We start from the raw sequence: 115343 nt of genomic DNA, 5'->3' as shown, positions 1-115343 counted from the left end.
AAAAAGATGCCAGGGAGGATGCAGACGTGGCTGCGGCTGTGGAAGCTGTGGAGAAAGAACTTGGAGATGACGGAAGGATTCTTGTAAGGGAAAGCGGTACAGAACCTTTGATACGTGTTATGGTAGAAGCAAAAAACCATGAGATCTGCAGGGAATATGTGGACCGTGTAGTAAAGGTGCTGCGCCAGAAGGGGCATGTCATCGAATAATCTATGGAAACAATATACGCAGATATTATCATCAATATATCGCACGAGGCACTGGATCGGGTATTTCAATATCGAGTGCCTTTTTCCTTATGTAACCAGATACGGGTTGGACAGTCGGTCCGCGTGCCGTTCGGCGCAGGCAACAGAGAACAGAAGGGCTACGTGGTGAGGATTTCTGACAGGGCAGATTATGATCCGGGGAAGATAAAAGAAATTCTTTCTATAGAGGAAGACCGTGTGGATGCTGAGTCCAAAATGATACAGCTTGCTTACTGGATCAGAGAAAATTACGGCTCCACCATGATACAGGCGCTGAAGACTGTGCTTCCAGTGCAGGATAAAATGAAGCAGAAGGAAAAGAAGACAGTCAGGCTCCTGATTTCCGCAGAAGAAGCCCCGTCACAGCTGGACGAATACTTTGGAAAGCATTATGTTGCAAAAGCCAGGCTTTTGGCTGCTCTCATGGATAAGCAGGAGCTTTTCTGGGAGTTTGTCATGAAAAATTTAAAGATTCCAAGAACAACAGTGGAAAGCATGGCCAAGGACAGAATTATCTGTGTGGAGAGGGAGCAGTTTTATAGAAACCCGAATCCAAAAGGTCTCAGGACCGGGGAGCCTCTTCCTCTGAATGATGGCCAGGAGAGGCTGATACAGGAGTTTAAAGCAGACTACGCTTCCGGAGAGAGAAAAACTTACCTGCTTCACGGAGTTACCGGGAGCGGGAAAACAGAAGTTTATCTGGCAGCGATCGGGGAAGCAGTCAGGATGGGAAAGCAGGCCATTGTGCTGATCCCTGAGATTGCACTTACCTATCAGACGGTCTGCCGCTTTACGAAGCGGTTTGGAGACCGGGTATCTATCCTGAACTCCAGACTGTCAAAAGGAGAAAAGTACGACCAGTGGCTCCGTGCCAAAAATGGAGAGATTGATATTATCATCGGGCCAAGATCGGCTTTGTTTGTACCATTTCCTAATCTTGGACTCATCATCATAGATGAAGAACATGAGGGAAGCTATAAAAGCGAACAGACGCCCAAATATCATGCAAGGGAGGTAGCACTTAAAAAAGCTGAGATGGAGGATGCAGCCGTAATCCTGGGATCAGCCACACCTTCCCTGGAGAGCTATCAAAAAGCCCTTGACGGGGAATACAGGCTGTGGACACTAAAAGAACGGGCGAAGGAAGCGGTTCTGCCGGATGTCTACATTGAGGATTTAAGGGAAGAATTAAAACAGGGAAACCGCAGCATGTTCAGCCGGAGACTGTACAAACTGATAGAGGACCGGCTTCAAAAGAAAGAGCAGATTATGCTGTTTTTAAACCGCAGAGGCTATGCAGGGTTTGTATCCTGCAGAAGCTGCGGGGCTGTTATGCAGTGTCCGCACTGTGATGTATCGCTTACATATCACAGAGATGGAAAGCTCCGGTGCCATTACTGCGGGTATGAGGAGGTTATGCCCGAGACCTGTCCGGAGTGCGGCAGCCCGTTTATCGGTACTTTTGGCCTGGGTACCCAAAAGGTAGAGGCGGCAATCAAAAAAGAATTTCCTGAGGCAAGGGTACTGCGCATGGATATGGATACCACAAAAAGAAAGCACAGCCACGAGCAGATACTAAAAGCATTTTCCGGCGGTGAAGCGGATATTCTTGTGGGTACCCAGATGATCGTAAAAGGGCATGATTTTGCCGATGTAACGCTGGTGGGGATCCTGGCGGCAGATTTGTCTCTGCATGCCAATGATTTCCGGGCAGCGGAACGCACATTTCAGCTTTTAACCCAGGCAGCCGGCAGGGCCGGACGGGGAGAGAAAGCCGGAGAGGTAGTGATCCAGACCTATTCTCCGGAACATTACTGTATCGTAACGGCAGCCAGCCAGGATTATGAAGAGTTTTATCAGCAGGAGATCGCATACCGGACTATGCTGTGTTACCCGCCGGTCTGGCAGATGCTTACGGTTCTTCTTGCCGGACCGGATGAGGAACTGTGCAGGCAGACTGCACAGCGTATGGGAAGAGTCATAAACAATTCCGGAATCCGGGTTATTGGGCCGGGGGAAGCATCTCTGGCAAAAGTGAATGATATTTACCGGCAGGTATTATATGTGAAAGAGAAGGATTACCAGCAGCTTGTCAGAGTAAAAGACCGGCTGGAATTGTGGATTGAGCGGCAGGAACTGCCGAAGGATATTCACATTACATTCGACTTTAATCCAATGAGCAGTTATTAAGGTTATGAAAGATAGAACATTTGAGAAGGAGAAGTATTCATGGCAATCAGAAACATCAGAAAAATGGGGGATGACGTCCTCAGAAAATCATCAAAAGAAGTAAAAGAAATGACACCAAGGCTTCAGACACTGATCGATGATATGTTTGAAACAATGTATCAGGCTTACGGTGTGGGACTTGCGGCACCCCAGGTAGGAATCCTGAAGCGGCTCGTGGTCATTGACACATATGAGGGACAGCCGCTGGTACTGATCAATCCCAAGATCGTGGAAAAAGACGGAGAACAGATCGGAGATGAGGGATGCTTAAGCTTGCCGGGCAAGGTGGCAGTGGTAAAGCGTCCGAATCATGTTATCTGTGAAGCTTTGGACCGGGATATGAACCCGGTCACTGTGGAAGGGGAAGGGCTTCTGGCAAGAGCAATCTGCCATGAACTTGACCATTTAGACGGGGTTCTTTATCCGGATGTGGCAGAGGAACCAGTAAGAGATGCAGATGAGGAAGAAGAATAGCAGGGAGGATACGATGAACGTTGTATTTATGGGGACGCCGGAATTTGCGGTTCCCACTTTAGAAAAACTGATTGAATGCCACCATGTGGCAGCAGCAGTTACCCAGCCGGATAAGCAGAGAGGAAGAGGCAAAAAAGTATCCTTTCCGCCGGTAAAGGAAGCTGCCCTGAAACATGGGATTCCGGTCCTTCAGCCGGCAAAAGCCAGGGATGAAGAGTTTATAGACACTCTGGAAAAGCTGAGCCCGGATGTTATTGTTGTAGTGGCTTACGGACAGATTCTGCCGGAACGAATTCTGAATATCCCCAAATACGGATGCATCAATGTGCACGGATCCCTTCTTCCGAAATACCGGGGAGCAGGACCAATCCAGTGGGCAGTCTTAAACGGGGAAAAGGAGACAGGGATCACTACCATGTATATGGAAAAAGGCCTGGATACGGGAGATATGATTGATAAAGCAGTCATTCCTCTGGATAAGAAGGAAACATCAGGGACTCTTCATGATAAGCTTATGGTGCTGGGAGCGGATCTTCTCATTGAGACATTAAGGAAACTGGAAGACGGGACGGCAGTGAGAACAAAACAGGAGGATGAGGACAGTTCCTATGCCCCTATGCTGAGCAAAGAGATGGGACGGATTGACTTTACAAAGAGTGCAGCAGAAATCGAACAGTGGGTGCGGGGACTGAATCCGTGGCCAAGCGCCTATACAGAATTTGAAGGAAGGACTGTAAAGGTCTGGGATGCAGATGAAGCTGCATATGACGGAGAAGAGAAACCGGGTACTGTAATACAGGTGACGAAAAAACAGATCGTGGTAGCCTGCGGAAAGAATGCCCTGGCACTTAATGAGATTCAGCTGCCCGGAAAGAAACGGATGGCTGTCCAGGCATTTTTGGCAGGCTCCAAGGTAGAAACCGGAACGATATTAGGAGAGTAATATGCAGAATCCGAGAGAATCAGCTTTAGATGTTCTGATGAAAGTAGACAAAAAAGAATCATTGTCCCATATTGTCATAGGTGAGACCCTTGAAAAATATCAGTTCAGCGAAAAAAAGGACCGGGCATTCTTTACCCGCCTTTGCCAGGGAACTCTGGAGCGGCAGCTGACTATTGACTATGTGTTAAACCAGTATTCCAAGATGAAGGTAAACAAACTGAAACCACTGGTACGGTCTCTGCTCAGGATGGGAGTCTATCAAATCCTGTTTATGGATCAGATTCCTGATTCAGCAGCCTGCAACGAGTGTGTTAAGCTTGCAAAAAAAAGAGGATTTTCTAAATTATCTGGATTTGTCAACGGAGTGCTGAGAACCATTTCCCGGCAAAAAGACAGTATACCTTTTCCTTCCAGGGAAAAGGAGCCAGTAAGATACCTGTCAGTTTCCTGCTCTATGCCTGAGTGGATCGTCCGTCATTTTCTCCAAAATTATACAGAGCAGGAGACAGAGACAATCCTGCGCTCTTTTCTGGAACCCAAGAAAACTACCTTGTCATGGCTGGAAAGCAGCGGATCCAGAGAAGAACTGGTGGCCTCTCTGGAGAAAGAGGGTATTACAGTAAGAGATGGAGATCTGCTTCCGGAAGCGTTATATATCTCACATTATGACTTTTTAAAACGTCTGTCCTCATTCCGCGAGGGACGTTTTATTGTACAGGATGAGAGTTCTATGCTTGCGGGAAAAATTGCAGATGTAAAGGAAGGACAGATAATTCTCGATATGTGCAGTGCTCCCGGAGGAAAGGCTCTGTATATGGCAGATAAACTCCATGGGACAGGGCAGGTTTTGGCCAGAGATCTGACAGAATATAAAGAAGAATTGCTGGAGGAAAACATTGAACGAACCGGATTTCAAAACATCAGATCCCAGATATGGGATGCCAGGATACTGGACGAAGACATGGAAGATGCGGCAGATATAGTTTTATGTGATGTTCCCTGTTCCGGTTTGGGAATCATGGGAAAGAAGCATGACATCAAATATAATCTGGAAGAAAAAGTTCTGGAAGAGCTGGTTTTCCTTCAGAGAGAAATACTGAAAACAGCAGTGTCTTATGTAAAACCGGGAGGTTCTCTGGTATTTTCTACATGCACCATCAATCCGAAAGAAAATGAAGAAAATTTCCAATGGCTTGCGGGCCAGCCAGGATTTGAACCGGAGGACATTACCTCACTGCTCCCGGAACAACTAAACATTGAGACCTCAAAAGAAGGCTATATCCAGCTGCTTCCGGGGATTCATCCGTGCGACGGATTTTTTATAGGAAAACTTAGGAGAGTAAAATGAAGGATCTAAAATCAATGACACTGGGGGAGCTTGAGCTGGCAGTGGAACAAGCAGGTGAAAAAAAGTTCAGGGCAAAGCAGATATTTGAGTGGTTCCATAAAAGGCTGGCTTCCTCGCTGGATGAGATGAACAATCTTCCGAAGGTACTGAAGGAAAAGCTGCTTGAAGAGTATGAAGTGAGAGAGCTTCAGGCAGTGGAAACCTATGTTTCAAAGATTGACGGCACCAGAAAATATTTATTTCAGCTGAATGATGGGAATATTATTGAGAGTGTTCTTATGAAATACAAACACGGCAATTCTGTCTGTATATCATCCCAGGCAGGATGCAGGATGGGCTGTAAGTTTTGTGCTTCTACTCTTGGAGGTTTGGACCGCAATCTTCTTCCCTCAGAGATGCTGGGACAGATTTATTATATTCAGAAAGAAACGGGGGAGCGGGTGTCCAATGTGGTCGTTATGGGAACCGGGGAGCCGCTGGATAATTATGAAAACCTCTTAACGTTTATCAGGCTTTTGACCGATGAAAAGGGGCTGAACTTAAGTCAGAGAAACCTTACGGTGTCTACTTGCGGACTGGTGCCTAAGATCAGGGAACTTGCCGGTGAAAAGCTCCAGATGACTCTGGCTATCTCCCTCCACGCATCCAATGATGACATGAGAAAGTCCCTGATGCCGGTAGCAAACCAGTATTCTATAGAAGAACTGCTGTCCGCCTGTAAATATTATTTTCAGCAGACCGGCAGGCGGATTACGTTTGAATACAGCCTTGTGGCAGGAGTGAATGACAGTCCTCAGAATGCAGAGGAGCTTTGCAGGTGTTTAGAAGGTTTTGCATGTCATGTAAACCTGATTCCTGTGAATCCTATAAAGGAAAGGGATTTCCGTCAGTCGATGCCTGAATTCGTAAACGACTTCAAAAACATACTTGAAAAAAATCGTGTAAATGTTACCATAAGAAGAGAAATGGGCAGAGATATCAACGCTGCCTGTGGACAATTAAGAAGAAAAAAGCTGGATTCTGTGGATAAACACGAAATCCGGATGAAAAAGGAGAACTAAGATGCAATCCGTTGGAACTTCTCACAGAGGAAAAGTACGGTCTGAAAATCAGGACACAATCTTTTACTCTGATGTACCTGTAGGACAATTGGATAATTTGTATATCGTTGCAGACGGCATGGGAGGCCACAAAGCAGGAGGCTTTGCGTCTTCTTTGGCTGTCAGGCGTTTTGTGGAATTAATACGTGAGATTGAGAACTCAGATCCGATTGAGATCATGAAGGAAGCACTGCACAAGGTCAGCGGCGAAATATTACTGAAATGCCAGGAAGAAGAATATGCAGGCATGGGAACAACTATGGTAGCAGCAACTGTGACAGAAGAAAGTATTTTTGTAATGAATATCGGAGACAGCCGTCTGTATTTTGCAGATCAGGATTTAGTACAGATTACAACCGACCATTCATTTGTGGAAGAGCTGGTGAAGGCCGGTGAAATTGAACGGGGCCAGATGAGGCAGCATCCGAAGAGAAATTTGATCACGAGAGCCATCGGCGCAGGCATAGAGTCTGTTCCGGATTTTTTTGAGCTGCCGAAGAAAAGCGGATATTTGCTTTTGTGCAGCGACGGCTTGACAAGCATGGTTGCAGATGACGAAATCAAGGAACTCCTGTTAGATCACAGTCAATTGGAAAATAAGGCAGCCCAGTTGGTGAACAGGGCCAACGAATACGGCGGCAAAGACAATATATCCCTGGTGATCGTAGCGCTGGGGGAGCGAGGTGAGATCACATGTTAGAAGCAGGAACCATTTTAGGAGGACGTTACGAAATCCTGAAAAAAATTGGTACTGGCGGAATGGCTGACGTATACATGGCAAAGTGTCATAAACTGAACCGGAACGTCGCAATTAAAGTGTTAAAAAATGAATATGTCGATAATGAAAAGTTTTTGAAAAAGTTTCAGGTGGAAGCAGAGGCGGTTGCAAGGCTGGCCCATCCAAACATTGTGAATGTCTATGATGTAGGTCAGGAAGGCAGTGTCAATTATATTGTCATGGAGCTTGCAGAGGGCATTACCCTGAAAGAATATATCAAGAAAAAGGGTCATCTTTCTGCAAAGGAAACGGTGGAACTTTCTCTGCAGATAGCCTCTGCCATCGGGCATGCCCATGAACACCACACGATTCACAGAGACATTAAGCCGCAGAATATTTTAGTTTCAGATTCCGGGCAGGTAAAGGTGACGGATTTTGGGATTGCAAAAGCGGCAAACTCCAATACAGTCACATCTACAGCCATCGGATCAGTACACTATATTTCCCCGGAGCAGGCAAAAGGCAAATACTGCGATGAGAAAAGCGATATTTATTCCCTTGGCATCACAATGTATGAAATGGCCACGGGCCAGGTTCCGTTTGATCATGAAAACGGAGTGACCATCGCTTTGATGCATCTGCAGAATGAGATCACATCCCCCGGAGAGCTGATCGAAGATATTCCGGAGAGCCTGGAAAAGATCATTTTAAAATGTACGATGAAAAAGCCCGAAGACCGCTACCAGTCTGTGAATGAACTGATGGAAGATCTGAGGCTTGTTTTTGAAGACACAAAAGGAAGCTATGTGGGAATGGCTCCGTTTGTGGATGACTCACCGACGCAGCTGCTCAATACAAAAGAGTTTGTGCGGCCGGAAGAGCCGGAGGAGGAAGAACCGGAAGAAGAATCCGGGTTCGTGGAAGACGATGAGGAAGAAGAAAGAGGGATGAACTCCAAGCTGGAAAAGCTGGTCGTAGTTTTGGCCGCAGTGGTCGGAGCCATTATCCTCATCTCTATTATTGTTCTGGTTATCAACAGTTCGGGCCTGTTCCGTTCCGGTGACAATGCCACAACGGAAAAGCTTACAACTACGGAGGAAAGCACAACGGAGAAACTGGCTAAGGTTCCTGTAGAAAACTATGTGGGCATGACTTATGATGCTGCACTTGCATCTATCGGGGAAGACTTGAAAGTAGAACGGAAAACAGAGGCTTCCTCGTCTTATGAGGCCGGATATGTGATCCGCCAGAGCCTGGAATCAGACCAGGAAGTAGAGGAGGGGACAACAATCGTACTGACCGTAAGCAGCGGAGAGAGCAGGGTTGAAGTGCCGGATGTGCGGGGATACAGCCAGAAGTCTGCGACAAAGATTTTATCTGAGCAGGGATTCAAAGTGTCCGTATCCACCAAGTTCAGTTTTACTGTAGATGAAGGCGACGTGATATCACAGTCTCCAGGAGCAGGAAACAGGATTTCCAGAGGCTCCAAAGTGACCATTACAGTCAGCAAGGGAGAAGATAAAGTGACAGTGCCTGAGATTGGATTTAAGACAGAAAAAGATGCAAGAAAGTTGCTGAGTGCCGAAGGGCTGAAACTGATCGTATCTTCTCAGGAGTACAACAATACGGTTCCTAAAGGCTGTATTATAAGCCAGTCTCCGAAAGCGGGGAAAAAGGTTACTAAGGGAACAGGCGTTGGTGTTGTGATTAGTCTTGGAAAACAGCCGACTACAGAAGAAAATACAGAAGAATCAGAGGAGTAAGGTCAGTTCATGCAGGGAAGAATTATCAAAGGTATTGCAGGTTTTTATTATGTTTACGCAGACGGCGGATTATATGAATGCAAGGCAAAGGGGATTTTCAGAAACCGAAAGATGAAGCCGCTGGTGGGCGATGCAGTGGAAATCGAGATTCTGGATAAAGATAGAAAGCTGGGGAATCTGACAGAGATTCTGCCGAGAATGAATGAACTGATCCGTCCGGCAGTGGCAAATGTGGACCAGGCATTGGTGATTTTTGCGGCCAAAAACCCAAAACCAAATTATAATCTTCTGGACCGGTTTCTGCTTATGATGGAAAAACAGCAGGTTCCCGCAGTTGTCTGTTTCAACAAAACAGATCTGGCAAGGGAAAGGGAATTGTCTGTACTAAAGGATGTTTACAGGGACTGTGGTTACAGGGTGATCTTTACCAGTGTTTCTGATGAGACAGGGCTTTCTGAAATAAGAGAGGCAGTGGAGCACAAAACCACTGTGCTGGCAGGTCCGTCAGGAGTCGGCAAATCATCTATGATGAATCTTTTGTATCCTCAGGCAAAAATGGAGACCGGAGAGGTCAGTGAAAAAATTAAAAGAGGAAAGCATACAACGAGACACTCAGAACTGATCCATGTGGGAAATGACACTTTTGTTATGGATACGCCGGGATTCAGTTCCCTGTTTGTGGATATGTTTGAGGAGGATGAGATCAAATATTACTTCAAAGAGTTTGAGCCCTATGAAGGCAGATGCAGATTTCAGGGATGCAGCCATACCCATGAACCGGGGTGCGGAGTCAAAGAAGCTTTGGAGCAGGGAAAGATCAGCCAGACCCGTTATGACAACTATGTACTCATCTATAATGAATTAAAAGAAAAGAGAAAATGGTAATGCATATATTAATTTTAACAGGCGGAGATTTAGATATGGTCTTCGCCCGTTCTTATATCCAAACTCAGACATTTGACCGGGTTATTGCTGCGGACAAAGGTCTTTTATACGCAGAACAGCTGGAAATCCGTCCTGATTTTATTTTGGGCGACTTTGACAGCTGTCCGGAAGAAACACGGAAGCGGTTTGAGGAAGAAGATATCATGTTCCTTCCAAGAGAAAAGGATGATACGGATACAGGGATCGCCATGGAACAGGCAGTCCGTATGGGGGCTGAAAAGATAACTGTTCTTGGGAGCACAGGCACAAGGCTGGATCATGTGCTGGGAAACATGGGGCAGCTTGTTTATGCCTTAAAACATGGGGTGGAAGCATATATTGTAGATGCCCACAACCGTATCCGTGCAGTGGACCGTCCTCTGAAACTGGAAAAGAAAGAACAGTTTGGGGATTATGTTTCGCTCATCCCTGTGGGGAAGGTAACAGGAGTGACACTGCATGGTTTTTATTATCCGCTGAACAATGATACTCTTGTGTTTCATGAGACATGGGGGATCAGCAATGAGCTGTCAGAAGAGACAGGGATCATTGATATGAAGGATGGTATTTTGCTGATTGTGGAAAGCAGAGACTGAGAACCAATGGACGTGCTCTGCACAATAGGCTATAATGTATAGTTGTGTGAACTATTATGAAAGAGGGCAGATAAGATGAAAAAAGGATTGATCTTGGATATGGACGGCGTTATCGTGGACAGCGAGAGAGTGTACATTCAGGCATTTAAGGAGTGGTTTCTGGACCATGGAATTGAGCTTGAAACGAAAGATTTTGAGAAGGTGATCGGTACGCCGTATGCGGATGCAATTGACTATTTTATGGAGTTTTGGGGGGACAAAAGCAGCAGGGAAGTATTTGAGGAAGAGTTTACCCGTATGAAGGATTCGGTTACCTTTGACTACCGTGAGATTCTCAATCCGGGAGTGGATGAGCTGCTTACATACTGCAAAAAGAGAGATATCAAGACAACTCTGGCATCCGGGAATTCTATGGACTGCATTAAAAAAATGCTGGCCGACTGCGGCCTGGAGGAGCATTTCGACTTTGTAATCAGCGGGGAGCGCCTCACAAGAAACAAACCCCATCCGGATGTATATTTAAAGGCAATGGAATACATGGAACTGGAGCCGGAACAGTGTATTACTCTTGAGGATTCCAAAATAGGGATACGGGCTTCTAAAAACGCCGGGATTTTTACAGTGGCAAAGGTGCCTGAGGCATATTGTCTGGAACAGGGAGAGGCAGATACAAAGGTAAATCATATAGAAGAAGTGATTTCGATGCTGAAAGACGCGTAATCACGCATACAGAGGTGAAAAGATGAAATTATACAGTATATTAGAAAAAGTATTGTGGGCTGTGCTGATACTGATGTTTGTATTCAGTCTGGTATTTGACTGGGTAAAAGATTTTGTGGGGTCCAGTACTTCATTTACAGATGTAGCATTTATTTTAACCATAATCAGCGGGGCTGCCCTGCTGCTGGAACGGTTTTTAGTGGGACCCGGTAAGGGAAAGAGTTATACTTCCGGTGAGTCATTTGCCCTGCTTTTAGTCTTTGTCTATATGCTTGTGATGATGCTTCAGGCAAAAGGCATTTTCACTCTCTCTGTTCTGGGAAATGATCAGAGATCCCTTTGGATTCTTGCACCGGCACTGGCACTTTTATGGTTTACAAAAACTATAGCGCCGGATATAGAAAAAAAGGACAAAGAGCGTATTGAGCAAAAGAAGAAAAAGTTCAAGAACAGGGAAAGATAGAAGCCAGTATGAGATATGAGAAATGCCCGATTTGCAATGAAAAATTAAAGAATGGCGTCTGCCCTATGTGCGGCTATGACTTTAAACGGCTGGAAAGTGCCAAAAGGTCCGGCGGCGGAAATCATCCGGATTACAGAGTAAGGCCCAATGAAGAGCCGAAAAGATTCATGACAAAGCAGCATAAGAGGGCACACAGGCAGTTCCGCACGGAGAAAAAAAGAGGCGCAGGAAAATTTATAAAAGTATTTTTAAGTTTTGTCGTTGCCGCCGGTGTGCTTCTGGATGCGGCAAGTGAAGTTGATATAAAGGATTTGGTGGAAACAGTTCAGACATTTGTCAGCAAAGAAGAAAAACACACGAAAAAAATTCCTGACAGTACATATGAATATACAAGTTATACTTTAGAAGATACGGGAAAACGTTATTCCATGGATATCTCTTCCGGCAGATATGTGGTAGGCCTGGATATCCCGGAAGGTATCTACACGATGACCGGCACAGGAAATGATATCAGTCTGTCTGTGACAAATACGGAACAGTATATCAGTATCTATGAACGGCTGACAGACAGGAAAACACCGGGGGAAGATCAGTACAGGGAAGTGAAAAATGTCCGTCTCTATCAGGGTGCCCTGATAGAAGTTCTGAACAGCGGCACGATACACTGTAAGACATCCAATGCCAATCTGGATAAGCTGAGAACTCCGGGAGAAAATCCGCTGAAGAAGGAAGTGGAAGTTGCCGGGGTTATGACTGCAGGAAAAGATTTCCCGGCAGGAACTTATGATGTAATTGCAGTCAGCGCAGAAGGTGAGTTTCATTATACATATGAACAGGACAAGGATGAAGAATATGGTGCAAACGTGCTTTGGCTCTCGGAAAATTCTGAGGAGGATGAAGCCAGAAAGTATGTAAATTTAGAACTTCCGGCGGGAACAGAGATAACAATTTCATCCGAAGAAGGCCAGCAGGTCAAACTTGTGCCGAGTAAACGCGTCAGACCTGATAAAATGCAGGTTTATGATTTGTCAAATGGGCTTGATTCATAAAATCAACTGTGTTATGATTAAAAATCATAATGGAAAAAGGCGATGAAAAAGACTCAAGGCAAAAGGAACCTTACAGGGAGGAAAGACCGCAGACTGAAAGCTTTCCAGGGACACCTTGCGGCGGGAACACTTTGGAGCCGGACAGCTGAAAGGCGGATGCCGACTAGGCTGTTACGTGGTACGCGTTAAGTACGGAAATTGAGAAGAGATCAGGAACCAAAAGGTGTTCTGATCTTAATACGGGTGGTACCGTGGGATGATATTCCCGCCCCGAAGCAGAAGATTATCTGCTTTGGAGCGGGTTTTTTATTTTAAAGGAGGAAACAAGATGGCAAATCACATCAGTGATGAAACAATTGAATATGTGGGTATTTTAGCAAAGCTTGAGCTGTCCGGACAGGAAAAGGAACAGGCAAAAAAGGATATGGAAAGCATGCTGGATTACGTTGATAAGCTGAATGAGCTGGATACCGAAGGTGTTGAGCCCATGTCACATGTATTTCCGGTACACAATGTGTTCAGAGAAGATATTGTAACCAATGGAGACGACAGAGAAGATATTCTGTCAAATGCACCGGAAAGCAAAGATGGGGCCTTTGTGGTTCCTAAGACTGTAGAATAGGAGGAACGCCGTGGGGATTTTAGATTTAACAGCCCTGGAACTGGGCAGGAAAATAAAAGAGAAAGAGATTAGTGTTAAGGAAGCAACACAGGCTGTGCTGGACCAGATCAGGAAAGCGGAGCCGTCCATTCACGGATATGTCTCTTATGATGAAGAAAGCGCTCTGAAAAGAGCAGAGGAAGTTCAGCAAAAGATTGACAGCGGAATATTAACCGGGCCTTTGGCCGGCATTCCCATCGCAGTAAAGGATAATATCTGCACAAAAGGATACGCTACCACATGTGCCTCCAGGATTCTTGAGAATTTTGTTCCCACTTATGCCGCACAGGCAGTGCAGAATCTTATAGATGCAGGGACAGTTATTATAGGAAAAACCAATATGGATGAGTTTGCCATGGGAAGCACCACGGAGACTTCTGCATTCGGACCTACCAAAAATCCATGGAATGAAGAACATGTGCCGGGAGGATCTTCCGGAGGTTCTGCGGCAGCAGTGGCTGCCGGGGAATGTTTTATGGCACTTGGTTCTGATACAGGAGGATCTATCCGCCAGCCGGCTTCCTTCTGCGGAATTACAGGGATGAAGCCGACCTACGGAACCATATCCAGATATGGACTGATTGCGTATGGTTCCTCTCTGGATCAGATCGGACCGATGGCAAAAACTGTATCTGACTGTGCAGCACTTCTGGAAGCGGCAGCATCGTATGATAAGAAGGATTCCACATCCATTAAGCGGGAGGAATATGATTTTACTTCAGATTTGACGGATGATGTAAAGGGAATGAAAATCGGTATTCCAAAGGATTATTTCGGAGAAGGGCTGGATCCTGAGGTCAGAGATGCCGTCATGGCAGCAGCAAAGACGCTGGAGGAAAAAGGCGCCGTCATCGAAGAATTTGACCTGGGACTTGTGGAGTATGCTATTCCTGCATACTACGTTATCGCAGCGGCAGAAGCCAGTTCCAATCTGTCCCGTTTTGACGGAATAAAATACGGATATAGGGCAAAAGATTCAGAAGGGCTTCATGATATGTATAAAAAGACCCGTTCAGAAGGATTTGGACCTGAGGTTAAGAGAAGAATCATGCTTGGTTCCTTTGTGCTCAGTTCCGGTTACTATGATGCGTACTATCTGAAGGCGTTGAGGACAAAAGCTCTGATCAAACAGGAGTTTGACAAAGCATTTGCCTCTTATGACCTGATCTTAGGACCGGCCGCACCTACGACAGCTCCGAAGATCGGAGACAGCCTGGGAGATCCGATTAAGATGTATCTAGGAGATATCTATACGATTTCTGCCAATCTTGCAGGACTGCCGGGCATCAGCGTCCCATGCGGGAAGGACAGCAAAGGGCTGCCTATCGGGCTGCAGCTTTTAGGAGACTGCTTTCAGGAAAAGAAACTGATCCGGGCTGCCTATGCATTTGAACAGACAAGACAATATGAAGCACCGGAAATTGCAAAAGGAGGTGTGCAGTAATGAGCAGACAATATGAGACCGTCATCGGTCTGGAAGTCCACGTGGAACTGGCGACAAAGACAAAAATCTTCTGCGGATGCAGTACAGAATTCGGCGGTGCGCCGAATACGCATACCTGCCCTGTATGCACCGGAATGCCGGGTTCTCTGCCTGTGTTAAATAAGCAGGTAGTGGAATATGCCATGGCAGTGGGACTTGCCACCAACTGTAAAATCACACAGAATTGTAAATTTGACCGCAAAAATTACTTCTATCCGGATAACCCGCAGAACTATCAGATATCCCAGCTGTATCTTCCGATCTGCAGGGACGGTCATGTGGAGATAGAGACTGACGGGGAGAAGAAGTCTGTCGGAATTCATGAGATTCATATGGAAGAAGATGCAGGAAAACTGATTCATGATGAATGGGAAGACTGTTCCCTGGTGGATTATAACCGTTCCGGCGTGCCTCTGATCGAAATCGTCTCCGAACCGGATATGCGTTCTGCTGATGAAGTTATAGCATATTTAGAGAAATTAAGACTGATCATTCAGTATCTTGGAGCCTCTGACTGTAAACTTCAGGAAGGTTCTATGAGAGCAGATGTGAATCTTTCCATAAGGGAAGCCGGAGCCAAGGAATTCGGCACGAGGACAGAGATGAAAAACCTCAACTCTTTTAAAGCGATCAAGCGTGCCATTGAAGGAGAGACAGACCGGCAGACGGCACTTTTAGAAGAAGGAAAAGAAGTGACGCAGGAAACAAGACGCTGGGATGATACCAAAGAGAAGTCTTATCCGATGCGCTCTAAAGAGGATGCACAGGATTACCGCTATTTCCCTGATCCGGACCTGCCGCCTGTTGTGATCAGCGATGAGTGGATCCAGAAAGTAAAAGATGCACAGCCTGAACTGAGAGATGAAAAACGAAGCCGGTATAAGGAGACATACGGCCTTCCGGATTATGATATTGATATTCTCACAGGAAGTAAGCATCTTGCAGATATTTTTGAGTCAACAATCGCAGAAGGTGCCGAGGCCAAGGAAGTTTCCAACTGGCTGATGGGTGAGACAATGCGCCTGGTCAACGATTCAGAGATGGAACTGGAGGATATTTCTTTTGCGCCGGCACATCTGGCAGATCTGATTGCCATGGTTAAGAGCAGTGAGATTAACCGAAAGGTTGCAAAGGAAGTCTTTGAAAAGATCTTTAAAGAAGATGTGGATCCAAAGGCTTATGTAGAGGAAAATGGGCTGAAGTCCATGAACGATGAAGGAGCCCTTCAGGAAACCATTGAAAAGATCGTAAATGATAATCCAAAATCCGTGGAGGATTACAAGGCCGGAAAGAAAAAGGCAATAGGCTTCCTTGTGGGCCAGACGATGAGGGCGACACAGGGCAAGGCAGATCCGGGCATCGTCAACAAGATATTAAAAGAGATTCTGGACAAAATGTAAAAAGAAGCTTCGGACAAGATTGGTCCGGAGCTTCTTTATTCTTGCACACAAATGCGCAGAGAAATTATTTGCCTGCGGCAAATCGCATTTGGCGCATAAAGTGTACAAGCCCCTCAAAGAATGAGAGGTTGAGGGAGCTGAGGTGGGCATGCCCACTTTGTTAAAAGACACAAAAAGTTAAGAAATTTTTCATAAAATGGTTGAGAATTATGACAGAGAAAACCGGTATGATAACGTTATAAGAAAAATACTACAGATAATTAGAACAGAAGGAGCGTTATCATGAAGGATTTTTACAGGTCAATGTTTCTGCTTTCCCTTGCAATTACCCTGTTTTTAATCATACAGGTGCTGATGATGTAGAATACCGCTTGAAATGGGAATTAAAAGAAAGTACAATAGTATTGGTTGAGCTGTTGATTTTAACAAATAAGGAGAAGAAGCCATACTATGAAGAAATATAAAGGAGCGGTATTTTTTGATTATGACGGGACATTAGTAGATGAAGTGGACCATATTAAGACGGTCACCCCCAAAACCCTGGAGGCCATAAAAAAGCTTCAGGACAATGGATATGCGGCTTTGCTCTGTTCAGGGCGTACAAAGCGGTTTTTGGAGGCGGACATCGAACATTTTGACGGGGCAGTGACCTGCAACGGAAGCTATGCGGAAGTTGACAGGGAAGTGCTGCGGGATATTTTTATTGAGGAAGATCTGCTGCATGAAGTGATAGATAAATATTTTGTCCGGGACACGATCATTCAGATGGATACCCAGGATGTAACTTACTATTTACATAATGATGAAGAATTTTTCAAGTATTTCTGCCGTCTGTTCAGTCTCCCGATGGAGTGGTATGCTCCATGGAAGTATTGGGAGAAACAGCATATATCAAAGCTGACAATGAACTATAAAGCACCGGAAGTATTTCAGGACTTTAAAAAGGAATATGCAGACACATTTGAGTGCGCAAAACATGTCCGCGAGAATTTCTTTGATATTACCATGAAGGGTGTCACAAAGGGAGATGCAGTGATCCAGGTTGCGGGAGATCTGGGGCTTTCCAGAGAAAACCTCTATGCATTCGGCGACTCGGACAATGATGTGGAGATGCTGAAAAACGTAGGAACCGGGATCGGCATGGGACGCTGCAGCGATGCTGTCCGGGACACTGCAGACATATTTACTCAGACAACGAAGGAAAACGGAATCTATAATGCGCTGGAAGAATTAGAATTAATATAAAGGTGGAAGCGGATGAAGAAAATAGTTGATGATGACCGTCTGATTTATAAATGCTGTAACTTATACTATATGAAGAATAAGACCCAGGTGGAGATCTGCAATACACTTGGGCTTTCCAGGGCTACAGTGTCCAGAATGCTGGCACTTGGAAGAGAGCAGGGGATTGTGAAGATCGAGGTCATCAATCCCATCAGTTATGATTACGGTGAGCTGGAACAGAAGCTGGAGCAGAGATTTGGCTTAAAGGAAGCCATTATTGTAGAAAGTGAGCCTTTGGACACAAGGGAAGAGCAGATGGACATGCTGTCTGAGGCTGCGTTTGACTACCTGAGCCATATTCTGAAAAATGATGACTATGTAGGGGTTACCATGGGCAGGACCCTGTCTCATATTGCCCATGTGGATAAAGGGTATGACAAAGGAAATAAGCTTTTATTTGTACCCCTATACGGCGGTATTTCCCAGAAAAGGACAGAGAAGAGGGATGTCCAGTCCAACCGGATTGCTGTGGAATTTGCAGAGAAGTTCGGAGGTGACTATGTCCAGTTTCTTTCTCCCGGCATATTTTCCAGCAAAGAGGTCAAAGAAATTTTTCTTCAGGAGGAGACAGTCAATTATATCTATGAGTATTTTTCCAAGTTAAGAATTGTTGTAATGGGAATCGGAATTCCCGAAGCCGGAGGGACTGCCCTTGTGGCGGAGGGATATTTGTCAGAAAAAGAATTAAAAGATTTTGTGGAGATGGGTGCTGTGGGAGATGCATCACTGTATTTCTACAACATAGAGGGCAATACAAAGCCTTTTGATTCTTTTAATCAGCGTGTGGCAGGGATATCCCAGGAACAGCTGAAAAGTATTGATATCAGGATCGGGGTAGCCGGAGGAATAGAAAAAGCAAAATCGGTCATCGGAGCGGTGAGATCCAAGAATATCAATGTACTGATTACAGATTCAGAGTGTGCAAGACAGATGTTAAAAGAAGTGTAACGTTTTATATCATGAAATAAATATAGAAAAGAAATGGGGCTTCCCGGGTTTTAGAAATCCGGGAAGTTTTTTTCTTTCGTGGGACGTACTTTTCCCATGAAAGAAAAAACGCTCCGCAAGGATCGCACTCCGTGCAGGATGCGCACAAATCGTATTGAGAAAATGTATTAATATCTGAACAATAATATATACTTATTCATTATTTCAAAGATAATTATAGACTATGAATAAATAAAGAGATAAAATAACAATACAGAAAAAATGTTCAAAGAAAGGAGAGAAAAATGTCAAATCATGTAGTGGTTCTTTTTGGAGTATTTTTGGTTCTGTTTTTGCTCCAGTCTGCAGGAGGTTTCTTTCAGATCAAAGATTATGAGAAAGCTGTACGCAGGGTAAACCGGATCGGAGCGGTTGGAATCGGACAAAAAAGGGGACGTCTGCTGTCCGGCGGACACATTGTTATTCTTGCATGCGATGATGAAGGAAGGATAACCGGGGGAGAAGCCATGGACGGAATTTCATTCTTTGCCCGGTTCCATCCGGTGGCCGAGATTTACCAAGTAAAAATGCTGGGCCGGGATTTCCGGGAAGTGCTTTTGGAGCTCCGTGGTATGACGAAAAAAAAGCAGAAATATTATAAGGGATACATACAGGCGCTGGAAGCATTAGAAATGAGAGGTTAAGGAGGAGCATATGCAGGTTATATCAAATTTAGCAAATGGATTTATGAAGCTGTTTTCCACGGGGGGACAGACATTTTTAAGCTGGGTGACCACGATCATTCCCACTGTCGTATGTCTGATGACAGCAGTCAATGCGGTCATAAAACTAATCGGTGAAGACCGGGTCGAAAAATTCTGTATGAAAATTACGGGAAACAGGATCTGCCGATATTTATTTCTGCCTGTGATCGCAATGATCTGTGTCGGGAATCCCATGGCCTACACTTTCGGAAGATTTGTGGAAGAAAAGTACAAAGTCCCGTTCTTTGATGCGGCAATCAGCTTCTGTCATCCGGTCCTGGGATTTTTCCCTCACGCAAATGCCGGTGAACTGTTTGTCTATATGGGAATTGCAGTAGGGATCCAGAAGCTGAATCTTCCTTTGGGAGATCTTGCAGTCCGTTATTTTCTTGTAGGACTTGTAGTCATCTTTATCAGGGGAATGGTGACAGAGAGAATTTATCTGATGCTCAGCAATAAATATAAGAAGATGGGGAAAAAGGAGGTAGCTGTCAATGAATAAGCCAGTAAAGATCACCGCAGGCTCCGGAGGATTCGGAGGGCCGCTTGTAGTACAGGCAACAGAAAAATGCAGAAAAATCTTATGTATGACAGCCATAGGCGGCATTCATCCGCTGGGAGCAAAGCTTGCTGAGATGACCGGCGGGGAAGCGGTGGACGGACATAAGAACAATGTGCCTGACGAAGAAATCCTGGTGGCCATCGCTATGTATCTGCGGTGGACGAAAGCTGCCTTTCCTATGCAGACGGGGAGGCTGTCATGGAAAAGAAAGCGCCGGAAGAGAATAAAGAAAGCGGACGGGACAAAAGGACGGAAGAAGCTGCGGAACAGCCGGGTCTGATTACAAGGCTTGGAATCGGTGTGGGGCAGGTAGTAGGAAAATTCTTTGCCGCAGGACGTGAAACCATTGACATGGTAGTGAAAAATATACTTCCCTTTATGGCGTTTACCAGCACAATCCTGGGTATTATAACAGCTACCGGGCTTGGAAATATTATCGCCAAAACCATTTCACCTTTATGTGCGACACTGCCGGGAATGCTGATCATTTCCCTGATTTGTGCCATGCCGTTTTTATCACCGGTGCTTGGTCCGGGAGCTGTGATCGCCCAGGTAGTCGGAACACTGCTGGGATCCCAGATTGCCATGGGAAAGATTCCGGCCCAGTATGCACTGCCCGCGCTGTTTGCAATCAACGCCCAGGTAGGCTGCGATTTCATTCCGGTAGGGCTGAGCCTTGCAGAATGTGAATCTGAGACAATTGAGCTTGGAGTACCTTCTGTATTATATTCCCGTGTCATTACAGGGCCGATTGCTGTTGTGATTGCCTTTGTGGCAAGCTTTGGCCTGTATGCTTCATAGAAAATAATACTTATACATTATTTCAATATTTTTTATAGACTTTGCATAAATATAGAGGTAAAATAAAGACATAAAATTAAAGGAGGCAGATACATATGAAGATTTCAATTGGATGTGACGAAGCAGCTTATGAATTAAAAGAGGCAATCAAAAAGAGATTAGAGGAAACAGGACATACTTATGTGGATAATGGGGTGGAAGCCGGAGAAAGTGCTCTGTATCCGGATGTTGCAGTAAAGACTTGTGAGAAAGTTACCAGCGGGGAATGTGACCGGGGAATTCTTGTGTGCGGAACCGGCATCGGCATGGCTATGACGGCAAACAAAGTGCCGGGTATCCGGGCAGCTGTCTGCCATGATCCATTTTCTGCGGAACGCTCAATTTTAAGCAATGACGGAAATGTTATGTGCATGGGCGCAAGGGTGGTGGCACCTCAGCTGGCACTTTATCTGCTGGATATCTGGATGGGCCTTGAGTTTAAAGACGGGCCTTCTACAGAAAAGGTGGAGCGGATCACTTATTACGAAAAACAGTTCAGCAAGTAGGCAGGAGGAGAGCATATGGATGAAGTTTTAAATTTTTCAATGAATGAAATGGCAGGCGCTGATTTCGACTGCAGCTGCGGAAAACATCACACATTAGATATTAAACATATCATCATGGGTCAGGGAGTTCTCAAAGAGCTTTCTAATGTATTGGAGCCGTTTAGGGGCAGGAAGGTGTATATGCTCAGCGACAACCATACATTTAAGGCAGCAGGGGACCGGGTGCTTTCAATCCTGGAGGCAGATGATTTTCTTGTAAAAAATGTCATGCTGGATTCCGGAGATGATATTCTGATTCCAAATGAGCAGGCTGCAGGGACCATGTTCCTTAATCTGGAGCCGGATACTGCAGTGATCGTAGCGGTAGGTTCCGGTACCATCAATGATATGGCAAAATATATGTCTGCCAGGACAAAGATTCCATATGTGATCGTCTGCACCGCACCTTCCATGGACGGATATGTAGCTGACGGAGCGCCTTTGATCCTGGAAGGAAGAAAAATATCCTTTGTTGCCACGCTTCCATATGGAGTGATCGGGGATACAGACATCATGAAACAGGCACCGATGCATATGATCCATGCCGGATTCGGTGATGTGCTTGGAAAATTGACAGCGCTTGCCGACTGGTATCTGGCGAGGGAGAAAGTGGATGAATACTGCTGTGAAACCTGTGTTACTCTCGTGCAGAGAGCACTTGAGAAAGTAACTCAGAGTGCTGAAGCACTGGCAGAGAGGGATGATGATGCCGTCCTTTATCTTATTGAAGCCCTGACACTTACGGGGGTAGCTATGGGATTGATCGGGGTATCCCGTCCGGCTTCCGGGGCAGAGCATATGCTGAGCCACTACTGGGAGATGGATTTCATTGCAAAAGGGAAGTTTCCGGAACTGCATGGAATTAAAGTGGGGATTGCCACCCCGGTGGTCGCAGAGATCTTTGAGATGATGAGAGATGAAGTGCCAAAAGAGGCCATGGCGCTGGCACCTTCCAGGGAATACGTGGAGGGCCTCTTAAAGACAGTGGGAGCACCGGTGTATCCGACGGACATTGGGATTGACAGAGAACTGTTCTATAACAGTATCCTGGAAGGATATAAAGTAAGGAACCGGTACAGTATCCTGGAACTTGCCCTGAAAACGGGAAGACTTGAGGAGATCGCCGAGAAAATAACCAACCGTATTTATCAGTAAGGGAGAGATGAGATGAAGTATTTCACAAGAATCCAGAAGCTGGGAAAGGATTCCCTGACATTTTTAGGTGATCCTGATTCCAATTTTATTATTCTGTTCAACGATGATGCACCGCCGGCCTTTGAAGATCTGTGTGTGCTGCATACCATTGAGGAACTGAGAGCGAACATAGAGCCGGGAGATACAATGCTGATTAATGAAAAAGGGTTTGAAGTGACAGCAGTAGGTTCAGAGGCCAATGAAACGCTCAGAGGACTTGGCCATTGTACTGTGAGTTTTAAGGGCGGTCCTGAGGCAGAACGGCCCGGATGTATTATGGTCCAGGCAATAAAGGGGGAGGAGCCGCTGACAGCATCCGATCTTGCCCCTGGAAATACCATAGAATTCATTTAAATGTTTTAAGAATTGCCGCGGTCTTAAGTCTGCTCCCAGTGCAGATTTTGAGACTGCGGCAAAACAGCGTTGGGATATCCGTGCCGCTGAACTGCAAGTCAGCTGGATTTATACAAATGCCTGTATAATAGCAATAAATAATGAATTTATACAAATGTTCTATGAGTAGGGGTGGATTTTATCTCCGAATAGAAGTAAAATGAAAATATATTACCAGTGGTATTGTTTATGTTGCAAGTGGTAACGTTATTTGGAATTGAGATTCGGGAGGAAACAAAATGGATGAGATCTTAAACTATTCTATGAATGAAATGGCAAAGGCAAGTTTTGACTGCAGCTGCGGAAGACATCATACGTTGGATATTGACAAGTTAGTGATGGGCCAGGGAGTGATAAAAGAACTGCCGGAAATGGTGAAGGGCCTCGGCGCAAAGAAAGTCTACATGCTGAGTGATAACAATACATATAAGGCGGCAGGGGAAACCGCAGAAAAACTGCTGAAGGATGAAGGATTTCAGGTGAAAAGCGTTGTCTTGGATTCAGGGGAAGATATCCTGATCCCGGATGAGCACGCTGCAGGAACCATGTTCTTAAATCTGGAGCCTGAGACGGATGTTTTGATTGCAGTGGGTTCCGGAACCTTAAATGATATGGTAAAATATATGTCAGCAAGGACAAAAATTCCATACATTGTTGTATGTACAGCTCCTTCTATGGATGGATATGCATCAGACGGTGCCCCGCTGATTCTGGGCGGAAAGAAGATTTCTTTCATCGCAACTCTGCCTTATGGAATTCTTGGAGATACAGACATTATGAAGCAGGCTCCTATGCACATGATCCGTGCCGGCTTCGGTGATGTGATAGGGAAGCTTACAGCACTTGCAGACTGGTATTTATCCAAGGAGAAGACAGGAGAATACTGCTGTGAGACTTGTGTGACGCTGGTACAGAAAGCCCTCGACAAAGTAACCAAAAGCGCAGAGGCATTGGCAGACAGGGATGAGGAAGCAGTTCTTTATCTGATCGAAGCGCTGACTCTTACCGGTGTAGCTATGGGACTGATCGGGGTATCCCGCCCTGCATCCGGAGCGGAACATATGCTGAGCCATTACTGGGAGATGGAGTTTATTGCAAGGAACAAGTATCCGGAGCTTCACGGCATCAAAGTCGGAATCGCAACACCGATCATTGCAGAGATCTTTGAGATTATGGGAGATGATATACCGGAAGCGGCCAAGAAGCTGGCGCCGTCCAGAGAGTATGTGGAAGGACTGTTAAAGACAGTGGGTGCTCCGGTATCACCAAAAGAGATCGGTATTGACAGGGATCTGTTTTATCAGAGCCTGCTCGACGGATATAAGGTCAGGGACCGCTATAGTGTTTTAGACCTGGCAGTGGAAAAAGGAAAGATGCAGGAAATTGCGGAGAAGATTACGCATCGGTTTTATGACGAAGAATAAGGAGAAAAGCAGATGAAGCAGAATATTCAGGCAGTGAAAGATATCAAATGTTTTGTGCTCGATATGGACGGAACTATTTATCTGGGAAATGACTTATTTCCGTTTACCCAGGATTTTTTAAAGAAAGTGGAAGATACAGAGAGGGAGTATTATTTCTTTACCAATAATTCTTCCAAAAGCCAGCAGGCCTATATTGATAAACTTTCCGGCATGGGAATTTCCATCACACCGGAGCAGATGATGATCTCAAGCCATGTGATGATCCAGTATTTAAAGAAAAACCATCCGGGGGAAACTCTTTATGTGGTGGGAACACCTTCACTTCTAAAAGAGTTTGAAGCATTTGATATGCCGCTGGTGGAGGAAGATCCGGATATTGTGATCCTTGGATTTGACACCACACTTACCTATGAGAAGATATCCAAAGCATGTCATTATGTGAGGAACGGCTGTACTTACTACGGGATCAACCCAGACTGGAACTGCCCGATGGAAGGAGGGAACTTCATACCGGACTGCGGTTCTATGGCAAAACTTGTGGAGGCATCCACGGGACGCTTCCCTGAATTTTTTGGGAAACCTTCAAAGCACACTCTGAATTATTTTGTAGAGCAGTCAGGGTACCGGCCGGAAGAGATCGCTATTGTAGGCGACCGGTTATATACGGATATTGCTGTGGCCGACGGAAGCCCTGTGACTTCGATCCTGGTGCTGTCAGGGGAGAGCACTCTGGAAGATGTGGAGAAGAGTGACGTGAAGCCGGATGTGATTGTGGATTCTCTGGCTGATATTACAGAGGTTCTTTAGCCTCCGTTGATTTCGGGCATACCGAATGTTATAATGGAGACAATCAAAGGAGGAACTCATTATGACAAAAAAGGAAGCATTTTTCTTCGGAGGGTTTTGGCTCTGGCTGGGTGTAGTGATCGGATTTTTATTATCCCCTGTAAAAAAGGGAGTTGAGATCGGAAACAACAATACATGCGACAATAACACCTATGCAGGCAAAGAAAAACAGAAACCATCGGACAGCAAACATCAGAAATAAAAATGGAAAGCACCACCTGTTTTTGGTATAATAGATGTATCAAAAACAGGTGGTGTTTTGTTGCATCAGAAAAAATTCTGAACCTTTTTATGGGATAAAAAAGCCTCTTGGGCATGATGCACATGGCTGCAAAAAAGTCCCCGCATGTATCATGGATTATAGAAAGCAAAGAGGATTTTGTGAATGAGAAAAATACTTTCGAGACTGAGAATCGGAGTTGTTCCCTTTATTTTATGTCTTGCGCTGATGTTGACGGGAATTATGTCAATACATTCGATTATGAATCTTCAGGGAAATGCCCGCGTTATAAATTACACCGGGATTATTCGCGGTGCCACCCAGAGATCAATAAAAAAAGAATTGAATCATGTACCGGATGATGATCTGATCAAACGCGTGGATAATATTTTGGACGGACTTTCCAATGGAAGTGATGATTTAGATTTAATAAAGATTAAGAGCGGGGATTATCAAAAGGCAGTATCGAACCTGAGCAGGAAATGGGCTGCCATTAAAAAGGAGATTTATCGTTACAGAAAGGGAAATGTTTCCGGAGATAAACTTTTTAAACTGAGTGAAGAGTTTTTTTACTTGGCGGATGAAACCGTAGATACAGCGGAAGTTTATACTGAAGAAGTTGTACAAGATGCACGGAATTTACTATTTTACATCAACCTTATTTTTATCCTGATGGCAGCGGTGTGCACTTTTTTTGCTGTGTATCAGGAAAAGCGCCGCAAAAAGCTGATCGAGGCTGAGAAGGAGAACATGCGCAAGAGCGAACAGCTGTCAAAACGTTTTGAGGAAATGCTCATTCCCATCAACGAAATGTCAGAGCTTATGTATGTATCAGATGTGAACACATATGAACTGCTGTTTGCAAATGATGTAGGTAAGAAAACCTTTCATATCAGCGATGAAAAGAATCAGAAGTGTTATAAAGTCATACAGGGGCTGGATGCCCCGTGTCCGTTTTGTCCAAATGAAATGTTGGCAAAGGATGAGAATTATACATGGGAACATACCAATCCCATTACAAAACGGCACTATCTGTTAAAGGACCGGTTGATGGAGTGGGAAGGCCGGCTGGCCAGAATGGAGATTGCGTTTGACATTACAGATGCGGCTAATGAAAAAAAAGAACTGAAAGCCCGCTTAGAAAGAGACAGTATTCTTGTCAAATGTATACGGGAACTTTATCAGAACCAGGACATGCTGGATGCCACCAGACATGTTTTGAGACAATTAGGGGAACTGTTTTTTGCAGAACGTTCCTATGTTTTTTCAATTCATGGAGATTACTTAACCAATATTGCAGAGTGGTGCAGAGAGGATATCACTCCCCAGATAGACAATCTGCAGAAACTGCCTAAATCAGACTTTGCATATTGGCTGAATATGTTTGAGGATCAAAAAAATGTAGTCATAAAAGATATCGAAAATATCAAATGTTCTATGCCCCTTGAGTATGAGTTCCTCTTACAGCAGGGAATCAAATCTGTTGTTATGGTTCCACTGGAGCGCGACGGAAAGCTGGATGGATTGATCGGACTGGATAATCCGCCACAGGGCCTGATGGAAAATGCAGCAACATTTCTTGAAACTCTGCGCTACTATATCATGCTGGCGATCAGGAGAAATGAAGACGAAAAGGAATTGTACCGCCTGAGTTATTTAGATACACTGACTTCCTTCTTCAACAGAAACCGCTATATCCAGGATGTAGATAATCTTCAGGGCAAGGAGCATTCAGTGGGTGTCGTATATCTTGATGTAAACGGACTCAAAGAAATCAATGACCATTTGGGACATGACTCCGGCGATGATCTGTTAAAGGAATGTGCCAGGACGGTCAAAGACAGTTTTACAGAGGGCAGTTTTTACCGTATAGGCGGGGATGAATTTATCATTCTATGTACAGATCTAAGTGAGGAAAGCTTTAAAGAAAATATACACAGACTGAGAAATAATTTTGCTCACAGCGAATGCAGGACAGCCATTGGATTTAAGTGGGCCCCAAACTGCCATGACATCGAAAAGATTATTAAAACGGCAGATGAATATATGTATGCCGACAAAAAGCGGTTTTACCATAATCATCATGAAACAGGGCGCTACAGACATCAGAATGATGTTTTGGATTTTTTATGTGACCCGGATGTTTTAAAGGAAAAAATATCGAACAAACAGTTCCAGGTTTACCTGCAGGCAAAAATGGATATAGAGACCCGCAGGGTAGTTGGAGCAGAGGCATTGGTGCGTTATTTAGATGATGAAGGAATCATTCAGCCTCCGGATAAATTTATCCCTGTTTTGGAAGGAGCCAGGCAAGTCAGCAAAATAGATTTTTATGTTTTTGACAGGGTATGTGCCCAGCTTCAGGACTGGAAAGCGCAGGGAAGGACACTCTTCCCAATATCCAGTAATTTCTCCCGCACGACTTTTATGGAGGATCATTTTTTAGAAAGGCTGGAAGCAGTTATCGTCCGCTATGAAATCTCCAGAGAGTACCTGGACATTGAAATCACAGAGAGTACTTGTTCCGCGGACTGCAGAGAATTAAAGGACCAGATCAACCGGATCAGAGAGGCAGGATTCCGGGTCTCCGTTGACGATTTCGGTGCGGAGAGCTCAAATCTGGCACTTTTGGCAGCAGCACAATTTGATATCTTAAAAATTGATAAAGGCTTTGTAAAAGATATTATTGATAATGAATATGCGCAGACGATTGTGGAGGCGATGGTAGGAGTCTGTGAGAAGATGAATATTCAGCTGGTTGCTGAAGGAATCGAAAATGAAGCCCAGTTAGAGGTATTGAAAAAATGCGGAGTGAAGACAGTTCAAGGGTTTCTGTTCAGTAAGCCTATGCCGGTCAAAGAGTATGAATGGAAATATTTAGACAGCACTGAGGTTTGAATGAAGAAAGGAACCATCCCTGACAGAAAAAAATCAGGAAAGGTGGTTCCTTTTATTGTTCATGAAAACGTTTTCCCTGACGGCTGTCTGTTTCCTTCATCCGCCGGGCAATTTCGTTTAATACTTTTCTTTTATGGAGTGTCCAGCGGGGAGCAATCAGAAGGTCTCTCGGCCCGTCGCCTGTCAGGCGGTGGATAACGATATCTTCTCTTAATTCTTCTATACAGCGAATGACCAGAGAAACATAATCATCCAGTTCATAGACATAAAATGGATCTTTTTCATAGAGGACACCCAGATCTGTGTTTTTCAGTACGTGAAGCAGGGAAAGCTTGACACCGTCAACAGGCAGGCGGTTTAAGTATCTCACAGATTCCAGCATTTTTTCTTCCGATTCACCGGGCAGTCCCAAAATGAGATGGACAACAATATTGATGCCTCTATTATGCAGTTTATCTACAGCCTGATTAAAACAGGAGAGAGGATAGCCTCTGCGGATTCTTTGAGCCGTGTCCTCATGGATTGTCTGAAGACCCAGCTCCACAAAGACCGGTTTTATTTTATTCAGTTCTGTCAGAAGATCAAGAACACCCGGAGGAAGACAGTCAGGCCTTGTTCCAATAGACAGTCCGATGATTTTTTCGTGGCTCAGAGCTTCACGGTATATCCGGTTTAACTTTTCCACAGGAGCGTAAGTATTGGTAAATGCCTGGAAGTAGGCGATGAACTTCCGGGCATTGGATTTGCCCTCCACCAGGCGGATCCCGTCTTCTATCTGTTCTGTCACCGAAAGAGATGAATCAGAAGCAAAATCTCCGGAGCCTCCTTCACTGCAGAAAATACATCCCCTGGTGCCGAGGGTTCCGTCACGGTTGGGGCAGGTGAACCCGCCGTCCAGAGATATTTTGTATATTTTTTCGCCAAATGTCTGTTTTAAATATCTGTCAAGAGAGTAATAGCGTTTTCCGTCCCAAGTCATAGTAAAGATGCTCCTTTTTTCTTTTACCATATCATACTTTTTCATTTTTATAAAATGTAATTCGATCTTCTGTTTTATCAAAATGTCAGTTATAATCATCGTATACACTGAAAAACAGAAAAATACAGAGGGGAAGAACCATATGGATGCAATTTTATTTGATGTAGATGATACATTATATGACCAGCTGGCACCGTTTGAAAGAGCCTATAAAAAGCTGTTTGGCGGAACATACGGGATCGATATAAACCGGCTGTTTGCACTGAGCAGAAAATACAGTGATGAGGCTTTTGAACAGTCTCAGAACGGACAGATGACAATGGATGAGATGTATATTTACCGGATCCGAAAGCCGCTGCAGGAGTTTCATATACCGGTTTCGGATGAACTTGGGCTTGAATTTCAGAGGCTGTACGGAGCGTATCAAAAGCAGATTGCAGTTTCAGATGTTATGAAAAATATCCTTGCGTTCTGCCGTGACAGAATACGGATTGGAATCATTACAAACGGACCGTCCGGGCATCAGTGGGAAAAAATAAAGACGCTGGGACTCAGGCAGTGGTTTCCGGAGGAAGCTGTTTTTGTGTCCGGGGATGTAGGGACAGCAAAACCGGACAGACGTATTTTTGTGCATGCCTGTGAGGCTATGGAACTTCAGAAAGACTCGGTCTGGTATGTAGGGGATTCCTTCCGCAACGATGTAGAAGGGGCAAAGAACGCAGGGCTTCATTCCATCTGGATGAACCGGAGGAAGCATGCCTGTCCGGCATCGGAAGTGCGGCCGGATTACTGTGTCGGCTCTGATGAGGAACTGTACCGGCTGCTGCAGAAGCTTCTGTGATAAAAAGACAGGTCTAAAACTTTTCAAAATGTATGGAAAGGTTTTAGACCTGTTTATTTTTTTGCAAAAATGTAAGAAAGCCTTTTGACTGTTTTTTGAAATCGGGCGATGATATAGTAAAGACACAGCAACGGAGGGATAAAAATGAACAAGAGATCAAGGGATATTCTGCTGGGGCTGATGGACTCGGAAAAAAGTTTCCGAATCTCGGAACTGGCAGAGAAATTTCAGGTGTCGGAGCGCACCATAAGAAATGACATCAACGATGTCAATGACTTCCTGGAGCAGCATGAGCTTTCTCAAATCAAGCTTGGAAGCAACGGGACACTTCTTGTGGAAGACGACATTGAGCTGGCGGCGGGAATGTTTAACCAAAACGATTTTTACACATACAGGCTGTCAAAAGGAGAAAGGAAGCTGCTGATTGCGGCAATCCTGATCCAGGCTTCCGGATATACGACCTTATCCAATATGGGAGAGCTTCTGTATGTGAGCAGAGCCACAGTCATCAATGATTTAGAAAGTGTTAAACAGATGCTGGCAAAAGAACAGCTCACTGTGGAATCCCATTCCAACAAGGGGCTTGTCCTTCGGGGAAAAGAAAGCGATAAAAGGGCATGCCTGTTAAAGCTTCTGAACCAGGACGGCTTGGAACAGAGCCAGGGCTCCGCAGTCCAGACTTTTATCAGGGGACTGAACATCAATGACAGGCTGAAGAAAGAAGATAAGCAAAACCTGCAGAAAATCATCAATGAGCAGGAACATACACATGGGAGGTTTTTAACCGATGCGTCGTTTCACTATCTGCTCTCCTACCTGACCATCATGATCCAGAGAGTCAAGCAGGGGCATCAGATTACAGAGTCAGCGGGAGTAAGGAAAAGCAAGTACGAGATGGCAGAGGATATTTTAAAGTATGTCTCCCAGTACTGGGAACTTCCTGAAAGCCAGGGAGAAAAGGAACTGCTCAGTGATATTTTAGACAGTTTGAGCTATATAAAAAAGGACAGCAGGAATCAGAGAATTATAGGGCTTCAGCTGGTCACAAGAAAATTCATTGAACAGATATCCAACGAGCTTCATGTGGATCTGAACCGGGATTTTGTTTTTTATGAAAATCTGGTCAATCATTTGGAATCTATTTTTACGAAAGAGTTCAACATTACACAGAGGGATGATTTTCTCAAAGAAATTGTAGAACAGAACCAGAAGGTTCTGAATGCAGTGGAACATAATCTGGAAATGCTGGAGCGGTTCGTTGGAAGAAAGATTATGGAGATCGAGACAGATTACATAGTCATTCACATCAGTGCAGCACTGGAGCGGAGAAAAAAGAAGGAGATTGATTTCCGGGTTGTCATTGTCTGCAACGGGGGAGTTGGAACATCACAGCTTCTGCTTGCCAAAATGAGGAACCGTTTTGATTTCCATATTGTAGATGTGGTCTCTGCCCATGATCTGAGAAAAAGCAGCTATGAGGACATTGATATGATCGTGTCCACCATTCCCCTGAAGAATTATGAAGGAGAATATGTGCTGGTAACACCTATGTTTTCTGATGAAGATTACCTGAGGGTCAATAAAAAGATCGAGATTCTCCAGAAAAAGAACAGGGTCCGCAGAAAGGAGCTGCCCGAAAGGGAGAAAAATCCGGGAGAGCTTTCTTCCCTGCTGCGGCCGGTAATCAAAGATCCGGAACTGTTCCGGGAAGTTTCAGAAAAGATCTATGAGTATTTTGGAGAGCCTTTTGATGAAGACCGGGAACCGCTGCTGTGTGAACTTTTAAAGGAAGAAAATATTCAGCTGGACATTGAGTGCTCAGACTGGAAGGAAGCCATCAGGAAATCGGCAGAACCGCTGCTTAAAAAGAACTATATCGAAGAGCGGTATGTGGATGCCATGATCCAAAATGTACTGGAGAACGGCAGTTATATCGTAATATCCAAAGGGTTTGCGCTGCCCCATGAAGGATTTGAACTGGGCAGCAGGAAAGTGGGAATGAATATGATCCGCCTGAACAATCCTGTGGTTATTGAGGATGAAGACGGAGACCGGGAGGAAGTAAGATTCTTCTGCTGCCTGAGCACCGTAGACCACAAAAAACATATCAAAGCATTCTTCCATCTGGTGAATATGCTGACAAATCAGCGGTTTAAGGAAGACCTGTGGAATGCAGAAAGCCCGCGTGAGACAGCGGCAGTCATCAAAACATATGAACAAAGAATAAAGGAGTGACATCATGGTTTGGGAACGATTAAATAAGGAACTGATTCTGCCTCAGATTGACGCCGAAGACAGCGGCAGTATTTTTGAAGAGGCGGGAGGAAAGCTGATTTCCCTCGGCTACTGTAAAGACAGTTATGTAGAGGCACTGAAACAGAGGGAAAAAGATTTTCCTACAGGCGTCGATATGGGAGGAGCGGGAGTCGCAATTCCCCATACAGATGTGAGCCATGTTCTGAAAAAGGGCATCGCCATTGTCACTACAAAAAAGCCTGTCTCCTTTGTGCAGATGGGGACGGATGATGAAACAGTGGATGTCCGGGTGATTTTCATGCTGGCTGTGGATGAAAAAGGACATCTGGAATTATTACAGGCAATTTTAGGGATACTGCGGGATCTCGATGTGATAGACAAACTCAGCAATGCGCAGGATCCGGAAGAAATTATAAATATTATCAAAGAAAAGGAGAATTCATTATGAAAAAGAAAGTGATCGTAGCGTGCGGAGGAGCAGTGGCAACATCAACAGTAGCAGCCAACGCAGTAGTGGATCTGGCTAAGGAAAACGGAATCGATGTGGAAATTGCACAGGTGAGAATTTCAGAGATTGAGTCCAACCTTCCGGCAGATCTTATTGTAACAACATCGAAGGTAAAAAGGGATTTTGGTGTGCCGCTGATTACAGGAATGCCGTTTATCTCAGGAATCGGAGTAGAAAAGACAAAAGAGAAAATCCTGGACGTGCTGAAATAACAATCGTGCAGAATACATCAAGGAGGTAAAGGAGAAAAACTATGGGTATTTTTGGAGATGCAATTAATTATATTATTGGCCTGGGAGCTTCAGTTATGCTGCCCCTTGTCATTGCAGTGCTGAGTATCATTGTTGGGGTGAAGGTTGGGAAGGCAATCCGTGCGGGGCTTATGGTCGGAGTCGGATTTGTGGGACTTGGACTCATTGTCGATATGATGAATGCCAACCTGGGGCCTGCGGCAAAGGCTATGTCCGAGACATTCGGACTTCATATGAGTGTGGTAGATGTGGGATGGCCCGGCATGTCGCCGATTACCTGGGCATCCGGCATTGCCACTGTGGCAATACCGGTAGCAATCCTTGTGAACGTGGTGATGCTTGTACTCAAACTTACCAAGACCGTAAACATTGATATATGGAACATTTGGCATATGACATTTACAGGAGCGATTGCCTATGCGGTAACCGGAAACTTTGCAATCGGAATTGCAGGCGTGGTTGTCCATGCAGTATTTGCATACAAATTCGGTGACTTATATGCACCGCTCATGGAAGATTACTTTGAATTGGAGGGCCTTACGGTTCCTCATGGTACATCCACCTACATGGCTCCGTTTGCCTGTGCCATCGACGCTGTTATTGAAAAGATTCCGGGGCTGAATAAAATCAGCTTAACTGCAGATAAACTTCAGGAAAAGGTGGGAGTTCTGGGAGAACCTATCGTCATCGGAGGAATCCTCGGAGCACTTGTAGGCGCTTTGGCGGGCTACAATTTCCAGGGTGCTCTTCAGCTGGGCATTAAAATGTCTGCAGTCATGGTGCTCATGCCTAAGATCACGAAATGTATCATGGAAGGGCTGATGCCGATCTCAGAGAGAATGAAGGAAATTTTGACCAAACGTTCCGGAGACGGAGAGTTTTACATCGGACTTGATCCGGCAATCCTTCTGGGAGATTCCCAGGTAGTTACCGCAGGGCTGATTTTTATCCCTCTGACCATTTTGATTGCAGTGATTGTGCCGGGCAATGTGATTCTGCCGTTCGGTGATCTGGCAACCATCGGTTTCTTTATTGCAATCGCTGTCGCAGTCCACAAAGGAAATCTGTTCAGGACTCTGATTTCCGGTTCGGTCATCATGTATGTGACCATCTGGATCGCCAATCAGGCAATTCCATGGACTACGGCTCTTGCCAAATCCGTAAACCTTACAAAAGGGGCATCACAGATTGCAGCTCTCGATCAGGGAGGTTCACCGATCACTTACATATTCACACAGATCTTTACAAGGGAAAATGTTGCAGGACTTGCAGTTATCGCTGTGATCTATATCATTTGTCTGATATTTACCGTGAGAACATCCAAAGCCAGGGCAGCGGCATTAAAAGAAGAACAGTAAATAATCCAGGAAAACGGGCGGGCTTTTGCCCGCCCGGACTGATGAAGATATAAGGAGGAAGAAATATGCCTTTAGTGACAACCAAACAGATGCTCCTTGATGCCCAAAAGGGTGGGTACGCAGTAGGTGCATTCAATGTAGAAAACATGGAAATGGTCATGGCGGTGATGGAAGCCGCAGAGGAACTGAAATCCCCGGTTATCATGCAGACCACACCGTCAACGGTAAAATATGCGGGGCTGGATTATTTTCTGGCAAATGTAAAAACAGCAGCCAGCCGTGCCGGCGTACCCATTGCTATGCATCTGGACCATGGAAGCAGCTTTGAATTGGCGATGCAGGCATTAAGAACAGGATATACATCCATTATGATCGATGGTTCCCATGAATCATTTGAGGAAAATATCAGGCTCACCAAGTCTGTGGCAGACGCCTGTGCTCCGTCCGGAATCCCTGTGGAAGCAGAGCTTGGGAAAGTCGGAGGAAAGGAAGATGACCTGGACGGGGGAGCCGGAGGCTACACGGAACCTTCCGAAGCCCTGGAATTTGTAAACAAGACCGGGATCACTTCCCTGGCAGTTGCTATCGGAACGGCACATGGAGTTTATAAAGGAGAACCAAAACTGGATCTTGTGCGTCTCTCCGAAATCAGGGAAGCAGTTTCTGTTCCTCTGGTGCTCCACGGAACGAGCGGTGTGCCGGATGAGACTGTGACTGAGTGTGTCAGCAGAGGGATCTGTAAGGTGAATTACGCTACAGATTTAAGAATTGCCTTTACAAAAGGGGTAACCAGCGTGCTTAAGAAACATCCGGATACCATTGACCCGAAAAAATACAATCTGGCAGGAAAAGAAATGGTAAAGGAATACGTGAAATCAAAAATTAAAGTGGTAAAGAGTGAAGGAAGGGCTTAGGTGAGGACAATGAAAGCAGGAGTAGTCCATGCAAAAAATGATATCCGGTATGAGGAGATCAAAACACCGGTGCCGGAAAAGGGACAGGTATTAATCAAGGTAAAGTACACAGGAATCTGCGGTTCTGATGTGCCGAGAGTCAACGGGGATGCATGCCATTTCTTCCCCAATGTCTTAGGGCATGAATTTTCCGGGGTAGTAGAAGCCATAGGAGAAGAAGTATCCTCTCTGAAGCCGGGTGACCGGGTGGCAGGCGTGCCTTTGGTGCCCTGTATGGAGTGCGAAGACTGTCAGAAAGGGAATTACTCTCTCTGCAGACACTACAGCTTTATAGGCTCCAGGCAGTTTGGAAGCTTTGCAGAATATGTGGCTGTGCCGGAGAAAAATGCAGTAAAGTTTGAAGATACAGTTTCCTTTGAACAGGGAGCGTTCTTTGAGCCGGCAACGGTTGCCCTTCACGGACTTTTAAGAACCGGCTACCAGGGAGGAGAAGACGTGGCAATTCTGGGCGGCGGAACCATCGGGCTGTTTACAGCCCAATGGGCGAAAATTTTCGGAGCAAAAAAAGTCACAGTGTTTGATATCAGTCATGAGAGGCTGGAACTGGCAAGAAAGCTTGGAATTGATGAAGGAATCAATACATTGGATGAAGACTTTATGGAGCAGGCCATGTCGCTTACCGGAGGCAAAGGGTTCGGCTATGTGTATGAAACCGCAGGAGTTACCACAACTATGAAATATGCATTTCATCTTGCAGCCAACAAAGCAGGAGTCTGTTTTATAGGAACTCCGACCAAAGAATTATCGTTCAGTGTAGAAGAATGGGAAAACATGAACCGAAAAGAATTTACCCTGACCGGATCGTGGATGTCTTACAGTGCGCCTTTTCCCGGAAAAGAGTGGGAACTCACGGCTCATTATTTCAAAACCGGACAGCTGAAATTTGATGAGTCATTGATTTTTCGGAAGATGCCTTTATCAAACATTGGGGACGCCTTTGAGCTTTATAAAGAGAAAGGTGCTGTAAAGGGAAAGATATTGATTGACAGTGAGGAATAATCTATGATAATAACAGTGACGCTGAATGTTTCAGTGGACAAAGCATATAAAATCAAAGGATCTGTAAGGCCGGGCACTGTTTCCAGAGTGGAGGAATGCAGGAACACCGCAGGAGGAAAAGGCCTCAATGTGGCCAGAATTGTGGACCTCTGCGGCGGGAATGCAGCGGCAGCGGGTTTTGCAGGAGGGTTTAACGGAAGCTATGTAAAGAAAATGCTTGAGGAAGATGGGATTAAGAGCAGGTTTACAGAGGTTAAAGGCGAGACCAGAAGCTGTATCAATATTCTGGCAGAAGACGGCACCTCTACAGAATATCTGGAGCCCGGAGCACCGGTGGACCAGGAGGAATGGGAAAGATTTTTGCAGGATTTTGAGAGCCTGCTTTCAAAGAGTGAAGTGGTGACCATCTCGGGAAGCATTCCGAAAGGGCTCAGAAAAGACTGCTACCGGGATTTGATCAGGGAAGTGAGAAGTCGGGGAAAACAGGTGATCCTGGATACCAGCGGAGAGTATTTAAAGGAAGGGATCAAAGAGGGTCCCACGATGATTAAACCGAATCAGGAGGAGCTTTCTGCTCTGCTGGGAATTCAGATCCGGACCAGAGAAGAACTTATAAAAGCCGGAAAGAAGCTGAGGGATCAGGGAATCCCATATGTGGTCATTTCTCTCGGCGCAGAAGGTGCGCTGATGATCTGTGAAGACGGAGTTTATCATGGAAAACCGCCGAAATTAAAAGCACTGAATCCGGTGGGCTGCGGGGATTCTATGGTGGGAGCTTTTGCAGTGGCATTCAGTCAAAACAAACCAGCCCATAAGGCTTTGGCCTTCGCAGTGGCAGTATCTGCAGCAAATGCCATGAATCCAGGTACCGGGAAATTCCGAAAAGAAGATCTGCAGGAGATTCTGCCCGGAGTGAAGGTGGAGAAAATCGAAGATTAGCAGAAGAATTTGAATGAAGCAGCGTTTTATACAATCAGATAGACGCAAAAAAGGGGCTGTCGGGAAATAGAAAAATTCTATTTTGTGACAGTCCCTCTTTGACTTTCAGCTGATGCTTTCTGAGAGAAAGCATATTGGAGTTTAAAATATCAGCTTAAATGTTTGGCATCTTTTAATGCAGCCATGACAAAATCATGATCTTCATTTTGTTTCAGTCCTGAAATACCGACAGTTCCTACGAATCCGGCTCCTTCTACTACGATTGGGACACATCCTCCCGCAGCAGCATATTCTGATTTTGGAAGCCCGTAGCGGTTATCTAATGTGTCTTGCTTTAACTGCATATAAAGGCTCATTTCATAGGAACTTTTTTCAAAATAGTACACCGTGTTTTCTTTTCTTTTGACCCAGCTGTCATTATCACAGGTAGAGCCGTCCAGACCGGCATAGAATATTTGATGCCGGTTCATGGTGATGGATATAACAATAGGAAGTTTTTCTTTGAGGGCTTTTTCATACATTGCCATTCCCAGTTTAAACGCTTTTTCATATGAAAAGCATTGCTGTGTCACTTCTTTTCTGTCCTGTTCCAACTTATTGATCTGATCTTCAATCTTCATGCTGTGTCCTTTCATCTGCAGGAAATATAATTCCGTTCTGTTTTCGTGCTTCGTCCATAACCTGAAGTTCCATAACGGAGGCCTCATTGTGAAGTTCAGCCGGCAGACCGCCCTGAATGAGACGGATGAACTCCTCAATCTCATAGTACATATTATTTGGCTTTTTCTCAATTGGGACCGTTTCTTTTGTCCCGTCTTTGTACACAATAGAAATATCCGTTGTGTCAGGAATCTCAGTTATCACCATAGTTCCGTTTTCACCCTGAATCTGACTGGGCAGAGCAGAATTTGTTATCTTGCTGTAAATCAGTTCTGCAAGCATATCGTCATATTTGCAGACAATGGTTCCTTCGGCTTCTACCCCGTTTGATAATTTCAGACAGGACGCAGAAATCTCCTTTGGTCTGCCGAATAATTTTACCAGAGGATGAACGCAGTACACACCGATATCCATCAGGGCACCGTTTGAAAATGCAGGATTGAATGCATTTTCCACAATGCCTTCTTTGTAGCGGTCATACCTTCTGGAATATTGGCAGTATTGGAATGTTGCTCTGCGCACCTTCCTGATTTTATGTAAATTTTCTTTGATGGCACTGAAACCGGGATCAAACACAGAACGCATAGCCTCCAGCAGAACTACATGATTTTCTCTGGAAGCCTGCAGCATTTCCTGCAGTTCCTCTGAATTTGAAGCAATCGTTTTTTCACACAATACATGTTTTCCGGCTTTCATCATCATAATGCTCTGTTTTGCATGCAGACTGTTTGGACTTGCAACATAAACAGCGTCAACAGTATCTGACTTGGCAAGTTCATCCAGACTGTCATAATACTCTTCTGCGCCGTACTTTTCACCGTAATCTCTGGCTTTTTCCAGTGTCCGTGAGTACACTGCCTGAAGTTTGAAATCTTTGCACCAATTTCCGGCCTCCAGTAAACCGTCGGTTACAAAATTAGTTCCTATCACTGCAAATCTAACCATAAAAACCTCCTGTTTTTATTTCTTGGGAGTTTGCTTATTCAGCAAACCGGGATGTAAGCAACTGGATTTCCATGGTGCCTGATGACCTGTTCCAGGTCATCACAGCTGATCCATACAGTTGCAGTGTTATCATTGGGATGAACGCCGATACAGGGGCTTCCCTTCAGATCTTCATCAATAAAGACTTCCACGTTAAGGGATTCATCATTTAAAATTCCCAGAGGAGAGACAGAGCCTTTGGTGACTTTCAGATATTTCATAAGCCGTTCCTCTGATGCAAAACTTAATCTGGATGAGCCAATGGTCTGTCTTAACGCTTTCAGATCCACCGGTTTATCACCGGCAGCCAGAACAAGGAAATGACGTTTGCCGCTGCCGTCTCTTAAAAAGAGATTTTTTGCAATCGCTTCGTTGGGCCTGGTCAGGTGTAAGGCTTCAATCTCTTCCATTGTATAGGCAGCGGGATGATTTTCATATTCATATGGAATATGCAGGCTGTCGAGTATATTTAAGACCTTTTGTTTCATTTTCAAGTCCTTCTTTCTATGAAAGCAGTGACAGCAGATCGCCGGGGCTTTCCAGTACAGCAGCACACTCTTTTTTTAATTCCCCGGAGGCTCCCCAGCCTGCCAGGGCAAAATGACATCCGGCAGCTTTGGCGCAATCTTTGTCATAGCTGGTATCTCCGATAAACAACATTTCATTCAGCGGTATTTCCAACCGTTCTGCCAGGTATAACAGAGGCTCCGGGTCCGGCTTGGCATGGGAAACCTCGTCCAGGCAGATTGAGTGTTCCATAAAATCTTTCAGTCCATGGCATTCCATAATTTCCTCATATTCAATCCGGAGTTTATTTGTGGCAACACTCAGTATAAAGCCTTCTTGCCTCAGGGCAGATAAGGTGTCTGGAATTCCGTCAAAAGGATGGACCGTGTGAGCATATCGGCTGATGTTTTTTAGCCACTGGTCAATAGTTCCTTCGGGAAATCCCATAGAGTCCAGCAGAGCCAGGCTGTCCCCGCCAAGAACAAATTCAAGTTCGTCTAACGGCCTGCGTTCTTTCCGTGTTTCTTCATACAGGTCCCTGAAGCCTGCAAGAATGGAATATTTAGTATCCAGAAGAGTACCGTCCAAGTCAAATACAATCATCTGATACTTATGGGCTTTTCTGTCATTCATTTGGGGATGCGCTCTGCGCAGTAAAGTATCCATATCGTTTTCCCGCTTTATATAACAGAGATCGTGTAGGAAAGTGTCTCTGACTGCCCCGGATCCAGCATACGGACACCGCGTTTGTGTTCAAATATATCATCTTCGCTGGTACACGTAGAGGTACCGCTCCAGGGCTCAATGGCCACAAAAGGTCCGTCGTTGGCGCTGGACCAGATTCCCAGATAATCAAAGTCCGCAAAATCAACACGGATTCCCTTTTTTGTATCTCTGTGAATCAGGGAAGCGGTCCTGGAAGCCAGGGTGTCAAAGATCAGGGCATCATCATAAAAAAGTTCATGCTTTACCCCGAAAACAGACTCCTGGTTCAGAAGAGATTTACGGCTGTCAGTATTGACAAGTCCGTCTTCAGTGAGCATAGGGCAGGCGGCAGTTTCCGGCTGCTCAAATTCGATGACATAGTCTTCAAATGCTTCTCCGTCATTCATAGGACAGTGAAAGGCAGGATGGCCTCCTACAAAATAAGGCATGATCTGCGAATCATAATTTGTCACTGTATGTTCCACGGCAACACTGCATCCGTCAATCCGGTATGTCATCTGAAGTTCAAAATTATAGGGAAAGGCAGCCTTAGTCTCTTCATCGGCCTTTAAAAAGAAAGAGACACTGTCTGTATCCAGATGGCGGAGTGTAAATTCACATCTTCTGGCGATGCCATGTCTGCCCATAGTACAGGTTTTACCACCGCCGATGGAAGCCTGCCCGTTCCTCAGGCTTCCGCAGATCGGAAACAGGACAGGCGCCTGTCCTGTCCAATAATCAGGATTGCCCTGCCACAGATATTCTTTGCCGTTGGCATCCATAATAGAAGTAAGGCCTGCGCCGGCAGTGTCAACAGAAACAGAAATTGAACCGTTTTTTAACTGATAAGAACTCATAATATGCTCCTTTGCTGCTGAAATAAATATGTTCAACTAGATTTTTTCACCCATGTCTCCGTCCTGCTTAAAAAGCCCTCCCACGACATCAGTGCATAATAATATTATACCTTATCGTGCGCAAGCACGCCAGCCCGAAGGGCATAAAATACGGTGTGCCCTGTGGGTATGAGTTTTTCTCCACTATCTCCAGTCGGCTCTGGAAAGGCCTCCTTCCGACAGTGGAGAAAAACTTACCGTTAAAAGGCACCTATTGTTTTAGGGGGTATCCTTTTCCCGCAGACATTACGTCCATTTTGACCAGTTTGGAGGCCTTGCATTCGAATGAGGCTGTTTGAGCGTCAGCGAGTTCCGAACGGGCCGCCGGAGAGACTTTGCTGAAAGTTAGAAAATCTTACATTCCTGAGACAGCAAGCCGGAGAACAGGTCAAAATGTCATACCTTATCGTGCGCAAGCACGCCAGCCCGAAGGGCATAAAATGCACAGGGGGTTAGAAAGTGTACTGGGCACAGTTCTGGTTTGCTCCATATATTAATTTTCGTATATAGCAGCTATCTCATGTATTCTTCGCTTCATTTCTGTACGGATATGTACCGGCTCCAAACACTCGCATTTATTTCCAAAACTCAAAAGAATATCATAGTGGTATTCGTTCTCTATGAAAGGAAAGCTGACAATATAATGCTCATCACCATCTGATGAAAAATCTTCATAAGTGCAGTAGTCAAGTACCCTGTCCATTACAGATTTATGAATGCGGATTTTTATCCTTGTCTGCATAGTTTCCAAAATTTCAGAAAAGTCTAAAATCGGTTTTTGATAATCTCGTGGTATAAAAATTTCCTCCTGTATTTGCAGGTTTGACATACGGGATAGTCTGAATAAGCGGAAATCATTTCTTTTATGGCAGTACCCTTGTAAATACCAATGACTGTTTTTTAATACAAGCTGATACGGCTCGGCTGTTCGTGCGGTTTTATTTCCGTGGTGGGCTGCATATTCAAAGGTCAGCAGTCTGTTATTCTGCAAAGCTGTTTTGATAATTTCTAAATACGGTTGTATGCTGCTGCCCATCCATGGACTTAAATCTATACATATTTGATTTACTTTTAATTCAATGTCTTTGGCTCTGTCGGCTGGAATAAAACTTCTGACTTTTGCGAGAGCATGTACCAGTTCATCGCCTCTTACCATATTGGAAAGACTGGAAAGCCCCATTAAGAGAGTGGAAAGGTCAGCAGCTGAAAAAAACTTTTTATCCACCTTGTATTCCTGCATGATTTCAAAGCCGCCGCCTACTCCCGATGCTGACCGGACAGGAATCCCCGCCATGCTGATAGCGTCTATGTCACGGTAGATTGTGCGGGGCGATACTTCAAACATATCTGCTAACTCCTGTGCGCCTATACGCTTTTTATCAAGGAGTATCATGATAATGCTGACAAGTCTGTCTACTTTCATTTGTTCACCGCCGATCAAAATTTTTTGAATTGTTGCCATATTGTTGTCAGTGATTACATGATACTATAAAAATGCAAGTACATCAATTGTATGTAAGGGATGCAAAGAACAGTACGAAACAACAAATCAGAAAGTTGAGGAGAAGATATGAAAAACCAAGCCTTAGTTGTTATTGACATTCAAAACGATATTACAAAAAACTACAAGGAAATTATCGGTAACATTAACAAAGCCATTGCGTGGGCAGTTGAAAATAACATTCATGTGATTTACATAAAACACAACAATTTGTCTGCGGGAACGAGAACCTTTAAGCCAGATACGCACGGTGCTGAGCTGGTTTCCGATATGGACATTGTTTCCGAAAATATCTTTACAAAATCAAAAGGAAACGCATTAACAAGTGAAGATTTTGCTGATTTTATAAAGAAGAACGAAATCCGCGAATTTTTCATAGCCGGTGCTGATGCAATAGCCTGTGTAAAATCTACCTGTTACAACATGGCTAAGTTAGGGTATACCGTCCATGTTCTGTCTGACTGTATTACCAGCTATGATAAGCGCAAAATTGCTGAGATGCTTCGGTATTATGAGAGCAAAGGATGTATCATTGAAAAACTGGGTTAACTAATATTTAAATGTCATTTTGTCCAAAGGGTACGCAGCGGCAGAATATGTTATAATGATAAAAAGGAGATTCATTATGACAAGCAGCCGTTTATTTGAGATTATATATATTTTGCTGGAGAAGAAGAAAGTGACTGCACCGGAACTGGCCGAAAGGTTTGAGGTTTCTGTCAGGACTATATACCGCGATATTGATGCTCTGAGCAGTGCAGGTATTCCGGTTTACTGTACTCAGGGGAAAGGGGGAGGCATCGGGCTTCTGGAGGATTTTGTTATGGACAGGTCGGCTCTGACAGAAAAAGAACAGAGCCAGATTCTTTTGTCGTTGCAGTGTATGGCCGTCACAGAGCACATGGATGCCCAGAATCTTTTATCCAGGCTGTCCAGCCTGTTTCAAAAGGACAATGAAAACTGGGTTTATGTGGATTTTTCACGGTGGAATACAAAAGGAGAAAAGGAATTATTTGAAATGCTGAAAGAAGCAGTCCTAAACAGAGAAGTAATCCGATTTGATTATTATAATGCAAGGGGAGAACATTCCAGGCGTGAGGCGGAGCCTATGCAGCTTTATTTCCGGGGGATGGACTGGTATCTGGTGGCTTTCTGCAAAAAAAGCAGCGAAATAAGAATTTTTAAGCTTAAGAGATTAAAAAACCTGGAAAAGACAGAGCAGCATTTTTTGAGGAAGGAATTAAGTCAGGCGGAGACTGTGCCGCCCTTGGAAATACACAATGACCTGTCAGTGACAGTCCGTGTGGACAAAAATCTAGGCTTCCGTGTCTATGATGAATTTGAACCGGAATGGATTCAGGAGAAGGAAGGATTCTTTTACATCACAGTTCCGTGCTCCCGGGAGGAATGGCTTTACGGATGGCTTCTGTCCTTCGGACCAGGTCTTGAAGTGCTTGAACCGGAGGAAGTCCGATGCGGTATAAAAAAACGTCTGGAGTGTATGCTGGGCCAATATAAAGAAAAGATTTAAAACCTGACACACAGCTGTCAAGTTCTCCGTTGTACAATAAAGAAAAAACAATGGAGGAAGAAAAATGGATTACGAAGTAGTAGAATTAAAGGAAAAGTTAGTTGCGGGGATCAGTGCAAGGACATCCAATGATGCACCGGATATGGGGATGGTGATCGGATCGCTGTGGGGCCGTTTTTTTGAAGAAGGTATTTTTTTCAATATCAGTCACAAGGAAAATGAGAAAAGCATTGGTCTTTATTCTGATTATAAGGGTGAAAGAATGGAAGAATATCTGATGACGGTTGGATGTGAAGTAAGCAGCAGAGAACAGTCACAGGAAGGATTGTCATTTGCAGTCATTCCGGCAGGAAAGTATGCAAAATTCGTTGTACATGGCCATATGCAGAAGGCTGTGGCTGACTTTTGGATGAAACTTTGGGGGATGGATCTGAACCGCAGTTTTACCGGAGATTTTGAAGAGTACCAGCCGGGCGGAACTATGGAGGATGCGGAGATTCACATATATATTGCACTGAAGGAGTGAGGTTTATGGAAAAACTGGACTATAAAAAAGAGTACAGGGACCTGTATATGCCAAAAAAGAAACCAGCTCTGGTAGACGTTCCGGAGATGACCTTTTTTATGGTGGACGGAAAGGGAGAACCGGGAGGCAGTCATTACCAGCAGGCTATGGAACTTTTATATGCTTTTTCTTTTACCATAAAGATGAGCAAAATGGGAAAGGACAAGCCGGAGGGTTATTTTGAATATGTAGTGCCTCCGCTGGAAGGACTTTGGTGGACCAAAGATGGCATGTTTGTATTGGATACTCCAAGGGAAGAATGGCTCTGGACTTCTATGATCCGCCAGCCGGAATTTGTGACAGAAGCTGTTTTTGAGTGGGCGAAAAAGGAAATCTCAGTAAAAAAGCCGGGATTAGATGTGAGCCGTATCCGTATGGAGTCATTTACAGAAGGAAAGTGTGTGCAGGCGATGCATGTGGGAAGCTATGCACAGGAGGCTGATACTATGGAAAAGATGGCTGCGTTTATGGAGGAAAACGGACTGAAATCGGATGTGGGAAACAAACGCAGACACCATGAAATCTATCTGTCTGATCCCAGAAGAACGGCTCCTGAGCGTCTGAAAACAGTTCTGAGAACCCCGGTGTTGTGAGGAAAAAGATGGAATATGTACAGGCAAAACATATCGTTACCAAAGGACCGGGGGATTCCTGGTTCGGAGAAGAATACAACATGAATATATACCGTGGCTGCTGCCACGGCTGTATTTATTGTGACAGCAGGAGTGACTGCTATCATATTGAAAATTTTGATCAGGTGCGGGCAAAGAAAAATGCGCTGGAAATCATAAGAGATGATTTAAGGAGAAAAACGAAAAAAGGCGTTGTGGCCACCGGCGCCATGAGTGATCCCTATAATCCTTTTGAGAAGGACCTGATGCTTACCAGACATGCACTGGAGCTGATTAATGCGTTTGGCTTCGGCAGTGCCATTGCCACAAAAAGTGCTTTGATTGCAAGAGACATTGATCTGTTGGAAGAGATCAGGGAACATTCTCCGGTGATCTGTAAGCTTACGGTTACGGCCTGCGATGATTCTCTTTCAAAAAAAGTAGAGCCGGGCGTTTCTTTATCGTCTGAACGGTTTGAGGCCATTGCAAAGCTGAAAGAAGCAGGCATTTTTACAGGGATTTTAATGATGCCGGTGCTTCCGTGGATTGAGGACACAAAGGAAAATGTTCTTGGCATCGTAAGGGAGGCAAAAGAATGCGGAGCAGATTTTATATATCCGGCTTTGGGGATGACACTGAGGAACAACCAGAGAGAATGGTATTTTCAAAAGCTTGAGCAGATTTTTCCCGGCCAAAACCTGAGGCAGAAATATCAAAGAAGGTATGGCGGCCGATATCAATGCACCAGCCCAAAAGCAAAAGAATTGTGGGAGCTTTTTGCATCCGCCTGCAATGATGCCGGAATTTTATTTAATATGAGGCATATTATTACGGCTTACAAGCGGCCGTATGAAAACAGACAGATCAGCCTGTTTGATCCGTTATAAAAAATCGTACACAAGACATTGTTCAGCTGAGCAGTGTCTTTTTTTATTTTGTAATGCCGTTAAGACAGGAAACGGGCATTTCATGCATAAATCATTGCCTCTGCTTTTCCGGATTTCTATAATAAAAAGCAAATAGGAATAAATGAAAAAGGAGGATTTTATGATGAACACAAACAAGAGCCTTAAGGTAAAAATTTTCTGCTGGATGCTCTCCATAGTCCTTTTTGTTCCATTCAGTATATCAAACTGGGGGACAGAAACAGCAAAAGCTGCACAGGAGGAAAAACTGACCTCATCAGTGCTTAGGAGCCTTACGTCAGATCAAACAATAACATTGGATCAGGACTATTATATGGGGATTGACATATTTCTTCAGGATGGAAATGAGAAACACATATTGGATCTTAACGGACATTCTCTCCGGATACCGGCAGATTCATGGCTGAATGTAAAAGAGGCGGGACAGATAAAGAACGGTACATTGATTTTGGATAAAGGGACCGTAAATCTCGAAAACAGCAGCCCTGTTTCCGGGGATGTTAAGGTCACCATGAGAAACGGGACATTAAATGCGGCAAGATATACTTTTTCAGATCAAAATCTGGAGATTCAGAACGGAATATTTCATGATGCGTCACTGGACAAAATTTTGATCTGCGGGAAAGCGGAGATTGATATGTCACCGGATTGGACAACTCAGACGTACAGCCTGCCGGTCATTTATAACAAAGATATAAAATATCCCATTGGGGAAGAACTGTACCTAAGCAATGCATGGATTAATATTTTAAGCCGTTTGACTGTGCCAAACGGAAAGAAACTGATCGTTAATACCGAGGATATGTATATCAAAGCACAGGGAAAACTTTGCATAGAAGAGGGCGGAATTCTGCAGGTTCTGGAAAAATCCGTTTTGAGTGTTGATAAAGAGGGGGTTATTGAAAATAAAGGGGAAATCACAAATGCAGGAGAAATCCGAAATTCCGGAAGTATCATAGATCTTGGCTCCATTCAGGGAAATGAAGTACAGGGGAATACGGTAAAGAGAGAACAGCAGTTAACGGTCACAGGTGGGACAGCATTATTTGAAAATGGAAGTCCGGGAACAGAGCTGAAGGTTCTGGCAGGCCAGAAAGTAACCATTAAAGCGGACGCTGTGAACAATGGAAAATTTCTGAAGTGGACATCTGATCCCCAGGTGGAATTTGAAAACGAAACATCAGCTGTTACAACATTTGTTATGCCGGATACCAAAGTAACAATCACTGCAGTCATCAGGCCGGATGATAAACCGGCGGGTAAAAAAGTGTCAAAAGTGACTTTGAATGCAGCAGATAAGACAATTCAAAAAGGGAAAACATATCAGCTGAAAGCGGCTGTCCTGCCCTCTGATGCTAAAAACAAAAAGATTGTGTGGAGGTCATCCAATACCAAAGCGGCCGCTGTAGATTCTACAGGAAAGGTAACCGCTGTAAATTACGGACGTGCTGTGATTACGGCATCGGCAGCGGACGGTTCAGGAAAGAGCAGCAGCTGCAGGATCAAAGTTCCGTATCAGATCAAATATAAGCTCAACAATGGAAAAAATAATAAAAAGAATCCTGCATTTTATTATCAGCAGGAGATTGCACTGAGGGACCCGTCCAGAAGAGGATATCTGTTTAAGGGATGGTATCAGAAGAAAAACTTTAAGAAAAAGATCAAAAAGATCACAAAGAGCAGCAGAAAGAATTATACACTGTATGCAAAATGGGAAAAGGTAAAAGTAAAAGCTTCGTTCATTAAGAAACTTAGAAACAAACAGTCAGGGAAGATTACGCTGTCTTTTACTAAGGTAAAGGGAGCAAAAGGATATCAGATAAAATATGCATCCAATAAAAAATATAAAAAAGCAAAATATAAATCAGCAAAGAAACGAACAGTTGTCTTAAAAGGGCTGAAAAAGGGCAAACGGTACTATTTTAAAGTAAGAGCTTATAAACTGGACTCAGCAGGAAAAAGGGTATACAGCAAGTACAGCAGACAGATGGTATGGACTGTCCGGTAATACAGATGTTTATTCTTTAGCCTGAGTCCACAGCCACTCATAATATTGCTGACGGATTGCTGTACTGCTGCGGAGTGAGATGGGAATCCGCGTATGGTCTTTCAGTTCAAAATATTCTTTTGTCTCGGAAATAATATGGGACATATTGACAATATGAGTTCTCCGGCAGCGCAGAAATCCATGGTTTTCAAGCTTTACGGACAATTCGTTCAGGGGCATATAGGTTTTTAAAGCCATGGGAGTTCCCTGTCTGTCAATATGGAACACAGTTCTTCTTGCCAGGCTTTCAATATACATAATAGAGGACAGCCGGATTTCCACAGGATGGTGATCAACGGTGACCGCAATGGTTTGCAGCTGGTTATCTGCAAGAGACAAAACTTTATGAAAAGTGCGGGAGAACTGAGCGTAATCCAAAGGCTTTAACAAGTATCCGGAAGCCAGAAGATTAAAAGCTTCCAATGCGAAGTCACGGCTGGTGGAAATAAAGATCAGAGGCAGATCAGGGGAAGTCTTTAGTATCTTTTCTGCCAGATCGATTCCGTTTTCTTTTTCATCGTCAAAATAAATGTCTAAGAATAAAAGGTCACAGGAATCCGTGAGATGATTCAGATTGGCCAGAAGCGAAGAAGCCGAATGAAATTCTCTTATTTCACAGGGCTGCGGACATTCGGTAAAGTATTGGGATATATATTTTTTTAATATTGTGATGTCACGTAGATTATCGTCACATATTGAAATTCGCATTGATGATGCCTCCCATATTAAGCAGTAAATTTAATATAACAATTATAACATTAAAAAAGGAGATCACAATGAAAACACAATTTTTAAAATGCATATTTTCACTGATGGCAGCGGATACCAGATAAAATATGCATCCAATAAAAAGGCAGAATATCAGTCGGTAAAGAAAAATTATATTACACTGAAAAGACTGAAAGCCGGGAAAAAATATTACTTTAAAGTGAGAGCTTATAAAATTGACTCGGCGGGGAAAAGGGTCTACAGCAAATACAGCAGACAGATGGTCAGAAGAGTTTTATAGCATGTTTTTTAAGCAGCAAAAAGCGTGATATGAAAGGGGCATTGTACGATTACAGTACAGTGCCTCTTTTGCCTGAGTGGAAAAAAGTTTTAAAATATGATAAACTAGAAAACACAGTGCTGACAATTCTATAACATAACAGAAAAAATTTGTTTATAGAAAACGGAATAAAAGGATCTGGAGAGACACAGATCCTTTTGGCTGTTTATACAAAAGGAGTGAAATGAATGATTGAGTTTCAACATGTGACTAAGAGTTTTAAAGATAATAAAGTCCTGTCGGATATCTCTCTGACGATTGAAGATGGGGAACTGGTGGCGATTATCGGTTCCAGCGGCTGTGGCAAGACCACAACGCTGAAGATGATCAACCGGCTGATCCGTCCGACGAAGGGCAAGATATTCATCGACGGAAAAGACATCGAAGAAATGAACAAAGTCGAAATGCGGCGCAATATCGGATATGTGATCCAGCAGGCCGGACTGTTCCCCCATATGACTGTCAGAGAGAACATCGAACTGATTCAAAGGCTGGAAAAAAAGGACGATGAACAGATTAAGAAGAATACGGATTATCTCATGGATATGGTAGGTCTTGAAGGGGAGGAATTCCTGGACCGGTATCCGAATGATTTAAGCGGAGGGCAGCAGCAGCGTGTAGGCGTGGCGAGGGCTCTTGCCAATAACCCAAAGATTATTCTGATGGATGAACCGTTTTCAGCGCTGGATCCTATGACAAGAGTCAGCCTTCAGGATGAGCTGATTGCCCTTCACGAAAAAGTGGATACAACGATTGTGTTTGTCACCCATGATATGGATGAAGCTATTAAGATCGCAGATAAAATCTGCATCATGAAAGACGGCCATATTCTGCAGTACGATACACCGGAAGAAATCTTAAAGAATCCGGCAAACGAGTTTGTGGAAAACTTCGTAGGAAAGAACCGTATCTGGGGATCACCGGAGTACATAAAGGTGGAAGACATCATGATTGAAAACCCGGTTACTTGTTCCGGGGACTTCTCCAGAAGCCGTTGTGTAAAACGGATGAAAGAACGCCATGTAGATACACTGCTTGTAGTAGATCATAACAGGAAGCTTCAGGGAATGATCAACAGGAAAGCTCTATACCGGGCCAAGAATCCGCTGGCTGCAGCAGAGAGTATGATGAAGACAGATGTCCTGACTGCAAGTCCGGATGACAATATCCTTCAGCTTTTAAAACTGATTGACGAATATGATGTAGGGAATATCCCTGTAGTTGATGAAAATGAAAAGGTACTGGGGCTGATTACAAACAGTAATCTGATCTCTACGCTCAGCCAGCAGTATCTGACAGAGGATGAAGAAGATACAGGGGATGAATCGTCAGATGAACCCAAAGCAGCAATGACAGAGAAGGAGGTGTAGCCGATGGAATTTATTCAGTATATGATACAAAACAAAGAACAGATTTTTTCTCTTGTGACAGAACATATCGAACTCACGGCCATTGCAGTCGGATGCTCTATTCTCGTCGGTGTTCCTCTTGGAATTCTGATCAGCTATGTGAAAAACTTAAATAAGCCGGTTTTAGGAATTGCCAATGTAGTTCAGGCGATCCCGAGCATGGCCCTTTTAGGACTGTCAATTCCGCTTCTTGGAATCGGTACTTTGCCGGCAGTTGTAATGGTTATTATTTATTCTCTGCTTCCGATTATCAAAAATACATTTACTGGTATTAACAGTATCAGTCCGGACATGGTGGAAGCTGCAAAGGGGATTGGATTAACAAAAGCACAGGTGCTGTTTAAAGTCAAAATCCCTCTGGCCCTGCCGATTATCATGGCTGGTGTCCGCATCTCTGCGGTAACTGCAGTGGGACTTATGACCATGGCTGCGTTTATCGGCGCAGGAGGTCTTGGATATCTGGTATTTTCAGGTATCCGTACAGTTAACAATGCCCAGATTCTGGCCGGTGCCATCCCGTCCTGTATTTTGGCACTTTTGGTAGATTACCTGGCCGGACTTATTGAAAAGCTTGTGACGCCGATCAGTCTGCAGAAGGGCTATGAAGGCTCAAAAGAACAATTAAAAAGAAAGAGAAGGCGTCAGAAGGGTGTCCTGGCACTGGTAGGAGTTCTGGTGGTTGTCATCATCGGCAATTCCGTTATTTCCAGCTTTAAGGGAGATGAAAAACGGATTGCCATCGGAAGCAAGGATTTTACAGAACAGCTCGTTCTCTGTAATCTCTATGCTGATGTGATTGAGGATAAAACCGATATCAAGGTGGACAGAAGAGAAAATCTTGGGGGCAGTGAGGTTTGCTACGAAGCCCAGGACAAAGGTGAGATCGACATGTATGTGGAATATACAGGGACTGCATATATGAATATCATGAAAAAGGAATCTACCAATGACATGGATAAAGTCTACCAGTCACTGAAGAATTATTTTAAAGAAAAGAACAATTTTGACGTCCTAGATCAGACGAAGTTTAACAATACTTATACACTGGCTGTGAGCAAAGAAACAGCAAAGAAGTATAACCTGAACAAGATCAGTGATTTAAAGAGAAACGGATCACAGCTGAGCATTGGTTCCACATTGGAATTTTTGAACCGTGCGGATGGCCTTCCGGGATTATGTGATACTTACGGCTTTAAATTTAAAAATGAGACGGGAATTGACGGTTCTCCAAGATATACGGCACTGGAAAATAAAAAAGTAGACGTTGTGGATGCTTTTGCGACAGATGGTCTCTTAAAAAAGTTTAAGCTGAAAGTATTGGAAGATGATAAAAAGTATTTTCCTCCATACTACGCTGTGCCGGTTATCCGGGAAGATGCGCTGGAAAAATATCCTGAACTGAAAAAAGTGATCAATGACTTGAGTGCCCAGCTGACCAATGATGCTATGATGGAAATGAATTATCAAGTTGATGAATTGGGAAAAGAACCAAGAGAGGTTGCACACGATTATCTGCTGAAACAGGGATTGATAGAGAAATAAGGATCAAAGGCAAAGCGCCTGCAGGATTTCTGCAGGTGCTTTTTTTGTTACATTGTGGATGAAACTCTATTTTTAGTGGAAATCCGTCTTTTGTTATGCTATCATAACCAAGAATACCCGCAGGGGCATGTGATATAAAGAAAGAGGAAGAACTATGGCAAACAGTATTGAAAAGGAAATCGGCAGGAGAAGGACATTTGCGATTATTTCGCATCCGGATGCCGGGAAGACCACACTGACAGAAAAATTTCTGTTATATGGAGGAGCTATTAACACGGCAGGCTCTGTAAAAGGAAAAGCAAATGCAAAACATGCGGTGTCTGACTGGATGGAAATTGAGAAGGAAAGGGGAATCTCAGTCACTTCTTCTGTGCTGCAGTTTGAGTATGATGACTACTGCATCAATATTCTGGATACGCCGGGACATGAAGACTTTTCTGAGGACACATACCGGACCCTGATGGCTGCTGACTGTGCAGTCATGGTGATTGACGCATCCAAAGGTGTGGAGGCCCAGACGATCAAATTGTTTAAGGTCTGTGTCATGAGACATATCCCGATCTTTACTTTTATCAATAAAATGGACAGAGAAGCAAAGGATACCTTTGATCTGCTGGACAATATAGAGAAGGTACTCGGAATCGATACTTGTCCGGTCAACTGGCCGATCGGATGCGGAAAAGAATTTAAGGGAGTATATGAGAGAAACAGCAGGGAGATCCTGGGCTTTGAGGCAGTCTCTACAGGCGGTTCCAAAGAAGCGAAAGAGACGGTAGTTTCTATTGATGACGGACAGGCTGAGCAGATGATCGGAGAGGATTTCTATGAGAATCTCATGGAGGAAATTGAACTTTTAGACGGTGCATCCCAGCCTCTTGATATGGAAAAGATCCATAAGGGAGAGCTGTCTCCAGTATTTTTTGGTTCAGCGCTGACGAACTTTGGTGTGCAGCCGTTCCTTGAGCATTTTCTGAAGATGACGACAGCTCCGCTTCCGAGAATATCAAAGGGAACTGAGATTGCTCCGGCTGAAAATGATTTTTCTGCATTCGTCTTTAAGATTCAGGCAAACATGAACAAAAACCACAGGGACAGGATTGCGTTTATGAGGATTTGTTCCGGCAAATTTGAGGCCAATATGGAAGTGAAGCATGTCCAGAGCAAAAAGAAGATGCGTCTTTCCCAGCCGCAGCAGATCATGGCACAGGAAAGAAAGGTTGTGGATGAGGCTTACGCAGGAGATATCATCGGTGTGTTCGATCCGGGGATCTTTTCTATCGGGGATACGGTTTGTCTGCCGAAAGATGATTTTGAATATGAGGGTATTCCTACCTTTGCACCGGAACATTTTGCCCGGGTCATTCAGCTGGATTCCATGAAGAGAAAACAGTTTGTAAAAGGTGTTGAGCAGATTGCACAGGAAGGTGCCATTCAGATTTTCCAGGAGCACCAGGCAGGTTTTGCGGAGATCATTGTGGGCGTTGTGGGTACACTGCAGTTTGATGTGTTAAAATATCGTCTGGAAAATGAGTACAACTGTGAAATCCGGCTGGAGCAGCTTCCGTACCAGGCGATCCGCTGGATCAAAGACGTCACCACAGATATGGGAAAATTAAAAGGCGTGGCAGAAGTGAAGAAAGTCCGGGATATGAGAGGAAATCCGCTTCTGTTATTTAAAAATGAATGGGGCATCCAATTTGTCCTGGACCGCAATGAAGGACTGGAGCTGGTGGAATTCAGCAAAGAGTGATAAAAATCAGTTGACAGGATCAGATTTTAAATGTATGATATTAAGAGTTGTGAGAAACAACAGGAACAAGAAAGAAGAGTATCCACTCTCACCTTAGCACCAGAGTGACTTGGGTTAATATTTAAGAAAGTGATTCTGTAATCATGCTTGAATGTAAAGTGGATAGTCTGACTATCCACTTATTTTTTTATGGAGGTGTAACGTTATTAGCGATTTAATGATCAATGGACAAATCAGAGACAAAGAAGTACGGCTGATCGGAGAGGATGGGTCACAGTTAGGGATTATGTCCGCAAGGGAAGCTCAAAAAAAAGCTGACGAGGCTGAACTGGATTTAGTAAAAATTTCTCCGAAAGCAAAACCGCCGGTGTGCAAGATCATCAATTACGGTAAGTATAAGTATGAACTGGCCCGCAAGGAAAAGGAAGCGAAAAAGAAACAGAAGATCGTAGAAGTAAAAGAAGTCCGGATGTCTCCGAATATTGACACGAATGATCTGAATACAAAGATCAGCCATGCCAGAAAGTTTTTATCCAAGGGTGCCCGCGTGAAGGTAACGCTTCGATTCAGAGGAAGAGAGCTTGCCCATGTGAATTCCAGCAAAGGAATCTTGGATGATTTTGCAAAGGCGTTGGATGATGTAGCGACCGTTGATAAACGTCCGAAATTTGAAGGCAGAAGTATGATTATGTTTTTAGCACCTAAGAACTAGTGCCAGGAAGAAGGAAGAAAGTACAAGGAGGAAATTATCATGCCAAAAGTAAAGACATGTAGAGCAGCAGCTAAAAGATTTAAAAAGACAGGAACAGGAAAATTAAAAAGAAATAAGGCATACAAAAGCCATATCTTAACAAAGAAATCTCCTAAGAGAAAGAGAAATCTTAGAAAATCTGCAGTGACAGATTCTACAAACGCAAAAGTAATGAAGAAGATTTTACCGTATTTATAAGATAGAATATTGAAGGAGGTACTATAAGAAATGGCAAGAATCAAAGGCGGAATGAACGCAAGAAAGAGACATAATAAAGTATTAAAGCTGGCAAAGGGATACAGAGGTGCCAGATCAAAACAGTATAGAGTAGCAAAACAGTCTGTAATGAGAGCTCTTACATCTTCTTACGCAGGAAGAAAACAGAGAAAACGCCAGTTCAGACAGTTATGGATCGCACGTATCAATGCAGCTGCAAGAATGAATGGTTTATCTTACAGCAAGTTTATGCATGGATTAAAGTTAGCAGAAGTTGACATCAACAGAAAGATGCTTTCTGAGATGGCAATCAGCAGCCCGGAAGCATTTACAGCATTAGTAGATGTTGCAAAAGGAAAGCTGGCTTAAGGAATAAACTTAAAACAGCAGCCCATTTGGGCCGCAGATCCCCCCTGCTGCAGGAAAATGTTCTGATATACAGAACATTTTCCTGCAGCAGGGGGGATTTTTATTCTGCCATAATCTGCCATAGACTGCCATGTTTCTCTATAATGTTACAAAATGTGATAATATATTACGAATATATTACGAAATTATTTAAAAAGTATTGACAAGAGGGATAGGCGTGTTATAATAGCACCTGTAGCAATAAAGTTAACAATTTCGTAACATTTAGAATTTGAGGAGGAAACATGATTATCAAGAAGATGAAACTGTCCGCCGCTGTTGTGGCTATGGCAGGTATGATATTGACATCGTCTCCTGTAAATGCGGCACCGAAAGAAACAGATAAGCCGGCAGCGGAGACACAGAAAAAAGAAAATAATCAGGCGAAGAGTGAGTATGCCAATAAAGTAGTGGCGAAAGTAAGGAGTTCCTCTACTTTGAACATAAGAAAGAAGCCGAATACGGATTCCAAGATCCTGGGAAAGATGAAAAGAGGAGCAATTGGAACGATTGTAAAAAAAGGCACCGAATGGACAAAAGTGAAATCCGGAGATGTGACCGGTTATGTGAAAAATGACTATCTTGTCTTTGAAGATGACATCCAGACCTTTGCGGAGAAAAATATTAAGAAGGTGGCAAAAGTAAAGACAGAGACTCTCAGGGTGCGGGAAAAAGCATCTACAGATGCTGAAGTTGTAGCCTTAGTTTCTGAGGATGAGACTTACAAAGTGAAAAAGCAGAGCGGAGATTGGGCAAAGGTAAAGGTGGAAGGCGAGACTGGATATGTTTCAAAAGATTATGTCGATGTAAATTACAAATTTAAAAAAGCAAAATCTATGAAACAGATTGAGGCAGAGCGCCAGGCAAAACTGGAAGCAGAAAGAAAAGCCAGTGAAGCACAGGAACAGAAGTCTGTCCAGTCATCCCAGAGCAGTTCAGAAAGCAGTTCTTCCGGCACAAAGAGCACCGGAAGCAGCCAGAGCAGGAAATCAGTTCCTGCAGCTGCAAGTGTTTCAGGTTCCTCAACAGGAAAGAGAGCAGCGAATTATGCACAGCAGTTTGTTGGAAATCCATACCGCTATGGAGGCAACAGCCTTACTAACGGAATTGACTGTTCCGGATTTACACAGCAGATTATGGCCAAGTTTGGATACAGCATCAGCAGAACATCCAGTTCACAGGCTTCAGAAGGAGTTGCAGTTTCCACAAGCAATCTTCGTGCAGGAGACTTGATCTTTTACGGAAGCGGCGGAAGCATTAACCACGTAGCAATGTATATCGGCGGCGGACAGGTTGTGCATGCGAGCAATTCCGCACCTTATCCAAAAGGAGGAATTAAGATCTCAAATGCTTTCTACCGGACCCCTGTATGTGCAAGAAGAATTATTCGGTAGTTAAGAACAGAATCAAAAGAAATAGAGACTCCCGGGAGCTGCGGCTTGCGGGAGTCTCTATTTATTAAAAAAATCTGAAATTGGGTTTAGGAGTTGCGAAATATTGTCAGGGGTTGTATCATGGATAATATACAAGGGGGTATCAACGTGAGTAAATTTTTAAGAAAGACTGCCAGTATCCTTTGTATGGCCGTTCTTATCCTGAGTATGTCAGTGCCGGCCTTTGCTGACCAGCCTGACAAGGCTAAGGAGACCGCCGAGGCTTCGTCATCCGGTACGGAAGAAGAAAAGACGGAGACCCCAACAGAGGAACAGACGACAGCACAGAAGCCAAAACCTACGACGGCTTCAGAAAAGACAGATACGGAAAAAAAGGGGGACACAGAAAAAAAGGGGGATACAGAAAAGTCTAAGAAGGTACATAAAAAGAAAGCCAAGAAGAACAAGAAAGACAAAAAGAAAAAAGAAAAGAAGAAAAAGAAGGACAAAAAGATCAAGGCACCGGAAGATCCAGTGTCTGTGAAATCTAAAACTGCTCTTGCCAGAGAGAAAAAGTTAAAAAGGCAGCTGATGCAGGAAGAAAGTCTTCAGCAGAGTCTGGTGCATACGGGCAGGATAAAGGAAGAGATCCAGAAGTTTTATGCGGCTCTGAATGAGCAGAGCGGCAGTGTGGCCCTCCCGGGAGTGGTAGCGCTGACTGGTGTAAAGAAAAGCGGTGATGATACGCTGGTCGGCCACAGGGTGAATCACCTTCTCATGGAGCTGGCCGATAAAACAAAGAATAATTATCTCAAAGATATTGCGAGAAATTATAATTTTGATGTTGCAGGTGAAATGAAGGTAGCAGATGTTATCGAGGAAGAAGAGACGATACAGCTGAAGCAGTATTTGGACCAGCAGCTTCTCAACTGTGAAAAAACTCAGGACCAGCGGATCAAAGACCTGAAGAAGAGCAAAAAAAAGGCAGAAGCCCTGAAAAAAAGGATCAAAGAGCTTAAGGCAGATGAGCCGCGCGTATTTGACCCTATGGATCTTCTCAAAAAGAGCAATCTGTCAGTAGAAGAGATCCGTCTGATGTTAAAAGGAACAGCCCTGGAGGAACAGGCTCCGGCGTTTTATAAGTGTGAGAAGACATACGGCGTCAATGCGGTCATGGTGATGGGCATTGCCATTCATGAGAGTGCCTGGGGCACCAGCAGGCGTGCCAGGGAAGATCATAACCTCACAGGCTACGGAGTTACCTCAGACAGCGCCAAAGGCATCAATGCACCGACCAAAGAAGAGAATCTGATGATGACTGCAAAGCTTTTGAAAGAAAAGTACTTGGTCAAAGGCGGCGCTTACTATCATGGACCTACCGTAAAGGGGGTCAATCAGAACTATTGTGTGGGAAATACATGGGCTGGTTACGTGACCAACCGGTGCTATGAGATTATGAAAAGATTATAAGGTTCCCGAAGAAACATTGTCGGGGGGACGGTATTTCAAACGCCATCCCCTGACAATTTTTTTTGCCCATTTTTCTTTTTGTCTGTAACGGATCAATGACAGGACAAACCAGAGGAAAATCAGACCGGAGCAAATCACGAAAATCCTGAAATAATAATTTTTCTTCATACAAAACCACCTTTTTATTCTATAACAATAATTTTTATTTATATAGACTATTCTAACAAAAACAAATAACGGAGACAATATAGATAAGGAAATGTACTATAGAAATAAAAAGTATTTATGTGAGACACAGTCTGTCTTTTTAAACGCATAAATATAATAGAAGTGGAGATGGCATATGAAGATAAATTATGAGGCTCTTGGACGGAAAATAAAAGAAGTGAGAAGAAAACAGAATATGACTCAGGAATATTTAGCTGAAAAGGTGGATTTGTCAATAAGCCATATTTCAAATATTGAAACGGCAAAGACAAAGGTTTCTCTCCCTACGCTGGTTGAGATCAGCAATGCATTAGGTGTTTCTGTAGATTATCTTTTAATGGACAGTTATAAATCCCTTGAGATGAGAGAAGATATTTTTGTAAAGGAGCTGGATACAGTAATTGAAAACTGCGGTCCGAGAGATAAAAAGATTGTTTTGGAGATTTCCAAAAAATTGGCGGAACTCTTGGAGAGTGAATAGAAAGAAAGATGAGCAGAAGATTTAAATGCTCATCTTTTTTTCTAACCTTTTGGGAAATTTACAGTTCTTATAATGTCAAATAAAAGAACTTGCCCAATAAAGAGTGCACTTGAGGGCAGAAGGGAAGGATGGAGAGAAATGAAGAAAAAATGGATGAGAGGTCTGGCTGCGGTTTCTCTGATCGTGACTATGGGAGCCGGAACAGGCACAGTACTGCAGGCACAGGAGGAAATAGCTGGAAAAACCGGGGGGGGGTATTTCTGAAATTCAGGAATTAACCACGGAGAATAAAATAGGGAATACAGAAAAAAAGAGAATTGAAACCACAGTCATAGAAGATACAGCAACAGAAATAACAGAACGGAAAGAGGATATTCTTCTGCAGAAGAAGGCTAAAAAGGCAGTAAGAAAAAAAGAACTGTCAGAAAACGGGCAGACATTTCTCGATGTGAGTAAAGGAAGTATTCAGATTACGGCCAGCGGTGCCAGTGGAGGCGGACTTACTGAAAATGAGACAAGCCTGAACCCAAAAGGTTACTGGATCACAGGAACAACTGACAGCAACAATATTGTGGTGGATCCAGGTGTAAAGTCCGAGTTGACGTTAGATGGCGTAGCAGTTACTAGCAACACAACGACAAAGGATTGTCTTAATGTTTCTCATGCGGATGTGACAATTACCTTGATCGGAGAAAATGTACTATACAGCAAAGCCGGAACAAGCACTGATATTTTTGACCAGTCTAATGGTAATGCTATTACAAAGGATGGAATGGATGGTTCTTTGACGATTCAATGCCAGAATGCAGGAAAGGAAGGGCATATATGTACCAAAGAGATTTGCGGTTCTCTGACGGCACAGGGAGATCCTTCTCTTTACCATGCTGGAGGGATAGGAAATGCCTTTAGAAATTATAATCAGCCGGACGGAGCGGGGTTTAGTAATTTTACCATTAAGGGAGGAATTATCAAAGCCTTGGCAGGAAAGCATAGTCCGGGAATCGGTTCTTCCTGCCGGTCGCAACAGAACGGAGGATATACGAAAAATATCAGGATCAGTGGAGGGCTTGTTACTGCAAAAGGAAATGAGTACTGTTCTGGAATAGGATCTGGCTTTGGAAATCAAGTAGATGGAATCTATATTTCCGGAGGTTATGTAGAGGCGCAGGGAGGATCTAATGCTCCGGGAATTGGTGCAAGTGGTGGAAGCGGAAATCAAAAGACAGAGAATATTCAGATCAGCGGCGGCGATACGGTGGTTGTTGCGGTAGGTGATGAGGCAACAGGAATGCCGGGAATCGGATCGGCAGGAGGCAATGAAAAAGTATCCAATGTCGCTGCAGTGCCGGATTTTGGTTATCAGGGATATATTCAGGATGGGACTTCGCTGACGGATTATACCTTTGTGGATGGGACGCCATTTAAAGAAACGACTGCGATCCAGGTAGGAAAGTTCTATACGAAAGTCTATTTTGGGCCGTTTCGTGATACGAATGAAATTGAAAAGGATACGAAAGAACAGATCGGCGCCAATCATGTGATCAGTAAAACCGGAGGAGAAGCTTTTACAGAAGAGCAGCTGAAAGGTCTGACCAGGGTCATTGGGAAGCAGGAGAATGGAACAGATTTTATCAAGGAATCGTTAACCTTTGAAGTTCCGGAGCAGATTGAGGCCATAAACAAAGCAAAAACTGAGAAAAAACTGGGTGAGTACCCTTTGACATTTACAACACCGAATGGAACAAAAACGACGGTGAAAGTATATTTAAAGGCTGAGGGAACGGATGCTGCTGCGGTGGATCCGGAAAACTTAGAGGTTACCATTGGAGCCAACAACTTTTTAAAAGAAACAGGCGGACTGGCGTTAAGCAGTGCGGATGTACGGGACCTTGCATCTGTGCAGGGGAAAGATGCAGAGGGTACGACTTATAAAGCGGAGCAGCTGGTGCCGGATGAGAAGCAGCTGGAAGCGTTAAATAAAGCAAAGACTGCGGGAAAAGCAGGGAAATTTCTGCTGACTTTTACTTCACCGGACAAAAAACAAGTCGTAATCACAGTGAGCCTTCATGGTGAGTACGACAAGATTATTCAAAATCCGGATACCGGAGAAATGATTAAGGCCAAACATATTATAAGCAAAACAAAGGGAGCAGCATTTACAGAAACCCAATTAAAGGAATTGAGCAGGGTCAAAGCTATAGCAGGCGATGACAGTGTGATGGACAGGGACCTTATTATATTTCCAAAACCGGAAGAGATAGAGAAGCTGAATGCAGTAAAAGCATCCGGAAAGACAGGAGAATTTCCGCTGACTTTTGCCACGCCTGATGGGACCGAGGTTACGGTCACAGTGTATCTCACAGAAGAGGGGCTGGACGGAGCAGCCCAGGGAAGCGGAAAACCGAGCTGCGGGGCTGACAGTCTGAGTCATCCGACCGGAGGCAGCGTATTCAGTGAAACCGAGCTGGCTGAACTTTGCAAAGCCAAGGGAAAAGATGAAAATGGTGACAACGCAGCACTGAAGATTGATGAGGTACAGCTTAAGAAAGTGAATCAGGCAAAGGCAGCAGGCAGGACAGGTTCTTTTGATGTGACATTTTATATGGAAGATGGAACAAAAGTCAAAGTGAAGGTCGCCTTAACCGGAAATCATACGGTATCCTTTCAGCCGGACGGAGGAGAGTATACGCCGCAGAAGCAGATAATAGAAGGCGGAAAAGAGGTAAAGGAGCCAGAGGAGCCAAATAAGAAGGGATATACTTTTTTAGGCTGGTACTACACAGATGAGGATGGAAAAGAAATCAAATGGAATTTTGAAACTCCGGTCCATGAGAATATGACACTGAAGGCTAAATGGAAGAAGAATGCTGAAGAAACCACAGCCCAAACAGAAAGTACCACGGCCACAAAGGATCAGACAGATAAGAATGACGTAAAGCAGGAGAAGAAGAAAAAGAAAGTAAAGAAAGACAAAACGAAATGGAACTACAGAGAAGTCGCAGAGCGCAGAGCCCGGGCAAAGGCGGGAGAAACATGGAATACAAACCGGGAATCAATAGCAGAGACGGGAGATGAAAGCAGGCTGCCATGGGTACTGGGCTGTATGGCCGGAGCCGCAGGAATCATATTTTATGCATATAGGAAGAGACGAAAGCTTCGTTAATATTTACATAAAATAGCCGGGATAAAAGTTTCCGCTTAGATGATAGACAGTCAGTTTAAAATATTGGCTGTCTATTTTATTTCGCAAATAATTCTTGACAAATATAAATGTAACTGATATAGTTACAATAAGAAATGTAACAAAAGTTGTTTCAGTTTACAAAAGAAATGGAGGACACATTATGAGTATTATAAATATAACAAATGAAAATTTTCAATCCGAGGTTGCAGAATCAAAAAAACCGGTTCTTGTAGATTTTTGGGCCCCATGGTGCGGGTACTGCAGAAGAATTTCACCTGCATTAGACAAGCTGGGAGAAGAGAATGAAGATGCAGTACAGATTGGGAAGATTAATATTGATGAACAGATGGAACTGGCAGAAAGGTTTCAGGTGATGACAATCCCTACCATGATCCTTTTTAAAGACGGACAGGCGGGAGAACCTCTGGTAGCTGCACAGTCAAAGGGGCAGATTGAAAAGTGGCTGCAGGACCAGGGAATGCTGTCATAAGTATAGCATTTCCGGCAAAATACCTCATATAATCTACTGTTTTGAGCATGTATGTAAAAAAGTACAATAAAAATGAAAAAAAGACTGGATATTTTCTTTGGGATCGTGTATTATTAATCATGCTTGAGACATGCAGAAGTGGCGGAACTGGCAGACGCGCTGTCTTCAGGCGGCAGTGGGATTACTCCCGTGAGAGTTCGAGTCTCTTCTTCTGCATTATAGGAAACGGTTAAGTTCATTGAACTTAACCGTTTTTTGTATTTTATAAATAAATTATTTAATTGCATTAATAAATATAATTTATTGTTGATTTTCTCTGCTGCAGGATATAAAATAACTCCACAAAACCTTCGATAACACCGCTGGAAAGGAAGATATTATGATATTATATGAAACGACAGTAATTGATATGGGAACAGAAGTGAAAGCATTTGCAGAAAAGGGAATGCTGGTGACATTTGCAGATAAAGCCTTAGTTACATTAAAAGATTACTGCTATTATATTGAAAAGAACAGTATACATGGAGATATTAAGAGTGCTGGGAAATTGACCATCGACGGAACAGAATATGCAGTTACAGAGGTTGGAGACATGGTTGAAGATAACCTGGGTACATTGGGGCATGTTACTATTTTATTTCAAGAGGGCAGCAGTCTTCCGGGGAGCATCTGTGTGGAAAAGGCAGAGACACCGGTACTGAAAAAAGGAAGCAGAATCCAGATTTTCAGCGAATAATATTAAAAACAAAGGAATGAGGAATTCCTGCAGGCGGAGAATCCCGCTTGTGGGATTCTTTCTTATTTTATAGGAAATTTCAGCAAATGCTCTGTAGAGTAAAAATGTTTCTTGACTCTGACACTGTGCTATAGTTTATATTAAAGATGAGCTCAGAAAAAAACACATATGTGAGAGGTGTAAATAATGTTAAGAATCGGAGATTTTTCAAAACTGTCAAGAGTCAGCATCCGTATGCTGCGCCATTATGACAAGATTGGGCTGCTCGTACCGGAGTCCGTCGATGACAGTACAGGCTACAGGTACTACAGCGAATCCCAGCTTCCGGAGGCGGACACTATCCAGGCGCTCAGGGCTATGGGATTCGGTCTTTCTGTCATAGGTGAAATCCTTACAAAATATGAAGATGAGAAAGCGATGGAACAATTCCTGATGATCAAACGGGAAGAGCTGCTCTGCCAGGCCCTGGAAACGGAAGAAAGAATCAGGCTTCTTGACAATACGATTCAATGGCTGAGAAAGGATGGTAATTTTATGGATTATAATGTAGTATTAAAGACAATGCCGGAGAGATATGTGGCAAGTGTGAGACAGGTGATCCCTGCATATGACTGTGAGGGCATGTTGTGGGAGATTCTGAACAAAGAGATTGCAGGACAGAATGTGAAGCCGGCAGCTCCTGCTTACGGGCTTGCTGTGTTTCATGACAAGGGCTTTAAAGAAAGTGATGTGGACGTGGAGATCCAGGTTTCAGTAAACGGAACCTATGAGGATACGGAAAATGTAAAATTTAAGAATGTGGATGCCATGCAGATTGCATCTGCTACGTACAATGGAAGCTATGATCAGATCACAAGAGTAAATAAGGCAGTTGCAGAGTGGATCTGTGAGAACGGATATGATTTTGACGGAGAGTCTTTCTGTATTTATCACGTGAGTCCGCATGACGCAGAGAGCCCGGAAGATCTTGTCACAGAAGTATGCTACCCGGTAAAGAAAAAGATGTAAAAAACGTAAGGAAATCATTCGGTTTATAAAACAGACAAGTCCCTCATGCCGGGGGACTTGTCCGTTTCGTTTTGCTGCAGGGATTAGTTTTCTTAAAATTAGGAAAAGATACTTTTAGAAGGAGTTCAGAAAGGCGGGTATTAATGAAAAGAATCAAGAGTCTAATTATAGATTTATGGAAACTGCTAACTTGGAATTGGCCGGTCCTTCTGTCTTTTGAAGTGATTTATAGAATGGGATTTCTCGCAGTGATTTCGCTGAGTCAGAATGGGATTGAATATGCGATGGAGAAGGCCGGTATTGAATATTTGACGAATCAGAGTTTGTTTCAGCTTCTGTCAAATCCGTTTTCACTGGGGATACTGGTGCTGTCATTTGCTGCTGTCATATATTTTTCCTTTATGGAAGTGGCAGCTATTGTCATGTATTGTGATAGGGGCATAAAAGGAGAAAAACTCAGCGTACGCGGGCTGTTCCTGATGAGTGCAAAAAAGGCAGGAACACTGTTTCTGCCCAAGAACCTATGGATATTCCTGCTGCTGATTCTGGCAATGCCGGTCATGGGAATCAGTGTTATGTCCGGTCCTGTTGGTTCCTTTAAGATACCGGGATTTATTATGGAATTCATTCAGGAGAATTTAGTATTAAGCCTATTATACGGAGGGATTGTTTTCATACTGATCGTACTGTTCTGCCGATGGATCTTCTGTATCCATGAATTTGTATTGAACAGGCTTACATTCAGAGCGTCATGCCAAAAGAGTGCAGAGATGATCAAAGGAAGGAAAATAAAAAGCATTCTTTCTGTGCTGTGCATCCTATTTGTTGTTGGGGTAACAGCATCACTGGTTTATATAGGAGTTCTGGCCGGGATGATGCTCGCCGTCAGGTTTACAGCGGAGCCTGGAGGCACCTTTTATGCCTTTTGGTACCATTATCATAATTTAAGCCGGGCACTGAGCTTTATATCCGCATTGTTAAGGCCGGTATTGTTATTTGGTGCCATCGCGGTGATCTATTACCGGAATAAGGGATTTAAGATATCTATAAAGAAATATAGGCGGAATGCAGGCAAAAAGCTTTTTGTTCTTATTGAGTGTGCCGCAGTTATTGTCATAGCTGTCTTTTATGTTGAAATGACCATGCCGTATAGCTACGAAACTCCTGGTGAAAGAAAGATCCAGGTTGTTGCCCACAGAGCAGGAGCGAAGTTTGCACCGGAGAACACAATAGCAGCGATCCGTGAGGCAGTCAAAAGCGGTGCCGACAGTGCGGAGATTGATGTACAGCAGACAAAAGACGGAGAACTGGTTGTCATGCATGACACAAATTTTCAGAGGACAGCAGGAGTAAAAAAGAATGTGTGGGATGTGACATTAAAAGAGGCGAAAACTTTTGACATGGGAAGTTTCTTTAATGTAGGTTACCGGAATGAGAGAGTTCCTGCTCTTGGGGAGATGATAAAAGCAGCAGACGGGCAGATCAATCTGATGATTGAATTAAAAAGCAGCGGACATGAAAAGAAGCTGGAGGAGAAAACAGTGGAATTGATCCATAGATATGGATTTGAGAAGCAGTGCAGCATAGCATCTATGGATTACAGGATTCTTCAGAAGGTTAAGAAGCTGGATCCCAAAATACCAACGGTATACATTGCTGCCATTGCATACGGAGATATGGAAAAACTGAAGGCAGCAGATATGATCAGTGTGGAGGAGACTTTTGTGAATACAGAGCTGATTGCACGGGCAAAGCTTTATGGAAAGAAAGTTTATGCATGGACTGTAAATAAAGAGACATCCGTGCAGCGAATGAGACGTATCCAGGTAGATGGTATTGTAACGGACAATGTATACTATACGAACTATATGCTGGAGGAAGGGGACAGAAGTTATCTGGTAAACAGTCTGGCTGAAAAGCTGCTGGGGAAAAATAGAGAACAAGGCAAACCAGCACCGCATCCTGTGAAATCAAATCCCTAGTTCCAGACAAATGTTATACCCACAGGGCATAAAATACAGTGTGCCCTGTGGGTATACTTTTTAGAGTCATCATCAATTTCTTTATTATTTATGGATCCGGGTGCCTGTCTTTCCCATGATGCCGTCTTTTGCCTTCTCCAGAAGGGTGATCATAGAAGTCCGGCCTTTTTTAGAACCGGCAAAGTCAATAGCAGCCTGGACTTTCGGAAGCATAGACCCGGGGGCGAAATGCCCTTCTTTAATATAGCGTTCTGCCTCCTCGATGGTCAGATCGGACAGCCATTGTTCATTTTCTTTTCCAAAATTGATCGCCACTTTTTCTACAGCTGTGAGGATAATCAGTACGTCAGCGTCCAGTTCCTTTGCAAGCAGAGCACTGGCAAAATCCTTGTCAATGACCGCGCTGGCACCGGACAGATGATCTCCCTTTAAGGTTACAGGGATTCCGCCGCCGCCGCAGGTGATGACGACCCGTCCGGAATCTACTAAATTTTTAATAGCGCCCAATTCTACGATTTCTTTTGGTTTCGGGGATGCCACCACCCGGCGGTAGCCCCGGCCGGAGTCTTCCTTCATGATATGTCCGTATTCTTTTGCCTGGAAATCTGCATCTTCTTTTGAAAGGAAGCGTCCAATCGGTTTGGAGGGATTTTCAAACGCGGGATCTTTTTCATCCACACGGACCTGTGTGATGATCGTTACCACAGGAGTGCGGAGGAAGCCGCGTTTTCTTAACTCTTCCCGGATGGCATTCTGAAGATCATAGCCGATATATCCCTGGCTCATGGCCACACAGACGGAGAGGGGAGTGTTAGGCTGGTTTTCATCCTCCCGGCTCAGGGCACTCATGGCATTGTTGATCATTCCCACCTGAGGGCCGTTGCCGTGGACAATGACAACCTCGTGCCCGTCCTCAATAAGATCACAGATGGCTTTGGATGTGGATTTTACTGCCAGCATTTGTTCCGGCAGTGTATCTCCCAGGGCATTGCCTCCCAGGGCGATGACGATTCTTTTTCTTGTATACATGCAGATTACCTCCTGAAAATAGAAACCGCCACGAACATACACAGTCTTCGGAATGTAAGTGGCGGTAAACTAGGATTGATTTGTTCTGATTATTCAAAAATTCTTGGTTTTTTGTTTTCTTCAAGCTTTTTAAGGATTGCCTGAGGGTCTTCAAATTTGCTTAAGAAGATCATGGCTGCAATAACATATGGTTTGTAGCTGGCTTCTTTATAAAGAGGATTGCGGTAGCGGTCAAAAACGCTTTCATCCACTTCGCCTTCTTCACAGCTTAAGCCTGTGATGTCAGCCGGCAGACAGTGCAGATAAAGAGCTTTTCCGTCTTTGGTAGTCTTCATCAAATCTTCTGTACATGCCCAGTCTTTATGCTGTGCATTTTGAGCAAGAAGTTCTTTTTCCAGGCGGTCAATGCCGTCAAAATCACCGTTTCCATAAAGCTCGGTGCGTTCTTCCATAGCGGCAAACGGAGCCCAGCTCTTTGGATATACGATATCAGCATCTTTAAATGCCTCTTCCATGCTGTTTGTCTTTGTGAAGGTTCCGCCGGATTTTTCTGCATTCTTTTTCGCAACTTCTTCAACTTCCGGCATTACATCATAACCTTCCGGGTGAGCCAGCACGACATCCATACCCATTCTGGTCATAAGCCCGATGACTCCCTGGGGAACGGAGAGAGGTTTTCCGTAGGAAGGAGAGTATGCCCAGGACATAGCTAATTTCTTGCCCTTTAAGTTTTCCACACCGCCGAATTCGTGGATAATATGGAGCATATCTGCCATACACTGAGTCGGATGATCGATATCGCACTGCAGATTAACAAGAGTCGGACGCTGTTCCAGAATGCCGTCCTGATTGCCCTGTTCTACGGAGTCAGCAACTTCATGCATGTAGGCATTTCCTTTTCCGATGTACATGTCATCGCGGATACCGATAACATCCGCCATAAAGGAGATCATGTTGGCGGTTTCCCTGACAGTTTCTCCATGTGCAATCTGGGATTTGCCTTCGTCCAGATCCTGAACTTCAAGGCCCAGCAGGTTGCAGGCAGAGGCAAAGGAGAAGCGGGTTCTGGTAGAGTTGTCACGGAATAAAGAGATTCCGAGTCCGCTTTCAAATACTTTTGTGGAAATATTGTGCTCACGCATGAAGCGCAGTGCATCAGCTACCAGCCATACGGCCTCCAGTTCGTCATCGGTTTTTTCCCATGTAAGGAAAAAGTCGTTTTGATACATTTCTTTGAAATTTAATTGGTTTAAGCGGTCAATGTAGTCCTGTAATGAATTCATTTTCATGAAAGATTCCTCCTATAAATAAAACTGATAAATAAAGTGAGCGGCAGCAGAAAGATTTATTTCTTTTCGCAGTAAACAGACGGAAGTGCTGCATAGACAGCGGCGCAGGTCACAAGCTCTGCCTTCCAGGTTTTTTCATTCGGTGCATGTGCCTGATCCTCATGTCCGGGTCCGAAACCGATGCATGGGATACCGAAGCGGCCCATGATGGACACTCCGTTGGTGGAGAAGGTCCATTTATCGATTCTTGGTTCCCCGTACAAACCTTCATAAGCATCGGCCATGGCTTTTGTCACATCGTGATCCTCAGGAATGACCCATGTAGGGAAGTAGCATTCTGTCGGATAGGTGAGGCCTTTCCAGGACGGCCTTGCATACTCATACATGGAAACCCTGGCACCGTATTTTTTTACATTCGGCAGTGCACGGATTTCGTCCAGACAGCTCTCCCAGGTCTCACCGGCAGTCATCCGGCGGTCCAGAGAGACAGAGCAGGAATCCGCAACAGCACAGCGGCTCGGAGATGAGAAGAAGATTTCAGAGGTTGTCACGGTGCCGCGGCCTAAGAAACGGGCTTCCTTCCACTGGTCATTGAACTTTTCATCCAGCATCTTTACGAGGCCTTTGATCTCGGTTCCGTCCTCTGCATCATTTTCGTTGAGGGCACGGACATCCTGGAGAATATCAGCCATCTTGTAGATCGCATTGTCACCGCGCTCCGGAGCAGAGCCATGGCAGGAAACTCCGTCAACATCGATCCGGATTTCCATACGGCCCCTCTGTCCGCGGTAGATTCCGCCGTCTGTAGGTTCTGTGGATACGACAAATTCCGGGCGTACTTTATCTTCTTTGACGATGTACTGCCAGCAGAGGCCGTCACAGTCTTCTTCCTGGACAGTTCCTGTCACCAATACAGTATATTTATCGTTCAACATGCCTAAATCTTTCATGATTTTTGCACCGTAAACAGCGGAAACGATACCGCCCAGCTGGTCAGAAGTACCGCGGCCGCCAATCTCTGTATCAGATTCAAAACCTTCATAAGGGTCAAATTCCCAGTTGTCAAGATTTCCTACGCCTACGGTGTCGATATGGGCATCATAGCCGATGAGTGTTTCACCGGTTCCCATATATCCGAGAACATTGCCCATAGGATCGATTTCCACCTTGTCAAATCCAAGTTTGTTCATTTCTTCTGCGATCCTCTTTACATGAGCTTCCTCATCGCTGCTCTCACCGGGAAACTTAACGATATCCCTCAAAAACTTTGTCATATCTGCTTCATAGTTTTGTGCGGCTTCTTTGATCTTGTTAAAATCCATTCTAATATCCTCCTAATGCGGTAAAATTTCAGGGTTCTATTTGTCTTTTCCTTCCCAGACGATCTGTTTGTAGCGGTCCGGGTCGGTATCTCCTTCCGTTGAGAAGAGGAGTACCTTTGAGTCACGGTCTAGTCCTAAATGCTCACGGAGATCTTTATATTCTTCCATGGTCATGATGCTTGCCAAAAGTCCAAACGGAGCTGCGCCCGATTCTCCCGAGATAACCTGGGGATCTCCTTTGAACGGAGCAGAGAGCATGCGCATTCCTTTTCTGGCTACCCAGTCAGGGCATGCGGTAAAGGTATCTGCATGGTTCTTTAAGATATCCCAGGAAAGAGTATTCGGCTCTCCGCAGGCAAGGCCTGCCATAATCGTAGGCATATCGCCGTCAACAATCTGGATACTGCCGTCTTTTTTAACTGCCCCTTTATAGAGGCAGGCGGCAGATTCCGCTTCCACAACGATAACTTTCGGAGGATTCTCAGGATAGCGGTTGGCAAAGTAACCCTGCACAGCACCGGCCAGAGATCCTACACCAGCCTGAATAAACACATGGGTAGGACGTCCACAGCCATTTTCAGCAAGCTGTTCGTCAGCTTCCATAGCCATGGTGCCGTAGCCCTGCATGATCCAGGATGGAATCTCTTCATATCCGTCCCAGGCAGTATCCTGTACAACCACACCGTGCGGTGTCTTTGCAGCAGCGGCGGCAGCCATACGGACACATTCATCGTAGTTGACCTCTTCTATCGTAGCCTCGGCATTCTCATCTAAAATGTGCTGGAGACGGGTCTTTGTAGAACCTTTTGGCATAAAAACCACGGCTTTCTGACCCAGCTTGTTTGCTGCCCATGCGACGCCCCGTCCGTGATTTCCGTCGGTGGCTGTAAAAAAGGTGGCCTGGCCGAATTCCTTTTTTAAGTCCTCGGAGACCAGTACATGGTAAGGCAGGTCCCTGACATCCTTCCCGGTCTCCTTTGCTATGTAGCGGGCCATGGAAAAAGATCCGCCAAGAACTTTGAAAGCATTCAGTCCAAAACGATAGGACTCATCCTTTACGTAGATTTCCCCAAGCCCCAGGTAATCAGCCATGCAGTTTAATCCGGCAAGCGGTGTTTTGCTGTACTGGGGGAAGCTTTCATGGAAAGTTCTGGCTTTCTTGATTTCATCCAGTGCCATGATGCTTAAATGGCGGTCATCGGTTTTCGGCATCTCGTTGACTGCCCATTTGATTGTTTCCATATAGATCTAAACCTCCTTATTTGTTGACGTCGATGTAGCTGTATAAAGTAAACTTTGATATGCCAAAGTACTTTGCGACTTTGTCACCGGACTTTGTGATCAGAAATGCTCCGGCGTCATTTAAAAACTGGATCGCCTTCACCTTTTCTTCCTTGTTCATGAGGGCCGCCGGTTTTCCGACCAATGAAACAGACTGTTCAATCAAACTGTCCAGCAGGTCATGTACGTTGCCTACAATAGCAGTAGGTTCATCCTTTTTCTGTTCCTCCACATGCATCAGAGACTGAAGAGAAGCATCAATCATCAGAAGTGCACTGATGTCATAGTTGATGGCAACTATATAGTGGACTTTGCCGTCTTTTCCCTTTACAAATGTGGTTGTTGATTTCAGGATCTTTCCGTCTGATGTCTTAATCTGATATGCGTAGTGGTCTTTGATGTCTTCCGGATGCTTATGAAGAGTCTCCAGAACGACGGCAGAAGGGCCGTCTCCCAATTTCCGGTTTGTGACGTGTCCGTTTTCGATGTGTACGATTGTGTGTTCCATGTCTTCACAGGTCAGATCGTGGATAATGACCTCGCAGTCTTTCCCGAACTGCATGGCAATCGTATGTGCCATTTGTTTTAATAGTTCCAACTCCGGATTCATAATGATCACTCCTTTTCTGAGTGTTTTGGTTGCCTGATAATTTAATCATAGCACGTTTTTTTCGGAATGCAATAAAAAAATACAAAAATTTTTAGATATATCAAAAATATTTTGTATACATGCTTCGGAACGGTTGTTTTTTATATTTTGGGATGCTATATTTAGATTATTAAAAGAGTACCTGCACAAAGAATAGGAGGTCAAGTTATGATAATTGTCGGGAACGGAAGAATGATTACAAGAGATGTCAGCTGTCCATTTTTAGAAGATGGCGCTGTTGTCATGGACGGAAATAAAATCATAGAAGTCGGCAGAACAGAGGACATAAAACAGGCTTATAAAGAGGCGGAGTATATTGATGCAAAGAAAGGCGTCATTATGCCCGCCTTCATTAATACCCATGAGCACATCTACAGCGCCATGGCAAGAGGCCTTTCCATTAACGGATATGATCCCAAAGGATTCCTGGACATTCTGGACGGTATGTGGTGGACCATTGACCGGAATCTTTCACCGGAACAGATCCTGCAGAGTGCAAGAGCAACCTATATTGACAGTATTAAAAATGGAGTGACCACGGTATTTGACCATCACGCCAGCTACGGAAATATTACGGACAGTCTCTTTATTATAGAAGAAGCTGCAAAGGAGATGGGCGTAAGAAGCTGTCTTTGTTATGAAGTTTCCGACAGAGACGGAAAGGAGAAAGCCAGGGAGGCAGTGATGGAAAACTCCAGATTCATCAGCCATGCGCTGGAAGATGAATCAGACATGATTGCAGGCATGATGGGAATGCATGCTTCGTTTACAATTTCTGATGAGACTATGGAGCTGGCAGCAGCCAACAAACCGGAAGAAGCAGGATACCATATTCATGTGGCAGAGGGGATCGAAGACCTGCATCACTGTTTAAAACATTACGGCAAGAGGATCATTGACCGCCTCATGGACTGCGGGGTGCTGGGAAGCAAAACACTGCTCGGCCACTGCATCTATGTAAATGAACATGAGATGGATCTGATCAGGGACACAGATACTATGGTTGTACATAATCCGGAGTCCAATATGGGAAATGCCTGCGGATGTCCTCCTACTATGAGGATGGTGCAGAAGGGTATCCTGGCAGGACTTGGAACTGACGGATACACCCATGACATGACGGAATCCTATAAAGTAGCAAATGTACTGCACAAGCATTCTCTCTGCGATCCCAATGCAGCCTGGGCTGAAGTGCCGAAGATGCTGTTTGAAAACAATGCGGTGATTGCGAACCGGTACTTTAAAACTCCTCTGGGAGTTCTCAAAGAAGGAGCAGCGGCGGATGTGATTATTGCAGATTATGATCCGCTGACACCGATGAATGAAGGAAATGTCAACGGACATATCCTGTTTGGAATGAGCGGAAGAAACGTTGTGACGACCATCGGAAACGGAAAAGTCCTGATGAAAGACCTCAGGCTTTTGGTGGCTGATGAAGCAGAGGCAATGGCAAAATGCAGGGAGGAAGCAAAGAAACTTTCAGATACGATTAATTGTTAGGAGGATAATTTTATGAGTGATATTATGACGTCAATCCCGTTTTCACAGCTGCTTGAATGGGCAGTGGAGGAAAAGGAAGAGAAGGGCACGATTTTTGGAATCCGCAGGCCGTTTAAGGCAGATCCGTCTGAAACTGTGGAAATCTTCGGCCGGAAGCTGGAGACGCAGATCGGGCCGGCAGCAGGTCCGCATACCCAACTTGCCCAGAACATTGTGGCAGCCTACGTGGCCGGAAGCCGTTTCTTTGAACTGAAAACTGTACAGATTATGGACGGGGAAGAATTGTCCGCCTGCGTCAATAAGCCGTGTATTCTTGCAGAGGATGAAGGATATAACTGTGAATGGTCTACAGAACTTTATGTGCCCCAGGCAATGGAAGAATATATCAAGGCATGGTTCCTGCTTCATATCCTTTCAAAGGAGTACGGCCTTGGAGCAGCGGATGGATTCCAGTTTAACATCAGCGTCGGATATGACCTGGCAGGGATCAAATCAGAAAAAATTAATACATTTATTGACACGATGATGGATGCCGGTGAGAGCGCCATTTTCAAAGAATGTGTGAGAGATGCCAAAGCAATGGCCAAAAGGCTTCACAATGTAACTCCGGAAGATATTGAAGCGGTTCCTTCCGAGATCTGCAATTCAGCCACGATCTCAACCCTGCACGGATGTCCGCCTCAGGAGATTGAGAGTATTGCAGACTATTTATTAAAAGAAAAAGGCCTGCATACATTTATTAAGTGCAATCCTACTCTGCTTGGATATGACTTTGCCAGAAAAACCATGGATGATATGGGATATGATTACATGGTGTTCGGAGATTTTCATTTTAAGGATGACCTGCAGTATGAGGATGCGGTTCCTATGCTCACAAGGCTCATGGAGCTTGCGGATGAAAAGGGATTGGAATTTGGCGTAAAGATTACCAATACGTTTCCTGTGGATGTGAAGGAAAATCAGCTTCCCAGCGAAGAAATGTATATGTCAGGAAAGGCACTGTTTCCGCTGTCCATCTCTCTTGCGGCAAAGCTGTCCAAAGAGTTTGGAGGAAAACTCAGGATATCCTATTCAGGCGGTGCAGATGCCTGCAATATAGCAGAGATTGTCAGTGCAGGGATATGGCCGGTTACGGTAGCTACCACGCTGCTGAAGCCGGGAGGCTACCAGAGGCTTGCCCAGATGGCCCAAAAGCTCCGGGAAAGCAAAACTCTGCGGCCCTTTGAAGGAATCGATACAGAGGCGGTATCCGGGATTGCTGGGAGAGCAAAGACGGATAAACACCATGTGAAGGCGGCAAAACCGCTTCCGTCCAGAAAAATGAATCAGCCGGTCCCTCTGCTGGACTGCTATGTGGCGCCGTGTAAAGAGGGATGTCCGATCCATCAGGATATCACTGCCTATATGCCGCTGACGGATGAAGGAAAATATAAAGAGGCACTGGAAGTCATCATGGAAAGAAATCCGCTGCCGTTCATCACGGGAACAATCTGTGCGCATAACTGTATGAGCAAATGTACGAGAAATTTTTATGAGGAACCGGTACATATCAGGGACAATAAGCTGAAAGCAGCACTGGGCGGATATGAGGAAGTGCTTGCTTCGCTGAAGCCGGCAGAAGACAACGGAAAGAAGGCGGCAGTCATCGGAGGCGGACCGGCAGGCATGGCATGTGCATACTATCTGGCCAAGGCCGGAACAAAGGTAACTCTGTTTGAACAGAACGATTCCCTTGGAGGGGTTGTGCGCCATGTGATCCCTGAATTCCGGATTCCATCATCTTCTGTGGAAAAAGATGCTTCTTTTTTGGAGAAACTGGGTGTGGAGATCAAACTGAATGTGAATATTGAAAATGCACCGGCCCTTAAAAATCAGGGATATGATGCGGTGATTCTGGCAGTGGGAGCCTCTAAACCGGGAGAACTTGCCCTGGAAAAAGGCGGTGTGATCAACGCACTGGAATTTCTGAAAGAATTCAAACAAAAAGACGGCCGCGTCAAAGTGGGCAGAAATGTGGCCGTCATCGGAGGCGGCAATACAGCCATGGATACTGCACGGGCAGCCAAACGTACCGAAGGGGTGGAGCATGTCTATCTGGTATACCGGCGGACAAAACGGTATATGCCCGCTGATGAAGAAGAACTTTTGATGGCAGTAGAAGACGGTGTGGAATTTAAGGAGCTGCTGTCACCTGTTCTGCTGGAAGAAGGAGAGCTGGTCTGTGAAGCTATGGAACTTTCTGACCCTGACGAGACGGGACGAAGGGGAGTCAAAAGCACAGGGAAACGTGTCAGAGTACCTGCCGATACGGTGATCGCTGCAGTGGGAGAGCAGGTTCCTTCAAGCTTTTATCAGGAAAACGGGATTTCCGTGGACAGCAGGGGAAGGGCAAAGACAGAGCCGGAGACCCTGATGACAAATCAGGAGGGAATCTATGTGATCGGAGACGGCCTTCGGGGGCCTGCCACGGTAGTAGAAGGCATGAGGGATGCTATGCTGGCGGCAGAACATATTCTCGGCACCGTGGTTTCAAAGGGCAAAGACAGCCTGGCATCAAAAGAGGAATGCTGTGAGAAGAAAGGCATACTAAAGGATGCACAGGAGGAGAAGGACCAGAGCAGAAGATGTCTGGGATGTGATGTGGTATGTGAAAACTGTGTGGATGTCTGTCCGAACCGGGCAAATGTATCTATTCATGTGCCGGGATTTGAGAAAGACCAGGTTATCCATATTGACTATATGTGCAATGAATGCGGAAACTGCAGATCTTTCTGTCCGTATGAAAGTGCACCTTACCTGGACAAATTTACGCTGTTTGCAAATGAAGAAGATATGAAAAACAGCAAAAATGACGGTTTTGCCGTGTTGGATGCGGATGAACACGAATGCCGGGTAAGGTATTTGGGAGAAACAATGACAGTGAACTTAAAGGATGAAAGTTCTGCAGTGACAGAAGGCTTAAGAAGGCTGATGACTGTTGTCTGTGAAGACTACGCATTTTATCTGCTTTAGTCTCAGGGCCGGGACGGGGAGCCCGGGCCCGGATATTAGAGGCTGTTGTGCAGATGGCAGGGAGATAGTAGATATGTTTGATAGTTTTAAGAGCAAGACAGGAGTAAAAGAGTTGTTTTTAACTGAAGGGAAGCCGCCTTATAAACAGGCGCTTCCTCTGGCTCTTCAGCATGTGGTGGCAATGATCGTGGGATGTGTGACACCGGCCATCATCGTAGCGGGAATTGCCGTATCCCGGGGAGAAATTTCACCCCAGGATAAAATTGTGCTTGTGCAGGGGGCATTGATTGTGTCTGCTGTGGCAACATTTTTACAGCTTATATCATTTAAAAATAAAGTGGGATCAGGGCTTCCGGTTATCATGGGCGTCAGTTTTGCGTATCTGGCAACCATGCAGGCTGTAGTCCAGGAGTTTGATCTGGCCACTCTGTTCGGTGCCCAGCTGACCGGCGGAGTAATCGCAGTCGTGGTGGGGATTTTTATCAAGAGGATCCGTTCTCTGTTTCCGCCTATTGTGACGGGAACCGTGGTGTTTACCATCGGGCTTTCTCTGTATCCGGTGGCTGTGGGATATATGGCAGGCGGAACCGGGTCCAAAGATTATGGGAGTGTAAAAAACTGGGCAGTAGCCCTGATTACTCTGGCAGTCGTGGTGGGACTCAGCCATTTTACAAAAGGATTTCTGAAGCTTTCCGCTATTTTAATCGGAATCTGCGTAGGATATGTAATCGCAGTTATCCTCGGAATGGTGGATTTTACACCGGTGGTTTCTGCTTCGTGGCTGCAGCTTCCGAAACCTCTGCATTTCGGGATCACATTTGAGCCGTCCTCCATGATTACCATGTCGATTTTGTTTATCGTTAATTCGGTGCAGGCTATCGGGGATCTGACTGCTACCACTCAGGGCGGTCTGGGAAGGGAGCCTTCAGACAGAGAACTGTCAGGAGGCATTATCGGAAACGGTCTGGGAAGTATTTTCGGTGCACTGTTCGGCGGTCTGCCGACAGCTACATTCAGCCAGAACGTAGGAATCGTCGGCACGACAAAGGTTGTGGCAAAAAGGGTATTTTATCTGGCATCCGCTATTATACTTGCGGCAGGACTGCTGCCGAAAATCGCGTCCCTTCTTACAACCATACCTCAGTGTGTTCTCGGCGGAGCCACCATCTCAGTGTTTGCATCGATTGCCATGACAGGCGTTAAATTGATCGCAAAAGCGGGGCTCAATAACCGGAACACAGCGATTGTAGGGCTCGGAGTTGCCGTGGGCATGGGAGTTACGCTGGCCCCGGACTCTCTGGCTCTGTTTCCTTCATGGGTTATGATGGTATTCGGAAAATCTGCGGTTGTTCTGGCAACATTGATTACTGTTGTGCTGAACCTGATCATTCCAGAGGAGGAAGAAAAGGTAAAAGTCCGCAAAAGGATACCGCTGAACTTTACTGTGAAGGAAAAGAATTTTAAAAATATAAAGTCTTTATAGCATGGCGGGGAGAATGGAGGTATAGGTATGTTCCAATGCACGATTAACCATAAACAATACAGTACAGACAAAGACCAGAAGCTGATCCGTTTTTTAAGAGATGAACTGAAGCTTAAGTCTGTCAAAGACGGATGCAGCCAGGGGGCCTGCGGTACCTGCACGGTGCTGGTAGACGGAAAAGCCACAAAGGCCTGTATCCCCATGATGTCAAAGATGGATGGAAAAGAGATACTCACAGTGGAAGGCATTCCTGAGGATGAAAAAGAGATTTTTGTCTATGCATTCGGCCAGGCAGGAGCGGTCCAGTGCGGTTTCTGTATTCCTGGCATGGTAATCTGTGCCAAGGGACTGCTGGATGTGAATCTGAATCCGGACAGACAGGAGATTGCCTTTGCACTTAGGAACAATATCTGCCGGTGTACAGGATATAAAAAGATTATAGACGCGGTAGAGCTTGCGGCACAGCTTTTCCGGGATGGGAAGAAAGTGCCTTCCGATAAAGGGCAGTGGAAGATCGGTGAGAGGGTGCACCGGCTGGACGTGAGAGAAAAGGTGCTCGGCACCGGTGAGTATACAGACGATGTAGAGATGGAGGGTATGCTTTATGCCAGTGCCGTGCGTTCAAAATATGCCAGGGCAAAGGTTCTTTCTATTGATACCTCTAAGGCGATGGCTGTTCCGGGGGTGGCGGCAGTTCTGACGGCAAAAGATATTCCGGGGAACGTCCGCACCGGTCATCTGAAACGGGACTGGTATGTGCTGATTCCGGAAGGCACCACGACCAAATATTTGGGGGATTCCATAGCCCTTGTGGCAGCGGAGACAGAAGAAGCTTTAAGGCAGGCAAAGGAACTGGTGGAAGTAGAATACGAAGAGCTTACACCGGTGAGAAATCCATATGAAGCCATGAAAGAGGATGCCCCTCTTGTGCACAGCGGAGGCAATCTGCTTGCCAGAGAGCATGTATGCAGAGGGGATGCGGCAAAAGCTATCGAAAATTCCAAATATGTGATTACGAAAAAGTTTCATACTCCATGGACAGAGCATGCATTTTTGGAACCTGAGTGTGCAGTGGCATTCCCATATAAGGAAGACGGGGTGAAGATTTATTCTTCTGACCAGGGGGTCTATGACACTCAGAGAGAGTGTTATGAGATGCTGGGTATTTCTCCGGAAAAGGTTTACGTGGAAAATAAACTGGTAGGCGGAGGCTTTGGGGGAAAAGAGGATATGAGTGTACAGCATCATGCGGCGCTGGCAGCTTATATCTTAAAAAGGCCGGTGAAGGTAAAACTGACCAGAGATGAGAGTATCCTGATTCATCCGAAGCGGCATCCGATGGACATGGAATTTACTATGGGATGTGATGAAAACGGGATCATTCAGGGAGTAAAGGCAAGTATTATCTCTGATACCGGAGCCTATGCGTCACTGGGCGGACCGGTTTTGCAGCGGGCATGTACCCATGCGGCTGGGCCTTATAACTACCAGAATTTTGAGATAGAAGGCAGGGCCTATTATACGAATAATCCTCCGGCAGGCGCTTTCCGGGGCTTTGGGGTAACTCAGAGCTGTTTCGGACTGGAAATGGTGCTGACGTTAATGGCAGAAAAGGCTGGAATTTCTCCATGGGAAATCCGCTATCGGAATGCCATCCGTCCGGGCCAGGAACTTCCGAACGGACAGCTGGCGGATGAGTCTACAGGTCTTGCAGAGACTCTGGAGGCGGTGAAGGATGTGATGGAGAAGTATCCTCAGGCCGGCATAGCCTGTGCAATGAAAAATGCAGGAGTGGGTGTGGGCATACCGGATACCGGAAGGTGCATTCTCAAAGTACTGGATGGGAAGCTTCACATCCGAAGCGGGGCGTCCTGTATCGGGCAGGGGCTTGGAACTGTTTTGGTGCAGATTGCAGCGGAGCAGACCGGGCTTGCCAGAGAACAGATCGTCTATGAAGCTTCCAACTCTATTTTGGCACCGGACTCAGGAACGACCTCAGGTTCCAGGCAGACTCTGGTAACCGGTGAGGCGCTAAGACGTGCCTGTCTTCTCTATAATAAGGCGGCCGGAGAAAAGAATATCACGGAGCTGGAGGGACAGGAGTTTTATGGGGAATATCTGGCGGAAACGGATCCGATGGGAAGTGATAAGCCAAATCCGGTATCCCATGTGGCGTATGGATATGCCACCCAGGTGTGTGTGCTCAATGAGGATGGAACTGTAAAGAAGATGACGGCGGCACATGATGTGGGCAAAGCTATCAATCCTCTTTCTGTGGAAGGCCAGATTGAGGGAGGTGTTGTCATGTCTCTCGGATTCGCCCTGACAGAGCAGTACCCCATCAATGAAGATCTGAAGCCTACGGCTAAGTTCGGCACTCTGGGGCTTTTCAGGGCGGATAAGGTGCCGGAGGTGGAGAGCCGGATCGTGGAAAAAGAAGGACTTCCTGTAGCCTGCGGAGCCATCGGCGTAGGGGAGATAACATCCATACCTACCGCACCGGCTGTGGCAGCTGCATATTATAACAGGAACGGCATTTTTGAGCAGGAACTTCCGCTTGTGAATACGCCGTATGCAAGGAAAAAGAAAACAAAATAGATATAGAAGGAGGCGGTTTTCGATGAAGTACTTATTGAAAAACGGGACCATTGTGTCCGGAGACCAGATGAAGAAAGCCGATGTTCTGATTGAAGATGAGAAAATATTGAAGACAGGGCCGGATCTGACCGATCCGGAGGCTGTCTTGGTTGATGCAGCCGGGAAACTTTTGTTTCCCGGTTTCATTGACGCTCATACTCATTTTCAGTTGGAGGTATCAGGCACCGTAACAGCCGATAACTTTGACACAGGGACCCGGGCAGCCATCAAAGGCGGAACAACGATGGTTATTGATTTCGCGACACAGTATAAAGGAGAAACTTTGGAGGAGGCTTTACAAAACTGGCATCAGCGGGCTGACAACAGAAGTTCCTGCGATTATTCTTTCCATATGGCGGTCTCTGACTGGAATGAAGAGACCTCGAAATCCATGGAGCATATGATGGAGGAAGGAATCACGTCATTTAAAATGTACATGACATATCCGGATATGATTTTAGATGATCATGATATTTTTATGGCATTGAGAAGGATGAAAGAAATCGGCGGCATCACAGGCGTGCACTGTGAGAATTCAGGTATGATTGCAGCATTGACAGAGGAAGCAAAAAAAAGAGGTGATCTGGGAGCAGATGTTCATCCGAAGGTAAGACCTGAAAGTGCTGAGGCAGAGGCAGTCAACCGGCTTCTGGCTATTGCCGGGGAAGTGGATATTCCGGTGATTGTCGTGCATCTCACCTGCCAGGAAGCACTGAATGCGGTGGAGAGGGCCAGAGAAAAAGGGCAGACTGTATTTGCGGAAACATGCCCTCAGTATCTTCTCCTGGATGATACTCTATATGAGAATGAAGAGGGGAGAAATTATATATGTTCTCCTCCGCTGAGGAAGAAGGAAAACCAGAAGGTGCTGTGGGAAGGGCTTAAGAGCGGAAAAATCCAGACAGTCGCCACGGACCACTGCAGTTTTACGACAGAGCAGAAAGATATGGGAAAGGATGATTTTACCAAAACTCCAAATGGCATGCCGGGGGTGGAAACCAGAGGCATTTTACTTTATACTTATGGAGTGGAGAAAGGAATTCTGACTCCCCAGCAGATGTGCCGGGTGCTGTCAGAAAATCCGGCAAAGCTTTACGGCGTTTACCCGAGGAAGGGGTGTATTCAGCCGGGAAGCGATGCGGACATCGCAGTGCTCCGTCCCGATTGGGAAGATGTGATTACAGCCGAAGGGCAGGAGCAGAATGTAGACTACAGCCCGTTTGAGGGAATGAAGATCAAAGGGACCATTGACAAGGTGTTCCTGAGAGGCTGTCTTGTAACAGACAAAGGCAGAGTGATCAAAGAAAAACAAGGAAAATTTATTAAGAGAGGACCTCATATGTTATGAAGCCAATCATTGTCAGAGGCGGAGGGGATATTGCCACCGGAACCGTCTGTCAGCTGAGCAGGGCCGGGTATCCGGTACTCATATTGGAGACAGAATCTCCTTCGGCTATCCGCCGGCAGGTAGCATTTTGTGAAGCTGTCTATGAAGGAACAGCCTCCGTAGAGGGGATCACTGCTGTGCGTGCAGATTCCCTGGCAGAAGCCATGGATACAGTAAGCCCTTTAAGGCCGGCAGTACTGGCGGACCCGAAGGGAGATTCCATCAGAGAGATAAAACCGGATGTGGTGGTGGATGCCATTCTTGCAAAGAGAAATCTCGGAACGAAACGGGATATGGCAGAACTGACCATAGGACTGGGCCCCGGATTTTCGGCAGGCATGGACGTAGATTATGTGATTGAGACTATGCGGGGCCATAATCTGGGAAGGATTATTACAGACGGTCCTGCCATGAAAGATACAGGGGTTCCGGGCCTTATCATGGGTTTCGGAAAGGAAAGAGTTCTTCATGCTCCGGCAGAGGGGCTTATTTACGGCCGGACAGAGATTGCGGGACAGGTGAAAAAGGGAGACCTTGTGGCAGTGATTCAGCCAGAGGATGGCAGACAGGTGCCGGTTCCTGCAAGTCTTGACGGAATAGTCCGGGGACTGATCCGGGACGGCTACCCGGTCCAAAAAGGATTTAAAATAGCAGATATTGATCCAAGAACAGAGGAAAAAGACAACTGCTTTACAATTTCAGATAAAGCCAGGTGCATCGGGGGCAGCGTGCTCCAGCTTGTATGTGCCCGGGAGAAGGGACAGCTTTGGAGGTGAAGATATGAAAAAAGTCAGGGTTCAGGATGCCGTCGGTATGGTACTCTGTCATGATATGACGGAGATTGTTCCGGGAAAGTTTAAAGGCAGGGCATTTAAAAAAGGCCATGTGGTAGAGGAAGAGGATATAGAAAAGCTTTTGGATATAGGAAAGCGGTATCTTTATGTTTGGGACCTGCAGGAAGGCTTTGTCCATGAGGATGATGCCGCACAGCGTATGGCCAGGGCGGCTGCGGGAGACAATATTTTCTTTGGTGAGCCGAAGGAAGGCAAGATCGAACTCAAAGCATCCTGTAAAGGAGTGCTGAGTATTAATGTTGAACTTTTGTATGAACTGAACCGTCTGAAGGATGTGTGCTTTTCCACCATCCATTCAGGGAAAATAGTGGAGGAAGGCAGGACTCTGGGGGGCACCAGGGTGATTCCTTTGGTTGCGGAAGAAGATATGCTCAGACAGTTTGAAGCGCTCTGTAAAGAGAAGGGGCCGCTGATCAGGGTTCTTCCTTTGAAGAATACTAAAATCGGGGTTGTGACTACCGGATCTGAGATTGCAGAGGGCCGCATTGAGGATAAGTTTGGCCCGGTGCTGGACAAGAAAGCCCGGGAGCTTAACGGGGAGATCATAGGCCAGGTTTTTCCGGGAGATGACCGGGAAGCGATTACAGAGGCGATCCTGAGTTTTATAGAGCAGGGAGCCGACATGGTCCAGGTATCCGGAGGCATGAGTGTAGACCCGGACGATATGACACCGTCTGCCATCAGACACTGCGGCGGAGAGGTGATTACCTATGGAAGCCCGGTTCTGCCCGGAGCCATGTTTATGCTGGCTTATGTGCAGGGAATACCTGTGGTGGGGCTTCCGGGATGCGTCATGTATTCCAAAAGGACAGTCTTTGATCTGGCAGTGCCGAGACTTTTGGCGGGAGAGAGACTTGAGAAGGAAGATTTTATTAAAATGGCCCACGGAGGATTTTGTATGCAGTGCAGTCCGTGTACTTATCCGGACTGCGGATTCGGAAGGTAGGAAAGATGAACGATTTTACACATTTTGACGGACATGGGAACGCTGTAATGGTGGATGTATCTGAAAAAGAAAATACACAGAGAGAGGCCTCAGCCCAGGGAAGGATCTACGTAGGCAGAGAAGTTTATGAAAAGATCAGGAGCCATAAAATAGAAAAGGGGGACGTACTTTCTGTTGCCCGGACTGCAGGCATCATGGGCGCCAAACAGACCAGCAGCCTGATTCCGATGTGCCATATACTGCTGATCCATAAATGCAGCATCGATTTTACAATGAGGGAAGAAGATTATTCTATAAAAGCTGTCTGTAAGGTTAAAACTGCCGGAAAAACCGGAGTGGAAATGGAAGCACTCACCGGTGTCCAGATTGCTCTGCTTACCATCTATGATATGTGCAAGGCTGTGAATAAGTCTATGTCTATGGGAGAGATTCACCTTCTGGAGAAATCGGGAGGAAAAAGCGGTGATTTTTATTATGAGAATCAGGAACTGACTGACCGCGGAATGGAGGATGACAGTGGGAAGGATTGAAGCAATCTGTATCAGCACCAAAAAAGGAACCGTCAAACGTCCGGTACAGGAGGCGGTGCTGATTGAAGATTTTGGAATAAAAGGAGATGCCCATGCCGGGAAATGGCACCGTCAGGTGAGTATTCTCGGTTATGAGAAGATTCAGGATTTTAATGAACAGGGAGGCCGGGTCAAAGACGGAGATTTCGGAGAAAATCTTATCGTGTCCGGGATTGACACTGAGACTCTGTCAGTAGGGGACAGGCTTGTGTCCGGGGATGCGGTATTTGAAGTGACCCAGAGGGGCAAGGAATGCCACAGCCACTGTGAAATCTATAAAAGAGTCGGAAAATGCATTATGCCCACGGAGGGCATTTTTTTGAGAGTGATCCGGGGAGGGACTCTGCACAGGAACGATCCGATCACAAGATTAGGTGAGGGGGAGAGAAATGGCATACAGAATCGCAGTGATCACGCTGAGTGACAAAGGAGCCGCCGGAAAACGGCGGGATGAAAGCGGACCGCTTGTAAAAGAAATGGCCGAGTCCGAAGGCTTTCAGGTGGTTTCTGAGGAACTGCTGCCGGATGGAATCGAGCCGCTGAAAAGCCGTCTTGCCGAAATTTGTGACCAGGGTCTGGCGGATTTAATTCTTACCACCGGGGGAACCGGATTTTCCGAGAGAGACCTGACACCGGAGGCCACGCTGCTGGTGTCAGAGCGCCAGGTTCCCGGCATCAGCGAAGCGATGCGCCGGGAATCCATGAAGATCACAAAGAGGGCTATGCTGAGCCGGGGAGTTTCTGTCATACGGAAAAAAACTTTGATTGTGAATCTTCCGGGAAGCCCCAAAGCTGTAAGGGAAAATCTTGAATATATACTGGATGCTCTTCCTCATGGACTGGGAATCTTATGCGGCCAGGAATCAGAATGCGGGAATCCGGAAAAATAGATGTTTGACGGTTCACCCAAACATTTGATATGATAAAAGGACGGGATGATTTATAGTTCCTAAAAATCATGAAAGGATTCATTATGGGAAAAGTTGCAGTAATTACAGATAGCAACAGCGGAATCACACAGAATCAGGCAGGGGAGTATGGGATCTATGTGCTGCCTATGCCGTTCTACATTGATGAGAAGCTGTATTTTGAGGATATTACCCTGACACAGGAAGAATTTTATAAGAGGCTTGGGGAGGGCGTTGATATTAAGACATCACAGCCTGCTCCCGGAGATGTGCTGGATCTGTGGAATAAGGTGCTGAAAGACTATGATGAGATTGTCCACATACCGATGTCCAGCGGACTCAGCAGTTCCTGTGAGACTGCACACATGCTGGCGGAAGACTTTGACGGCAGAGTGCAGGTAGTGAATAACCAGAGGATATCCGTAACTCAGAAGCAGTCGGTTCTGGAAGCGAAAACAATGGCTGACAGGGGAGAGAGTGCGTCGCGGATCAAGGATATACTGGAACAGTATAAGATGGACTCCTCTATTTTTATCACAGTGGATACATTAAAATATTTAAAGCAGGGCGGAAGAATCACGCCGGCTGCGGCAGCAATCGGGTCTGTATTAAATATCAAACCGGTGCTCCAGATCAAGGGAGAGAAGCTGGATGCCTTCACCAAGGCCAGAGGCATGAAGCTTGCCAAAAAGAAAATGCTGGAGGCAGTGGAAAAAGAATTCAGTGAAAAATTCGGTTCAGATATGGATAAGGAAGCAGTCAATATCCAGGCTGCTTATACCGGGAGCAAAGAGGAAGCCCGGCTTTGGGCAGAAGAGATTAAAGAGCGGTTTCCGGGATACAAGTTTGAGATGGATCCATTATCTTTAAGCATCGCATGCCATATCGGATACGGAGCCCTGGCTATTGCGTGGACAAAACGGCTCGTCTGAGACAGAGACACGGCCGGATCACAGACAGGAGGTATAAGATGGAAGAAACGATCAAAGATTTAAAAGAAAGAAGAAGCATCAGAAAGTTTCAGGACAGACAGATTGATGAAGCGGATTTACAGCAGATTTTGGAAGCCGGCATGTATGCGCCTACAGGAATGGGAATGCAGTCCCCGGTTATGGCTGTGATTCAGGAACGGGAAACGATTGCAAAGCTGTCCCGTATGAATGCAAAAATTTTTGGAAATGAAGATATAGATCCATTTTATGGAGCTCCTACAGTGATCGTAGTCTTAGCGGACAAAAGCCGTCCGACTTACATTGAAGACGGCAGCCTTGTGATGGGGAATCTTATGAATGCCGCACATGCGCTGGGTCTTGGATCCTGCTGGATCCACCGGGCAAAGCAGGAGTTTGAGAGTGAAGAAGGAAAAGAACTTCTGAGACAGTGGGGAATCGAAGGTGATTACGCGGGGATCGGCCACTGTATTATCGGATATCCGGACGGAGAGAGACCGGAGGCTAAGCCAAGAAAAGAAAATTATATTTATAGAGTATAAGCAAAAAAGACTGCAGTTTTATGAAGAACTGCAGTCTTTTTTATTCCGTAGAAAAATGATTTGCCTTTTACACAGGCCTGCCCGCCCTGTTCTCTGACAAGAGCAGACTGAATTGGTCGGAAGGCATAGGGCGGTAGAAATAATAACCCTGGACAGTATCACAGCCGATGGATCTTAAGAAGTCTACTTGATGTTTCTCTTCAATTCCCTCAGCTACAGTCCGGATATTCAGCTCTTTTACCATGGAGATAATTCCGCTTATAACGGTCAGATCCTTTTTTGAGTCACCGCTGTTTACAAAAAACAGGGAATCCAGCTTAAGAACATCAATCGGCATGTCCTTTAACATGCTGAGAGATGAATAGCCTTTTCCAAAATCGTCCATGGCACATAGGAATCCATGTTTGTGAAGCTGTGAAATGATTTCCAGAAAATATTCTGTATTTTCAAAACCGACAGATTCCGTAAATTCAATCTCCAGCAGTCCGTCCGGTATTTTAAACTCTTCTTTGATTCCGGAATAGATGGACAGAAACTCCGGGTTATAAAACTGGATCTTAGAAACATTTACAGATACGGGGACCACCGGAGCGCCGGCATCGATGCGTTCTTTTAAGAAGGAACATACTTCACGGAATACATATTGGTCCAGAACACTGATTAAAAAGTTTTTTTCCAGTACAGGGATGAAAACGGCAGGAGAGATCAGATCGCCGCTGTGTGTCCGCCAGCGCACCAGTGCTTCCGCCGAATCAAACGTATCCTGGGAAAGATTAACCTTGGGCTGATAATAGACAAGGAATTCTTTGTCTTTTATGGCATCGCTGAACCGGCTTTGGATATTGATCTCTTCTATCATCTGTTCCCTGATGCTGTCAGTATAAAAAGCATAATGGCGTTCTTCCTGTCCCTTCACGGTCTTTTGGGCAAAGTTTGCCCGGTCAAGGATAGAGTCGATCTCCATAGCAGAAGATACATCCTCCGCACAGCAGATGCCGCCGAAAATCGTAATGCTGTAGTGTTCCTTAGAATCCAGTGCAAATGCACGCATACGGCTGTCCACTGCTTTTTGGCGTGCCAGAAGCTCCTCACGGAAATTATATTTTCTTAAGACAACAAACTTATCTCCGGAGATGCGGCCAAAGGTTTCACTGTCGTTCATGTCCTCGGACAAATATACGGCGTATTGTTTCAGAAGCCGGTCACCGAACTCGTAGCCGAAGATGTCATTGCAGTATTTAAAATTCTGAAAATCCAGATGGAAAAAAGCATACTTTGAAAGCGGATTTGATGCAAGCAGCGCTTCCGCATCCAGACGGAATTTTTCAAGGTTGGATGCATTGGTGAGATCATCGCGGTATGCAATGGATTCCAGGTTTGTATTTCTCTTTTGAAGATGAAACAGATTGCGGAAATAGATCAGGACAATAAAAAGCCAGGTAAAGATTGCAACACAAGAGAGGGTAATGCTTAAGCGGGTAAAACTTTTAATATGGGTATTTGAATAGTTTTCCGCGACAAAGACTGCATCATTGGCAGTATCAAAAAAATCCTCACTGAAAGATAACAGAGCGTTTGTATCCGCTCCGTTCCGCACTAGATAGATTTTTTTTTTCATTTCCTTCCACTCTCTGGTGAGCTTTGACAGGCTTTGTTCATATTCTTTGTCGTGAACGGGAGACAGGCCGTATTTTCCTTTTCCGGTAGAAAGCTCCGCAAGAATATCGTCTATGTAATCTATAAGATAATCCTTGGGCTGACCGCTGATCTCTAATTTGGCAACTCTCTGGCCGCATCCCCTGACGATCCCCAGATAATTAATCATTTTTGCATAGCCCTGCATATTGAAAATGGAATGTACAGAAAAAAGACTTGCCAGGATCATAAGTATTAAAAATACCGGTATTAAAAACTTATTCCATCGTTTCATGAATGTCCCCTCATAATTCATTTTGTATCCCCTATGCTCTCTATTATAATCGAAACTTCCTTCTATTACCATCAAATTTCACAAAAAAGAGGGAATGAATCAGAACATATTCAGAGATTTTGAATAAATGTTCTGATGACTTCGCAGGAGTGGTTAAATTTCTCTTGCTCCTGGTCTGAAAGAGGGATCTCGATGACTTTTTCCACCCCGTTTTTCCCGATTATACAGGGAACACCGGCGTGAATACCCTGCTGTCCGTATTCTCCTTCCAGAAGGGGAGAAGCGGGGAGGACCTTTTTGGAATCGTGGAAAATGGACCGGACGATTTCGGATAGAGCGATGCCGATGCCAAATTCTGTGCTGCCTTTGCCTTCGATCACTTCATGGCCGGCATTGGCGGTTTCTTTTTCAATCTGTGTAAGATCCAGACTGCCGTACAGTTCCGGCTCATCCTCCATCCACTGAGACAGGGGCTTTCCGGCAATATGGACAGCAGAGAACGGGATCATCTGTGAATCCCCGTGTTCTCCCATAACAAAAGCCTGGATGGAATTCCGGTCCAGATGCATTTTTTGAGAGAGGATTCTTCTGAGCCTGCAGGAGTCCAGAGAAGTGCCTGTGCTGAAACAGCGGTTTTTGGGGAGATGAAGCTGTTTTCTCAAATAGTCGGCCACAATGTCGGCAGGATTAGAAATACTGATCAGGATTCCGGGAATCTTTTTATCTTTTAAGTGGCCGGTAACTTCTTTCATAATGCGGATGGAATCGTCAAGCATATCAAGCCTTGTCTGTCCGGGCAGCCTTGAAACACCGGCTGCCATAACGATGATATCAGCGTCCTCAACATCTTCATAATCCCCGGTGCGCACCGTGATCTGCCGGGGCAGGAAGGAGACGGCATCGTCCAGATCCAGCGCCTGGCTGTATGCCTTTTCCTTATCAATGTCTATGTATACTAATTCGTCCGCTTCCCCGCGGTACATAAGGCTCAGGCCACACATGGTTCCCACATGTCCGGCTCCTATGATTACTACTTTTCTCATTTTAAATGCCATGGTATATCTCCTTTACAGTGTTGCTTTAATGTGATAAAATCGTAGCACTTTCAATTTTAAAAGTCAACGCAGGCCAGGGGGGATATTTATGGAACAGTGGACAGACAGGATACATACCGTCAGGAGAAAGTGGGCGGCTGCGTTTCCTGTTATTTTTGTATCCTTGTTTATGTTTTTTTCAATATTACTTCTGTTTGGTATAGGACAGGTCATTATGGTATCGTTTCTGACCCTGTTATTCCGGACGAAGAGCCAGAAGGACTTTTCTTTAAATGACCTTCTGCACTGTTACGCCATCATGCTGCTGGCCTGTATTGCAGCCTATCTTGCAGCTCTGAATCTTCCTCTGTGTATTTTCCTGAATCTGCTGGTCCCGTTTGCCATCGTCTTTCTGCTCACTGATAAATTTAACCCTAAAGCATATTTTGTCTATGGCATGGAGTTTGTCTTCCTGCAGCTCAGGCCGATTCCGCTGTCCCAGCTGCCTGTGCGCTTTGCAGCATTTCTTTATGCATTTCTTTCTCTGACAATTCTGCTTTATCTTCATTCCAGGATTATCAGAAAACGGAGGCATTACGGCACTGTGAGAAAGGGAATGAACAATCTGGGGCGCCAGCTGATGAATCTTGCTGACGGAAAGAGAGATCCCAGAGACAGAGAAGAACTGGTGCAGATGATGATCCACATGAATCAGGTCATCTATTCCAGCAGGAATTATACATACCTGTCAAACGGGTACGGCACGGTAAACTACTATTTTATGCTGGTGTTCCAGCGGTTTCAATACCTTGTGGATGAAATCATGGACGGGCAGAATATGCTCACCGAGGGAAATCAGAGGTATTTCCTGAAATTGTCCGGCCTGTGCTTTTGTATTGAAAAAGGCATGAACCAGAAGGATAACCGGTCCCTTATTACAGAGCTTACGGATTTTGCAGAAAATGAATCATTAACTCCCCAAAAGCTTCAGGAAGGAATGAGGGAAATCCTGGAGCTGATCTGCTTTTCTCTGACAAAGATTACGGATGTAAAAATGTACCGTCCGGCAAAGGAATGGAAGATACCGGATATGTCCCATAAGATCAAGGGAATACGCTCTCATTTCCATCTGAACCAGTTTCATATGCGCTTTGCGCTGCGGCTGTCTATTGTCCTGTGTGTTTCCTTTACTGCGTGCAGGATCACAGGCATGGAACACAGCTACTGGTATCCCATGAGTTCTTTTCTTATGCTTATGCCGTATTCCGAGGAGAGTCTGATGAAGATCAACAACCGTATGATCGGGACAGTTGCAGGGCTTTTCGTGACGTTTCTGCTCACCGAGATCTTCAAGAGCCTTGCAGGTCATATCGTCATCATTGTGGTGATGACATGCTTCATGTATTATGTACCGGTTACGTCCTGGACCATGCCTATGTACAGCACCTGTTACGGAATGGCTTTAACGACCCTGAGCCTTCCGAGAGGGGAGGCCATGGAACTCAGGATCCTTTATGTGGCGGCTGCGGTAGTGACAGTGCTGCTGGCAAACAGATTCCTGCTTCCGATTACTGCCAAATCAGAGTTTTTAAAAAGTGTCAACAGCCTGCTGGATATTGACGAGAGTATTATGAAAGAAGTCAGAAAGGGCAGGGACAGTGACCTGAATGTGATAAGAGAATTGCTTCTGCGGTTTCAGATGGTTTCCAATGAGATCAGGAATTATATTGAAAAAAATCTGGCACCGGAGGAAAAGGAATTTTATCAGCAGCTTCTGCCGGTGAATGCCCAGCTTGTCTCCGAGATGGAACAAATCGGAGCCTATATGCGCAAGAGGAAAATTGTACCGGAGCAGAATCTGATGCTGGAAGAACTTTTAAGAAATATAGAACAGGCGTTGAGAAGGATCAGGAAAAGCTATACCAAAAATGAACTGGCCAGTTCCATGATGACAGAAGAGGAAAGCAGGGCTTACGGGTGTCTGGACGAGGAATTATACTTTAATACTCTTGCTTTGAACTGTCTGAAAAGTGTCAACGAATTAGATCAGATCATACACTCAAAATAGAGGGCCATGGCAGCCGGTGCCATGGCCCTGTTTCTTTACGGTTGATTAAATCAACCAAAATCAACCTCAAATCCATTGTAGCATTCCGGCAGACGGATATAATGTAATTGAGGTGATGAAAATGAAAGAGTTGAATATCGCAGACAAACTGATGAAAAAAAGAAAAGAAAAAGGAGTTACGCAGGATCAGCTGGCTGCCTATATAGGCGTCTCAAAGGCCTCGGTCTCCAAATGGGAGACAGGGCAGAGCTATCCGGATATCACGTTTTTACCGCAGCTGGCTGCATATTTTAATATCAGCGTGGATGAACTGATCGGATATGAGCCCCAGATGACCAAAGAGGATATCCGCAGGCTTTACCACAGGCTTGCCGGTGAATTTTCCAAGAGGCCGGCAGAAGAGGTTTTTCAGGAGTGTGAAGAGATTGTTAAAAAATATTATTCCTGTTTTCCTCTTCTTCTGCAGATGGTAGTTCTGTATTTTAATCATTATGTGCTGCTGAAAGACCCCGGGGATCAGGAGGCTGTGCTGCTAAAAGCGTCAGAACTCTGCCGCAGGGTCAAGGAGGAGAGCAAAGATGTATCGGCTTCGTCTCAGGCAAATACAATGGAAGCAAGCATTGAACTGGTTGCAGGAAGGCCGGAAAAAGTCCTGGAACTTTTAGATGAAGAGATTCGCCCCGATCTTTATAATGCAACGGTTCTGGTGGAGGCCTACCGCCTGCTGGGAAATAAAGATAAGGCGATGGAGACGGTTCAGGTAAGCCTGTACCAATATCTCATGGGGATGATGGCATTTACCATACAGGCGCTGACCTTGTATGAACAGGATGAAGAAAAGTTTGAGATGATGATTCAGAGAGCCCTTCAGATGACCGAAGCATTTGAGGTGGAGAGCCTGCATGGGAATGCCATGGCACAGCTGTATTTTGCAGCTGCCATAGGATATGTAAAACAGGAAAAAGAGGATAAAGCGCTCGGCATGCTGGAGAGATATGAGAATGTCTGCGTTAAAAGCCTGCTGCCGTTTACGCTTCACGGAGATGATTTTTTTGATCTGATCGATCCGTGGCTCCAGGATTTTGACCTGGGCGTCAAAGCTCCCCGTGAAGATAAAATGATCATAGATTCTATGGTAAGTGCGCTGGAAATCCAGCCTTTGGATCCCCTCAAAAAGAATCCCAGATATAAAGAGATTGTAAAAAGAATGAAAAGGAGAACAGAAATATGAATACAATGACAGAATATTTACCTTTTTTAATTCCGGTGATCCTGCTGGAACTGGTCCTTATGGGGACTGCACTGGTCCATGTGCTCAGACATCCAGACTATCGGTTCGGAAACCGTGTGTTTTGGGTTCTGACAGTAGTATTTATCCAGTTCCTCGGTCCGGTGGCCTATTTTGTGTTTGGAAGAGGGGAAGAATGATGAATGTGCTTGAAATAACAAACTTGTCTAAGAGTTTCGGCAGCCATCAGGTGTTAAGGGGACTGAATCTGCAGGTGCCGGAACACTCTGTATATGGATTTCTGGGCCAGAACGGTGCCGGAAAGACTACGACAATGAAGATCATCCTGGGACTTTTAAAGGCCTGTGAAGGAGAAGTCAGAGTGTTAGGAGAGCCGGTCTGCTGCGGATCTGCAAAGACCAACAGACAGATCGGATATCTGCCGGATGTGCCGGAATTCTATGGGTACATGAATGCTGAACAGTACTTAAGACTCTGCGGGGAAGTGACAGGGCTGTCCAAACAGGAAATTTCCCGCAGGACCGGTGAACTTTTGGGGTTGACAGGCCTTTCCGGAGTGAAAAAGAAAATCCGGGGATATTCCAGGGGAATGAAGCAGAGACTGGGGATCGCCCAGGCTCTGCTCAATGAACCGAAGCTGCTGATCTGTGATGAACCCACTTCAGCACTGGATCCCATCGGCCGGAAGGAAATCCTTGATATTCTCCTTAAAGTCAGGGAAAAAACAACGGTGCTGTTTTCTACCCATGTGCTGTCTGATGTGGAGCGGATCTGTGACCGGGCGGCCGTTTTAAAAGACGGAAAGCTGGTGCTGTCAGGAAGTCTTGAAGAATTGAAGGCAGGCCATAAAAAAGACAGTCTTCTTCTGGACATCAGCAGTTTTGAGGAACGAAAGTATGTGAGAGATCAATTTAAGAACAGAAGTTATGTCATTGAAATAGAAGAAACGGAAGAAGGAATGGCTCTGCACACATCAGATATGAAGCGGCTGGAGACAGAGCTGATGGCTGTTATGGCAGAGAAACAGATCTGTCCCCAGAGGCTGGAAGTGCAGAAGCCGACCCTGGAAAACTTATTTATGGAGGTGGTTTCATGAGAGCTTACTGGGCATTTACAAAAAAAGAATTGATGGAAAGTGTCTCAAGCTACCGTCTGCTGATCTTGGCATGTGTATTTATTTTGTTTGGCATAATGAATCCTCTGATCGCCAAAATGACTCCGGAGCTTGTGAAAGAGTTCATGCCCGAAGGCTTGAATATGGCGGTCCCTGAGCCAACGGCAGTGGATTCATGGCTGCAGTTCTTCAAAAATGTCGGACAGATAGGGCTTGCGGTGCTGGATATCCTGTTTTCCGGGATGATCGCAGGGGAGATGCAGAAGGGGACGTTAGTGCTGATGGTGACGAAAGGCCTTTCCAGAGTCACAGTGTTGTGTTCTAAGTTTACAGTGTCAGTTCTGCTGTGGACAGTCTCCTATGTGCTCTGCTATGGGATCACTTACGGATACACCGCTTATTTTTGGAACGGAGATAATATCCGGAATCTGATGCCGGCACTGTTTGGTGTATGGCTGTTCGGGGTTCTGCTCCTGGCCTCCGGGTTATTGGGAAGCGTACTGTCAGGGAACAGTTATACGAGCCTGCTGTTTACCGGCGGCCTGGTGGCAGCCATGTTTTTGGTTAATATCATTCCAAAAATCCAGAAATATAATCCAGTCAGGCTTGTGTCAGAACCATCCGGCTTGATCTCAGGAAGCCTGAAGCTTTCCGATATTTCGGCAGGATTTGTCACGGCCGGCAGCATGATTCTTATTTTCTTTCTGCTTTCCGTGCTGATTTTCAGGAAAAAGCAGCTTTAATCTATAGGAAGAATATAGTAAAATGGAGGTTAGAAAATAAAAATCAGGAGAAACTAAATTTGAAGAGTATTGGAAAAAAGGATTCTTTGTCAGAAGCTCTCGGAATCAGAGACGGAATCCTTGCAGTAACCGGGGCCGGCGGAAAGACGACCTCGGTATTTCTAATCGCCGGGGAGCAGGCGGCGGCAGGAAAAAAGGTTCTGGTAACAACGACCACCCATATGGAAATACCTGAACAACATACGCTGCTTTCCGGGGATGCGGCAGAGATCCGGGAGCGTCTGATTTCCGGACAGGTCCTCACAGCCGGACTTCCGGAGGGAGAAAAGATGAAGGGCCTTTCAAAAGATGTGTTCCAAGAAGCCGTTTTATATGCGGATCTTACTGTGGTGGAGGCAGACGGAGCCAAGAAACTTCCTCTGAAAGCACGGAACGAGACAGAACCGGTTATACCGGAGGGAACCAGCCATATTCTTGTTGTTGCAGGCATGAGAGCTCTGGGCCGTCCCATCGGGGAAGTGTGCCACCGTCCCGAACTTGCGTGCAGGCTTCTCCAAAAATCATGTAAAGATTTTGTTAAATGTGAAGATTTTGTTCGGCTGATCCAGGATGGATATGTTATAATGCTGAGAAAACAATATCCGGATGCGGTTCTTTCTATTTTATTAAATCAGTGTGACACAAAGGAACTGACCGAAAAGGCAGCCAGGATCGGAGCACATTTCGACTGCCGTTATCCGGTGATTTTACGGTAGAGGAGTTGCTATGTTTTTAAAGCAGGTTTTGATCCAGGCAATGGATCTTGGAAAAATGATGCTGATCAGCGGAGCCGGTGTCTCCAGAGTGGAGGATACCATTGAGCGGATATGCCTGGCTTACGGGGCCAGGGAAGTAGAGGCTTTCACCATCACGTCCAGCATTGTTGTAACGGTGACAACAGAGGACGGAGATGTGTTTACCCAGACAAAGCGGATTAAATATTACAAGACAGATTTTCATAAGCTAGATCAGTTAAATGATCTGTCCAGATATGTGTGCCGGGAAAAGCCGGATATTTCTTATCTGGAAGAAAAGCTTTCAGACATACGACAGGAGAAGATCTACAGCCTGCCTATCCAGTGTCTGATTGCCTCTCTGATTGCCGGGACATTTGCGGTCTTTTTCGGCGGCGGATTTGTGGAAGGAATGATCGGTGCTGTCTGCGGTGCCGCAGTCTGGTGGCTGATGGCAGGCCTCCAGAAATTGGACTCCAACATTATGTTTTCCGATTTTGCTGCAGCCTTTATGGTGGCAAGCATTGCATATTTACTGGCTCATTTAGGTGTCACCAGGGATTACGGTACGATTATTATAGGAAACATTATGCTCCTTGTACCGGGAGTGGCATTTGTCAACTCCATTCGGGATATTATAGGCGGAGATGTGATGGCAGGTATGATACGGCTTTGTGAAGTAGTGGTGACTGCTGTTTTTCTTGCGGCAGGGTCCTTTACCGCATTGGTATTATGGGGAGGTATCTTATGATAACACAGGCGATACAGGTTCTTTCTTCGTTTATCGGAGCTCTCGGATTTTCTATTTTATTTAATGTGAGAGGGAAAAAGCTGTTTTTTGCGGGCCTTGGAGGTCTTGTCTCCTGGACGGTTTATCTGGCTGCAGCTTCTATGACCACAAGTACATTTATCCCGAATTTTGCCGCATCAATGGCGGCGACGGTATATGCAGAAGCGCTGGCCAGGCTGGCGAAAAGTCCTGCCACGATCTTTTTGATCGGAGCGATTATACCTCTTGTCCCCGGGGGGCAGTTATACTACACTATGAACTACGCGGTGGGTAAAAACTGGGATTTATTTATGCTCTACGGACAGAGGACACTGATTATAGCGATGGCTGTATCCGGAGGGATTATGATGATCTCATCTGTATACAGGCTCTATAACGGCGTGAAATCCATGCAGACAAAAAAGAAATAGATACAAAAAAGAAAGCAGATACTCTGCTTTCTTTTTTTTCATATCCATCTGCAGTATTATGCTAAATAGCGGAAAAGCTGAAGGAAGACGGAACTTAATCTAAAGATCAGTTTTTTAGATGTGGTCAGCTCTTTTTTGTGCACTCCCTGTTTTGGAACATAGGTTCCGTCAGCATTAACCTGCAAAGACTGGGATTTCAGACGGTCCATGTGCCCCCGGAGTTCCCGGTTCAGTTCCTGTCCTTCCAGTATCAGCATTGTTTCTGTATCCAGGTAGGTGCTGCGCATATCAAAGTTATAGGAACCTATGACAGACAGATCATTGTCGATGGCAATGGATTTTCCGTGACAGGAGTGGTCTCCGAAAAATTCATAGACCTGTGCACCGGTTTTGAGGACCTTGGGGCGGTTCATGGTATAGTCGGAGGATGCTATAAAATTGTCTCCGGCAGCAGTAGAATTCACCAGCATTTCCACGCTGGGCACTTTGGAGGTGAGTTCTTCCATGCCCTGATACATATCTTTGGAAAAGACTGCATACGGGGTCTGGATGGTCACATCTTTTTTCGCTGTGAGCATGAGCTGCTGCATGGTATACCATACATATGGTTCTTTGTTGCCGATATGGGTTGGATTAGTGACAAAGGAAGCCTTTTTTACAGGGATAGTCTTTTTAGCCCAGTTTGTTTTTTCAGGGATCTGTTTTTTGATCTTCTCATACCGGGAGGAGAGATATTTGATCTCTGTTTTCACTTTTTTGCCGGAAGAAGATCCGTTAAATACGGTTTTACAGTCAGAGGACTCCCAAAGCTTTTGAAAGTAGGAGAGAACCTGAGGAATGGCTCCCTTTTTGTTCTGGGAATACAAAAGCACTTCCCGGTCATACCCGATACTGCCGCGGCTGTCATCCCCGATAAAATAATCAAACATGTTCCGGCCGCCCATCAGCAGGATGGAACCGTCAGCAACGACATATTTGTCATGGAGACGTCCGTTGATGGTCCAGGGTTTTAGAAAATCAGGTTCATTATAAAATTTGATCTCCAGGTTAGGATGGCTTCCGGCAGCCTGGAAAACAGTTTTTCCGTTCATGTGCAGCATTCCGTACAGCCCGTCCACAAGAATCTGAACCTTCACACCACGGCCGGCAGCGTCAAGAAGGGCGGCAAAAGTGTCGTCTGTACTTTTGCCTTCCCGAATATCAAAGGTAGAGATGACAATACTCTTTTTTGCCTCCCGGATCATAGCAAGCCTTGTGTCCAGTGCGCCTTTGTTGGTCTCCACAATGCCGGCCCGTTCCTTTGTTTTCCCTGTCCCCCTGAAAGCTGAGACATCCACCTTATTTTTATATGAGTCACTGACCGGTTTTTGAAAAGCAAAGGGCAGACAGGCGCCGACGGCTTCATACAGTATAACAATCAGGATAAGAAACAAAATTCTTTTTAAGATCGTACTTTTTTTCTTTTTCATAGGATCACCTTGTTTTCCTTCGTAGTTTTATGAAATATATTGTACCTTACCCAGTGCATTTTTACAATGTCAGGGAAAATACAGTGTAAAATACACAGAGCAGGGGGTTGTTTTTTTGGGTCAATAGAATATAATCAAACTTAATTATTAACCAATCCAGTCAATGGAGGTAGTATCTTGAATGAAAAGTTTTTAAATCTGGAGAAAGAAAAAAGGCAGAAGATCATAGACAGCGCCATACAAGTTTTTGCCGAAAATGACTATAAGCATGCCTCAACAGACCAGATGGCTGCACTGGCAGGAATTTCAAAGGGTCTTTTATTTTACTATTTTAAAAATAAGAAAACATTATATCTTTATTTGTACGACCATATCATGGAGACTATTATAACACTGATTGAAGACACGAATTTTAAGGATGTGCATGACTTTTTTGAACTGTTTGAACTGTCCATCCGTGTAAAATCTGAACTGATGAAGAAAAACCCCTTCATTAATGGATTTATACTGAAAGCCAAATATGAGGATAATGAGGCTGTAAAAGAAGAATTGGAAGAAAGGAATCAGATTTTTTTACAGGAGATGTTTCCCCGCTGGTTTCCTGAGGTGGACTTTTCCAAGTTCAGGGAGGATGTCAGCCCGGAGGATGTCTTTATGCTTCTATATTATCTGGGGGACGGATATATGCGGGATGCTGTGCGGCAGCCTGACTTTGATCTGGACCGGATATGCGGGGATTATAAACGCTGGATGGGATGGGTTAAAAAGAGTGTCTATCGGGAGGAGTGCTTATGAAAGCAATAGAAATGAAACATGTGACAAAAGACTATGGAAACCAGAAGGGAATCTTTGACGTCTCATTCTCTGTCACAGAGGGAGAGGTGCTTGGCTTTTTGGGGCCTAACGGTGCGGGAAAAACAACAACGATCCGTCATCTTCTGGGATTTTCCACTCCTGACGGGGGAGAATGTACGATTGGAGGAAAGGACTGTTTCAGGGAGGCCAAAAAAATCCATGAGTCTTTAGGATATCTGCCGGGAGAGATTGCATTTATGGATGACATGACAGGAAAACAGTTTCTGAGATTTATGGCAGAGATGAAGGGGATGAAGGACTTTGGAAGAATGTCCGGACTTATGGAGATGTTTTCTCTGGACCCAAGAGGCAAGATTAAGAAAATGTCCAAGGGAATGAAGCAGAAAATCGGGATTGTCTGTGCTTTTATGAATTCTCCGGACTTGTATATTCTGGATGAGCCTACCAGCGGGCTGGACCCGCTGATGCAGAACCGGTTTATTGATTTGATCCGGGAAGAAAAAAAGCGCGGGGCAACGATCCTTATGTCCTCCCATATGTTTGAGGAGGTGGAAAGGACCTGCGACCGTACAGCCATTATTAAAGAGGGAAGAATCGTGGCTGTGGAAGACATGAATACACTGAAGAAGAATAAGCAGAAGATTTTTAATATCACACTGGCATCGGAAGCGGAAGCTGAGAAGCTGTCAGGTGAGATAAAAGGGGTAAGGGCAGTCAGAGAATGCCAGGTTACGGCTGCAGTGAAGGGAGAGATGACGGATTTTATCCGCTGCCTGGGCAAGTACCGTATTTTAAACCTGACAGAACAGAAACAGAGTCTGGAAGATTTGTTTTTACATTTTTACGGAGGTGATTCCAATGAGTAGATTTTTTGTACTGCCGCTTTTAAAAAGGGAGATAAAATCCAATTATAAAGTATTTCTGATCATTGCAGCGGTTGCATCGATGTATGTCAGTGTCATGATATCTATGTTTGAACCGGAGTTGGGAAACATGCTGGAACAGTTTGAAAAGGCAATGCCCGGACTTATGTCTGCCGCAGGGATGACCAATCCGGGGACAACGCTCCAGAGCTTCTTAAAAACATATTTATACGGGTTCTTTTTGCTGGTGCTTCCGATGATCTATGAACTGTTCGCTGCAAATAAGCTGGTAGCCCGGTATGTAGATTTAGGGTCCATGGCATTGATACTTTCTTCACCCCATTCCAGAAGAAAGACTGTGCGCACTCAGGGATTTTTTCTTGCAGCCAGCGTGTGTCTGCTGATTGTATATATTACAGTGCTTGGAATTGTCTGCTCCGAGATCATGTTCCCGGGTGATCTGAATATGTCAGAGTTCATCAGGCTGAATACAGGCCTGCTCTGTCTCCATATCTGCATCAGCGGATTTTTCTTTTTTATGTCCTGTATCTGCAACGACAGCCGAAAATCCATGGGCGTCAGTGTGGGAGTTTTTATGGCATTCTATTTGCTTCAGATGCTTTCCAATATGGGAGATAAGCTGGAAAATCTAAAATATGCCACAGTGTTTACACTATTTGACGGAGATGCCCTCTTAAAAGGCGAAACCAGGGCATTGGCAATGTCGGCGGTTCTGCTTTTGATCGGGATTGCTTTTTATGAAGCAGGGAAATACAGATTCCGAAAAAGAGACCTGCCTCTGTAAGTGCGTTTTTTGTTTGAACATTGTTTTCTACGGCAGACGCTATATCCATTTAATGCCCTTCGGGCTGGCGTGCTTACGCACGATAAGGTATAATATTAAGGAGAAAATTTATTCTAGAAAAGAGGAACTGAACATGATAGGGAAATTGGGAAGAAATGATGCCTGCTGGTGTGGAAGCAATAAGAAATATAAAGCCTGCCATATGGCTTTCGATGAAAAAATAGAGGCATTTGCGCGGAAAGGACATATTGTGCCGCCGAGATTTATTCTCAAGAATGCAGAACAGATTGACGGGATCAGGGAGAGCGGAAAAATCAACATAGCGGTCCTTGATTACGTAGCAGAGCATATCAGAGAAGGGATGACCACAGAAGAGATTGACCGGCTTGTGTATGAAAAGACTGAGGAGCTTGGTGGAGTCCCTGCACCTCTTGGATATGAAGGGTTCCCAAAGAGTGTCTGCACATCCATCAATGAACAGGTATGCCACGGCATTCCTTCTGAGGATATCGTACTGCAGGACGGGGATATTATCAATGTCGATGTGTCTACGATTTACAAGGGGTATTTCTCTGATTCATCCAGAATGTTTTGTATTGGAAATGTAAGCGAAGAAAAAAGGAAGCTTGTGGATGTGACAAAGAAATGTGTAGAACTGGGACTTGAACAGGTGAAGCCATGGGGCTTTATGGGAGACATGGGCCAGGCAGTCCACGACCATGCCAAAGAAAACGGTTATACGGTAGTCCGTGAGATCGGCGGCCACGGCGTTGGACTGGAGTTCCATGAGGAACCTTTTGTCAGCTATGTGACAAAAAAAGGTACAGAGATGCTTTTGGTTCCGGGTATGGTCTTTACCATCGAACCTATGGTGAACATGGGTACAGATGAGGTTTACACCGACGGGGGAGATAACTGGAGTGTCTATACTGCCGACGGTCTTCCTTCTGCCCAGTGGGAGATTCAGGTCCTTGTGACGGAAACGGGGTACGAAGTTTTGGCATATTAGGAGGTGTCTGTTTGTCTGCATATGAATTGTTATTTAAAATACTGAAGGAACGGGGGAAGGTATTTTGTGCCACCATTGTCTCCGGACCGATGTCTGGAGAAAAATGCATTTACACAGAAAATGAAGTACACGGAAAACCTTTCTGGAACGACTTTATGCCGGATCTGCGGAGGATTGAACAGACGGAAACAGTCAGGATAGGGAAACGCGAAATTTTTGTGGAACTGTTTTTAAAAGCCCCCAGACTTTTGATCCTCGGCGGCGGGCATGTCTCACAGCCCGTCTGCCAGATCGGCAAAATACTGGGATTTGAAATTACTGTTGTGGATGACAGGAAAGAGTTTGTCACTGCAGAGCGTTTTCCGTGTGCGGATCATCTCTTGTGCTGCAGCTTTGACCGTCTGCCTGAGGAACTGTTTGAATATGAAAATACATTTTATGTGGCGGTGACCAGGGGGCATCAGGGGGATAGGGCCTGTGCAAGGGCAGTATTATCCCATCCCTTTGCATATTTTGGCATGATCGGCAGCCGTACAAAAGTACAGATTACAAAAAAGGCGCTGATGGAAGAAGGTTTTTCAGAAGAAAAGGTTGAGTCTATGCATTCTCCTATCGGACTTCCTTTGGGCGGACAGCTTCCTGAGGAAATCGCGATGAGCATTATGGCGGAGATTGTTCAGGAAAAGAACCGCCGCTATACCGGTTTTGCAGACATGGACGTGGCAGATGCGGTTCTTAAAGGACAGCACGGAGTTATGATGACGATCCTTTCGAAAAGCGGTTCATCCCCCAGGGGAATCGGCAGCAAGATGTTTTTAGGGGACAGCAGGCAGGCTGCTGCGGGAAGCATCGGGGGCGGCAATGTGGAATATACGGCATGCCGGGATGCCGGCCAGATATCAGATATGCAGGTGAAGGAATACGATCTCTCAGTAAAAGATGCCTCCAATCTTGGAATGGTGTGCGGCGGACATGTAAGAATTCTTTTTGAAAGGATTTAGTATATGAAGATTCACATGATCCTGCTGGCAGCAGGTTTCAGCAGCAGATTCGGTTCCAATAAGCTTTTATACCCGGTGGATGGGAAAGCCATGTTTCTTCATACAATGACTCTTATGGCAGAACTGGCAGAAGAACTTAAGGAAGCAGATGTATCCGTTGTGACCCGCTATCAGGAGATCTCGGATGAAGCAGAAAAGATGGGCATCCGATGTCTGATTAACAGTCACAGCGAACGGGGGATTTCTTCTTCCATGCAGATCGGACTGAAGGCAAATTTGGAGGATGAGGATTACTATGCCTTTTTTACAGCGGACCAGCCGAGTCTCAAAAAGGAAACGGTCAGGAAATTTCTCTGCCGTTTTTTAGAGAGCGGAAAAGGGATCGGGTGCGTTTCAGTGCAGGGTACAGCAAAAAATCCGTGTGTGTTCCACAGCTGCTATGCCCAAGAGCTGCTTTCCATACAAGGTGACCGCGGCGGCAAGCAGGTGGTAAATAGACATCCTGAAGATGTTTTCTTATATGAAATCAGGGAAGAGGAAGCAGAAGATATTGACACACCGGATAAAATGAAATGACATTCAGACCAAAAAGGGAAGCCAGGCAAAGATAGAAACTGCCTGGCTTCCCTTTTTGACCGCTTAAAGATCTAATTGGGCTTGGAAAATGTACAAGCTTCCGGCGGATTATCTCAGAAGAAGGAATTGGTTTTCCGGAAATCTGAGAAAAAGCGTATCTGTATTTTTTATTTTCTGTTCCTTCCATGTGCTTTTTGGAAGCTCAAAACGGAGATTTGTCCAATCACCGGCTTTTTGATTGGAACACTCTCTGAATAAAATAATCATGGAAAAGGTATCCTCAATGATTTCGGTAATGGTGCATTCCATAGTATTGGGAAGAGAACCGTCCGGCACAACAGTAAAATAGTGGGCGCGGAATCCGGCGTACTGAATATCTTTTGGAACCGGAATCTCTGAGTGTAAAGTGATATTCCAGTCAGAGGCAAAAAATGAGTGGTCATCCACATATTCAGCATGGGTCATGTTTTTGCAGCCGGTTAAAAATGCTGCTTCCAGGGATTCCGGGTTTTGGAACAGATCTTTTTTAGCCTGGACAGTCTTTAAGCGGCCGTCCCCCATGACGGCGATTCTGTCAGACATGCGGTAAACCTCATCCCGGTTATGGGAGACAAACAGGGCAGTGCCGGGGAAATCACGTATCGTGCTCCTGAGCTCCTGTTCCAGCTGCCATTTCAGGTAATCATCCAGAGCAGAAAAAGGCTCATCCAGCATAATCAGAGAGGGGCCGGAAGCGAGCATTCTGGCGAGGGCCGTGCGCTGCTGCTGGCCGCCGGACAGCTGTGCCGGGTAATGATCTTCAAGTCCTGTCAGGTAAAACTTTTCAATCCAGCTGCTTATGTCTTTGGTATTTTTGGGGTCCAGTCCGCAGGCGATATTTTCTTTCACCGTCATATGGGGAAACAGGGCATAATTTTGAAACAGATATCCGATGTTCCTCTCCCTTGTGGGCAGATTGATGCGCCTGCCGGAATCATATAAAACTCTTCCGTCCAGTACAATGCGTCCCCGGTCCGGTGTCTCAATTCCTGCAATGCATTTTAAGGTGAGGCTTTTTCCGCACCCTGAGGCGCCAAGAATGGAAAGAACTTCGTTGCCAGCCTCAAATTTTGTTTTCAGGCAGAACTCGGGGAAATGTTTTTCGATGTCTACATAAAGGCTCATTTTTTCCATCCTTTCCGGCGGGCTAAACGCACCTGGAACGACGTCCAGAAGTTCATGGCAATCATCATTATAAAAGAAAAACAAACGATAACGAGGACCCAGAGGTAAGCACTTTCCCGGTCGCCTGCCTGTACTGCCGTGTAAACGGCTACTGACATTGTCTGGGTTTTGCCGGGAATGTTGCCGGCGATCATTATGGTTGCGCCAAACTCGCCCAGGGCACGGGCAAAAGAAAGGATCGTCCCGGCCAGGATGCCGGGCCAGGCAATGGGAATGATGATTCGTCTGAATATTTTTCCTTCTGTCATGCCGAGAGTCCTGGCTGCATACAGGTATTCCGGGTCAATCTGTTCCAGTGCACCGCGGACTGTGCGGTACATCAGGGGAAATGAGACAACCGTGGAGGCGATGACAGCTCCCTGCCAGGAAAACACAAAGGAAAAACCAAACTGGGAAAATATCTGTCCGATCAGACTGTTTTTTCCGAAAATGAGCAGCAAAAAAAATCCTACAACGGTCGGAGGGAGGACTAAAGGCAGAGTAAACAGGCCGTCAATGACAGCCTGTCCATGTTTTAACTTTACCACTGCCCGGGCAGCACAGATGCCCAGGATGAATGTAAATATAGTAGCCATCATGGCCACTTTTAGTGAGATCCACAGAGGAGATAAATCCATCATTATTTTACCCTTTGAAAGCCGTAAGACTCAAACAGCTTCAGTATTTCATCGGTTTTCAAGTAATCTGCAAACTTTTGGGCCTGCTCCTGGTGCTTACTGTCCTTTAAAACGGCAACAGGGTAAATGACAGGATCGGCTGCCTTTTCAGGAGCCTCACAGACAACTTTAACATTATCGGATATCTTCGCATCTGTCATATAGACGACTCCGCAGTCTACCTCACCGCTTTCTACCCAGGTGAGGACCTGCCGGACATCGCTTCCATAGTTTGCTTTCTTTTTTATTTTATCCAATATTCCAAGTTTTTTAAAGACCCCTTCGGAATACTGTCCTACAGGAACTGATTTTGGTTCTCCCAGTGCCACTTTTTTGACGCTTGATTTGGCCAGATCCTCAAAAGATTTGATGGAAGTCTTGCTGTCTTTTGGAACGATCAGAACCAGTTTGTTTTCCAGCAGATCAGTACGCGATTTTTTATTGATCAGCCCTTTTTTTGAGAGGGCATCCATCTGTTTCTGAGCCGCTGACATAAAAATATCTGCCTCGGCACCTTCTTCGATCTGTGTCTGAAGTGCACCGGAACTTCCGTAAGAGAAATTGAGCTTTACATCCGGCTCTTTTTCTTTATATTTTTTAGCAATGTCTTTTGTCACATCCGTAAGGCTCGCAGCTGCGGAGACAGTCAGTGTGGTGGTTTTTTTCCCGCCTGTCTTTTTATCATTGGAAGTGCACCCGGACAGCAAAGCTGCGGAAAGAACTGCTGCGGCCAGCACAGCAAACATTTGTTTTTTCTTTTTCATAACATTTCCTCCTTTTTGATGATTCTACTTTACATGAAAAAATTCATTGATGTTATTTGAAAAGTAAATAGAAGGGAGAGGATTGTTTTGGAAATGGGTGGAAAGGATACAGATGGGCAGTATTAATAGAGAAAAACTATAAATGATGGAGAGGAGACAGATCATAGATTCAAATAACAGGGTAAATGCGGAGATTATTATGGATGAAAAATTAGAAAACCAGCTGAATCTTTCCTTGAGTTTAACACCTGAAGAGCGGGAAAAAAGCAGGGAGCTGGATGTGGGATATGACAGTGTACAGGATCTGTGGGAGCTGATCATCCGGTATATTGGAGATATCAGCGATCTGCCGGTGCCTGAAGGCGGCCGCCTGGAAGAACTGAGCAATGAGTATGCTGTGGTTTATCTGCCGGAAGAAGAGATTGATGCATTCTCCAGGCTGCCCCAAATTATTTATATGGAGAAGCCTAAAAGTCTTCTGCTCAGTGACCAGGCAGGGATTGCAGCGTCATGTATACTGTCTGTCAGGGAGGGAAGAAGCGGGCTGCACGGAGAAGGTGTTTACGTGGCCGTGATTGATACGGGTATTGATGTTTTTCATCCGGACTTTTTGAATGACCAGGGTGATACGGTGATCGAAGTGCTGTGGGATCAGACGATACCGGGGAATCCTCCGGAAGGTTTTTATGAGGGGAGTATTTACAGCAGAGAAGAGATCAACCGCGCATTAAAGGCACCGTCTGCCCAGGCAAGAGAGATTGTTCCAAGCAGGGACACCAACGGCCATGGAACTCATGTTGCATCGATTTGTGCAGGGAGGCAGGGGGTAGCCGACAGGTCTTCCCTGATTGTAGTAAAGCTTGGGAATACCACAGAACAGGGATTTCCCAAGACAACGCAGCTGATGACGGCCCTGGAGTATGTGATCCGGTATGCGGAGAGAAACCAAAAACCGGTCAGCATTAATTTAAGCTACGGAAATAATTACGGCGACCACCGGGGAAATTCCCTGCTTGAGACCTACATTGCCCAGATGGCGAACCAGTGGCAGACTGCCATCTGCATCGGTACCGGAAACGAAGGAGATTCGGGAAGACACAGACAAGGCTGTTTAAGACAGCCGGAAGAAGTGATATTTGCGGTGGCTCCTTATGAACAAAGCCTGAATCTTCAGCTTTGGAAGAATTATGTGGATGTATTCAGGATCTGGCTTACAAGTCCTTCGGGAGAGCGCCGGGAGATACTGGACCAGACAGGAAGGACCGACTACCGCTATGGATCCACGACGGTTTATGTCTATTATGGTTCTCCCACACCGTACAACCGTCTGCAGGAAATTTATTTTTCGTTTGTACCCCAGAGGGAAGAAATTGAGAGCGGACAGTGGCTGCTTTATATGGAACCAGTGCAGGTGGTGAGAGGGGATTACTATATGTGGCTGCCCGTGTCTTCAGGAACAAATGAGGGAACCAGATTTCTGGAGCCAAGCCTGGATCTGACACTGACAATTCCATCTACGGCAAGGAGTGTGATTTCGGTTGGTGCTTATGATGCGTATAATAATTCGTATGCCTCATTCTCCGGCAGGGGAGATTTGAATATTTGTATGGAAAAACCCGATCTCACAGCTCCGGGTGTGGGAATCCTGGGGGCAAGTCCGGGCGGGGGAAATACAAGAATGAGCGGAACATCCATGGCTACCCCATTTGTGACCGGCAGCGCTGCTCTCTTAATGGAGTGGGGAATTATAAAAGGAAATGATCCTTTTTTATACGGCGAGAAGATCAAAGCATATCTGCAGAAGGGGGCCAGGGAGATGCCGGGATTTACGGAATATCCAAATTCGCAGGTGGGGTACGGAAAACTTTGTGTGAGGGACAGCCTGCCTGACTAAAGAGCAGGCCTCTTGACAGAGCAGCAGGCCTTATGGTATTCTAACTCTGCTTCAAAAAGCTATATGTTTTTCTGTTTCTGATTTGATAAACAGAAAAACATATAGCTTTTCATTTTTATATAGGAAAGTTCTTTGAACCTCCCTATGTAATAAAAAGGCGCTCCGTGCGGGATGCGCACAAATGCGAAAGGAATGACTATGAATACTTCTTTAAATCCTATGGGTACAAAAAAGGTATTTCCTCTTTTGATCTCCATGGCAGTTCCTCCGATGGTGTCCATGCTGATCCAGTCTCTCTATAATATCGTAGACAGCATGTTTGCGGCCAGACTGGGAGTGAATGCCATTACGGCCATATCACTGGCTTATCCACTGCAGAATCTGATCTTATCTGTGGGAGTCGGCCTTGGTGTGGGCATTAACGCATGTATAGCCATGAGCCACGGCACAGGGGATACCAAAAAGGCAGACCGGGCTGCAGCTCACGGGCTGGTGCTGGCAGGAATACATGCTTTGCTGTTTATTGCGGCAGGCCTTCTCGGCATCCGTGCTTATCTGGGCATGTTTACAAAGGATCCGGAAGTTCTGGCACTGAGCAGCCAATATACATATATTGTGGTGCTTCTGTCTGCAGGCTCTCTTGTCCATGTGGCAATAGAAAAGATTTTCCAGGCTATGGGAAATATGAAAATCCCCATGATTCTTCAGGCTATGGGGGCTTTAATCAACATCATATTAGACCCTTTCTTTATTTTTGGATGGGGTTTCTTTCCCAGACTGGGAGTGGCCGGGGCGGCAATCGCCACAGTCATCGGACAGTGGAGTGCCTGTCTTTTGGCTGTGTTTCTGCTGTTTCGGAGAAAACATTTCATCCATATCAGATTCCGGGGATTTTCCTTTGATAAAGAATTGCTGAAAAGAATCTATATGGTTGCGGTTCCTTCTGCCATCACGATGTCTCTGCCTTCTATCCTGATTTCCATCTTAAATGGAATTCTGGCAGGTATTTCAGAGGTAGGGATCGCTGTCTTAGGGATCTATTTTAAGGTGCAGACCTTTATTTATATGCCGTCCAACGGGCTGATTCAGGGGATGAGGCCGATCATCAGCTATAATTACGGTGCCGGGCAGCACCAGAGGGTAAAAGAGACCATCCGTTTCAGCCTGCTGGTGACAGGCGGTATCATGGCTGCGGGAACTGCTTTGTTCTGTCTTCTGCCTGCACAGATCATGGGATTGTTCCATGCAGGAGGAGACCTGATGGAAATGGGGGTTATGGCTTTCAGAATTATCAGTATTGGTTTCATATTTTCAGCAGTGGGAGTGGTATTTTCCGGTGTCTTTGAGGCACTGGGAAAAGGAACGGCATCTTTGGCTGTTTCTACTCTGAGACAGTTTTTTATCATTCCGGTCTTATCTCTCCTTCTGGTGTCCAGGCTGGGAGCCAATGGAATCTGGATTTCTTTCCCTGTGGCTGAGACAGCGGCAGCTCTGGCTGCCCTGTTATTGTACAGAAAGCACCAGAGAAGAAAGCAGACAGTTTAAAAACTCACATTTTCCTTAAGATGACAATTTGAGATGAATTTTTGCGTATGTTGTGTTAAAATCATAATGACTTGAAGTGTAAAGGAGAATTTAAATGGATAAAAAGTTAAAGGCAGTCCTGATTGCAGTGCTGGTTGTTGTGATCGGCGGGGCAGGATTTCTTGGATATGAGTATGTAACCCAGAAACTTTCAGGGAATGAAGGAATTGAGTATCTCACCAAAGGCGAATACCAGAAGGCATATGAAGCATTTCAGAAAGCGGCCGGCAAAAAGACGCTGGTGTGGACGAGCCAGAAAAATGACGTGATGTTCTATCAGGCAGAATCCCTGTATCAGCTGAAACGGTACAAAGATGCCATTGAGGTTTACGATCAGATTATTAAAAAAAAGCCTCAGGGAAGAGCGTATGAGTGGAAAGCTCTCTGTTACGCAGGACTTGGACAGGAGGAACAGGCTGTTAAGGTATGTGATGAAGGCATCGCCGCCCTTCCTTCTGAGGGAGAGAGCTATTACGCAAAGTATGGCATCCTGGCAAAACAAAAGAAGTATGATCAGGCACTTGCTGTTGTGAACAAAGCACTGGAGCAGAAGGTCACAACGAGGAAAAAGGAGCTGATGTTTGCAAGGATCAGCCTGTATGAGTCAAAGTTTGATTTTAAGACAGCGTATAAGTATGCAAAAGAGTATGTAAAAGCTTACCCGAACGATGAAAAAGGAAAGAAAGAAGCTACATTTTTAGAGACAAGATAAAAAGAGCGTGTGCTCCCGCAGGGCACACGTTCTTTTTTTATTGCATAGGGAAACTATTTGCCTTTGGCATTTTAGTATTGTGCAGATTTGACAGATTTCATAGAATAAATTTGTGCGAAATAAAGTTTTGTTTCTTAGATAAATCTATTGACAAAATAAAGTTTTATGGTTAAAATATAAACATAAAATAAAGTTTCACATAATTTTAAGAAACAAAATAAAGTTACTTTAAAGGAGGAAATGTATGAAACTGATCATCGCTGCCCACGGGCAACTGGCACAGGAAGTGGTCAATTCAGCCAACATGGTATTCGGAGGAATTGAGAATGCCGAAGCTGTTACCTTCGTTCCGGGGGAAAATGCAGACGACCTGAAGCGAAAGTATCAAGAACATATGGCTGAAGGGGAAGATGTCCTGTTCCTGGTAGATTTATTTGGGGGAAGTCCTTATAATGCAGCATTTCAGATTGCAGCAGAGATGGAAAACACAGATGTGATTTCCGGGCTGAGCCTGCCGATGCTCCTTGATGTGGTTGGCATCAGAGAGACCTGGGAAGGAATCCGTCCATGGGAAGTGTATGAGAAACTCGGAAAAGACACTTACATAAAATCATGTAAAACTCTGTTAAACCAAAAGAACGAGGAAGAAGAGGAGGATGAGTTATAATGAAAATCAATTTATGCAGAATCGATGACAGACTGATACACGGTCAGGTGGCAACTGTCTGGGCTAAGGAAGCAAATGCGGAAAGAATCATTGTATGCAGCGATGAGGTGGCAAAGGATGATATCAGAAAGACCTTGCTTTTACAGGTGGGGCCTCCGGGAATCAAAGTCAGCGTAGTAGACATCGCAAAAGCAATCCGCGTCTATAACAATCCGAAATATGAAAATGACACGGTATTTCTTTTATTCACATGTCCGCAGGATGTATTAAGGATGATTGAAGGCGGAGTTCCGATCACAAGTGTAAACATCGGGGGAATGGCATTTAAGACCGGAAAAGAACAGATCACCAAGGCTGTGTCTGTAGATGAAAGTGACAAGGAAGCATTCCGCAGAATGCACGAGCTTGGGGTGGAATTAGAAATCCGTCCGGTAGCGACAGATAACAAAATCGACTTAATGACAAAAATCTGATAGAGGAAAAGAAAGGGAGGAACTATTATGGGATTATCAGGAATTCAAATTGTATTGCTGTTTATCGTATCATGTATTGTAGGAATGGGAAGCGTACTGGATTCATTCCAGACACACAGACCGCTGATCGCATGTACTTTAGTCGGAATCATCCTCGGTGATGTAAAGACAGGAATCATGCTTGGAGGAACACTTGAAATGATCGCACTTGGATGGATGAACATCGGAGCAGCACAGTCTCCGGACTCTGCGCTTGCCAGTGTTATTTCCACCATTCTGGTCATCGTTGGAAACCAGTCTGTATCTGCAGGTATTGCTATTGCACTTCCGGTAGCTGTTGCAGGACAGGTACTCACCGTATTGGCAAGAACTGTTACAATCTTCTTCCAGCATGCTGCAGATAAGTATGCAGAAGATGCAAACTTCAGGATGATTGATATCTGCCATATCACTGCACTGGCAGTACAGGCACTTCGTGTTGCGATCCCTTGTCTTTTAGTATCAATGGTCGTAAATCCTTCCGGAGTCCAGAACATGCTGAACATGATTCCGGACGTAATTACCACAGGACTTTCTGTAGCCGGCGGTTTCATCGTTGTTGTAGGATATGCCATGGTATTAAACATGATGGGAGCAAAATATCTCATGCCGTTTTTCTTCTTAGGATTCGTCATTGCGGCATTCACAGACTTTAACTTAGTTGCATTTGGTATCATGGGTATTGTATTCGGGCTTATTTACATACAGTTAAATCCTAAATTTAATATGCCGAAAGCAGCTGTGGCAGCCGCAGCTCCGGCAGGCGGGGCATCAATGGATGCAGACCTGGATGACGATTTAGACGACGAATTGGATTAAGAAAAGGGAGGAAACAAGATATGAGTGAAGAAATCAAAAACACACAAAATACATTGACAAAAAAAGACCGCATCAACATGTTTTTAAGAAGTAACTTCCAGCAGGCATCTTTCAACTTTGAGAGGATTCATGCTCTTGGTTTTGCATTCGATATGGTGCCGGCAATCAAACGCCTCTACCATACAAAAGAGGAGCAGTCAGAAGCATTAAAGCGCCATATGACATTCTTTAATGTAACTCCGGGATGTGCCGGACCGGTAATCGGCGTGACTGCGGCTCTGGAAGAAACAAAAGCCAACGGAGCGGACATTGATGAGGGAACTATCGGAAGTATTAAGATTGGTTTAATGGGGCCTTTATGCGGAGTCGGCGATCCGATCTTCTGGGGTACCCTGCGTCCGATCACAGCAGCTATCGGTGCATCTATGGCATTGACAGGAAATGTTTTAGGGCCTCTTTTATTCTTTGTGCTGTTTAATGCAGTTCGTCTGGCCGCTTTATATTTCGGATTGGAATTCGGTTATAAAAAAGGTCTTGATTTGGTAAAGAATCTTGCAGGCAACATGCTTCAGAAAGTGACAGAATGTGCATCAATCCTTGGACTGTTCGTCATGGGAGCACTTGTTTCCAAATGGACTACCATCAATGTGCCTTTGGTTGTCTCTAAAGTTACTGCAAACGGTAAAACGACCATCACAACGGTACAGAATATTTTAGACCAGTTACTGCCGGGGCTGCTTGGACTTGTATTGACCTTAGTAGTCTGCCGTCTGTTAAAGAAAAACATCAGTCCGATCCTGATCATCTTCATCTTATTTGCAGTTGGTATCATCGGTTATGGATTGGGTATTTTAGGAGCGTAAAGATTCTCTGGGAGGAGTGAAGAATGAAGACAAAAGCAGTGAGACTGTATGGACAGGAAGATATCAGACTGGAAGAATTTGAACTTCCTCCGATCAAAGAAGATGAGATTCTTGCGGAGGTAGTGACAGACAGTCTTTGTATGTCCAGCTATAAGGCGGCCATACAGGGAGAAAAACATAAAAAGGTGCCGGAAGACATCAAAGAAAATCCAATTATTCTGGGACATGAATTCTGCGGGGTAATTCTCGAAGTAGGAGAAAAGTGGAAAGACCAGTATCAGGCAGGAGACAAATTTGTTATCCAGCCCAATATCGGGACGAAAAACGGCTATGCGCCGGGGTATTCCTATCCTTATGTGGGCGGTGACGCCACAAAGATCGTACTGATGAATCAAATCATGGAAAACGGTTCTCTTTTAAAATACAACGGTGAGTCCTTCTTTGAAGGCTCACTGGTGGAACCGCTTTCATGTGTAGTCGGAGCATTTAATGCCCAGTATCATCATAAAAAAATGTACAGCTACGATCATGTGATGGGAATCAAAGAAGGCGGAAATCTGGCAATCTTAGGGGCCACCGGCCCTATGGGATTTTTAGCGATTGATTTTGCCCTGCACGGACCGAAAAAACCGGGTACGCTGGTTGTTACCGGAAGAACAGAATCCAAGCTGGATCTGGCAAGAAAGCTGTACACAGAGGAAGAGGCGCAGCGCCAGGGAGTGAAGCTTATCTATGTCAATACAAGACAGATGGAAGATTTCAGTGTTCCGATTCGGGAGATGACAGAAGACCACCGCGGATTTGACGATGTTTTTGTTTTTGCACCGAACGAACAGATGGTGACCCAGGGAGAAAAGCTGCTGGCATTTGACGGCTGCCTGAATTTCTTCTCAGGACCTGCAGACACAGCGTTTACAGCACCGGTTAACTTCTATAATGTGCACTACAATTCCACACATTTTATCGGTACAAGCGGCGGAAATACGGACGATATGAAACAGTCTATTGAACTGATCGAAAACAAAACCGTCAATGTGGCAAAGATCGCAACCCATATTCTGGGGCTTGACCATGTGGCAGAGACTACAAAACAGCTTCCCAAGCTCAGCGGAGGGAAAAAGGTTGTCTATACACACAGGGAATTCCCGCTGACACAAGTTGACAACCTGAACGAAATAAGTGACAATAAAATAATAGAAGGACTCCGTCCGATTCTTGAAAAGCACGGTCACTTATGGAGCGCAGAAGCAGAGGCATATTTTTTAGAAAACGCTCCAGAGATTTGAAAGGGAGAGTTTTATGGCAAAGGAAGCAACGGTAAGGAATCAGATATTTTCCGCGTATGACAGTTTGTTTGATGCCGAAAAGAAGGTCGCTGATTATCTGATGAATCATCAGGAAAAGGCTATTGAGATGTCAGTGTCAGAACTGGCTGCGGCATGTGAAGCAAGCCAGGCTACGATTGTCCGGTTTTGCAAGAAGATCGGATGCAATGGTTATCACCATCTGAAGATCAAGATGGCAAAGGAAATGCGGGAACAGGATGATCATGAGTTTTCCAATGAGATCAGCATAGACAATATTGAACAGTCTCTGAAAAATATTATGGCCAGCAAGATGGAAGAACTGAAGGAGACACTGAGCAGCATTGACGGAAAGATGCTCAGGAGGATCATAGACCTGATCCTGAATGCCAATGTGGTGGAGTTTACCGCTATGGGAAATACGATTCCGGTGGCGCTGGACGGATCTTATAAGTTTAACCAGCTTGGTATCCCGGCAGTCAGTTCTACCATATGGGAAACCCAGGAGGCCTATGCCAGGACTATGAGAAAAGGCGACGTTATGATAGCAATCTCTGCATCCGGAGCTTCCAGGCATCTGCTGAATATGGCCAACATTGCAAAAGAAAACGGAGTAGAAGTTGTCGCCATCACAAATCAGGCCAAATCCCCGCTGGCAGAGGCCAGTGATTATACACTTGTAACAGCAACGAGAGAGCAGGTGTTCCACGATCAGGTCAGTTTTACGAGAATGGCAGCAATGGCAGTAATTGACAGTCTTTTTTTGCTGCTCTTTTCAACGAAATGGGATTCTTTTAAGAATCTGTCAGAACACGAACAATCAGTGGCAGAAGATAAAATATGAGTTTTTCTCTGTTATCAGCAGCCGGCTCTGGAAAGATCTGAAGTCCGCCGTTATCTGCCCTGAGATATAAAATGAAGAATCAATAAAATTAGGTTTAATGGCTTTTAAATGGAGGGCTTTTAATATGAATGAATCATGGTTAGGACTTAACGGCAGGACCGTCATCGTAACCGGAGGGGCATCCGGAATCGGAAAGGCAGTAGCCCAGGAATTTTTAAACGTTGGCTGCAATGTGGTTGTCTCTGATATGGCACCGGAAGTGCCGGAGTTTGATACGGCAAACGGAAAGTTCCATTATGTGAAGACGGATGTGACCAGCGCCAAAGATGTGGATGCCATGGTAAAAGAAACAGTGGATACATTCGGCACGGTGGATGTGTTAG

Annotated in this window: 113 protein-coding genes, 1 tRNA gene and 1 pseudogene (1 of these 115 running past the window's edge); 96 read left to right on the top strand and 19 right to left on the bottom strand. The window is 45.1% G+C overall.

The window, feature by feature from the left end:
• The 29 genes and pseudogenes from glmM to KH180_RS05430 form a co-directional block, all read left to right on the top strand.
• Positions 1 to 209 carry the 3' end of a phosphoglucosamine mutase gene (gene glmM, locus KH180_RS05565; RefSeq protein WP_290757557.1) on the top strand. It extends 1141 nt beyond the left edge of the window, so only the last 209 of its 1350 coding nucleotides appear in the window; the start codon falls outside the window, past its left edge; the stop codon is at positions 207 to 209.
• Positions 210 to 212: 3 nt separating this feature from the next.
• Positions 213 to 2438, top strand: a complete 2226-nt coding sequence (gene priA / locus KH180_RS05560; RefSeq protein WP_290757555.1) for a replication restart helicase PriA — start codon at positions 213 to 215, stop codon at positions 2436 to 2438.
• Positions 2439 to 2477: 39 nt separating this feature from the next.
• Positions 2478 to 2951: a peptide deformylase gene (gene def / locus KH180_RS05555; protein ID WP_290757552.1), complete on the top strand. Its 474-nt coding sequence runs from the start codon at positions 2478 to 2480 to the stop codon at positions 2949 to 2951.
• A gap of 13 nt (positions 2952 to 2964) precedes the next feature.
• Positions 2965 to 3894 (top strand): methionyl-tRNA formyltransferase, encoded by a 930-nt coding sequence (fmt, locus tag KH180_RS05550; protein ID WP_290757549.1) that lies wholly within the window; start codon positions 2965 to 2967, stop codon positions 3892 to 3894.
• 1 nt (position 3895) lies between these two features.
• Positions 3896 to 5242: a 16S rRNA (cytosine(967)-C(5))-methyltransferase RsmB gene (rsmB, locus tag KH180_RS05545; protein WP_290757546.1), complete on the top strand. Its 1347-nt coding sequence runs from the start codon at positions 3896 to 3898 to the stop codon at positions 5240 to 5242.
• On the top strand, positions 5239 to 6303 hold the full coding sequence (gene rlmN, locus KH180_RS05540) for a 23S rRNA (adenine(2503)-C(2))-methyltransferase RlmN (protein WP_290757543.1): 1065 nt from the start codon (positions 5239 to 5241) through the stop codon (positions 6301 to 6303). Before rsmB ends, rlmN begins: the two co-directional genes overlap by 4 nt.
• A 1-nt stretch (position 6304) precedes the next feature.
• Entirely contained in the window at positions 6305 to 7042 is a 738-nt protein-coding gene (locus tag KH180_RS05535; RefSeq protein ID WP_290757540.1) for a Stp1/IreP family PP2C-type Ser/Thr phosphatase, read from the top strand.
• The gene (pknB, locus tag KH180_RS05530) at positions 7036 to 8823 is read left to right on the top strand and encodes a Stk1 family PASTA domain-containing Ser/Thr kinase (RefSeq protein WP_290757538.1); all 1788 of its coding nucleotides are present in this window, start codon (positions 7036 to 7038) and stop codon (positions 8821 to 8823) included. The genes KH180_RS05535 and pknB overlap by 7 nt, the downstream gene beginning before the upstream one ends.
• Positions 8824 to 8832: 9 nt before the next feature.
• On the top strand, positions 8833 to 9708 hold the full coding sequence (gene rsgA / locus KH180_RS05525) for a ribosome small subunit-dependent GTPase A (protein WP_290757535.1): 876 nt from the start codon (positions 8833 to 8835) through the stop codon (positions 9706 to 9708).
• Positions 9708 to 10343: a thiamine diphosphokinase gene (locus tag KH180_RS05520; RefSeq protein WP_290757504.1), complete on the top strand. Its 636-nt coding sequence runs from the start codon at positions 9708 to 9710 to the stop codon at positions 10341 to 10343. Before rsgA ends, KH180_RS05520 begins: the two co-directional genes overlap by 1 nt.
• Before the next feature lie 75 nt (positions 10344 to 10418).
• On the top strand, positions 10419 to 11063 hold the full coding sequence (locus tag KH180_RS05515) for an HAD family hydrolase (protein WP_290757502.1): 645 nt from the start codon (positions 10419 to 10421) through the stop codon (positions 11061 to 11063).
• Positions 11064 to 11085: 22 nt separating this feature from the next.
• Positions 11086 to 11526, top strand: coding sequence for a hypothetical protein (locus KH180_RS05510; RefSeq protein WP_290757501.1), 441 nt, complete (start codon positions 11086 to 11088; stop codon positions 11524 to 11526).
• An 8-nt stretch (positions 11527 to 11534) separates the two neighbouring features.
• A complete protein-coding gene (locus KH180_RS05505) occupies positions 11535 to 12575 on the top strand; it encodes a hypothetical protein (protein ID WP_290757499.1) in 1041 nt (346 codons plus the stop codon).
• A 328-nt stretch (positions 12576 to 12903) separates the two neighbouring features.
• Positions 12904 to 13197: an Asp-tRNA(Asn)/Glu-tRNA(Gln) amidotransferase subunit GatC gene (gene gatC, locus KH180_RS05500; protein ID WP_290757497.1), complete on the top strand. Its 294-nt coding sequence runs from the start codon at positions 12904 to 12906 to the stop codon at positions 13195 to 13197.
• A gap of 10 nt (positions 13198 to 13207) precedes the next feature.
• Complete coding sequence (gatA, locus tag KH180_RS05495) at positions 13208 to 14680, top strand: Asp-tRNA(Asn)/Glu-tRNA(Gln) amidotransferase subunit GatA (RefSeq protein WP_290757495.1); 1473 nt, start codon at positions 13208 to 13210, stop codon at positions 14678 to 14680.
• On the top strand, positions 14680 to 16119 hold the full coding sequence (gene gatB / locus KH180_RS05490) for an Asp-tRNA(Asn)/Glu-tRNA(Gln) amidotransferase subunit GatB (RefSeq protein ID WP_290757493.1): 1440 nt from the start codon (positions 14680 to 14682) through the stop codon (positions 16117 to 16119). The genes gatA and gatB (KH180_RS05490) overlap by 1 nt, the downstream gene beginning before the upstream one ends.
• A 450-nt stretch (positions 16120 to 16569) precedes the next feature.
• Positions 16570 to 17364 (top strand): Cof-type HAD-IIB family hydrolase, encoded by a 795-nt coding sequence (locus tag KH180_RS05485; protein ID WP_290757491.1) that lies wholly within the window; start codon positions 16570 to 16572, stop codon positions 17362 to 17364.
• A gap of 12 nt (positions 17365 to 17376) precedes the next feature.
• Positions 17377 to 18351 (top strand): sugar-binding transcriptional regulator, encoded by a 975-nt coding sequence (locus tag KH180_RS05480; RefSeq protein WP_290757489.1) that lies wholly within the window; start codon positions 17377 to 17379, stop codon positions 18349 to 18351.
• A gap of 284 nt (positions 18352 to 18635) precedes the next feature.
• On the top strand, positions 18636 to 19034 hold the full coding sequence (locus KH180_RS05475) for a transcriptional regulator GutM (protein ID WP_290757487.1): 399 nt from the start codon (positions 18636 to 18638) through the stop codon (positions 19032 to 19034).
• A gap of 10 nt (positions 19035 to 19044) precedes the next feature.
• Positions 19045 to 19596, top strand: a complete 552-nt coding sequence (gene srlA, locus KH180_RS05470; protein ID WP_290757485.1) for a PTS glucitol/sorbitol transporter subunit IIC — start codon at positions 19045 to 19047, stop codon at positions 19594 to 19596.
• A pseudogene (locus tag KH180_RS16760) lies at positions 19589 to 19947 on the top strand (PTS glucitol/sorbitol transporter subunit IIB); the annotation flags it as partial. The gene srlA and the pseudogene KH180_RS16760, both read left to right, overlap by 8 nt.
• 60 nt (positions 19948 to 20007) lie before the next feature.
• Positions 20008 to 20457, top strand: coding sequence for a hypothetical protein (locus tag KH180_RS16755; RefSeq protein ID WP_330624449.1), 450 nt, complete (start codon positions 20008 to 20010; stop codon positions 20455 to 20457).
• 95 nt (positions 20458 to 20552) lie between these two features.
• Positions 20553 to 21002 carry a ribose 5-phosphate isomerase B gene (rpiB, locus tag KH180_RS05460; RefSeq protein WP_290757484.1) on the top strand — a complete coding sequence of 150 codons (450 nt, stop codon included), beginning with the start codon at positions 20553 to 20555 and terminating at the stop codon, positions 21000 to 21002.
• 15 nt (positions 21003 to 21017) lie between these two features.
• On the top strand, positions 21018 to 22196 hold the full coding sequence (locus tag KH180_RS05455) for a sn-glycerol-1-phosphate dehydrogenase (protein WP_290757481.1): 1179 nt from the start codon (positions 21018 to 21020) through the stop codon (positions 22194 to 22196).
• A gap of 12 nt (positions 22197 to 22208) precedes the next feature.
• Complete coding sequence (locus KH180_RS05450) at positions 22209 to 22589, top strand: PTS glucitol/sorbitol transporter subunit IIA (protein WP_290757479.1); 381 nt, start codon at positions 22209 to 22211, stop codon at positions 22587 to 22589.
• A 278-nt stretch (positions 22590 to 22867) separates the two neighbouring features.
• Entirely contained in the window at positions 22868 to 24052 is a 1185-nt protein-coding gene (locus tag KH180_RS05445) for a sn-glycerol-1-phosphate dehydrogenase (RefSeq protein WP_290757477.1), read from the top strand.
• A 12-nt stretch (positions 24053 to 24064) separates the two neighbouring features.
• The gene (locus KH180_RS05440; RefSeq protein WP_290757475.1) at positions 24065 to 24859 is read left to right on the top strand and encodes an HAD-IIA family hydrolase; all 795 of its coding nucleotides are present in this window, start codon (positions 24065 to 24067) and stop codon (positions 24857 to 24859) included.
• A 61-nt stretch (positions 24860 to 24920) separates the two neighbouring features.
• Complete coding sequence (locus tag KH180_RS05435) at positions 24921 to 25100, top strand: hypothetical protein (RefSeq protein ID WP_290757473.1); 180 nt, start codon at positions 24921 to 24923, stop codon at positions 25098 to 25100.
• A gap of 183 nt (positions 25101 to 25283) precedes the next feature.
• Positions 25284 to 28016 carry a sensor domain-containing phosphodiesterase gene (locus KH180_RS05430; RefSeq protein ID WP_290757471.1) on the top strand — a complete coding sequence of 911 codons (2733 nt, stop codon included), beginning with the start codon at positions 25284 to 25286 and terminating at the stop codon, positions 28014 to 28016.
• A gap of 52 nt (positions 28017 to 28068) precedes the next feature.
• On the opposite strand, the gene KH180_RS05425 is transcribed toward KH180_RS05430, so the two are convergent.
• Positions 28069 to 28995 (bottom strand): TIGR01212 family radical SAM protein, encoded by a 927-nt coding sequence (locus tag KH180_RS05425; protein ID WP_290757469.1) that lies wholly within the window; start codon positions 28993 to 28995, stop codon positions 28069 to 28071.
• A gap of 142 nt (positions 28996 to 29137) precedes the next feature.
• Here KH180_RS05425 and KH180_RS05420 point away from each other — a divergent pair, with 142 nt between their 5' ends.
• The 8 genes from KH180_RS05420 (at position 29138) to pfkB (ending at position 37121) form a co-directional block, all read left to right on the top strand.
• Positions 29138 to 29836, top strand: coding sequence for an HAD family hydrolase (locus KH180_RS05420; RefSeq protein ID WP_290757467.1), 699 nt, complete (start codon positions 29138 to 29140; stop codon positions 29834 to 29836).
• 144 nt (positions 29837 to 29980) lie between these two features.
• Positions 29981 to 32071 (top strand): BglG family transcription antiterminator, encoded by a 2091-nt coding sequence (locus KH180_RS05415; protein WP_290757465.1) that lies wholly within the window; start codon positions 29981 to 29983, stop codon positions 32069 to 32071.
• Positions 32072 to 32075: 4 nt separating this feature from the next.
• Positions 32076 to 32540: a PTS sugar transporter subunit IIA gene (locus KH180_RS05410; RefSeq protein WP_290757462.1), complete on the top strand. Its 465-nt coding sequence runs from the start codon at positions 32076 to 32078 to the stop codon at positions 32538 to 32540.
• Positions 32537 to 32812: a PTS galactitol transporter subunit IIB gene (gene gatB / locus KH180_RS05405; RefSeq protein WP_290757459.1), complete on the top strand. Its 276-nt coding sequence runs from the start codon at positions 32537 to 32539 to the stop codon at positions 32810 to 32812. The genes KH180_RS05410 and gatB (KH180_RS05405) overlap by 4 nt, the downstream gene beginning before the upstream one ends.
• A gap of 41 nt (positions 32813 to 32853) precedes the next feature.
• Positions 32854 to 34209, top strand: coding sequence for a PTS galactitol transporter subunit IIC (locus KH180_RS05400; RefSeq protein WP_290757455.1), 1356 nt, complete (start codon positions 32854 to 32856; stop codon positions 34207 to 34209).
• Between the two features lie 65 nt (positions 34210 to 34274).
• The gene (gatY, locus tag KH180_RS05395) at positions 34275 to 35123 is read left to right on the top strand and encodes a tagatose-bisphosphate aldolase subunit GatY (RefSeq protein WP_290757452.1); all 849 of its coding nucleotides are present in this window, start codon (positions 34275 to 34277) and stop codon (positions 35121 to 35123) included.
• A 9-nt stretch (positions 35124 to 35132) separates the two neighbouring features.
• The gene (locus KH180_RS05390) at positions 35133 to 36182 is read left to right on the top strand and encodes a galactitol-1-phosphate 5-dehydrogenase (RefSeq protein WP_290757934.1); all 1050 of its coding nucleotides are present in this window, start codon (positions 35133 to 35135) and stop codon (positions 36180 to 36182) included.
• A 3-nt stretch (positions 36183 to 36185) separates the two neighbouring features.
• Positions 36186 to 37121, top strand: a complete 936-nt coding sequence (gene pfkB / locus KH180_RS05385; RefSeq protein WP_290757449.1) for a 1-phosphofructokinase — start codon at positions 36186 to 36188, stop codon at positions 37119 to 37121.
• 149 nt (positions 37122 to 37270) lie between these two features.
• Here pfkB and KH180_RS05380 read toward each other — a convergent pair whose 3' ends face one another.
• The 6 genes from KH180_RS05380 to KH180_RS05355 form a co-directional block, all read right to left on the bottom strand.
• Complete coding sequence (locus KH180_RS05380; RefSeq protein WP_290757446.1) at positions 37271 to 37741, bottom strand: heme-degrading domain-containing protein; 471 nt, start codon at positions 37739 to 37741, stop codon at positions 37271 to 37273.
• Complete coding sequence (locus KH180_RS05375; RefSeq protein ID WP_290757443.1) at positions 37731 to 38726, bottom strand: Gfo/Idh/MocA family protein; 996 nt, start codon at positions 38724 to 38726, stop codon at positions 37731 to 37733. The genes KH180_RS05380 and KH180_RS05375 overlap by 11 nt, the downstream gene beginning before the upstream one ends.
• A gap of 38 nt (positions 38727 to 38764) precedes the next feature.
• The gene (locus KH180_RS05370) at positions 38765 to 39253 is read right to left on the bottom strand and encodes a prolyl-tRNA synthetase associated domain-containing protein (protein ID WP_290757440.1); all 489 of its coding nucleotides are present in this window, start codon (positions 39251 to 39253) and stop codon (positions 38765 to 38767) included.
• A gap of 16 nt (positions 39254 to 39269) precedes the next feature.
• Positions 39270 to 39938, bottom strand: coding sequence for an HAD family hydrolase (locus tag KH180_RS05365; RefSeq protein ID WP_290757437.1), 669 nt, complete (start codon positions 39936 to 39938; stop codon positions 39270 to 39272).
• 14 nt (positions 39939 to 39952) lie between these two features.
• On the bottom strand, positions 39953 to 40834 hold the full coding sequence (locus KH180_RS05360) for an aldose 1-epimerase family protein (protein WP_290757434.1): 882 nt from the start codon (positions 40832 to 40834) through the stop codon (positions 39953 to 39955).
• Between the two features lie 532 nt (positions 40835 to 41366).
• Positions 41367 to 42296: a helix-turn-helix transcriptional regulator gene (locus tag KH180_RS05355; RefSeq protein WP_290757431.1), complete on the bottom strand. Its 930-nt coding sequence runs from the start codon at positions 42294 to 42296 to the stop codon at positions 41367 to 41369.
• A gap of 147 nt (positions 42297 to 42443) precedes the next feature.
• Between KH180_RS05355 and KH180_RS05350 the strand changes: the two genes are divergently transcribed.
• The 6 genes from KH180_RS05350 (at position 42444) to KH180_RS05325 (ending at position 48015) form a co-directional block, all read left to right on the top strand.
• Positions 42444 to 42923 (top strand): cysteine hydrolase family protein, encoded by a 480-nt coding sequence (locus KH180_RS05350; RefSeq protein WP_290757429.1) that lies wholly within the window; start codon positions 42444 to 42446, stop codon positions 42921 to 42923.
• A gap of 76 nt (positions 42924 to 42999) precedes the next feature.
• Positions 43000 to 43905, top strand: a complete 906-nt coding sequence (locus KH180_RS05345) for a helix-turn-helix transcriptional regulator (protein WP_290757428.1) — start codon at positions 43000 to 43002, stop codon at positions 43903 to 43905.
• A gap of 64 nt (positions 43906 to 43969) precedes the next feature.
• A complete protein-coding gene (locus tag KH180_RS05340) occupies positions 43970 to 44431 on the top strand; it encodes a GyrI-like domain-containing protein (RefSeq protein ID WP_290757425.1) in 462 nt (153 codons plus the stop codon).
• 5 nt (positions 44432 to 44436) lie between these two features.
• A complete protein-coding gene (locus KH180_RS05335) occupies positions 44437 to 45063 on the top strand; it encodes a GyrI-like domain-containing protein (protein WP_290757423.1) in 627 nt (208 codons plus the stop codon).
• 8 nt (positions 45064 to 45071) lie between these two features.
• Positions 45072 to 45968, top strand: coding sequence for an SPL family radical SAM protein (locus KH180_RS05330; protein ID WP_290757421.1), 897 nt, complete (start codon positions 45072 to 45074; stop codon positions 45966 to 45968).
• 160 nt (positions 45969 to 46128) lie between these two features.
• The gene (locus KH180_RS05325) at positions 46129 to 48015 is read left to right on the top strand and encodes an Ig-like domain-containing protein (RefSeq protein WP_290757419.1); all 1887 of its coding nucleotides are present in this window, start codon (positions 46129 to 46131) and stop codon (positions 48013 to 48015) included.
• 9 nt (positions 48016 to 48024) lie between these two features.
• Here the strand turns inward: KH180_RS05325 and KH180_RS05320 are convergent, their stop codons facing one another.
• Positions 48025 to 48762, bottom strand: coding sequence for a LytR/AlgR family response regulator transcription factor (locus tag KH180_RS05320; RefSeq protein ID WP_290757416.1), 738 nt, complete (start codon positions 48760 to 48762; stop codon positions 48025 to 48027).
• An 88-nt stretch (positions 48763 to 48850) separates the two neighbouring features.
• On the opposite strand from KH180_RS05320, the gene KH180_RS05315 reads away from it, so the two are divergent.
• From KH180_RS05315 to KH180_RS05235, 17 genes are all read left to right on the top strand, one after another.
• Entirely contained in the window at positions 48851 to 49063 is a 213-nt protein-coding gene (locus KH180_RS05315) for a fibronectin type III domain-containing protein (protein WP_290757414.1), read from the top strand.
• A 227-nt stretch (positions 49064 to 49290) separates the two neighbouring features.
• Positions 49291 to 50472 carry a betaine/proline/choline family ABC transporter ATP-binding protein gene (locus KH180_RS05310; RefSeq protein WP_290757411.1) on the top strand — a complete coding sequence of 394 codons (1182 nt, stop codon included), beginning with the start codon at positions 49291 to 49293 and terminating at the stop codon, positions 50470 to 50472.
• A gap of 3 nt (positions 50473 to 50475) precedes the next feature.
• On the top strand, positions 50476 to 52053 hold the full coding sequence (locus KH180_RS05305; RefSeq protein WP_290757408.1) for an ABC transporter permease/substrate-binding protein: 1578 nt from the start codon (positions 50476 to 50478) through the stop codon (positions 52051 to 52053).
• A 154-nt stretch (positions 52054 to 52207) separates the two neighbouring features.
• Complete coding sequence (locus KH180_RS05300) at positions 52208 to 53803, top strand: peptide chain release factor 3 (protein ID WP_290757405.1); 1596 nt, start codon at positions 52208 to 52210, stop codon at positions 53801 to 53803.
• Between the two features lie 217 nt (positions 53804 to 54020).
• Positions 54021 to 54515, top strand: a complete 495-nt coding sequence (gene infC / locus KH180_RS05295) for a translation initiation factor IF-3 (protein WP_290757402.1) — start codon at positions 54021 to 54023, stop codon at positions 54513 to 54515.
• A 39-nt stretch (positions 54516 to 54554) separates the two neighbouring features.
• Positions 54555 to 54752, top strand: a complete 198-nt coding sequence (gene rpmI / locus KH180_RS05290; protein ID WP_006569064.1) for a 50S ribosomal protein L35 — start codon at positions 54555 to 54557, stop codon at positions 54750 to 54752.
• A 30-nt stretch (positions 54753 to 54782) separates the two neighbouring features.
• Positions 54783 to 55139, top strand: a complete 357-nt coding sequence (gene rplT / locus KH180_RS05285; RefSeq protein ID WP_137329243.1) for a 50S ribosomal protein L20 — start codon at positions 54783 to 54785, stop codon at positions 55137 to 55139.
• Positions 55140 to 55423: 284 nt separating this feature from the next.
• On the top strand, positions 55424 to 56572 hold the full coding sequence (locus tag KH180_RS05280) for a C40 family peptidase (RefSeq protein WP_290757385.1): 1149 nt from the start codon (positions 55424 to 55426) through the stop codon (positions 56570 to 56572).
• 147 nt (positions 56573 to 56719) lie between these two features.
• On the top strand, positions 56720 to 58021 hold the full coding sequence (locus KH180_RS05275) for a glucosaminidase domain-containing protein (protein WP_290757382.1): 1302 nt from the start codon (positions 56720 to 56722) through the stop codon (positions 58019 to 58021).
• A 343-nt stretch (positions 58022 to 58364) separates the two neighbouring features.
• Positions 58365 to 58709: a helix-turn-helix domain-containing protein gene (locus tag KH180_RS05270; protein ID WP_290757380.1), complete on the top strand. Its 345-nt coding sequence runs from the start codon at positions 58365 to 58367 to the stop codon at positions 58707 to 58709.
• A gap of 138 nt (positions 58710 to 58847) precedes the next feature.
• The gene (locus tag KH180_RS05265) at positions 58848 to 58973 is read left to right on the top strand and encodes a hypothetical protein (RefSeq protein ID WP_290757377.1); all 126 of its coding nucleotides are present in this window, start codon (positions 58848 to 58850) and stop codon (positions 58971 to 58973) included.
• Between the two features lie 184 nt (positions 58974 to 59157).
• Positions 59158 to 61872 (top strand): InlB B-repeat-containing protein, encoded by a 2715-nt coding sequence (locus KH180_RS05260; RefSeq protein ID WP_290757375.1) that lies wholly within the window; start codon positions 59158 to 59160, stop codon positions 61870 to 61872.
• 181 nt (positions 61873 to 62053) lie between these two features.
• Positions 62054 to 62383 carry a thioredoxin gene (trxA, locus tag KH180_RS05255; protein ID WP_290757372.1) on the top strand — a complete coding sequence of 110 codons (330 nt, stop codon included), beginning with the start codon at positions 62054 to 62056 and terminating at the stop codon, positions 62381 to 62383.
• Positions 62384 to 62515: 132 nt separating this feature from the next.
• Positions 62516 to 62599: transfer RNA gene (locus KH180_RS05250), tRNA-Leu, on the top strand.
• A 163-nt stretch (positions 62600 to 62762) separates the two neighbouring features.
• Entirely contained in the window at positions 62763 to 63119 is a 357-nt protein-coding gene (locus tag KH180_RS05245) for a PTS glucitol/sorbitol transporter subunit IIA (RefSeq protein WP_290757370.1), read from the top strand.
• Positions 63120 to 63305: 186 nt separating this feature from the next.
• Positions 63306 to 64127: a MerR family transcriptional regulator gene (locus KH180_RS05240; RefSeq protein ID WP_290757367.1), complete on the top strand. Its 822-nt coding sequence runs from the start codon at positions 63306 to 63308 to the stop codon at positions 64125 to 64127.
• A gap of 143 nt (positions 64128 to 64270) precedes the next feature.
• Positions 64271 to 66109: a glycerophosphodiester phosphodiesterase gene (locus KH180_RS05235; protein ID WP_290757364.1), complete on the top strand. Its 1839-nt coding sequence runs from the start codon at positions 64271 to 64273 to the stop codon at positions 66107 to 66109.
• Between the two features lie 84 nt (positions 66110 to 66193).
• Here KH180_RS05235 and arcC read toward each other — a convergent pair whose 3' ends face one another.
• The 5 genes from arcC to KH180_RS05210 all read right to left on the bottom strand — a co-directional run bounded on the left by arcC (position 66194) and on the right by KH180_RS05210 (position 71640).
• Positions 66194 to 67138: a carbamate kinase gene (gene arcC / locus KH180_RS05230; RefSeq protein WP_290757361.1), complete on the bottom strand. Its 945-nt coding sequence runs from the start codon at positions 67136 to 67138 to the stop codon at positions 66194 to 66196.
• Positions 67139 to 67227: 89 nt separating this feature from the next.
• Complete coding sequence (ygeW, locus tag KH180_RS05225; RefSeq protein ID WP_290757931.1) at positions 67228 to 68421, bottom strand: knotted carbamoyltransferase YgeW; 1194 nt, start codon at positions 68419 to 68421, stop codon at positions 67228 to 67230.
• A gap of 62 nt (positions 68422 to 68483) precedes the next feature.
• Positions 68484 to 69749, bottom strand: a complete 1266-nt coding sequence (locus KH180_RS05220) for a YgeY family selenium metabolism-linked hydrolase (protein WP_290757358.1) — start codon at positions 69747 to 69749, stop codon at positions 68484 to 68486.
• Between the two features lie 36 nt (positions 69750 to 69785).
• Positions 69786 to 70991 carry a diaminopropionate ammonia-lyase gene (dpaL, locus tag KH180_RS05215; protein ID WP_290757356.1) on the bottom strand — a complete coding sequence of 402 codons (1206 nt, stop codon included), beginning with the start codon at positions 70989 to 70991 and terminating at the stop codon, positions 69786 to 69788.
• Positions 70992 to 71007: 16 nt separating this feature from the next.
• Entirely contained in the window at positions 71008 to 71640 is a 633-nt protein-coding gene (locus KH180_RS05210; protein ID WP_290757354.1) for a helix-turn-helix transcriptional regulator, read from the bottom strand.
• 207 nt (positions 71641 to 71847) lie between these two features.
• Here KH180_RS05210 and ssnA point away from each other — a divergent pair, with 207 nt between their 5' ends.
• The 12 genes from ssnA to KH180_RS05150 all read left to right on the top strand — a co-directional run bounded on the left by ssnA (position 71848) and on the right by KH180_RS05150 (position 86467).
• On the top strand, positions 71848 to 73179 hold the full coding sequence (gene ssnA / locus KH180_RS05205) for a putative aminohydrolase SsnA (RefSeq protein ID WP_290757352.1): 1332 nt from the start codon (positions 71848 to 71850) through the stop codon (positions 73177 to 73179).
• Positions 73180 to 73191: 12 nt separating this feature from the next.
• Positions 73192 to 76191 carry a putative selenate reductase subunit YgfK gene (gene ygfK / locus KH180_RS05200; protein ID WP_290757350.1) on the top strand — a complete coding sequence of 1000 codons (3000 nt, stop codon included), beginning with the start codon at positions 73192 to 73194 and terminating at the stop codon, positions 76189 to 76191.
• 73 nt (positions 76192 to 76264) lie between these two features.
• Positions 76265 to 77674: a uracil-xanthine permease family protein gene (locus tag KH180_RS05195; RefSeq protein WP_290757348.1), complete on the top strand. Its 1410-nt coding sequence runs from the start codon at positions 76265 to 76267 to the stop codon at positions 77672 to 77674.
• Between the two features lie 27 nt (positions 77675 to 77701).
• On the top strand, positions 77702 to 80272 hold the full coding sequence (gene xdh / locus KH180_RS05190; RefSeq protein ID WP_290757347.1) for a selenium-dependent xanthine dehydrogenase: 2571 nt from the start codon (positions 77702 to 77704) through the stop codon (positions 80270 to 80272).
• A 22-nt stretch (positions 80273 to 80294) separates the two neighbouring features.
• The gene (gene hydA / locus KH180_RS05185) at positions 80295 to 81659 is read left to right on the top strand and encodes a dihydropyrimidinase (RefSeq protein ID WP_290757346.1); all 1365 of its coding nucleotides are present in this window, start codon (positions 80295 to 80297) and stop codon (positions 81657 to 81659) included.
• Positions 81656 to 82474 carry a selenium-dependent molybdenum cofactor biosynthesis protein YqeB gene (yqeB, locus tag KH180_RS05180; protein ID WP_290757344.1) on the top strand — a complete coding sequence of 273 codons (819 nt, stop codon included), beginning with the start codon at positions 81656 to 81658 and terminating at the stop codon, positions 82472 to 82474. The genes hydA and yqeB overlap by 4 nt, the downstream gene beginning before the upstream one ends.
• Positions 82475 to 82478: 4 nt before the next feature.
• Positions 82479 to 83498, top strand: coding sequence for a molybdopterin-binding protein (locus KH180_RS05175; RefSeq protein WP_290757341.1), 1020 nt, complete (start codon positions 82479 to 82481; stop codon positions 83496 to 83498).
• A gap of 5 nt (positions 83499 to 83503) precedes the next feature.
• Entirely contained in the window at positions 83504 to 84028 is a 525-nt protein-coding gene (gene moaC / locus KH180_RS05170) for a cyclic pyranopterin monophosphate synthase MoaC (RefSeq protein ID WP_290757340.1), read from the top strand.
• A complete protein-coding gene (locus tag KH180_RS16945; protein ID WP_290757338.1) occupies positions 84015 to 84491 on the top strand; it encodes an MOSC domain-containing protein in 477 nt (158 codons plus the stop codon). Before moaC ends, KH180_RS16945 begins: the two co-directional genes overlap by 14 nt.
• A complete protein-coding gene (locus KH180_RS16940; RefSeq protein WP_290757335.1) occupies positions 84457 to 84957 on the top strand; it encodes a MogA/MoaB family molybdenum cofactor biosynthesis protein in 501 nt (166 codons plus the stop codon). Before KH180_RS16945 ends, KH180_RS16940 begins: the two co-directional genes overlap by 35 nt.
• 83 nt (positions 84958 to 85040) lie before the next feature.
• Positions 85041 to 85907: a DegV family protein gene (locus KH180_RS05155; protein ID WP_290757332.1), complete on the top strand. Its 867-nt coding sequence runs from the start codon at positions 85041 to 85043 to the stop codon at positions 85905 to 85907.
• A gap of 38 nt (positions 85908 to 85945) precedes the next feature.
• The gene (locus KH180_RS05150; RefSeq protein WP_290757329.1) at positions 85946 to 86467 is read left to right on the top strand and encodes a nitroreductase; all 522 of its coding nucleotides are present in this window, start codon (positions 85946 to 85948) and stop codon (positions 86465 to 86467) included.
• 67 nt (positions 86468 to 86534) lie between these two features.
• On the opposite strand, the gene KH180_RS05145 is transcribed toward KH180_RS05150, so the two are convergent.
• The gene (locus tag KH180_RS05145; protein ID WP_290757326.1) at positions 86535 to 88397 is read right to left on the bottom strand and encodes a putative bifunctional diguanylate cyclase/phosphodiesterase; all 1863 of its coding nucleotides are present in this window, start codon (positions 88395 to 88397) and stop codon (positions 86535 to 86537) included.
• A 110-nt stretch (positions 88398 to 88507) separates the two neighbouring features.
• Positions 88508 to 89452: an L-lactate dehydrogenase gene (locus tag KH180_RS05140; RefSeq protein ID WP_290757323.1), complete on the bottom strand. Its 945-nt coding sequence runs from the start codon at positions 89450 to 89452 to the stop codon at positions 88508 to 88510.
• 88 nt (positions 89453 to 89540) lie between these two features.
• Between KH180_RS05140 and KH180_RS05135 the strand changes: the two genes are divergently transcribed.
• The 8 genes from KH180_RS05135 (at position 89541) to KH180_RS05100 (ending at position 96578) form a co-directional block, all read left to right on the top strand.
• Complete coding sequence (locus KH180_RS05135) at positions 89541 to 91499, top strand: FUSC family protein (RefSeq protein WP_290757321.1); 1959 nt, start codon at positions 89541 to 89543, stop codon at positions 91497 to 91499.
• Positions 91500 to 91620: 121 nt separating this feature from the next.
• Positions 91621 to 92730, top strand: a complete 1110-nt coding sequence (locus tag KH180_RS05130; protein ID WP_290757318.1) for a helix-turn-helix domain-containing protein — start codon at positions 91621 to 91623, stop codon at positions 92728 to 92730.
• Entirely contained in the window at positions 92727 to 92927 is a 201-nt protein-coding gene (locus KH180_RS05125; protein ID WP_290757315.1) for a PLD nuclease N-terminal domain-containing protein, read from the top strand. The genes KH180_RS05130 and KH180_RS05125 overlap by 4 nt, the downstream gene beginning before the upstream one ends.
• Complete coding sequence (locus tag KH180_RS05120; protein WP_290757928.1) at positions 92927 to 93844, top strand: ABC transporter ATP-binding protein; 918 nt, start codon at positions 92927 to 92929, stop codon at positions 93842 to 93844. The genes KH180_RS05125 and KH180_RS05120 overlap by 1 nt, the downstream gene beginning before the upstream one ends.
• Positions 93841 to 94605, top strand: coding sequence for an ABC transporter permease subunit (locus KH180_RS05115; RefSeq protein WP_290757312.1), 765 nt, complete (start codon positions 93841 to 93843; stop codon positions 94603 to 94605). Before KH180_RS05120 ends, KH180_RS05115 begins: the two co-directional genes overlap by 4 nt.
• A gap of 59 nt (positions 94606 to 94664) precedes the next feature.
• A complete protein-coding gene (yqeC, locus tag KH180_RS05110) occupies positions 94665 to 95360 on the top strand; it encodes a selenium cofactor biosynthesis protein YqeC (protein WP_290757309.1) in 696 nt (231 codons plus the stop codon).
• A 10-nt stretch (positions 95361 to 95370) separates the two neighbouring features.
• On the top strand, positions 95371 to 96129 hold the full coding sequence (locus KH180_RS05105; protein WP_290757306.1) for a threonine/serine exporter family protein: 759 nt from the start codon (positions 95371 to 95373) through the stop codon (positions 96127 to 96129).
• On the top strand, positions 96126 to 96578 hold the full coding sequence (locus KH180_RS05100) for a threonine/serine exporter family protein (protein WP_290757303.1): 453 nt from the start codon (positions 96126 to 96128) through the stop codon (positions 96576 to 96578). Before KH180_RS05105 ends, KH180_RS05100 begins: the two co-directional genes overlap by 4 nt.
• Before the next feature lie 56 nt (positions 96579 to 96634).
• On the opposite strand, the gene KH180_RS05095 is transcribed toward KH180_RS05100, so the two are convergent.
• On the bottom strand, positions 96635 to 98047 hold the full coding sequence (locus KH180_RS05095; RefSeq protein ID WP_290757301.1) for a phospholipase D family protein: 1413 nt from the start codon (positions 98045 to 98047) through the stop codon (positions 96635 to 96637).
• A 177-nt stretch (positions 98048 to 98224) separates the two neighbouring features.
• On the opposite strand from KH180_RS05095, the gene KH180_RS05090 reads away from it, so the two are divergent.
• The 6 genes from KH180_RS05090 (at position 98225) to KH180_RS05065 (ending at position 103117) form a co-directional block, all read left to right on the top strand.
• Complete coding sequence (locus tag KH180_RS05090; protein WP_290757298.1) at positions 98225 to 98842, top strand: TetR/AcrR family transcriptional regulator; 618 nt, start codon at positions 98225 to 98227, stop codon at positions 98840 to 98842.
• Positions 98839 to 99729, top strand: coding sequence for an ABC transporter ATP-binding protein (locus KH180_RS05085; protein WP_290757295.1), 891 nt, complete (start codon positions 98839 to 98841; stop codon positions 99727 to 99729). The genes KH180_RS05090 and KH180_RS05085 overlap by 4 nt, the downstream gene beginning before the upstream one ends.
• Positions 99722 to 100531 carry an ABC transporter permease subunit gene (locus tag KH180_RS05080; protein ID WP_290757293.1) on the top strand — a complete coding sequence of 270 codons (810 nt, stop codon included), beginning with the start codon at positions 99722 to 99724 and terminating at the stop codon, positions 100529 to 100531. Before KH180_RS05085 ends, KH180_RS05080 begins: the two co-directional genes overlap by 8 nt.
• Positions 100532 to 100664: 133 nt before the next feature.
• Complete coding sequence (locus tag KH180_RS05075; RefSeq protein ID WP_290757291.1) at positions 100665 to 101540, top strand: methionyl aminopeptidase; 876 nt, start codon at positions 100665 to 100667, stop codon at positions 101538 to 101540.
• 11 nt (positions 101541 to 101551) lie between these two features.
• Positions 101552 to 102541, top strand: a complete 990-nt coding sequence (locus KH180_RS05070) for an XdhC family protein (protein ID WP_290757288.1) — start codon at positions 101552 to 101554, stop codon at positions 102539 to 102541.
• A 3-nt stretch (positions 102542 to 102544) separates the two neighbouring features.
• A complete protein-coding gene (locus KH180_RS05065; protein ID WP_290757285.1) occupies positions 102545 to 103117 on the top strand; it encodes a nucleotidyltransferase family protein in 573 nt (190 codons plus the stop codon).
• A gap of 108 nt (positions 103118 to 103225) precedes the next feature.
• On the opposite strand, the gene KH180_RS05060 is transcribed toward KH180_RS05065, so the two are convergent.
• From KH180_RS05060 to modA, 3 genes are read right to left on the bottom strand one after another with little or no spacing between them, the layout of a single operon-like run.
• On the bottom strand, positions 103226 to 104281 hold the full coding sequence (locus KH180_RS05060; RefSeq protein WP_290757282.1) for a sulfate/molybdate ABC transporter ATP-binding protein: 1056 nt from the start codon (positions 104279 to 104281) through the stop codon (positions 103226 to 103228).
• Positions 104278 to 104961 carry a molybdate ABC transporter permease subunit gene (gene modB / locus KH180_RS05055; protein WP_330624411.1) on the bottom strand — a complete coding sequence of 228 codons (684 nt, stop codon included), beginning with the start codon at positions 104959 to 104961 and terminating at the stop codon, positions 104278 to 104280. Before modB ends, KH180_RS05060 begins: the two co-directional genes overlap by 4 nt.
• Positions 104961 to 105761, bottom strand: a complete 801-nt coding sequence (gene modA / locus KH180_RS05050) for a molybdate ABC transporter substrate-binding protein (protein ID WP_290757279.1) — start codon at positions 105759 to 105761, stop codon at positions 104961 to 104963. The genes modB and modA overlap by 1 nt, the downstream gene beginning before the upstream one ends.
• A 199-nt stretch (positions 105762 to 105960) precedes the next feature.
• Here modA and KH180_RS05045 point away from each other — a divergent pair, with 199 nt between their 5' ends.
• The 10 genes from KH180_RS05045 to KH180_RS05000 form a co-directional block, all read left to right on the top strand.
• The gene (locus tag KH180_RS05045; RefSeq protein ID WP_290757276.1) at positions 105961 to 107655 is read left to right on the top strand and encodes a S8 family peptidase; all 1695 of its coding nucleotides are present in this window, start codon (positions 105961 to 105963) and stop codon (positions 107653 to 107655) included.
• A 198-nt stretch (positions 107656 to 107853) separates the two neighbouring features.
• Positions 107854 to 109200, top strand: a complete 1347-nt coding sequence (locus KH180_RS05040; RefSeq protein WP_290757274.1) for an MATE family efflux transporter — start codon at positions 107854 to 107856, stop codon at positions 109198 to 109200.
• A gap of 94 nt (positions 109201 to 109294) precedes the next feature.
• On the top strand, positions 109295 to 109951 hold the full coding sequence (locus KH180_RS05035; RefSeq protein ID WP_290757272.1) for a tetratricopeptide repeat protein: 657 nt from the start codon (positions 109295 to 109297) through the stop codon (positions 109949 to 109951).
• Between the two features lie 244 nt (positions 109952 to 110195).
• Positions 110196 to 110618 carry a PTS sugar transporter subunit IIA gene (locus KH180_RS05030; RefSeq protein WP_290757270.1) on the top strand — a complete coding sequence of 141 codons (423 nt, stop codon included), beginning with the start codon at positions 110196 to 110198 and terminating at the stop codon, positions 110616 to 110618.
• A complete protein-coding gene (locus KH180_RS05025) occupies positions 110618 to 111091 on the top strand; it encodes a mannose/fructose/sorbose PTS transporter subunit IIB (RefSeq protein WP_290757268.1) in 474 nt (157 codons plus the stop codon). Before KH180_RS05030 ends, KH180_RS05025 begins: the two co-directional genes overlap by 1 nt.
• A gap of 27 nt (positions 111092 to 111118) precedes the next feature.
• Positions 111119 to 111949, top strand: coding sequence for a PTS mannose/fructose/sorbose transporter subunit IIC (locus KH180_RS05020; RefSeq protein WP_290757265.1), 831 nt, complete (start codon positions 111119 to 111121; stop codon positions 111947 to 111949).
• Positions 111950 to 111969: 20 nt separating this feature from the next.
• Positions 111970 to 112812, top strand: coding sequence for a PTS system mannose/fructose/sorbose family transporter subunit IID (locus KH180_RS05015; protein WP_290757263.1), 843 nt, complete (start codon positions 111970 to 111972; stop codon positions 112810 to 112812).
• 23 nt (positions 112813 to 112835) lie between these two features.
• Positions 112836 to 114098, top strand: a complete 1263-nt coding sequence (locus KH180_RS05010) for a zinc-binding dehydrogenase (RefSeq protein WP_290757260.1) — start codon at positions 112836 to 112838, stop codon at positions 114096 to 114098.
• A 13-nt stretch (positions 114099 to 114111) separates the two neighbouring features.
• Positions 114112 to 114960 (top strand): MurR/RpiR family transcriptional regulator, encoded by an 849-nt coding sequence (locus tag KH180_RS05005; protein WP_290757257.1) that lies wholly within the window; start codon positions 114112 to 114114, stop codon positions 114958 to 114960.
• A 124-nt stretch (positions 114961 to 115084) separates the two neighbouring features.
• A partial coding sequence (locus KH180_RS05000; RefSeq protein ID WP_290757254.1) for an SDR family NAD(P)-dependent oxidoreductase occupies positions 115085 to 115343 on the top strand: 259 nt, incomplete at its 3' end.

Source organism: Anaerostipes sp. (assembly GCF_018381315.1).
Classification (GTDB): domain Bacteria; phylum Bacillota; class Clostridia; order Lachnospirales; family Lachnospiraceae; genus Anaerostipes.
The sequence above is the reverse complement of the archived record's forward strand: the minus strand, read 5'-3'. Positions and strand labels throughout refer to the sequence as shown.

Excerpts from the sequence above, each read along its gene's own strand:
- priA (WP_290757555.1), top strand. The coding sequence starts at position 213 with ATGGAAACAATATACGCAGATATTATCATCAATATATCGCACGAGGCA.
- KH180_RS05440 (WP_290757475.1), top strand. The coding sequence starts at position 24,065 with ATGAAGCAGAATATTCAGGCAGTGAAAGATATCAAATGTTTTGTGCTC.
- KH180_RS05310 (WP_290757411.1), top strand. The coding sequence starts at position 49,291 with ATGATTGAGTTTCAACATGTGACTAAGAGTTTTAAAGATAATAAAGTC.
- ygeW (WP_290757931.1), bottom strand. The coding sequence starts at position 68,421 with ATGAATTCATTACAGGACTACATTGACCGCTTAAACCAATTAAATTTC.
- KH180_RS05245 (WP_290757370.1), top strand. The coding sequence starts at position 62,763 with ATGATATTATATGAAACGACAGTAATTGATATGGGAACAGAAGTGAAA.
- xdh (WP_290757347.1), top strand. The coding sequence starts at position 77,702 with ATGTTCCAATGCACGATTAACCATAAACAATACAGTACAGACAAAGAC.
- rplT (WP_137329243.1), top strand. The coding sequence starts at position 54,783 with ATGGCAAGAATCAAAGGCGGAATGAACGCAAGAAAGAGACATAATAAA.
- KH180_RS05035 (WP_290757272.1), top strand. The coding sequence starts at position 109,295 with ATGGATAAAAAGTTAAAGGCAGTCCTGATTGCAGTGCTGGTTGTTGTG.
- dpaL (WP_290757356.1), bottom strand. The coding sequence starts at position 70,991 with ATGGAAACAATCAAATGGGCAGTCAACGAGATGCCGAAAACCGATGAC.
- KH180_RS05120 (WP_290757928.1), top strand. The coding sequence starts at position 92,927 with ATGAATGTGCTTGAAATAACAAACTTGTCTAAGAGTTTCGGCAGCCAT.
- KH180_RS05150 (WP_290757329.1), top strand. The coding sequence starts at position 85,946 with ATGGAAGAAACGATCAAAGATTTAAAAGAAAGAAGAAGCATCAGAAAG.
- KH180_RS05480 (WP_290757489.1), top strand. The coding sequence starts at position 17,377 with ATGAAGAAAATAGTTGATGATGACCGTCTGATTTATAAATGCTGTAAC.
- arcC (WP_290757361.1), bottom strand. The coding sequence starts at position 67,138 with ATGTATACAAGAAAAAGAATCGTCATCGCCCTGGGAGGCAATGCCCTG.
- rlmN (WP_290757543.1), top strand. The coding sequence starts at position 5,239 with ATGAAGGATCTAAAATCAATGACACTGGGGGAGCTTGAGCTGGCAGTG.
- pknB (WP_290757538.1), top strand. The coding sequence starts at position 7,036 with ATGTTAGAAGCAGGAACCATTTTAGGAGGACGTTACGAAATCCTGAAA.
- KH180_RS05340 (WP_290757425.1), top strand. The coding sequence starts at position 43,970 with ATGGATTACGAAGTAGTAGAATTAAAGGAAAAGTTAGTTGCGGGGATC.
- KH180_RS05535 (WP_290757540.1), top strand. The coding sequence starts at position 6,305 with ATGCAATCCGTTGGAACTTCTCACAGAGGAAAAGTACGGTCTGAAAAT.
- KH180_RS05005 (WP_290757257.1), top strand. The coding sequence starts at position 114,112 with ATGGCAAAGGAAGCAACGGTAAGGAATCAGATATTTTCCGCGTATGAC.
- KH180_RS05435 (WP_290757473.1), top strand. The coding sequence starts at position 24,921 with ATGACAAAAAAGGAAGCATTTTTCTTCGGAGGGTTTTGGCTCTGGCTG.
- gatC (WP_290757497.1), top strand. The coding sequence starts at position 12,904 with ATGGCAAATCACATCAGTGATGAAACAATTGAATATGTGGGTATTTTA.
- KH180_RS05105 (WP_290757306.1), top strand. The coding sequence starts at position 95,371 with ATGTTTTTAAAGCAGGTTTTGATCCAGGCAATGGATCTTGGAAAAATG.
- KH180_RS05305 (WP_290757408.1), top strand. The coding sequence starts at position 50,476 with ATGGAATTTATTCAGTATATGATACAAAACAAAGAACAGATTTTTTCT.
- KH180_RS05210 (WP_290757354.1), bottom strand. The coding sequence starts at position 71,640 with ATGAATCCGGAGTTGGAACTATTAAAACAAATGGCACATACGATTGCC.
- def (WP_290757552.1), top strand. The coding sequence starts at position 2,478 with ATGGCAATCAGAAACATCAGAAAAATGGGGGATGACGTCCTCAGAAAA.
- trxA (WP_290757372.1), top strand. The coding sequence starts at position 62,054 with ATGAGTATTATAAATATAACAAATGAAAATTTTCAATCCGAGGTTGCA.
- KH180_RS05175 (WP_290757341.1), top strand. The coding sequence starts at position 82,479 with ATGAAAAAAGTCAGGGTTCAGGATGCCGTCGGTATGGTACTCTGTCAT.
- rpiB (WP_290757484.1), top strand. The coding sequence starts at position 20,553 with ATGAAGATTTCAATTGGATGTGACGAAGCAGCTTATGAATTAAAAGAG.
- KH180_RS05140 (WP_290757323.1), bottom strand. The coding sequence starts at position 89,452 with ATGGCATTTAAAATGAGAAAAGTAGTAATCATAGGAGCCGGACATGTG.
- KH180_RS05455 (WP_290757481.1), top strand. The coding sequence starts at position 21,018 with ATGGATGAAGTTTTAAATTTTTCAATGAATGAAATGGCAGGCGCTGAT.
- yqeB (WP_290757344.1), top strand. The coding sequence starts at position 81,656 with ATGAAGCCAATCATTGTCAGAGGCGGAGGGGATATTGCCACCGGAACC.
- KH180_RS05510 (WP_290757501.1), top strand. The coding sequence starts at position 11,086 with ATGAAATTATACAGTATATTAGAAAAAGTATTGTGGGCTGTGCTGATA.
- KH180_RS05345 (WP_290757428.1), top strand. The coding sequence starts at position 43,000 with ATGACAAGCAGCCGTTTATTTGAGATTATATATATTTTGCTGGAGAAG.
- KH180_RS05030 (WP_290757270.1), top strand. The coding sequence starts at position 110,196 with ATGAAACTGATCATCGCTGCCCACGGGCAACTGGCACAGGAAGTGGTC.
- KH180_RS05300 (WP_290757405.1), top strand. The coding sequence starts at position 52,208 with ATGGCAAACAGTATTGAAAAGGAAATCGGCAGGAGAAGGACATTTGCG.
- KH180_RS05270 (WP_290757380.1), top strand. The coding sequence starts at position 58,365 with ATGAAGATAAATTATGAGGCTCTTGGACGGAAAATAAAAGAAGTGAGA.
- KH180_RS05335 (WP_290757423.1), top strand. The coding sequence starts at position 44,437 with ATGGAAAAACTGGACTATAAAAAAGAGTACAGGGACCTGTATATGCCA.
- KH180_RS05155 (WP_290757332.1), top strand. The coding sequence starts at position 85,041 with ATGGGAAAAGTTGCAGTAATTACAGATAGCAACAGCGGAATCACACAG.
- KH180_RS05080 (WP_290757293.1), top strand. The coding sequence starts at position 99,722 with ATGAGTAGATTTTTTGTACTGCCGCTTTTAAAAAGGGAGATAAAATCC.
- KH180_RS05195 (WP_290757348.1), top strand. The coding sequence starts at position 76,265 with ATGTTTGATAGTTTTAAGAGCAAGACAGGAGTAAAAGAGTTGTTTTTA.
- KH180_RS05135 (WP_290757321.1), top strand. The coding sequence starts at position 89,541 with ATGGAACAGTGGACAGACAGGATACATACCGTCAGGAGAAAGTGGGCG.
- infC (WP_290757402.1), top strand. The coding sequence starts at position 54,021 with ATGATCAATGGACAAATCAGAGACAAAGAAGTACGGCTGATCGGAGAG.
- KH180_RS16940 (WP_290757335.1), top strand. The coding sequence starts at position 84,457 with ATGGCATACAGAATCGCAGTGATCACGCTGAGTGACAAAGGAGCCGCC.
- KH180_RS16755 (WP_330624449.1), top strand. The coding sequence starts at position 20,008 with ATGGTAGTGAAAAATATACTTCCCTTTATGGCGTTTACCAGCACAATC.
- KH180_RS05375 (WP_290757443.1), bottom strand. The coding sequence starts at position 38,726 with ATGGTTAGATTTGCAGTGATAGGAACTAATTTTGTAACCGACGGTTTA.
- KH180_RS05400 (WP_290757455.1), top strand. The coding sequence starts at position 32,854 with ATGGGTATTTTTGGAGATGCAATTAATTATATTATTGGCCTGGGAGCT.
- KH180_RS05040 (WP_290757274.1), top strand. The coding sequence starts at position 107,854 with ATGAATACTTCTTTAAATCCTATGGGTACAAAAAAGGTATTTCCTCTT.
- KH180_RS05280 (WP_290757385.1), top strand. The coding sequence starts at position 55,424 with ATGATTATCAAGAAGATGAAACTGTCCGCCGCTGTTGTGGCTATGGCA.
- rsgA (WP_290757535.1), top strand. The coding sequence starts at position 8,833 with ATGCAGGGAAGAATTATCAAAGGTATTGCAGGTTTTTATTATGTTTAC.
- KH180_RS05145 (WP_290757326.1), bottom strand. The coding sequence starts at position 88,397 with ATGAAACGATGGAATAAGTTTTTAATACCGGTATTTTTAATACTTATG.
- modA (WP_290757279.1), bottom strand. The coding sequence starts at position 105,761 with ATGAAAAAGAAAAAACAAATGTTTGCTGTGCTGGCCGCAGCAGTTCTT.
- KH180_RS05505 (WP_290757499.1), top strand. The coding sequence starts at position 11,535 with ATGAGATATGAGAAATGCCCGATTTGCAATGAAAAATTAAAGAATGGC.
- KH180_RS05315 (WP_290757414.1), top strand. The coding sequence starts at position 48,851 with ATGCATATTTTCACTGATGGCAGCGGATACCAGATAAAATATGCATCC.
- KH180_RS05025 (WP_290757268.1), top strand. The coding sequence starts at position 110,618 with ATGAAAATCAATTTATGCAGAATCGATGACAGACTGATACACGGTCAG.
- KH180_RS05125 (WP_290757315.1), top strand. The coding sequence starts at position 92,727 with ATGAATACAATGACAGAATATTTACCTTTTTTAATTCCGGTGATCCTG.
- ssnA (WP_290757352.1), top strand. The coding sequence starts at position 71,848 with ATGATAATTGTCGGGAACGGAAGAATGATTACAAGAGATGTCAGCTGT.
- ygfK (WP_290757350.1), top strand. The coding sequence starts at position 73,192 with ATGAGTGATATTATGACGTCAATCCCGTTTTCACAGCTGCTTGAATGG.
- KH180_RS05520 (WP_290757504.1), top strand. The coding sequence starts at position 9,708 with ATGCATATATTAATTTTAACAGGCGGAGATTTAGATATGGTCTTCGCC.
- KH180_RS05100 (WP_290757303.1), top strand. The coding sequence starts at position 96,126 with ATGATAACACAGGCGATACAGGTTCTTTCTTCGTTTATCGGAGCTCTC.
- KH180_RS05265 (WP_290757377.1), top strand. The coding sequence starts at position 58,848 with ATGAAGAAAAAATGGATGAGAGGTCTGGCTGCGGTTTCTCTGATCGTG.
- KH180_RS05220 (WP_290757358.1), bottom strand. The coding sequence starts at position 69,749 with ATGGATTTTAACAAGATCAAAGAAGCCGCACAAAACTATGAAGCAGAT.
- KH180_RS05475 (WP_290757487.1), top strand. The coding sequence starts at position 18,636 with ATGTCAAATCATGTAGTGGTTCTTTTTGGAGTATTTTTGGTTCTGTTT.
- KH180_RS05415 (WP_290757465.1), top strand. The coding sequence starts at position 29,981 with ATGAACAAGAGATCAAGGGATATTCTGCTGGGGCTGATGGACTCGGAA.
- fmt (WP_290757549.1), top strand. The coding sequence starts at position 2,965 with ATGAACGTTGTATTTATGGGGACGCCGGAATTTGCGGTTCCCACTTTA.
- modB (WP_330624411.1), bottom strand. The coding sequence starts at position 104,961 with ATGATGGATTTATCTCCTCTGTGGATCTCACTAAAAGTGGCCATGATG.
- KH180_RS05410 (WP_290757462.1), top strand. The coding sequence starts at position 32,076 with ATGGTTTGGGAACGATTAAATAAGGAACTGATTCTGCCTCAGATTGAC.
- KH180_RS05065 (WP_290757285.1), top strand. The coding sequence starts at position 102,545 with ATGAAGATTCACATGATCCTGCTGGCAGCAGGTTTCAGCAGCAGATTC.
- moaC (WP_290757340.1), top strand. The coding sequence starts at position 83,504 with ATGAACGATTTTACACATTTTGACGGACATGGGAACGCTGTAATGGTG.
- srlA (WP_290757485.1), top strand. The coding sequence starts at position 19,045 with ATGCAGGTTATATCAAATTTAGCAAATGGATTTATGAAGCTGTTTTCC.
- KH180_RS05380 (WP_290757446.1), bottom strand. The coding sequence starts at position 37,741 with ATGAAGATTGAAGATCAGATCAATAAGTTGGAACAGGACAGAAAAGAA.
- rpmI (WP_006569064.1), top strand. The coding sequence starts at position 54,555 with ATGCCAAAAGTAAAGACATGTAGAGCAGCAGCTAAAAGATTTAAAAAG.
- KH180_RS05515 (WP_290757502.1), top strand. The coding sequence starts at position 10,419 with ATGAAAAAAGGATTGATCTTGGATATGGACGGCGTTATCGTGGACAGC.
- hydA (WP_290757346.1), top strand. The coding sequence starts at position 80,295 with ATGAAGTACTTATTGAAAAACGGGACCATTGTGTCCGGAGACCAGATG.
- KH180_RS05430 (WP_290757471.1), top strand. The coding sequence starts at position 25,284 with ATGAGAAAAATACTTTCGAGACTGAGAATCGGAGTTGTTCCCTTTATT.
- KH180_RS05075 (WP_290757291.1), top strand. The coding sequence starts at position 100,665 with ATGATAGGGAAATTGGGAAGAAATGATGCCTGCTGGTGTGGAAGCAAT.
- KH180_RS05325 (WP_290757419.1), top strand. The coding sequence starts at position 46,129 with ATGATGAACACAAACAAGAGCCTTAAGGTAAAAATTTTCTGCTGGATG.
- KH180_RS05085 (WP_290757295.1), top strand. The coding sequence starts at position 98,839 with ATGAAAGCAATAGAAATGAAACATGTGACAAAAGACTATGGAAACCAG.
- KH180_RS05350 (WP_290757429.1), top strand. The coding sequence starts at position 42,444 with ATGAAAAACCAAGCCTTAGTTGTTATTGACATTCAAAACGATATTACA.
- KH180_RS05445 (WP_290757477.1), top strand. The coding sequence starts at position 22,868 with ATGGATGAGATCTTAAACTATTCTATGAATGAAATGGCAAAGGCAAGT.
- KH180_RS05330 (WP_290757421.1), top strand. The coding sequence starts at position 45,072 with ATGGAATATGTACAGGCAAAACATATCGTTACCAAAGGACCGGGGGAT.
- KH180_RS05115 (WP_290757312.1), top strand. The coding sequence starts at position 93,841 with ATGAGAGCTTACTGGGCATTTACAAAAAAAGAATTGATGGAAAGTGTC.
- KH180_RS05360 (WP_290757434.1), bottom strand. The coding sequence starts at position 40,834 with ATGAGTTCTTATCAGTTAAAAAACGGTTCAATTTCTGTTTCTGTTGAC.
- KH180_RS05060 (WP_290757282.1), bottom strand. The coding sequence starts at position 104,281 with ATGAGCCTTTATGTAGACATCGAAAAACATTTCCCCGAGTTCTGCCTG.
- KH180_RS05355 (WP_290757431.1), bottom strand. The coding sequence starts at position 42,296 with ATGAAAGTAGACAGACTTGTCAGCATTATCATGATACTCCTTGATAAA.
- rsmB (WP_290757546.1), top strand. The coding sequence starts at position 3,896 with ATGCAGAATCCGAGAGAATCAGCTTTAGATGTTCTGATGAAAGTAGAC.
- KH180_RS05485 (WP_290757491.1), top strand. The coding sequence starts at position 16,570 with ATGAAGAAATATAAAGGAGCGGTATTTTTTGATTATGACGGGACATTA.
- gatB (WP_290757493.1), top strand. The coding sequence starts at position 14,680 with ATGAGCAGACAATATGAGACCGTCATCGGTCTGGAAGTCCACGTGGAA.
- KH180_RS05450 (WP_290757479.1), top strand. The coding sequence starts at position 22,209 with ATGAAGTATTTCACAAGAATCCAGAAGCTGGGAAAGGATTCCCTGACA.
- pfkB (WP_290757449.1), top strand. The coding sequence starts at position 36,186 with ATGATAATAACAGTGACGCTGAATGTTTCAGTGGACAAAGCATATAAA.
- KH180_RS05235 (WP_290757364.1), top strand. The coding sequence starts at position 64,271 with ATGAAAAGAATCAAGAGTCTAATTATAGATTTATGGAAACTGCTAACT.
- KH180_RS05390 (WP_290757934.1), top strand. The coding sequence starts at position 35,133 with ATGAAAGCAGGAGTAGTCCATGCAAAAAATGATATCCGGTATGAGGAG.
- KH180_RS05420 (WP_290757467.1), top strand. The coding sequence starts at position 29,138 with ATGGATGCAATTTTATTTGATGTAGATGATACATTATATGACCAGCTG.
- KH180_RS05365 (WP_290757437.1), bottom strand. The coding sequence starts at position 39,938 with ATGGATACTTTACTGCGCAGAGCGCATCCCCAAATGAATGACAGAAAA.
- KH180_RS05045 (WP_290757276.1), top strand. The coding sequence starts at position 105,961 with ATGGATGAAAAATTAGAAAACCAGCTGAATCTTTCCTTGAGTTTAACA.
- KH180_RS05130 (WP_290757318.1), top strand. The coding sequence starts at position 91,621 with ATGAAAGAGTTGAATATCGCAGACAAACTGATGAAAAAAAGAAAAGAA.
- KH180_RS05370 (WP_290757440.1), bottom strand. The coding sequence starts at position 39,253 with ATGAAACAAAAGGTCTTAAATATACTCGACAGCCTGCATATTCCATAT.
- gatY (WP_290757452.1), top strand. The coding sequence starts at position 34,275 with ATGCCTTTAGTGACAACCAAACAGATGCTCCTTGATGCCCAAAAGGGT.
- KH180_RS05010 (WP_290757260.1), top strand. The coding sequence starts at position 112,836 with ATGAAGACAAAAGCAGTGAGACTGTATGGACAGGAAGATATCAGACTG.
- KH180_RS05095 (WP_290757301.1), bottom strand. The coding sequence starts at position 98,047 with ATGAAAAAGAAAAAAAGTACGATCTTAAAAAGAATTTTGTTTCTTATC.
- KH180_RS05020 (WP_290757265.1), top strand. The coding sequence starts at position 111,119 with ATGGGATTATCAGGAATTCAAATTGTATTGCTGTTTATCGTATCATGT.
- KH180_RS05425 (WP_290757469.1), bottom strand. The coding sequence starts at position 28,995 with ATGACTTGGGACGGAAAACGCTATTACTCTCTTGACAGATATTTAAAA.
- KH180_RS05015 (WP_290757263.1), top strand. The coding sequence starts at position 111,970 with ATGAGTGAAGAAATCAAAAACACACAAAATACATTGACAAAAAAAGAC.
- gatB (WP_290757459.1), top strand. The coding sequence starts at position 32,537 with ATGAAAAAGAAAGTGATCGTAGCGTGCGGAGGAGCAGTGGCAACATCA.
- KH180_RS05240 (WP_290757367.1), top strand. The coding sequence starts at position 63,306 with ATGTTAAGAATCGGAGATTTTTCAAAACTGTCAAGAGTCAGCATCCGT.
- KH180_RS05320 (WP_290757416.1), bottom strand. The coding sequence starts at position 48,762 with ATGCGAATTTCAATATGTGACGATAATCTACGTGACATCACAATATTA.